Raw genomic sequence first — 113,359 nt, forward strand, 5'->3', positions numbered from 1 at the left:
ATGCGCCTTGTCCTGAAATCGTTGTTCAAAGCCATAACGGCATTGCTGACTATCGCTGTCATGGCATTTACGCTTATGCCTGCGACCGATAGCGAAGCTGCGGCGCTTGGCCGTGACAATAACCGCTTCAACCTGATCCAGATGCGTCTTGCCAAGACAATGATGACTGTCGCACCAGATATGGTCGTCGCCCGCTATGCAGAAGCGACCGGATTACCACCCAGTGTGATCCGCGCCCATCTGAACGCCAAGGCCGCCGGCGAACCGATCATTCCCCATCAAGAAGACCTTTTTGCGGGCCAGGGCCAGAGCACACGAGAGTCCGGAACATCAAAACGCCGAGTCGGTCCTGGCGGGTCATTGTTTGTAAGGCCGGACTAGTACGAACTGGCGCAGAAATCGTTCTTGCAAAGAGTTCCCTGTAACGAGAGCCGGACCAAGCAAACCGGCAGCCGAACCGTATGTAATTGTTTCACCGCATTAGCCTCGCCTGAGAGATGATCAGACCCACTTTGCCAACGGCGGCAAGCTCATCAGAACCGCATTTGCGTCGTGCCCAGTGGTAAGACCAAATTTTGTCCCCCGGTCATAGACCAGATTGTATTCTGCATAGAGTCCGCGATGGATCAGTTGCGTGTCTTTGTCAGCCTCTGACCACTCTGTCCGCATCCGCTTTTCGACAAGCGGCACATAAGCGGGCAGAAACGCTTTTCCAATGTCTTGCGTCAGTGCGAAATCAGCTGCCCAGTCGCCGCTGCAATGATCATCCATAAAAATACCACCGACGCCACGCGCACGATTGCGGTGTGGAATATAGAAATACTCATCAGCCCAAGCCTTGAGTTTCGGGTAGAGGTCTGCGCCATGCGGGTCGAGATGTGCTTTTTGCGTCGCATGAAAGTGTGACGTGTCTTCGTCATACTCGATGCATGGGTTGAGATCAGACCCGCCGCCAAACCACCAGGCGTGCGGTGTCCAGAACATGCGGGTGTTCATGTGGACGGCAGGTGCGTGCGGGTTCTGCATGTGCGCGACAAGTGAAATTCCGGATGCCCAGAAACGGGGATCGTCTTCCATACCCGGCACGCCGCGCGCCGCCATTGCCTTTTGCGCCGCAGGTCCCAGTTCACCGAAGACTTCGGATGTGTTCACGCCAACTTTCTCGAAGACGCGGCCACCGCGCATGACTGACATGATTCCGCCGCCCGCATCCGATCCGTCGTCTGCCGTGCGCTTTGTTTCCGTACGTTCGAACCGCCCTGCCGGAACGTCGCCGCCCAAAGCATCCTCTAGCCCCTCGAAGGCAGTGACAATCTGGTCGCGCAACTTGCCGAACCACGCCGCAGCCGTGGCTTTCTCTGTCTCAAATCCGCCTGTCATGAAGATCCCTACGTCACTGATATTGCATAACACTGTGGTTACGCCATGTTATAGGGCAACCGACCACAAAATGTTGACTAAGATCAACCCGGAGTTTGCGATGCGCCACGCCCTATTTGCCCTGCCTCTACTTGCCCTTGCCGCCTGTGAGACACCACAGCAATCCTGCATCAACGATGTTGCCCGCGAGTTGCGCACTGTGAACGCACTAATTGCCCAGACACGTGGCAACATTGACCGCGGTTTTGCACTGGAAACGCGTCAGGAAACGCGTGAAGTCAGATCAACATGCCGGGGAAGGACCGAAAGCGGCGAGGCTGTGCGCGTTCGCTGTGAAGAAATTCGCGTGCGTGATGTCAACGTGCCCGTCACCATAGATCTGGATGCGGAGCGGACAAAACTGCGTCAGTTGGAATCCCGCCGTGCGAACCTGCAGACGCAAACGCAGCAATCAATCGCCCAGTGTCAGGCACTTTATCCCGAAGCCTAATGCGCCGACACGGCGGCTGGGTCGATCAGGGTCCGGCCCCCATCGACTGTAATGACCTGACCCGTCACAAAGCCTGCCGCATCTGACGCGAGGTATTGCACGGCGTCCGAGACTTCGTTCGGGCTTGCGATACGGTGGAGCGGCGTACTGTCCACAATAGCTTCGCGGGCTCCGTCGTCGTCCTTCAGCTGGCCCTTGAGGCTCGCGCTCATTACAGATCCGAATGCGACCGCGTTCACACGAATGCGTTTGGGTGCCATGGCGACAGCAAAACTGCGCGTGAATTGGTCAAGCGCTGCATTTGACACCGAATAGGCCATCAGGTCGGGGTGTGTGCGGCGGGCCGCAATTGAACTGATATTCACGATCGACCCGATTGGCCCGTCCCCGTCATTGTCTGCTGCCTGTTTGATCATCCGACGCGCGACCCCTTGCGACATGCGCAATGGCAGTAGCAGGTTCTGTTGCAAGAGATCATCCATTGACGTGTCGTCCGGATTGAGCGGATCAGTTTGCATCACCTGACGCGCGGCATTGACCAGTATGTCGATCCGGTCGAAAGCATCGACCGCGGCAGAAATCAGGTTCTTGGTCGCTAGTTTCTTACGCAGGTCACCCGCAAAGATGCGGACGTTTTTTTCCTCAGCGGCTTCATCACCAACTTCGTGATTAAGCGCCTCTTCGTCCATGTCAGCGAAAACGACATTTGCCCCTTCGCGCATGAAATGCTTGCCAATCGCGAGGCCCACGCCATTGGCGGCCCCTGTCACAATCGCCGTCTTACCGGCAATGGAAAATGTCATTTTGGGTCTTTCTCCCGATCATGCCCGAGCTGACTGGTTACGCGATCTTACCGGAATGGGCGAGTGGCGTGAAACACTTTGAAGGCACCATTGCCAGCAAGTTCGTCCACGTTGCGAAAACTTTCTTTCAGACTGCTTTCATAAGGCAAATGGCGATTTGCCACCATCCAGAGTTTGCCATGTGGCGCAAGAAGGCGGCGTGCAGCTTGAATGAACGCCCGGCCCAACGCGGGATCGGCAGCCCGCCCCGTATGGAATGGTGGATTCATCACAACACCGTCAAAGCCTTTGTCGGCAATGAACGTCGTGGCGTCTGCCCAATGGAAAACGGCCCGCGAGTCGGTGATGTTGAGCTTGGCACATTCGAGCGAGAGTGCTTCGGCTTCGATCAGGTCCACTGTTTTGACGCCATCCCGTTTCAGAATTGCATCTGTCAGATAACCCCAGCCAGCACCAAAGTCGGCCATCCTGGCAGGCAGTTTCGCCGGCAGGGATGCTGCCAGTAGTGCCGAGCCTTTGTCGACGCTGCCTTCGGAGAAAACGCCTGAAGACGTGAAGAAACCTTCAGGTCCACGCGCCGGCTTGGGGGCGAGCCAATCCAAAAAGTGGTCTTCTGGTTCCATCCAGAACAAGCGGCCATGATCCTTGGCGACGCTTGGCAGGTCGCCCAGACGTTTGCGGCAGGCCTTGAAAAGGCTATCGATTCCATCGGTCTTGTAGCCATCAACTGCGACGCGCGGTGCTTTTTGTGCGGCCGCCGCAATCATCGCCTGCGCCAGGGTCTTGGACCGGGGCACGACAACAATTGCCAGATCACAGGACGCCGCAGCCTGTGCGACGGGGTATCCCGCATGCTCCCAGGCCACAAAATCCGGACGAAACGTATGGCTGATGACAACCTGTTCGCGGGGCAGGCGCGAAATATCGAATTGCGCCGAAGGACGCATCACGGCGATGCTGCCGTCAGGCAACGTCAGGAGACCGTCGTCGATCGCGGTTGTCAGGCGGGAGGCGGAAGCCATGCGCGAACAGCCCGAAGGCTATTCCTTCTCCATGGTGCATTGCAGCGGGTGTTGATGACGCTGGGCAAAATCCATCACTTGCGCCACTTTGGTTTCAGCAATTTCGTGGCTGAACACGCCTACGACGGCTACGCCTTTCTTGTGCACAGTAAGCATCAGTTCAAAGGCCTGTGCATGGGACAGGCCAAAGAAGCGCTCCAACACCATGACGACGAATTCCATCGGCGTGAAATCGTCATTCAGAATCATCACCTTGTAAAGTGGCGGGCGCTTGGTCTTTGGTTTGGTTTCGACCACGACACCGATTTCGGTGTCGCCTTCATCCTTGCCGCCTGCCATCATTGTGAAGTCTGCGCGCATATTTGCCATAGAATCCCGATCTTCGTCTGACCGCTTTATATAAGGCGCATGACCGGCATGAAAAGCCCCTGACCACCGAACACAGTGTCGCGCAGGATTTGTCGTTTGAAACGCCGTTTTCAGCAAGATTTCGGGCCGATATAGCGTATCTGCCACCTCCCACCCCCTAGATATGGCCGATGTGCAGGAATAGCACACCCGAAGCCTTTGAAAATAAGCTGTTTTCGGATCCAAAACCCTGTGCTAGCTTTCAGTCAAATAATAAGGCCACCGTCAAAAGTCGGGGCCACCGAGGCAGTAAATGAGGCAAGCGACGTGACAAGTCGTCCAGTATCGCACGTGATGCGTGCAATTTTCCTTTGTGTTGTGGTCGTTTCGGTGTTCTTGGCACCTGTGCGCAGCGATGCGGCCCCTTATGCAGCCATGGTGATGGATGCCCGAACCGGCGAGGTCCTGCATTCACGCAATGCCGACACCCGCCTGCATCCCGCTTCCCTGACCAAAATGATGACGCTCTATATCGCTTTCCAAGCGATCCAGCGCGGCGAGATTACACTCGATACCGAAGTTACAATCAGCCAACTAGCTGCAAGCGAGCCACCGTCAAAGCTGGGGCTGCGGGCCGGTCAGAAGATCAAGCTGCGCTATCTTTTGCGCGCCGCTGCCGTGAAATCCGCCAACGACGCCGCAACTGCGATTGGTGTGGCTATTTCCGGATCGGAAGACGCTTTCGCCACGCGGATGAACCGCACTGCCGCGGCCATGGGCATGACGAACACGACATTTCGCAATGCGCACGGGTTGACCCAATCTGGTCACATGTCAACCGCGCGAGACATGTCGGTCCTCGGTCGCCACATTATCTATGATTTCCCGCAGTATTATAACCTGTTCTCCCGCCGCACCGCTGACGCAGGTATCGCGCAGGTCCGGCATACAAACCGTCGCTGGCTTGACAGCTACGAAGGCGGTGACGGGATCAAGACCGGTTACACCCGCGCCGCCGGTTACAATCTTGTTGCATCCGCACAGCGCGGTCAGGAACGGATCATTGCGACAGTCTTTGGTGGGTCTTCTACATCTGCCCGTAATGCGCGGATTACAGAGCTGATGGACATGGGCTTTAACCGCGCGCCTAACAGTGCGACGATCCGTCGTCCGCAACCACCTGCCGCGAACACGCTGGACAATCAGGAAATCGTCATAGGGAATTCGACCCCGAGCGGAAACGGAGCCGGCAAAACCATTCGCGTGAACGGACTTGTCACGGTGAGCCTGCGCCCGCAGCTGCGACCTGTTCCTGAGGTGCCAGACGAACTCCTCGCCGTGGATACCGACGCTATCAATAACAGCGTTTTGGCAGCTCTTGCTGATGTTACCCCGACCGCAGAAGAACCAGGTGCTGCACCACAGGCCCGGCCTGAACCGGCCATCACCGAAGTGGCACAGGTTGCATCTACCGCAGTCGTAGACCCTGTTCCTATCCAAGAGATCGTGACCCGGATTTCGACCTCTGGTGGACGTCATTGGGGTGTGAACGTGGGTCGCTATTCGTCGCGCTACGAAGCGGAACGGGTTCTACTCAAAGTCGCCCTGAACGAGATGTCCACGCTTGATGGAACCTTGCGCCGCGTCGTGCAGCGCTCTGGCGGGTTCGATGCCAATTTCATGGGATTGAGCCGTGAAGGTGCCGATCTGGCCTGCCGCAGATTGCAGGCCCGCGGGACAACTTGCTTTATGATTGGTTCTGAAGGTTAGGGATTAGACTTCGAGGACCTCAGCGTCTTCGACTGTCCGTCCTTCAAAAGCTGCCGCCATCAAGGCCCTGGTGTACGGCGATTTGGGTGCATCAAAGACATCAGCCGCGTCGCCTGCTTCGACAACGTCGCCTTGCTTCATCACCATCACCTTGTGCGACAGCGCGCGCACGACCTTGAGGTCGTGGCTGATGAATAGATAGGCCAACCCATATCTTTCCTGCAAGCGTCGCAGAAGGTCGACAATCTGAACCTGCACGGTCATGTCCAACGCCGAGGTCGGTTCATCCAAAACCAGCAGTTTCGGCCGCAGCACCATGGCCCGCGCAATGGCGATACGCTGCCGCTGCCCGCCAGAAAACTCGTGTGGGTAGCGATCCATAAGATCGGGATCAAGTCCAACTTCGCGCATGATGTCAGCCACCAGTTCGCGGCGATCCAACTTGCGATCCAGTTTATGGACTGCGACGCCTTCGGAAATGATCTCTTCGATTGTCATCCGTGGTGAGAGGCTGCCGTATGGATCCTGAAAAACGATCTGCATGTCCGTCCGCAACGGACGCACCTGTTTCTGACTGAAGTTCTGGATTTCCATGCCTTGAAAGATGATCCGCCCTTCTGAACGCAAGAGTTTCATGATCGCCAGCGCCAGTGTCGTCTTTCCGGACCCTGACTCTCCTACGATTCCAACCGTTTCCCCTGCCCTTACCGACAGCGTCGCGCTGTTCACCGCCTTGACATAGCCTGCCGTACGCTTGAGCAGACCGCGCAGGATTGGAAACCAGATTTTCAGCTCTTCTGTTTCCACGATCACAGGGGAATTTGCGGGCACAGGGGCAGGCAGGCCGACCGACTCGGCTGCCAAAAGTTTGCGCGTATAGGGATGTTGCGGGTTCTCGAATATCTCGCGCGTTGGACCGGTTTCGACAATTTCACCGTCCTTCATCACGCAAACCCTGTCTGCGATCTTGCGCACGATGGTCAGGTCGTGGGTGATGAAAAGCATGGACATGCCTTCGTCCCGTTTGAGATCTTCGAGCAAGTCGAGGATTTGCGCCTGAATAGTGACATCAAGCGCCGTTGTCGGTTCATCCGCGATCAGCAAGTCAGGCCCGTTGGCCAGCGCCATCGCGATCATCACCCGCTGTCGCTGTCCGCCGGAAAGCTCGTGCGGATAGGCCGTAAGCCGGTTTTTGGCATCACGAATGCCGACCCGATCCAACAGCGCAATGATGCGTTCGCGCACTGCAGGACCGCGCAAACCCTGATGAAGCTCGATCGATTCCCGTAACTGCTTTTCAAGCGTGTGCAGCGGGTTGAGAGATGTCATCGGCTCCTGAAATATGAAGCTGATGTCGTTCCCGCGCACGCGCCGGAGTTCCTGTGTCGACGCACCGACCATCTGCGCCCCGTCATATGCGATGGATCCTGTCAGATGAGCCGATTCATCAAGCAGTTGCACAGTGGACAGGGCTGTGACGGATTTACCCGACCCGGATTCGCCGACAAGCGCAACCGTTTCGCCCTTTTCGATCTGGAACGAGACGTTCTTGACCGCATGGGTTACTTTGCCATCCTGTCGGAACCGCACGTTCAGATCACGCACATCGAGAATAACGCCTGTCATGGTCTGGCAATTCCCGTTGTTGGAATCTGCGGCTGCTGGTCAGGCATGTTCATCAAATCGTCGTCTTCACTGATCGTCGGCCCGGCGAATGTCTTGCGCGGGTCGAAAGCATCGCGGACACCTTCAAAAATGAAGACCAACAAGGACAGCATGATCGCGAATGCAAAGAACGCCGTAAGTCCAAGCCAAGGTGCGTGGATGTTTTGTTTGGCCTGCAAGGTCAACTCACCCAGTGACGGGGCAGATGACGGCAAACCGAAGCCAAGGAAATCGAGCGCTGCCAGTGTACCGATTGCGCCCGTTACAAGAAAAGGCAGCAAGGTCAATGTTGCGACCATCGCGTTCGGCAGCATGTGGCGGAACATGATCGTGGTGTTGCTGACTCCCAAAGCCTTGGCTGCACGCACATATTCAAAGTTGCGCGCGCGCAGAAATTCGGCCCGGACCACACCGACAAGGGCGGGCCAGCCGAACAAAATTATGAGAAAAACAAGGAGCCAGAAACTTCGCCCCAAGATCGCAAAGATGATGATAATGACATAAAGTGACGGGGTGCCTGTCCAGATTTCCAGCAATCGCTGGAGCAACAAGTCAGTCCAGCCCGCAAAGTATCCCTGCACTGCGCCTGCAGCGATACCAATCACCGAAGAGATCACGGTAACCACCAGCGCGAAGAACACAGAAAGCCGGAAGCCGTAGATGACCCGCGCGGTCACGTCGCGCTTTGTATCATCTGTTCCGAGCCAGTTATCGCTGTCAGGCGGTGATGGAGCCACGCCACCGACATCAACAATCGTGTCGTAGCTGTAGGGTATGATCGGCCAGAGTGTCCAGCCAGCCTCGAACCCTTCGAGTTCGAGAACTTCACCTTCTTCAACCTGTGCAATCAGTTCTTCGGGTGTGTCAAAACATTCCACCACCCCGCCGGTGACGATCAGGCATTCCACCTCGACATCGCCGTAGATCGCTTCGGTGGGGAAGTCGCCGCCAAAATCACGCTCGGAATAGAAAGAAAAAATCGGGCTGCGGAGTTCGCCACGATAAGACACGAGGATCGGCTTATCGTTGGCAATAAATTCCGCAAAAAGCGAAAGGCCAAACAGGATGCCAAAGATCCAGAGCGACCAAAAAGCCCGCTTGTTTTTGCGGAAATTGCGCCAGCGGCGTTGGTTGAGCGGTGACAATTGCATCAGCCGCGCGCCTCAAAGTCGATACGTGGGTCGATGAAGATGTAGGTGATGTCGGTAATGATCCCGACAATTAGTCCGATCAGCGTAAAGGCAAAGAGCGTACCGAAGACAACCGGATAGTCACGTGCAACGACCGCTTCGAAGCCAAGCCGGCCCAACCCATCGAGCGAGAACAATGTTTCGATGATCAGTGATCCACCGAAGAACACACTAACGAAAAGCGCGGGAAAGCCGGAGATGACGATCAGCATCGCGTTGCGGAACACGTGACCGTACAGCACGCGGCCTTCGCTCAGCCCCTTGGCTTTTGCGGTCGTGACATACTGTTTCTTGATTTCATCAAGAAAGCTGTTTTTCGTCAGCAGCGTCAGCGTTGCAAAGGACGCGATTGTCGATGCAATGACCGGCAACGTAATGTGCCAGATATAATCCTTTACTTTGCCCCATGGACTGAGATCTTCGAAGTTCGCGGAAGTTAGACCGCGCAAAGGAAAGGTCTGCGAACAGGTCGGGTTCGCATCGTAAAGAAATGGCAGGTAAGCGCGGAAGAATTCGGATATCCCGAATGGAAACCGGAAGCAGTTGCCGCCCGCAAACAGGATGATCAACAAGATCGCGAAAAGGAACCCCGGGATGGCGAAAGCCACGATGATGGCACCAGAGGTCCATGTATCAAAGCGTGATCCGTCCCGGATTGCTTTGCGCACGCCAAGCGGAATCGAAATCATATAGGCGATCAGCGTGGACCAAAGCCCCAGGGTGATCGACACAGGCATCTTTTCAAGGACCAGATCAACCACGCTGATCGATCGGAAGTAGCTTTCCCCGAAATCAAAGCGCATGTAGTCCCACATCATGTTCAGGAACCGTTCCAGCGGCGGCTTGTCGAATCCGAACTGAATTTCCAGTTCCTTGATAAATTCGGGCGAAAGACCACGGGCTCCGATATATTCACTGTTCGCGGATTCCTGCTGGACTTCGGCGTCACCACCCCCGCCAGCAATCGTTTCGAACACATCACCGCCGCCTTCCATGCGGGCGATGATTGTCTCGATCGGGCCTCCGGGGACAAACTGGATGAGCGCGAAGTTCACGATCATGATCCCCAACAGCGTGGGGATCACGAGCAGCAGCCGCCTTAGGATATATGCTCCCATGCAGTCAGCCGTTACTTAAAGGCGCCGGCCGCACGAAGGGCTTCGGCCTTTTCGGCGTTGTACCACCAGAAGTCGATGTGACCGAGCGAGTATGGCGGAAGCTCATCCGGATATTCGTACATATCGTAATATGCGACCCAGTGGTTTCCGAGATACCAAACAGGGATCATGAAAAGCTCGCGCCGCATCAGACGGTCAATTGCCCGTACGCCTGCTGCCATGTCCTCGTAAGTCTCAGCATTGACGACTTCTTCGATCAGTTTGTCGACGGCTTCGGACCCGAAACTTGCTGGGTTGAAGACGTCGCCAACCGCCTCCGTGCCATAGCGTTGTGACAGACCGATGCTTTCTTCAAGGCCGTTGCTATAGCTGTTCAAGGTCATGTCCCAATCGAATGACCGCTCTCGGTTGGTGAACTGCGCAGGATCAATCCGGTTGTAGCTTGCATTGATACCAAGGCGTTTCAGGTTCTCGATATAGGGATTGATAATGCGATCCAACGTGGGGCTTGACGCAAGGAATTCCAGATCGAATATCTCACCATCCTTGCGCAACTGCCCGGCGTCATCGGCGACCCAACCAGCTTCTTCCATAAGCGCCAAAGCTCGGCGGAGATTGCGCCGATCCAGTTGGCTGTCACCGGACGTGTGGGGCACGGTCACTTCTTCGGTCAGCACTTCCGGGTCAATCAGGTCGGAGACAGATTGCAGTAATTCCAACTCACGCCCTTCAGGAACGCCGCGTGCTTCCAAGTCGCTGTTTTGCCAGAAGCTTTCACGCTGCTGGAACAAGCCGTATTGCAGGGTGTCATTGGTCCATGTGAAGTTATACATCAGCGCGAGCGCCTGACGCACGCGCCGGTCAGCAAATTTGTCGCGCTGGAGGTTGAATGTGAACCCTGACGCCGACGGCAATGAACCATCGGGCAACTCGACCTTTTGAACCCAGCCATTCTCAAGGGCCGGGAAATCATAGCCGGTTGCCCAGACCAGCGAACTGCTTTCCTGCCGGAACGTGTATTCACCCGTCTTGAACGCCTCGAAGGCTGCGTTGCTGTCAGAGAAGTATTCAACGCGGATGCTGTCAAAGTTGTTGCGTCCGATATTGATCGGGAGGTCATTGCCCCAATAATCCGGGTTCCGTTTGTAGATGATCTGGCGATTGATATCGAAGCTATCGAGAATGTAGGGGCCCGATCCCGGCGAAATTTCAAGACGGCTTTCGTCAAGCCGCGCACCGGTTTCCTCGTACCATTTCTTTGACCACCCGGGCGTGCTGCCGACCAATGTGATCATGTCGGTGCGGGGATAGCCGTCGGCAAAAACAAATTTGACGGTATAATCATCCAGCGCTTCGGCACTTTCGATCCGTGGCGACACGTAGTCCGCGTAAGACGGCGTACCTTGTTCAAGCAAGAGCTTGTGCGAAAAGACGAGATCATGGGCTGTTAGCGGGGTGCCGTCGGAAAACGTGATGTCCTGACGCAGGTTGAAGACAACCCAATCTTCGTTTTCGGGATATTCCATTGTCGTGCACAATAGGCAGTAAGACGCACTCGCATCATCGGCTGTCGACGTCAGAATCCGTTCATACCCGATCGTTGCCAGAACGCCGGACCGACCCTTGCCAGTTGCATAGGGGTTGAAGCTGTCAAACGTCCCCTGAAACCAGATGCTGATTTCACCGCCCTTTGGGGCTTCTGGATTAACGTAATCGAGATGGGAGAAATCGGCATCGTACTTGTAAGTTCCGAAAGTCGAGTAAGCATGCGTTTCGATAATGGTTTCGTGACTATCAGAAAGTACAGCACTTGCAGCAAGCGCTCCACCAATGAACATGGCTGACCCAAGCATCCATCGTTTCAAGCGCTCCACCCGGTCAATGCGCGCCTTGGCAATTGCTTTGGGGGCCTGATGTCGATCCATCTTGTTCTTCTCCGGTCTTGGTCGGTGGCTTTGTGACAGTAAGATGAAGCTAAGCGGCGTCTTGGCAACTATTCAAGTTGAGATTGCGTGAATAGCCCGTGATCATTGCCTTACCATCAGGTTTGAGTCCGAATTGCACCAACAAAAAAGGCCGCCTGTGGTCTGGCGGCCCTTTCAACACGATCCTGCGGCACATCAGTCGTCGAGACTGTCCAGATAGGCGATCAGGTCTGCGCGGTCTTCGGGTTTGCGCATCCCGTTGTAACCCATGGATGTTCCCGGGGCCCAACCCTTGGGGTCTTCAAGAAAGTTGAACAGGTTTTCAGGTGTCCAGACATCCGCAACTTCGGAGAGAGCGCCAGAGTAGGATTCATATCCGGTTGCCGCACCGACTTCACGACCAACGACGCCATAAAGATATGGACCGGTTGAGTTCTCACCGGGTTCAAGCTTATGGCACGACTGACACCCACGCCAAAGCCCGGCACCGTCTTCAACGCTCGCGGATGCGAGCAACACAGCGACGTCGACTTCTTCTGCCGGTTCGACATCACCGTCCTCAGCGCCCTCTACTTCGATCACATAGGCTTGTTCGTGATCGTCATGGCCACCAGCGCCGTGATAGATAAGCTCTGCCCCCCAGCCACCCAGCAAAAAGACCAGCAAAGTACCACAAAGTGCGCCACCAGCTTTGACCATTGTCATTGTGTCGAACATGTCGCTTTCCATTCCGTTCGCAGTTTCGCGCCCATGTATCCGTTTCACCATGGGATGTGCAAGCTATACTGGCGCGACCAAATGCCCAAAAAGGGTGAAGAATTGGGAAAAAAGGGGGGAGGGCACTGCCATGTCCGCAAAAATCGCATTTCAAGGCGAACTTGGTGCTTATGGGCACGAAGCATGCGTCGCTGCACGACCTGACCACGAACCCCTGCCCTGCGGCACGTTCGATGACGCGATCGAGGCTGTCCGGAAGGGTGATGCTGACCTTGGAATGATTGCCGTCGAAAACTCGATCTATGGACGTGTCGCCGATGTGCATTCGCTACTTCCCGAAAGCGGCCTGCATATCGTTGATGAAGCCTTTGTTCGGGTGAATATCAACCTGTTGGGCAAGCCCGGATCAAACATCAACAGCATCGCCAAAGCCTATGGACATGTCGTCATTCTGCCCCAATGCGCCAGCTTTTTGCGCGAACACGGAATTAAGGGCATGATCAGCACGGACAACGCCCGCGCTGCCCGCGAAGTCTCTGAAGGAAATGACACGACCGTCGGTGCGTTGGCGTCGGAACTGGCCGCCGAAATCTATGGGCTGGATGTGCTGGCCCGCCATATCGAGGACAGTGATCGGAATACGACGCGGTTTCTCGTCATGGCGCGCGAGCCTGACTATAAGAAACGCGGCGAACACGGGATGATTACAAGTTTTGTCTTCCGCGTCCGCAACATCCCTGCCGCGCTTTACAAGGCGATGGGCGGGTTTGCTACGAACGGCGTGAACATGACAAAGTTGGAAAGCTACATGATCGGCGGAACGTTCATGGCTACGCAATTTTACGCGGAAATTGAAGGACACCCCGATGACCGCAACGTACAGCTTGCGTTGGAAGAGCTGGATTATTTCACCGATCACCTAAAGCTAATGGGTGTATATCCGGCAGCCGCGCGACGCTATGAAGGCCGCCGATAGAGGGGTTGCGTCGATCAAGCGCCCGTCCTGTAGCGATCTTCAATATCCTGCGAAAAATCCGCTATCCGCTTTTTGAAGCGGTTCGTCAGGTTTGATTTTGCCAGTTTCAGCGATTGCAGCAACAGCCGGGCTGAAAGAGATTTTGCGGTCAAGTCAATCGAAACGGCGATGCGGGTGCGATGCGGTGACAGCGGAACAAGGTCCACTTGTGTTAACCCGTCGATACCGTTCGCGACTGTTTCGATGCGAAATCCGTTCGGCGCATCCAGGTGCTCGAGGTTTGCCCGCATGTTCCGGTCCTTGCCACGGAACTTGAACGCAACATCCCAGCTTGATCCTTCCTTGAAAGGCCCCGAATCCACCCTGCGCACCTCTGCCCCGCGCCGAAGTGCCTGACGTTCAAAGGCTCCAAAGTCACTGACTTGTCCAAACACATAATCAACGGGGGCTTCGATATCTTCGCGCGTGCTGAATTTCATTGCTCTGCCTGTTTCCATTCTGCCCGATGGGCCTGTTGGGCATACACTTGGGTCAGTCGAGCCGGTCTGCCAACCAGTTTTCGAGGAGAAAGTGCGCGATTGCGCCCTTTCGGGCTGGCAAAATGTCAGGGTGTTGCCCCGCGAATACATCCGCCATCTCCTCGCGGGTCACCCACCGCGCGTCTTCGATCTCTTGCGGATCAATGGTGATATCGCGGCTGGTCGCTTTTCCGGCACAGCCGAACATGAGCGATGACGGAAACGGCCATGGCTGGCTGGCGAGATATGAAACTTCGCCGACGGTAATGCCGGATTCCTCGAATACCTCGCGGCGCACCGCAGCTTCCAGCGTTTCGCCGGGTTCAACGAAACCTGCCAAAAGCGAATACATGCCCTGCGGCCAACCATGCGACCGCCCGACCAGTACAGCATTACCTTGTGTGATCAGCATGATGACGACCGGATCGGTGCGCGGGAAATGATGCGCGTCGCAAGCTTCACAGTTTCGCTGCCAGCCTCCCATTGCGAAGCAGCTTTGCACACCGCAGGCCGCGCAGAACCGGTGTGAGCGATGCCAGTTGAAAATACCCCGTGCCGTGGCTGCAAGCTCAGCGTCCCTTGGCGACAGCATGGTCATGACACCTCGTAATTCCTTGAAAACGTGATCATCCGGAAAGGCTGGGTGACGCTGCTCGGTCGGATCAAGAAACGTATTCAGGGCCTGATCGTCCAGATTGTCTGGCTGCCATTGCGACAAGTCCGCTGCGAACGCGAGGGAATCGCCATCGCGCCCCAACAAGACCTTGTCCGCCGTCGCATCTTTCAGAACGGGATGGAGCGGCCCGACGCGCACGAGTGCCCCGCCTGCCAACAGCGGCTTGCCGCGCCAGAGAAGAATGATCTGTGCATCTGGCTCGGTGGCCAAATGTGCCGCGTGATCGCGCACCTCTGCTGCGCGGTCCAGTCCAGATCCGCCGAATGTCACTGTCTCTGCAATCCTCATGAGCGAGAAATGTCACGCGCTTTTGGAAATGGCAATTGGTTGGCGCGACATCGCATATGCTCTGACGTCTTGCACGACTCGCTTCGTCCGCCTATATGGCAGGCGAGGGGTTGGCGCGGGCAAGTGCCTCGCCAACCTGGTCAGGACCGGAAGGTAGCAGCCACAACGAGCCCCACTTGGGTCGATGTCCAACCTCTCACCCGATGCATTTCCTGCGACCTGCCAACGATGGCAGCTTGGCCGAAAAGGGGAACATTCATGATTGCATTGCATTTCCTCCACGTCGGGGCGCGCTGAGCATTTTCCGTTTCCTCGACAGACCGTACCGGCGACGCAAATTGCGCCGTCCGACGTCTTTTCTGTCTTGAGGACATTCCATTGACTGAACTCACACTTTCCGACCTCGGCTGGTCGAATTTCTTCAACTCCCAGCTTGAACTGGACGAGCTTGAAAGCACCGAACCCGCGCGGATCACCGCCGTACACCGCTCGGCTGTTGCAACGCTTTCACCTTCTGGAACGCGCGATCTTGTCTTGCCACAAGGCATGTCGACAGGCGATGTCGCTGTCGGTGACTGGGTGCTTGCCCACCCAAGCGAACATCGGGTTCTACGCCGGTTGGCCCGCCAGACATCGTTACAGCGCGGTACAGAATACCACACCACGGATCGCCAGTTGATCGCGGCAAACCTTGATACGCTCTTCATTACCACGTCCTGCAACGCCGATTTCAATGTTGCGCGTCTCGAACGCTATCTGGCACTGGCACATGATGCTGACGTCACTCCCGTTATACTGCTGACCAAGGCCGATCAGGCCGAAGACCCCGACAGCTTTGTCGATCAAGCCCGCACGCTGGGGCGTGAGTTGGAAGTAATTGCCTTGAATGCAAAAGCAGATGACGTCACAGAAACCCTCGCGCATTGGTGTGGCAAGGGTCAGACTGTTGCCCTTGCGGGGTCGTCGGGTGTGGGAAAAACCACCATCGCAAATGCGCTGACCGGTGGTGCCGCGGCCACGCAGGCAATCCGTGAAGACGATGCGCGTGGGCGACACACTACAACAGGGCGGTCACTGCACCGCATACCAAGTGGTGGGTGGTTGATTGACACACCGGGCATGCGTGGTCTTGGCGTGGCAGAGGTATCAGCCGGTATCGACGCAACATTCCCTGAAATCAGCGAACTGACGGATCAGTGCAAGTTCCGCGATTGCGCCCATGAAAGCGAACCCGGATGCGCTGTGCTTGCCGCATTGGAAGCCGGGGAAATTACGGCTGACCGGCTCCACCGTTACAAGAAGCTAAAGCGCGAAGATGCGCACGCAACCGAGACCATCGCCCAAGCCCGCGATCGACAAAAGAAGTTCGGGAAGATGGTAAAATCCGCGATGACGAAGAAGAAACGCTAGCGGGTCGATCACTGCAGTTTGGCAAGTCATCCCAATGTTTCCATGGCGAGCAGCGCAAAGACCTGAAGCGTTCGTTCCACTGGTCGTCCTCCGTCTCCTAAAAGCCCAGTTGCGAAACCTGTGGCGTGCCTGACCCGTTTCCGTTGAACAGAAGCTGGTCCGCCTAGCTGCTAAACGGAAGGTTGGCGCAAATATTCACCTTCAGACAACGCTAAGCCCAGATCGATTGCCGTGTCCTTGCCGGTGGTTGCAAGATTGCCGAACGGCTTGAGCACGCCAGCGCCGTAGAGCCAAGTGCGCGAGAATTACAGTGACCCGCCCCCGCCTTGAGCCCAGCGGAGTTGTTCTTGCGTTTCGACGGCACAGGGCCGCACCGCACGCAAGCGTGCGAGTGCATCTGCCTCCCCCGCAGCCAGCATGATCCGCAAAACAGCCATCCCTGACCGGCCACAACCTCCTTTGCAATGCGCAAGCACGCGGCCGCGCCCATTCAGAACAGCCAAACACTCTGACTCGATTGCATTCCAGCCATCACCGGATGGGATGCCGAAATCAGGAATTGGAAATTGGCGCACCGCATGGCCGCTCAAAAGATTTGCGGGCATTTCATGGGGTTCGACCAGTGAAAGAACGAGGTCCGGACGCCATGCCGACACGTCTGCCATCCGACCGACGGGCAAAGGACAAAGCGCGAGCGTACCCCCGCCAACTTCAAGTTCACAAATTTGAAAATCTTCTGCCACAGCCTGCTGCCCTTTGACGTCTTGCGTAGCTAGCACGATCCAAATCGAAAGTCGCTGCTCTGGAACGATCTGAAATCTGCTGCCCTACCCGGTCTACGGTAGACCTTCGGTCGCTGTCTCCCTAGTCTCTGTCAGGTTCCGAATCTGCGCCCAAGGCTCTCATGTCCGACCAACCTGCCTATCAAGTTCTCGCCCGCAAATACCGGCCAGAGACGTTTGCCGATCTGGTGGGCCAGGACGCCATGGTCAGGACGCTAAAAAATGCGTTCAAGGCAGACCGGATTGCGCAGGCCTTCATTATGACGGGTATCCGTGGCACGGGCAAAACCACGACAGCACGGATCATCGCCAAAGGCATGAATTGCATTGGCCCTGACGGAAACGGGGGACCGACAACAGATCCTTGCGGTGAATGCGAACACTGCGTGGCGATTATGGAAGGTCGCCATGTTGATGTGATGGAAATGGACGCGGCATCACGCACCGGCGTCGGCGACATTCGCGAAATCATCGACAGCGTACATTACCGCGCCGCGTCTGCGCGCTACAAAATCTACATCATCGACGAAGTTCACATGCTCTCCAAGAACGCGTTCAACGCGCTTTTGAAGACGCTTGAAGAACCGCCGGCACACGTGAAATTCATATTTGCCACGACGGAAATCCGCCAAGTGCCGGTGACAGTCCTGTCCCGCTGCCAGCGCTTCGATCTGCGCCGTATCGAGCCGGAAGTGATGATCAACCTGTTGCGCAAGACTGCAGATGCGGAAAACGCGGAAATTACTGACGACGCGCTTGCATTGATCACACGCGCCGCCGAAGGTTCTGCCCGTGACGCGCAATCCCTTTTGGATCAGGCAATCAGCCACGGTGCGGGCGAAACTACCGCCGATCAGGTGCGTGCCATGTTGGGGCTGGCGGATCGGGGACGTGTGCTGGACCTTTTCGACATGATCCTGCGCGGTGAAGCATCCGAGGCACTGACTGAACTGTCAGCGCAATATGCGGATGGTGCAGACCCGCTGGCGATTTTGCGCGATCTAGCCGAAGTGACGCACTGGGTCAGCGTCATCAAGATCACACCAGACGCCGCTGAAGACCCGACAGTTGGGCCGGACGAGCGGACGCGAGGCCTCGCTATGGCAGAAGCTATGCCCATGAGGGTCATGTCGCGCATGTGGCAGATGCTGCTGAAGGCGCTCGAAGAGGTGGCGATGGCCCCCAACGCGATGATGGCGGCGGAAATGGCCGTTATCCGGTTGACCCATGTCGCCGATCTTCCGACACCCGAAGAGCTCGTCAAGAAGCTGCAGGATGCGACGCCGCCACCATCTGGCGGACCATCAGGTGGCGGGATGCGCCCGGCCCCGACTGGAACGACAACGGCGGCCGAACCTGCGCACAGTGCACCGGCACCACAAGGCGGCCCAAGCGCGTCAGCACAAGCCGCACCGGCATTGGCTGAAGAGGCACTTCAGCATTACGCGCGCTTTGAAGACGTCGTGGAACTGATCCGAACGCACCGCGATGTGAAATTGCTTGTCGAGGTCGAGACAGGACTACGGCTGGTCAGCTATCGCCCCGGGCGGATCGAGGTCAATCCAACAGAAAGCGCCGCATCCGACCTGATCGGCCGGTTTGGATCGCGGCTTCAATCTTGGACCGGTAATCGCTGGGCCATTACTGTGGTCAACGAAGGCGGTGCCCCGACAATCGCGGAAGTTCGTGATGCCGCCGAAAACGCGCTGCGGCAAGAGGCGCAAGCACACCCATTGGTTCAGGCGGTGCTGGCGACGTTCCCGAAGGCGAAAATAACCCGCATCGAAACCGAAGCGGAAAAACAGCAGGAAGCGCAACAAGACGCCCTGCCCGAAGTCGAAGATGAATGGGATCCCTTCGACGACGACTAGACATTGCACCGACAGGTATGACCCCATATCTCTGCAGGAAATGAACAGGAGAAACGAATGCTCAAAGGATTAGGCGGGCTTGGCGATATGGCCAAGATGATGAAGCAGGCTCAGGAAATGCAGGGTAAGATGGCCCAGATGCAGGAAGACCTGGAAAACGTCATGGTGACTGGTGAAAGCGGGGCCGGTCTGGTCAAGGCGACAGCAACGGCCAAGGGCGAGTTGAAAAGTCTCGACATCGACCCGTCAATTTTCAACGGCGATGACAAGGAAGTCGTCGAAGATCTGATCCTTGCCGCCATCAAAGACGCGCAGTCCAAGGCCAGCGAGAAAGCCCAAGAAGAGATGTCCAAAATGACCGAAGGACTTGGACTGCCACCAGGCATGAAATTGCCGTTCTAAACCTGTATGTCAAACGACACCGATGATCTCGATAATCTGATTGCGCTGATGGCCAAGCTGCCCGGGCTTGGCCCGAGGTCGGCACGTCGCGCTGTGCTTCATATGATCAAGAAACGCGGTCTGGTTCTGCTGCCGTTGGCCGAAGCGATGCACCGCGTCGGCACGACAGCACGCGAATGTCTGAACTGCGGGAATATCGGAACAAAAGATATTTGCGACATTTGCGAAAGTCCGAAACGGGCGACGGGGGAAATTTGCGTCGTCGAAGATGTGGCCGATCTATGGGCGATGGAACGCAGTCAGGTTTTCAAAGGCCGCTATCACGTGCTGGGTGGTACGCTGTCCGCCCTGGATGCAATCGGACCAGACGAACTGCGCATTCCCAAACTTCTTGACCGGATCAAGGTGGAAGACATCAGCGAAGTGATCCTCGCTCTTGGAGCCACGATCGATGGTCAGACCACCGCGCACTATATTGCGGATCAACTTCCTGGCGTGAAAGTCACGTCACTGGCACAGGGCGTGCCTGTCGGTGGCGAGTTGGATTATCTGGATGACGGGACGATTACCGCAGCACTGAATGCGCGAAAGGCGCTCTGAACTGGCTTATCGACGGGTCAGGTCGAGATAGACACACTTACAGGGATGCCGCGGTCCAATGAATTACTGATCATGGAACTTGCCTTTTCCATGATGGGTGCGGATCGGACCCATCCATGACGAGGCATCTGACCGACATATACGCGGACGTTGTTACAAGCGGCGCACCCTCCAATCCCAGCGAAACGCGCACCGAAACCTCTGCAAGCGCAACGCCTTGCCTTCAGGCCGATCAGCAATGATTGCGTGACCGCCGGTCAAACCGACTGCGGCTTGGGTTTCTGAGTTGAACATCGACCATCATTGCCGCACCTCATTTGCACGTAACATAAGCTCCGGCTGTCTTGGTCGATCCTGTCAAGCAACGCGCTGATCGCCAACGTGCTTGGCGTATTCCTGATACTTGAAAAGAAAAAAACCCCGCTTTGGTTCTCACCAAGACGGGGTTCCATGTCGCGCGTGCGATGACCTTACTTGTCGTCGTCACCTTCGTCATCATCCCCACCTTCCGGCAGGTTAAAGAAGCTGTCCGCATCGGACACGTCGCGCTTGTCCTCCTCTTCCTCGTCCTCATCTTCGCGGGGATCAGCGAGGCTGAATGTTTCCAGTCCGGCAATCGCGGTTGGCATCTTTGGCTCTGGGTCCATGCCAAGGGATTGTTCGGTGCTGACAAGCTTGCGGCGTTCGTCATCGGACATGACGGTGCCTTCCTTCGCCTTCTTGGCGTTGGCCTTTTGCACTGCTAGGTCCAGCTCTGACTGTTTACAAAGACCAAGGGCCACAGGATCGATCGGTTCAAGGTTGTTGATGTTCCAGTGGGTCCGTTCACGGATCGCCTGAATTGTCGGCTTGGTCGTGCCAACAAGTTTGGAAATCTGGCCATCGGACAACTCAGGGTGAAACTTCACCAGCCAGTAAATCGAAGCTGGGCGATCCTGCCGCTTGGACAGGGGTGTATAGCGTGGACCACGGCGCTTTTCCTCGCCGACGGCGGCCTTGTTGAACTTGAGCTTCAGCTTATACGCAGGGTCTTTTTCAGCCTTGTCGATTTCTTCCTGCGTCAATTGATTGTTCGCAATGGGATCAAAGCCTTTCACGCCAGTTGCTACGTCACCGTCAGCAATGCCCTGCACTTCAAGTTCGTGAAAACCGCAGAAATCAGCGATTTGCTTGAAGGTCAGTGTAGTGTTGTCGCACAGCCAGACGGCAGTTGCTTTGGCCATAATCGGTTTGTCGGACATGTCCTATCTCCTTATCAAACGACAAGCCTTTCCCGCGCCCTTGAGGGGGCAGACCGCTTTCGGCCGGGTTCGCATTGTCGGGGAACTTGGGGCGTATATAGTCGCCCAAACCGGATTAGGAAAGATCGAAAATGCTCCGCTTGTTTCTGGCTCTGTGTCTGGCGTCCCCTGCATTTGCGCAGGATACCGCAGGCCGCTTTGACTATTACGTTCTGTCGTTGTCATGGTCGCCATCTTGGTGCGCCATCGAGGGGGATGCACGCCAATCGCCGCAATGCGACAAGGGTGAAGACCACGGCTGGATACTGCACGGTCTTTGGCCACAGTACGAAAGGGGTTATCCGGAATACTGCAAGACAGCCTTTCGCGCGCCGTCCCGATCGCAAACGGGTGCTATGGCCGATATCATGGGAACGTCCGGTCTGGCATGGCATCAATGGCGCAAGCACGGAGTCTGCACAGGCCTTGATTCCGTAGACTACTTCGCTTTGTCCCGCCTTGCCTATGAAACCATTTCCCGCCCGGAAGTCTTTCGGCAATTGAAAGACCCTGTGACGCTGCCTGCCGCAGTCGTAGAGGAGGCATTTCTTGAAGCTAATCCCTTGCTTTCGCCCAATCAGATCACAATCACCTGCAAGGACAGGTTCATTCAAGAAGCGCGCATCTGCCTGACGCGCGATCTGGAACTTCGAGACTGTGGCGCGGATGTTGTGCGCGACTGTACGCTGGAAGATGCACGGCTGGACCCGATCCGCTAGCACGAAGCGCTTTTTGCGCTGCAAGTCTTACAACGCGAGGTCCGCCAATAAGCTATCGAAGGGATAGTCCGCCTTGGCTGCGCGCCGTTTGACTTTTCCCTGTTCAAGAACGACGAGCCGATCCGAAATCCGGTAAGCGAAATCGGCGTTCTGTTCGACCAAGACAATAGCCATATCTCCCTGATCGCGCAGAGTTTCCAAGGCTTCACCGATCTGCTGGATGACGTTGGGCTGAATGCCTTCGGTCGGTTCATCCAAAAGCAGAACCTTAGGTCGGGTGATCAGTGCCCGCGCGATGGCAAGCTGTTGTTGCTGCCCCCCTGAAAGGTCGCCGCCGCGCCTGGTTTGCATTTCGCGAAGCACTGGAAAAAGCTCGAACACGAAAGTTGGGATGTCGTGATCTGATTTCGGCAGGCAGGCAAAACCGGTTTCAAGATTCTCGCGCACTGTCATCATCGGAAATATCTCGCGCCCTTGCGGCACATAGGCAATTCCCGCGCGCGCGGCGTTGTAGGCAGACGACAGATGGATCACCTTATCCTGTATTTTGACTTGACCACCCGTAATCGGGTGACGACCCGAAACCGCCTTCAAAAGGCTGGTTTTTCCGACACCGTTATTGCCCATCAGTGCGGTGATCTGGGCAATTTCCGCATCAATCGAGATGTCGAACAGAATCTGGCTTTGCCCATACTTCAAATCGATATTGCTGACCTCAAGCATGGGCGCGCCCCAGGTAAACGTCGATGACTGTCTGATTGGACGTCACATGGTCGAGGCTGCCTTCCGCAAGCACCGAACCTTCGTGCAGCACCGTGACCTTACAATCGAGCCGGCGCACAAATTCCATGTCATGTTCGACAACCACGACCGCCCTTGTCCGCGCTGCTTCCCTAAGGATGGTCGTCGTTTTCTCGCGTTCTTCGGGTGTCATCCCTGCCGCCGGTTCATCAACCAGCATCAGGCGTGGTTCCTGCGCAAGGAGCATGCCAATCTCAAGCCACTGCTTCTGGCCATGGCTTAATTCACCCGCAACACGCGTCAGACTGTCGGTCAGGCCGATCTGTTCAGCGACCGCTTCGATCCGCTCTGCATTGCGGCGTGTCTTTCGGTGCATCAAAACTGCAAACGGTCCGCGCGGCGTATTCAGTGCCATTGCGAGGTTTTGCCGAACAGTCTGAGCTTCGAAAACGGTAGGTTTTTGAAACTTGCGCCCGATCCCTTCTTTCGCGATCTGGCTTTCAGACATACCAAGCAGAGAGATGTTCCTGTCGCCCCAGATGACCTGCCCAGTATCCGGTTTGGTTTTTCCCGTCACGATATCCATGAAGGTGGTCTTGCCAGCACCATTTGGTCCAATGATGGCCCGCAACTCTGTCTTGGCGAAATTGATCGACAGGTTGTTGATTGCGCGAAATCCGTCAAAGCTGACTGACACGCCTGAAACTTCCAGCAACATACTCATGATTGTTTTCTCACAAACATGTCGAAAAGCCCTCCGATTCCCTTGGGAAACAGCAGCGTTACAGCGACAAAGGACAGCCCCAGAAGCACAAGCCACCAGTCTGTCCACTGAACGACATAGAAACCAAGGTTCACATCCGGTGCCCCGCCACCTGTGAACCAGCTTGACAGAAGCGAAACGAACGCCGCGCCGATCACCGCACCATAAAGGCGACCTCGGCCGCCGATTGCGACCCAAACCGCCAGATAGATCGACGCAATCGGAGCGATCTCACCCGGATTCACGATACCCGCTTGTGGATAATAAAGCGCACCGGCGATACCCGCGATCACGGCAGTCGTCGTGAAGACGAACAGCTTATAGCTTTCGACATGATAGCCAAGAAACCGGACCCGCGCCTCGTTGTCCCTGATGCCCCGCACAACGCTGCCCATCTTCCCGGATACAATCCACGCAAAGAAAAAATACCCCAAACCCAGGGCCGTCGCCGACGTCAGGAAGAAAATAATGGAGATAGTCGCTTGCGGCACTTGTTCGTAGCCGGGGATATTCTGTAGCCCCGACAGGCCGTTGTTGCCGCGCAATCCGCTATCGTTCTGAAACAGGTAAAGTGAGAGAGCGAGCGTCATCGCCTGTGTCAAGATCGACAGATAGACGCCTGTGACCCGGCTGCGAAATGCCAGCCAACCGAACACCAAGGCAAGCAGACCGGGAACAAGCATGACCATCAGAAGTTGAAGCGCCAAACTATCCGCAAAGGCCCAGATCAGGGGGAATTCCGAACTGCCAACGACCCCGAATATCTGATTCCCGATTGCATCGCTGATTTCTTGTGCTGTCGCGGGAAGCGGCTGGTTGGCAAGGCTTTCCAGCACGATCCCTTCGGTGCGCGCATACATCAGCCACATGCCAATGGCATAGCCGCCAATCCCGAAGAAAGCGAAATGGCCGAGGGACAGGATCCCGCAATAGCCCCAGACAACGTCCATCGCGATGGCGATCAGGCATAGGCACAAGGTTTTGCCCAGCGTCTTTACGAAAGACGTCGAAATCCAGCCAATTCCCGTGACTTCTGACAACAGTGTCACGGTCAATGTAAAAAGGGCCAGCAAGGCAATGAACCACATCACGGACGGGTTTTGCGCAAGGAACGATCTTTGCATGGTCTAATCCGCCGCCGCGCGGCCCTTGAGGGCAACAATACCCTTTGGGCGGAACTGTATAAAAAGGATGATGAACAGGATCATGTAGGTCTGTGCCGCGAGCGTGTTTGACGGGTTCAGCCATTCGATCCCCTTCTGAAGGAACCCGATCAAAGATGCGCCCGCCAGCGTGCCCCAAACATTTCCGACACCTCCCACGACCACCGTCATGAAGCTTTGAACGATATAGTCCGCTCCCATTTCAGAGGTCACTTTCGCATAAAGCCCGATGGCAACACCCGCAATTCCGGCAATCCCCGATCCGAGCCCGAACGTCAGCATGTTGATCCGGTCCGGATTAATCCCCATTGACGCCGCCATGCCGGGATTCTGCGTCACCGCCCGCACTTCGAGCCCCAACCGCGTGCGCTTCAAGACAAACAGGATCAAAGCCAGAAACATCAGAGCAAGGACAAAGATCGCAATACGGATGTAGCTGATCGCAATCACGTCATTGATAACAAGTGCACCGTCGAGCCACTCTGGCGATGTGAGCGGCCGCGCCTGTGTGCCGAAGATATTCTTGGCGAGCTGCTGGAGTGCGATCGAAATCCCGAAAGTTGCAAGAAGAGTTTCCAAAGGTCGATGATACAAAAACCGGATGACCGACCGTTCCATTGCAACCCCTGCGCCGAACGTAATGGCGAAGGCGAGCGGCAGCGCAACGATTATCGACAGGGTGTAATCAGGCACGAACTGCTGAACCACAAACCCCGTGTACGCACCCATCATGATGAATTCGCCATGCGCCATGTTGATGACGCCCATCACACCAAAGGTGATCGCAAGACCGATCGCCGCCAAAAAATAGATCGACGCGAGCGACAGCGCGTCTAGTCCAAGATCAACCCCTTGGTTGATTGCGACATCAGTTTCGATAGACGAGAGTGCAAGGCGCGCCGCATTGGTAACAGCAGAATCCTGATCTTCGTATTCAAGGTAGAACGTATGTGAGGCAACGATCGCGGCTTGCGCGCTATCGCTGACCCTTGGTTCTGCCTTGTTGTCTGCCACCAGCGCGTCATAGGCCGCAAACCTTGCATCTTCGGTGTCAAGGCTAACGACCGGGAATCCGCCAACCATCCCATCTGCAATATTGGCGATGAGCGTATCGCGCACCTGCGACGATGAAATCAGTGGCGGCGCGAGTTCGGCAGCGACAAGCTGTGAATAAGCGTCTGATGCCGATATGTCTTCTCCGACTACCAGCACTCGCGCGACATTTGCATCTTGAGGAACCGATACGGCGACCTTCGGCGTTGTCGCAAGGATCGTGTTTAAAACGGCACGAACATCAACGGACAAGTCATCAGACAGCAAGTCGATCGCGGCGATACGATCATGCGTCGTGTCGCCAAACATCGCACCAAGCATCCCGGCAAGACGGGTCTTCGTTGCCTTCAGGACAGGATCCGGTTCATCTTCTATCGACTGTCTTAATGGGGCCAGCTGGCTCGCATCCATGCTGCGCGCGATGGCATCGACAGCTGCTTGCCTGCGGGTGATATCCGTGTCGGACAACTGAAATTGAACCAGAGTATCGCCGATCACGCGGCGCACACCCCCGTTGGGTCGGGATTCGTTTAGTTCAGCCGCAATCACGACATCAATCGCCTCACCTGTATCCAAGTCAAATAGCGTAATTCCGCCCTGCGTTTCATCTGCGCGATAGAACAGCATGTCGCTGTTGCGCTGGACAATTTTGCGGTCGCGCCATGCTTCCAGAAACGGCACGGCTTGTGGCAGCGCGCTGGCGACAAGGTCGTCGATTACCGCACTGACCGACCGGCGACCCGGTTTAAGCACTTCGTCTTGGTGAGTTTGAAGGATGTCCTGCAACGTCTGCGCCTGCAGAACTTGCGGAACCATAAGCCACAGCGAAATGGCCAGCAAAACCAGTCTGATCATGGGAATTGGTGCCGATCTGTCAGCAAAACTGGCGCGGACCACAGTCTAAATGCGATCCGCGCCGTGTTTGTCTTAGTAGTTAGACGTCAACTGAACGCAGGTTTCGGTTTCCGTGTTATACATGCCGCACTCCAGCGCCTGCCAATCAGAGGTGAGAACTGCCGACTCTGGCAGATAATCTGTCCACGCGTCGCCCGGGACTTCGCTGGTCTGGCTGATGATGTCGAACTGGCCGTCCGCCGTGATCTCACCGATCAACACTGGCTTGGCAAGGTGATGGTTCGGCAACATGACGGCTGTGCCACCTGTCAAATTGGGGAACTCTTGCCCGTACATGGCTGCACGCACCGCATCCACATCTGTCGTTCCGGCGTCAGTCACCGCGTTCACCCACATGTTGAAACCGATGTAATGCGCTTCCATCGGATCATTGGTAACGCGATCGTCACCCATCTTGGCCTGCCATTTGGCAACCCAAGCTTCATTTGCTTCTGATTCAGCGGACTGGAAGTAGTTCCAAGCTGCAAGATGGCCGACAAGATCGGACGTATCGAGACCTGACAGTTCTTCCTCTCCGACAGAGAATGCGACGACCGGGATATCATCGGCCGAGATACCTGCAGCGGCAAGTTCTTTGTAAAAGCCGATGTTGGCGTCACCGTTGATTGTGGAAATCACGCCGACTTGCTTGCCGTCCGCACCAAGCGCAACGACGTCCGCGACAATGGTTGCCCAGTCGGAATGGCCAAATGGCGTGTAATTAACGAAGATATCCTCTTCAGGAATGCCGTTGGCCTGAAGATAGCTTTGCAAGATGTTGTTCGTGGTGCGGGGATAAACATAGTCTGTCCCGAGAAGCGCGAATTTTTCAACGCCAAGTTCCTCGAGGAAATAATCAGTGGCTGGAATCGCCTGCTGGTTTGGCGCGGCACCGGTATAGAACACGTTACGGGAGCTTTCCTCGCCTTCGTACTGGACGGGATAAAACAGCAGGCCATTCAGTTCTTCGATCACGGGAAGAACGGATTTACGGCTGACCGACGTCCAGTTGCCAAAGATGACATCGACGTCATGAACAGTCAGAAGCTCGCGCGCCTTTTCAGCAAATAGCGGCCAGTCAGAAGCGGGATCGACGACTACTGTTTCGATCTGACAGCCGAGCAATCCGCCTGCCGCGTTCTGTTCTTCGACCAGCAGCAACATGGTGTCTTTCAGTGTCGTTTCTGAAATCGCCATTGTGCCGGAAAGGGAATGCAGGACCCCTACTTTGATCGGGTCGGCGCATTCTGCGGCGGCCATTGCTGAACTGCCCAACAAGGCGGTCAATGCGAATGCGGATGTTTTCAATGTCATAGGTCTAGGCCCCTGTTGTCGCTGCGGATCGCGAAAGCAGCGCATACGCCCCTTTTCAACGGAAAGCCGACCACTTAGGTAGGACCCGCAACAGTGATGTTGTAGTCGCGTGAAGGGAAAATCTGCCAGGATTGGCCTTCGCGCGACGTCTCTGACTCTTTCGAGCATCGGTAATTGATGACCCGAACGTGAAATTGGCCAGAGTTTTCATAAAATGAGATCGCGCCCCGCCCGATCCGCTTAATTTAGGTGCGCAATCACGCGGGCTGCCTATTAATTGGTCACCACCTAGACTGATATCTGCGGGTCATGGGGCCGATACGCGGTCTGCAAGCGCAGTCAGGTGCCGTCCGCGTATTCCGCAGGGCCCTTGATCTCGAGCTTATTTCCGAATGGATCGCGGATGTAGTAAGAGCGGCCCTCGCCGCGCGCTCCGCCGTGAAATGCGTCCCGTTCGACGCTCACACCATGTTTTTCGAGATGTGCATACATCTCCTCTGGATCAATCGGTGAGCAGGCGATGCAAACGTGATCAACATTCGCGCCACCCCGCTTTTCAGCGTTATCGGCACCGGGGTGGGTCACGTCCCAAAGCACAATCAGTGCCGCCCCGGCCCACACCTGTTCCATTCCCAACGCAGGAAACGAATATCCGTGGGCACAACCAAGGACGTTACAATAGAACGCGAGCGCCCTTTCCATGTCATCGACAAGAAACACGACATGATCGATTCCGACCGGGTGAAACGGCACTTTTCGGTGGGGCATCCTATTCCCTTCCGCTCAATTCCATAAACCGTCACACCAGACGGTCACCCAAGTCGAGTCCCTTGAGAAACGCGTCTGCGGACATTGGCTTTTTCCCGGCACGCTGCGCGCGGGTGATTTCAATGGCTCCTTTGCCACAGGCGATGCTAAATCCATGCAAGATGTCACCGGCTTTGCCGTCACCATTCGCCAACCTGCTGCCCAATAGTTTGATCCGCTCGTCACCAACCATGCACCACGCACCGGGAAACGGCGAAAGGCCACGGATCAGCCGATCAACTTCTTCGGCAGGACGCGTCCAATCAACGCGCGCCTCTGACTTGTCAATTTTATCGGCATAAGTGACGCCGTCGGCAGATTGGGGGCGGGGCGTCAGATCGTCGATTTTGGCAAGGGCCTCTAGGATCAGCCGTGCGCCCAGACCAGACAGGCGATCATGTAAATCGCCAGTCGTGTCTTCCGGACCGATTTTGACAGATTCGTCTAGAAGGACTGGGCCGGTATCCAGACCTGCGTCCATCTGCATGATGCAGACACCAGCTGTGTCGTCTCCTGCCATGATCGCCCGATGGATCGGGGCAGCCCCGCGCCAGCGCGGCAAAAGCGATGCATGTATATTCAGGCATCCGTGCGTTGGTGCATCGAGCACGGATTGTGGCAGAATCAGCCCGTAGGCGACGACCACCGCAACATCCGCATTCAGTTCTTCAAATGCCTCCTGTGCGTCTTGTGACCTTAACGTTGAAGGGTGACGAACCGAGAGCCCCATCGCTTCGGCGCGCGCCTGTACTGGCGATGCACGATCCTTCTTCCCGCGCCCAGCCGGCCTTGGTGGTTGAGAATAGACCGCACAGATATCGTGGCCCGCTGCGACTAGCGCATCCAGGATCGGCACCGAGAAGTCTGGAGTTCCCATAAAGACAACACGCATGGTAGCGCTCCTATGATTTGGTCGAACGGGTCTGGGCCGTCCGCTATCTCATTGCGGCCTATCCTAGCGCTTTTGTGCTTTTTTCAGCAGCATCGCGCGCTTGGTCCGAGAAAGATGATCAAAGTACATCTTTCCGTTTAAATGGTCGATCTGATGCTGAACGGAGGTCGCCCATAGACCGACAAACTCCCGTCTGTCCCAGACGCCTTCACCATTTCTAAAACGTACAGTCACCGCGCGGGGGCGGATAATCTTGGCGCTCGCACCCGGCAGGTTAGGTGAGGCTTCTTCATGCTCGCGCGGCTCTACACTCGCATGAAGAATTGACGGATTTGCCAGTCGGACGGCTTGTCCTCGCTTTGTGCTGGCATCGACGACGGCAAGGCGTAGCGGAATGCCAAGCTGCACAGCGGCAAGTCCGACACCCGGCATTGCTTCCATTGCGTCGATCATTTCCTCCCAGATCGCGCGGATCTCATCGGTGATTTCCGTCACCTCCGCCGCCGGCGTACGCAAGACCTTGTGCGGCCACATCACGAAGGGTCGGCTCATGTCACATAGTCCGTACAAAGAATTCCGTTGAGATGGTCGATTTCGTGCTGCGCGCAAGCGGCTGCAAATCCATCGAATGACTCCGTTTTCTCTGAACCGTCGACGTCAAACCAACGCACAGTGACCGTGTCCGGCCTGCTCACTTTCGTCAACTGGTCGGGGATCGACAGGCAACCTTCGTTCATGGACGACATGCGATCCGAAACAGAAACGATTTCGGGGTTTACAAATACCATTGGCGCGTAGATTCCCGACCTCCACGTCGGGTCCATCACAAATATGCGTTGCGCAACACCAACCTGCGGTGCTGCAAGTCCGCGCCCGGGTGCGTCATACATCGTTGCCAGCATATCCGCCGCAAAGCTTTTCAGACTGGCGTCAAAACGGGTCACGGGACTGCAAACCTGACGCAGGATGTCATCCGGAACCGTCCGGATCGACAAAACCGTCATAGCGATCGGGCGAGTTCACGCTTGAGCTTGACCATCTTGCGCGTGATCAGCTGGCGCTTCAAAGGTTTCAGGTAGTCAATGAACAGTTTGCCATCGAGATGGTCGATTTCGTGTTGAACGCAAGTCGCCCACAGGCCAGTGAATGTTTCCTGCTGCTCTTTGCCGTCCAGATCGGTCCAAGCAACCTTGACCTCCGCCGGTCGCTCCACCTCGGCGTATTGATCCGGGATCGACAGGCAGCCTTCTTCGTAGACGCGACGCTCTTCGCCAGCCCAGATGACCGAGGGGTTGATCAGAACCATCGGTCGCGGCGTTTCGTCTTCATCTTTCACACAGTCCATCACCAGCATCCGTGACATCACACCGATTTGCGGCGCGGCCAGCCCAATGCCGGGCGCATCATACATCGTTTCCAGCATATCATCCGCAGTACGGCGCAAATCATCGGTCACTGCGCTAATGGGGTCAGCAGCTTTTTTCAGACGCGGGTCTGGATGGATTAGTATCTTGCGTATCATGCGCATCATTTAAGTCGGCAAACCGCAAAGAGCAACCAAACCAATCCGTAACCTGCAGGTTACACTTGGAGTCCGCCAAGCAACATACAGGTAACGAACTATGACGGATGCCGCATTTTCGATCATGGCTTTGATGCGGTTCGGAGAAAGTTTGGCTCTGCATGGGACGACCAATGACAGTTCGCAAATCGTGGAAAGCCAGGTTCTGGGTCAGGATGATTTTTTATCGCACTGCTGGTCCTGATGTTGACTGATCGGGCAGTTGCGGCTTTGGCCATTTTTCTCATGGGGAGTCCTGTGGCAACCGGTCAGGCATCCTTTCTGTGCTAGCCATATTTTCAGGGGCGCCCTGAACGATACTTCACAACCGATTGAAAGATCACCGCCGATCCGCCGGACTGACCCAAGCTGCATTGGCCGAAGCAGTGCGTGTCAGCTGAAAGACGATCAAGACAGTTGAAAACGGGGGTTCTGTGCCTTCCACAATTCATGCACTGAAACTTGCTGCGACGCTGAACATGACAGTCTAAGAACTGTTTCCGCTTCATGTTCAATAGGGCTTGCCTTCGCGGTTTTGCCCCGTAGCTTGGAAGGAACAAACAGCTAGGATCGCTACATGACTTTCAATTTCTCAAGCGTCAAGCCGGACCCAAGTCGCTCCACGAAATGGGGGAACTGCGCCGCCATTATGGGTCAAGAACCGCGCGAGGGCACATTGCCGATGTGGCTGGCGCAGATGGACTTTCCACCTGCACCAGTCTTGCAGGAAGCGATTATCAAGCTGTCCGAAACCGGTGAGTATGGCTACTTTACCGGGCTCGATACGTTTCAGAATGCTGTATGCTGGTGGTACAAGACCCGCTTTGGATGGTCCCCGAAGCCCGAGCACGTGATTGCAACGCATGGCATCGGAAATGCAATTGGCCTGACCCTGCAGGCAATGACGGAACCGGGCGATGGGATCGTAATCTTCACGCCTGTCTACAATGAGTTTATGGCAAAAGTGCAACGCAACGGGCGCACGGTTGTCGAATCGCCACTGTTGATTGACGAAGAAGGGCTATTCCGACTTGATCTTGATGCGTTGGACGGGCGCATGACCGGCTCTGAAAAGATCATGCTGATCTCTAGTCCGCATAACCCCGCTGGCCGTGTGTGGAACGTCGCGGAACTGCGTGCAATGGCAACCTTTTGTGAAAAGCACGATCTGCTTCTGGTCTCAGATGAAATCCACATGGACCTCGCCTTCCCCGGCCAAACGCAAGTTCCAACGGCTTTGGCCGCGCCTGACGCCCTCCCACGCCTGATCGTTCTTTCAGCGGCGTCAAAAACATTCGATATCGCAGGACTGCGGACCGGTTACGCGATAATTCCCGATGAAACCTTACGGACCCGATTTGCAAGTCTGCACCGCGCACTGGATATTCAGCCGAACCGCGTCGGGCTTGAAATGACGATTGCCGCCTATTCTCCACAAGGGGCAGCGTGGGTGGATGCTTTGCAAAAAGTACTGGCCGAGAACGCAAAAGTCCTGAGCGACGGTTTGAACGACCTGCCCGGTATCACAGTGATGCCGATGCAGGGGACATTTCTGGCATGGATTGATTTTGCCAAAACCGGACTGACATCCAAAGAGATCATGGATCGGGTGCAGAATGACGCACGCATCGCAGTCAGCCCGGGCCATATCTTTGGGGCGCGTGATGAAACTTGCGTGCGGTTGAATATCGGCACGCCCAGATCACACATAGAAGAAGCGGTGTCCCGTCTACGCTCTGCCTTCGCCAATCTTTAGTAGGCTTTGCCGATCAGTCCGGCTGGCAACGCGTCGGGACGGACGAAATCGGCCGCGGGTTGTTCTGCGACCGGATGCAGCCATTTGAAATCAAAGACACATTCGTCATCTTCTGTTCGGCCGTTTTCGATCAGACACTGATAGACGTGTCGGGCACCGTCGTAAATCTCGACACGGCCGCGCAATTTGTCACCGTGTTTGATGTCGATTGATAGACCATCTGCCCAGAACCGGCGGATACGGTAGACATCCTCTCCGTCGTGGATACACAAACGATCGTTACGGCGAAGCGATGCCTTGCGGGCGGCTTCGAGCCCTTTGCGCACCTCTTCTGGTAAAAAACTGGACATGACAAGACTCCTCAACATGCCCCAAGGTGATCTCATCAAAGTAAAAAACAAGTAACAAATTTCGCCGCATCGCGGCATTTTGCACAATTACCATAATAACTTAGGCGGTTTGCGGCCTCACCTTTGGGCGCAATACGTGCGGCTTAGCAGCATCATAGAGCGCGGAATCCGGAAAACCGCACGAATCGGCAAAGGCAGGGCCAACCATGATCAGCGCGGTGCGCGTGATTTTCGCGGCCCGCACCTTTTCGCGGATGTCACTGAGTGTACCGCGCAGGATCATCTGGTCAGGCCAGCCAACACGGTAGACCACGACGCATGGGCAATCCTCACCATAATGAGGCACAAGCTGACGCTCGATTTCGCGCAATGCACGGATTCCAAGGTGGATGGCGAGCGTCGCACCGGTGCGGGCGAAGTTCTCCAGTGTTTCCCCTGCCGGCATTCCTGTCGACTTCATCGACATTCGTGTCAGGATGATTGATTGCGCCACTTCGGGCACTGTCAGCTCTGTGCCCAAAGCCGCCGCTGCGGCTGCATATGCCGGAACGCCCGGCACGATCTGATAGTCGATGCCATCGCCTTTCAACCGTCGGATCTGTTCCGCGATCGCACCATAAAGCGATGGATCACCTGAATGCACACGCGCCACATCCTGACCCCGTTTGTGTGCGGAAAAGATTTCAGCATGCGTTTCGTCAAGTGTCATGCTGGCGGTGTCCAGAACTCGGGCGTCATTCGGGGCACACTCCACGACTGCCTCTGGCACCAGCGATCCGGCATAAAGGCAAACCGGACATTCGCCGATGATCCGCGCCGCTTTCAGTGTCAACAGCTCCGGATCGCCCGGGCCGGCCCCAATAAAGTAAACAGTCATGCCGCAGTCCTCACACCACTTGATTTCGCTCGCCTCTGGCGGTCCATGCCTTCAACCATCTGACAAATCCCCATCGATCTTGCGGGCATAGCCGCGCGGTGTGAACATGCGTGGCCCTTCGCCCAACTGCGCAAGCCGGCTTTGCGATGATCCGACGAGCACGACCGTCAACATATCCACGTCGTCGACCTCCAACGCATCAAGGCGGCGATACCGTACGTCTTCTTCGGGACGACCAAGGGAAGAAGCCAGCATGACCGGCGTATCACCGGGGCGGTGTTGCAGCAGGATGTCGCGCGCTTCGGCCAACAGTGTACGACGCCGTTTCGAAACGGGATTATAAAAGGCGATGACAAAGTCACCCTCTGCCGCCGCTTTCAGCCGCTTTACGATATCTTCACGGGGTGTCAGCAGATCGCTCAGCGATATTGCGCAGAAGTCATGACCCAGTGGCGCACCAGCGCGTGCTGCCGCCCCCTGCAGTGCACTGACACCGGGAGAGCAGACAACTTCAACGCGGCGTGCGGCATCAGAAACGCCCAGCGCATCCGGTCCGCGATCGAGCAGTTCGAAAACGAGCGCGCCCATCGCGTAGATTCCCGCATCACCTGAACAGACCAAGGCGACATTTCGCCCTTTGCCCGCTTGTTCCAAGGCGTAGCGACAGCGATCCTCTTCGCCGCCCAACGGAAAATCGGACCGATCCTTGCCGATCGCCAGAGGTCCAAGCAGATCGATGTAAAGCCCGTAGCCCACAAGCTCATCTGCCTCGGCCACAAGACGCGAGACTTCTGGCGTGCGCCAACTGGCCTGCCCCGGACCAATTCCCACGACCGAAAGCTTTCCACGCGACCGGCCCGGCAGAGCCAGTATCGGTTTCGGCGCGCGTGCGACAGCACAGGTCGCCGTTGCGGATTTGCGCTTTGGAATTGACAAGGTCGCGTCCGGCCCTGCCGTGGCCAACGCAGCACCCTCTGAAACGCCGTGACAGCCGACTTCGGCGAAGACAACTTCCGACGGGTTTTCCAGCCTTCCAGCTTCGGATTCTAGTTCGTTGGCCGTGAAGACACGCAATGGAACGCCCAGTCGTGCCGCCGCCGCGATGATAGCCGGTTCGTCCGCCTTTAGATCAATGGTTGCAACAGCAGCCAATGCGCCCGGGGCAAGCCCAGCCTCGTGCAGCGTTTCTGAAAGCAACCGCCAAACATCCTCGGCATTTGCGTTCCGTGCACAGCCAAGGCCAAGAACGTAGCGTTGGGGGTGATAGACCATTCTGGTGGGCCCACCTGATATGGGGGCTTCAGTGACGCAGATTTCAACACCGTCACCGGCCGTGAGGATCAACCCGGGCAGCGTTTCGTCCGTGATTTTCGCGCCTGCACCGCCCAGCAGTGCGGCCATGACCGGCTTGGCGTCCTCTGGATTGGCCAAACGATAACCCGCCGGCGGTTCATCGAGCGAAACCCCAAGTGCCACATCGCCGGCTGTGGTGACGGCAGCAACCGAATCAAGTGCGTTCGCGATGTCTGACGCCAACCTGTTCGCCCCACGATGTCCGCCAAGAAGCGGCACAACAACCGCGCCATCATCAGAAACCGAAACGATTGGTGGCTCTTTCGTTTTGTCCGACAGTAAAGGCGCGACAGCACGGATCAGGATGCCAGAGGCACAAACGCCAACTACGGGTACACGCGCCGCGAACAGATCGCGTACGTGATCCAGCGCGTTGTCGAAAAATACGGCGGCTACATCAACGCGCTCGGCGCGGCCATGCACCTGCGCGCCTAGAACTTCGGCCACGCGATGGGCCGTCGCCTCACCGGATCGGGACAGCGCGAGGACAACTGGTTTTAAAGCCAAGGATCGGCCCCTTTTGTTAGCAGGATCATTGAAAAATAAGGTGCCGTCTCGGGTGCTTCTGACAGTGGCAGCACGATTTCGTCAGGCAAGGTCGCTCGTTCGACGTAGGTGGCATCGTGTGTCAGCCCAAGCGCGTCGATGACCTGTCGGATCTTCTCAAGATGACGCCCGACCTTCATGATAACGACACTCTCTGCACCTTCGATCCGACTGCGGAGTTCTTCTTCGGGCAGTGGGCCGGGCAGGATCGTGACCCGTTCATTACGTGCAGCAAGCGGCATCGCGGCACGCGCGGCGCAAGCGGTGACAGAGGTCACCCCTGGCACGACCTCGCAGACAAAACGTTCTGACAGACGGGCATGCAGATACATGAACGATCCATAGAAAAAAGGATCGCCTTCGCATAGACAAACGACGTCATCGCCGTTTTCAAGGGCGGCCGCGATTGCTGCGGCACCCGCATCATAGGCCGACTGCGCTGGGCCGCGTTCGACGCTCATCGGAACGTCCATCACAATTTCGCGGACATCTGCCGGGATAAGGTCCACCGCAATGGCCCGCGCAAAGCTGTCACTTCCTGCAAGCGTCGGATAGGCAATCACCTTGGCTGTTTCGATCAAACGGGCGGCTTTGCGTGTAATCAAATCCGGGTCGCCCGGCCCCAGCCCCACGCCATATAGCTTGCCAGCCTGCACCTCTTTTCCTTTGGGCGTGCTGGTCATCGTTTGACGAGGCTCCATTGTGTCACGGGCATTGCTGGACGCCATCCTGTCAAACGACCCACCGGTTCAGCCCGATGGATCGAGATACGAACAAGTTCGCCGCCAAAAGATTGATGAAGCGCGATCAATTCTGCTTCTGATTCCAACGTTACAGCGTTGGCGACAAGCCGACCCAGCGGGCGCAGCGCGTTCCATGCCGCATCGAATGTATCTCGGCTGAGGCCACCACCGATGAAAATCGCATCGGGTGCCGGAAGACCAAAAAGCGCTTCGGGCACCGATCCATCGATAATTTCAAACTTTGGAGCGCCGAGGGCCATCGCGTTCGCGCCAGCCATGGCACGCCGATCAGCACGCGGCTCGATCCCGATTGCGCGGGCATAGCGCGCTGCACGCATCCATTCGATTGCGACAGACCCCGACCCGCAGCCGAGATCCCACAGCAGGGCTCCGCGCATCGGCATCAGCTTGGCAAGTGTCGCTGCACGCACTTCTTGTTTGGTCATGGTTCCGTCAGACTGGAACAACGCATCTGACAGCCCCGGAACACGCGGCAGAAGGGCCGCATCCGGCGCGGCAATACATTCCACAGCCAACGTATTGAACGGCGGGACGGTGTGGGTCCAATCTGCAGCGGTTCCATCGAAACGTTTTTCGTCCTTACCGCCCATCGCAGCAAGAACAGTCATGCGTGATTGGCCAAAGCCACGTTCAGTCAGAAACCGGGCGATTTGCGCAGGCGTTTGTTCACCGGTCGTCAGAACCAGAAGGCGGGCATCGGGCTGGATGAAAGCAATCATCTGTTCGACAGGGCGCCCGTGAACTGTCAGCGTTTCAACGTCAGCCAACGACCAGCCCATTCGCGCAGCTGCCAACTGAAACGCTGAGAGTTGCGGATGGTACACGATTTCGGCGGGGTCGATTGCCCGCCCAATCCTTGCACCAACAGAAAACCAAAGCGGATCGCCAGTAACGAGAATGACAGCACGGCGGCCCCGAAGTTTCTGGATCGTCTCGATCATGGCATCGAATGGCGAAGGCCACGCCAGTCTTTCAGCCGCGATCGTCTCTGCGAGGGCATGATGTCGACTGCCACCTATGATAACTTCGGCCGCCTCCACGACAGCGCGGGTTGCGGCCGTCAGCCCATCCAGCCCGTCTTCGCCAATCCCAACAATATGTAGCCAGGGCGCGGTCATTGCACATCCTCAGGCAATCCCGCCGCAAGCGCGTTTACTGCCGCAGATGCCATGGCCGATCCCCCACGCCGGCCCCGTAGGGCGACGAATTCGCAACCGCGCGGGTCGCGTGCAAGTTCGGCTTTGGACTCTGCAGCACCGATGAAACCGACTGGGAAGCCAAGAATGATAGCCGGTTTGGGGCCACCTGCTTCGATCAGCTCCAACAGGTGAAAAAGCGCCGTTGGGGCATTTCCAATCGCGACCACTGCGCCGTCCAGATGCGGAGTCCAAAGTTCGACAGCCGCTGCGGAACGCGTATTGCCGATCTCGTTCGCACGCGCTGGCACCGTTTCGTCGTTCAAGGTCACGATCACCGCATTCTCGGCGGGCAAATAACGCCGGATGATCCCCGCGCCGACCATTTCGCAATCGCAAAGGATGGGTTTGCCAGCGCAGAGCGCCTCGCGCCCGGCCGTATACGCGTTAAACGACCAGACCAGACGGTCCGCGATTTCGATCATGCCGCAGGCATGGATCAACCGCGTGATAAGCGGGCGCATATCGTCCTGAAACCGATCAAGCCGGGCTTCCTTGCGAACGGTCGCAAAACTGGCGGCGTAAATGGACGCTGGGTTTTTTTCGTAAGGGCGCACGGCTTATTGCTTTCCTGCGATCAGTTCGGTTGCTTCGTCTTGCGCGCACTCTCTGGCCCATGGGGGTGATCCGCATGGGGGTAAACAGCGTGGACATGATCATGGTGATGATGGTCATGATCGTGATCGTGGTCATGATGATGGTGATGCGTATCCTGTGCTTGGAGACGGCACAGACCTGTGCAAAACGTATCGCACAGCGTGCAATCCGCAACATTGGACCCAGGTGCGTTGGCACCCTGCCCTTCCACATGGTGATGGTGGCTTTCCTGAACCGCACCGACCTCGGCCTCAAAACCAAGCACTTGCGTGCGATATTTGCAAAGAACGCAGGTTGGCGGTGGGATGTCACCAAATGCCGGATGTTGACGTTCCGCGATACTGATTTCGCGGTGCTGGCCGTCTTCGAGTGCGAGAACCTGCTTGCGATATCCGCAGATCCCGCAATTTGGCGGTGGGGTCTGGGACGTCTGCTCCATCACACGTTCGGCAAAGGTTTCCAGCACCTTCGGATGATCGCCCAGATACGGTGCCTTGATGAACGTGATGTCGGGGTGCGCGGCAGCGACCTGATCGGTGAACCCGTAAATCCGGTCAATCAGGATTCCGGAGAACAGGAAGTAGGGGAACACAATGACCCGCTTGTATGGCAGTCTGGCGACATGTTGCAGGCATGGTTCAACAAGCGGGAAGGTTACACCGGAATAGCCAACCTCACACCAGCCAAAACCCATCCCTTCCTGCAGCATCCGCGCGATCTTGGCGACGTTACCATTGGCATCAGGATCGGAAGCGCCGCGCCCAATCACGACAAGGCAGGTTTCGGTCAGCGCAAGCTTCCCGTGCTTGGAATTCGCGCGATCTACTGCTTCCTGAATCCGTCCGGCGGCGGCAGCGATCATCTTTGGATCAACCCCCAGTTCGCGACCATAGCGTACGTCAATGTCATGTTTGGCAGCATAGGTGTTCAAAACCGTTGGAATATCGTTCTTGGCGTGCATCGCGGCAAACAGCATCCCGGGCACGGCAAGAATCCGATCGCAACCCGCGGTCCGCAAATTATCAAGACCGTCGCGGATCACCGGATTGGCGAACTCAAGATATCCATAGTCCGTCATCCAATCATCAGGCAGATAGGCGGGCAACTTTTGCGCCAGTGTCGCGAACTCGTCCACGGCAGACTGGCTGCGTGAACCATGTCCGCAAATCATGACGCCGGTTTTCATGCCGCTTCCTCTTCCAGCTCTGCCGTTTCTTCAGGGTCTTCGGTCTTCTTGCCTTTAAGCGCTCCGTAAAGCCCGGTGAGAATGATCAAGCCAATCGCCGCACCGGCAACCCAATGGTCATGTCCGGCCACATCGGCCAGATGACCAGGGTGCGCAGCAACGCCGCTGCCAAGAACCGTAAACGCAAGTGAAAGTGCAAGGCGCATTGCCATCCCCTTTTATCCAATATGCAGAGAAGGCCACTGCCGTAGCGTCTGACGATGTGAAACCGTCGTCCCCGTGTTGGGTCGACGCTGGTATCACCAACCTCTCTGGCCCATTCGGGCGTCGTCTGCTGAGTCGTATACTTGCCATGGGCTGGCGGGGCAAACCCATAAGCGACGCTGTGCAGCCCTAAGCGAACGCGATCTGAAGTCGCAACTGCAACAGGTCGAACTTCCGCCGTTGAAAGGCGCTTTTTGCGTGCATCTCGCGCGTAATCGACACCCAGTCGATCAACAAGCGGGTGCGCAGACAAAACTCGAGGATTTGCGGATCAATCGTGTACGCGTAGTTTGCTATGAATTCCTCGCGATTTGCGCGGATCACACCGCTTGCGTCGATCTGCTCGGGCATTGCTTCGCGGTAGATGTCATCTTTGAGGAAATCGACGATGTCATAGACTGCAAGCTTTTCAGTCACTTCGGTCACGTCGAACGCATAGAGTTCATCACCACCAATCATGATGTTGCGCCCGTGAAAATCGCCATGGCACTGCGCTTTGGTGCATTTCTTGTGCGCCAGTTGCATAGCATTCAATCGGGTCACGGCTATCATGGGTTGGTAGTCGACCGGACTGGCTTGCGGACCGTCAGCGACCGCTTCAGCAAGGCTTTCCACCATCCAATTCGGCCAGAAAGCTGCTTTCGTGACTTCGCCAAAACCGTGAAAGGTGCCAAGCCAGTCTGCCGTGCGGCGATAGAGGCGCGCCACTTCTGCGTCATTGTCAGTGTCCCGGACCACATCCGTAGCAGTCTTGAGATCGAGGAACTTCGTCACGAAAAATGCACCATCAGGATCGGCATAGATCGGTTGCGGAACCCCCAAGCCTTTATGAGCTGCAAAACGAGCGTGCAAACGTTTGAGAACGTCAAATTCATCCGCTAACCGGCGGGTCTGCGCGCCCCGACCATCGAATTTCAACGCATAGGCCGCGTCAGCAATGATGACCTTGTAAACATGGCGATCCTTGAAATCCGTCGATTGATAGATGCACGTAAATTCCGGCTCTCCGGTCAACCCGCAGGCAGCCATGAAGGCATCCACCATCTTCCGGGCAGCGACCAGATCTACATGAAACTGACGGAGCAAACGCTGCGGTATCATAGTGTGATATCCGGCGACACAAACGCCGGTCCTTTGGAAACGCCCCCCCTTAGCAACTTCCATCATTCCGGTCGATACAGTTCGCCATGTGCGCATGCGCACCAGACCTGCGCCCATACGGGTGTTTTTTGCACAAATACGCTAAGCTACATCACTCGCCAGGACTAAGGAAAGGAATGGAAGAATGGGTCAGCTTGTTGACGGCGTCTGGAAAGACGAATGGTATGATACGAAATCGACCGGCGGCGCATTCAAGCGGTCGACTGCGAAATTCCGCAACTGGATAACGGCGGATGGTGAACCGGGCCCTTCGGGAACCGGCGGATTCAAGGCCGAAAGCGGACGATATCACCTCTATGTGTCATACGCCTGCCCTTGGGCGCATCGTACGTTGGTCTTCCGTGTTCTGAAAGATCTGACGGATCATATCGGCGTTTCAGTTGTCCACCCTCATATGCTGTCTGATGGCTGGACCTTTGACACCGACGACAAAGGGGCAACAGGCGATATGCTTTTCGGCTTTCCGTTCGCACGCGACATCTATTTGAAAGCCGATCCAAAAATCTCGGGCAGGGTCACCGTGCCGATCCTGTGGGACAAGGAGAAGGAAACGATCGTTTCCAACGAATCCTCAGAGATCATCCGCATGTTCAACAGTGCATTCGATGCAATCACGGGAAATACAGATGACTACTGGCCAGAAGACATGCGTGGCGACATCGAAGACATGAACAGTCGCGTTTACGACACCGTGAATAACGGGGTCTACAAGTCAGGCTTTGCCACCACGCAGTCCGCGTATGAGGACGCCGTAGCACCATTATTCGAAAGTCTGGACTGGCTCGAAGAACGACTGTCGCAAAATCGTTATCTGATGGGCGATAAACTGACAGAAGCCGATTGGCGGCTCTGGACAACGCTCGTGCGGTTCGATCCGGTCTACCACTTGCATTTCAAATGCAATCGCAAGCGGATTATAGATTATCCAAATCTCTGGGGTTTCACCCGTGAGCTATACCAGGTCCCCGGGATCGCCCAGACTGTCAACATGGATCACATCGTCCAGCACTATCATTACAGTCACGAAACGATCAATCCGAACCGGATCATTCCGATCAACCCGGTGCTTGATTTCGATGCGCCTCATCACCGGAGCTAGGCTGGCCATAGTGCTGGACGATTGCCGCCAGATCGTGTGGTGGCGTGTTTGATTCGATAAACGCGCGAGCGTTTGCGCTGTGCTCGAAGATGGAACCATCCGAAAAGAATGTCGTGTCTGTCACATAGACAACGTTCGCGTTCGGCTGTCTGAAAAAGGCGACATCACCGACAGTCAGCGCGCTGCCTTCGCCAAGCACAAGGTCAAGCACGATTACGTCGAACTCCATAGTCTCGATCTTTGCGACGGCGTCAGTACCGGTTTCGGCAATGGTCACCGTACCGCCAAGCCGTTCAAGGTGGCGCCGCCAGAGCTTACCAAGAGGCTCGTTACTCTGGACAATCAATACACGCATCCTGGCCCCTGCATTTAGTTCTCCGAATTACTAGCCCAACGCCCGAACACGACGATGGTTCCCTAAAACTTAGGTAATCTAAAGATTAACGATTCATTAACTTTGCACCCCCTCACGTAAGTTTGCTGGATATTTGCCGACAGCCTTGTCTTTATGGCGAAAATCCGCTTGATATCGCCCGACAGGAGAGCTGCTTTATGACCACTTGGATTACCATTTGTGACACATGCAAACGCGAAAACTGGGCTGAATCCGGGGCGGAGATTACCGATGGCGAGCTATTTGCCGCACGGATCGAGGAAGCGGCGTCTGCCATTCCGCACATCAAGACCCGCCGAACGTCCTGTCTGATGGGATGTACGCGGTCATGCAACGTGGCAATTCAGGCAACAGGTAAACTGGCGTATACCTTGGGCGAGTTCGCCCCTGACACGGAAAGCGCAGAAGGCGTCGTCGCATATGCCGCGCTGCATGCACAAAGCGAAACAGGGCAAGTGCCTTATCGCACGTGGCCGCAGGCGGTCAAAGGGCACTTTGTTACGCGCCACCCACCGCTTCCGACCGAAGAATGAAGAATACGCGCGATCATGGCGGCGGCCTCGACGCTGCGATTGCTCAATTTGGCGGCAGCCGAGCCGACTGGCTCGACTTATCTACCGGGATCAATCCCGTGCCCTATCCAATGCCAACGCTCACGGCCGATGCATGGACCGCACTGCCCGACGCGAACGGTTTGAAACTGCTAATAGACCGCGCCCGCCGGTTCTGGAACGTGCCGGACGATGCCGAAATCATCGCCGCCCCCGGCGCGTCATCCATCATTGCGCAGCTTCCGCGCCTAAAGGCCCCGGGAAAGGTCGCCATACCCGGACCCACCTATAATGAACACGGCGCGGCGTTCCGCGCGGCTGGTTGGACGCTTGATGATAACGGCATGGATGCGCTTGTCGCGGTGCATCCCAACAATCCCGATGGCCATCTGTGGGACGCGACAGTGGTGCAGGCACCGTTCACGATCATCGACGAAAGCTTTTGCGATGTGGTACCTGACGCGACACTGATCCATCATGCAGCCCGCAAGGGGACTGTCGTTCTGAAAAGTTTTGGCAAATTCTGGGGGCTCGCCGGCCTTCGGCTGGGGTTTGCGATCGGTGATCCGGACATCCTTGCGCAGCTTGGCGAAACTTTGGGGCCATGGCAGGTGTCAGGTCCGGCAAGTCAGATCGGGGCAGAAGCGCTCGCTGATCTTGCCTGGTCCGATGAAACGCGCCAGCGTCTGGCAGCAGATGCTCGACAGCTGGATACGCTGCTATTGAAACAGGGGGCCCATCTTGTCGGTGGCACAGACCTGTTCAGGCTCTACGAAGTGGACAACGCGAAAGCCGCGCAGCAACAGCTCGCGCGCCATCATGTCTGGTCGCGCATATTTCCCTATGCTGATAACTGGTTGCGCCTTGGCCTACCGCATCCAGATCGATGGGGACAGCTGGAAGCCGCATTTTGACGCTTGTCATTGCAATGATACTCGACGCCGCGTTCGGCGAACCAAAGTGGATCTGGTCGCGTGTCCCGCACCCTGCCGTTTTGATGGGTCGGTTGATTGGTTGGATCGACGAAACGTACAACGTTGGATCGCATCGCTTTGAAAAGGGTTTCATCGCGATGGTGTGTTTGGCAACTGGAGCTGTGCTGATTGGGCTTGGTTTGCGTCAAATACCTTTTGTCGACGTGATCGTTCTTGCAATCCTTTTGGCGCAACGCTCGCTGGTTGAACATGTCTCTGCTGTCGCGATGGGGCTGCGGGTTTCTCTGAAAGAAGGAAAACGGGCAGTCGCCATGATTGTCAGCCGCGATACAGCGAATATGACCGAAAGCGACGTGTCCCGCAGCGCGATTGAAAGCGCTGCCGAAAATATGTCGGACGGTGTCATTGCACCTATTTTCTGGTTTGCGATCGCGGGGCTTCCGGGTCTTTTGCTCTACAAAATCACGAATACGGCGGACAGCATGATCGGCTACCGCACGCCACGCCATGAAAAATTTGGCAAGGCCGCTGCCCGGTTAGACGATCTTCTGAACATTATTCCGGCACGATTGACAGCACTGATGATGTGGGCCGTCACGCCACACAGCAATTTGGCAGGAATCCGGCGCGATGCTCCCGCGCATCGCTCTCCCAATGCTGGCTGGCCCGAAGCAGCGATGGCTTATGGACATCAGATCGCCCTGTCCGGGCCGCGCAGCTACGATGGACAGATCCGCGAGTTTGCTTACGTAAACGCTGCGGGACGGACCGACCTTGGCCCAAATGACATCATGGCTGCCGTAAGCACGCTTTGGAAAACCTGGGGGCTGGCGCTTTGCCTTGCCGTCGTTTTGTGGCTGACAACGGGGCTGTTATGACATCTGCTTTGCCACAATCTGGTGAATTTCCACCCCGATACTTGCCTGATAACTTTCGCGCAACCTTTCGGAGCCTTGAATGCGCCTTGCACTAGCCTTTTACCTTTTCGCGACCGGCGGGATAGCCCAAACCTGTGGCGGCTCGCTTCCCGAGTTCATCTCCGGGATCAAGGCAGAGGCTGTCGCCGCAGGCCTGCCCGCCGATACCGTAGAAAGATTTTTCAAAGGGGCGGCGATTGACCCGAACGTTTTGCGGGCAGACCGCTCGCAATCGGTTTTCCAACGCGATTTCATCGACTTTTCCAGAAGGCTAATCAGTCGGAACAGAATTGCAGCAGCACGAGCCAATAGTGCGCAGTATGACGCGATCTTTTCGCGGATTGAGCAAGAGTTCGAAATTCCGCGCGGCGTTATTCTTGCCTTCTGGGCGTTCGAGACCGATTTCGGTGCTGTGCAAGGCGATTTCAATACGCGCAATGCGCTCCTGACGCTCGCACATGATTGCCGGCGGCCCGAGCTGTTTCGCCCGCAATTGATCGCTGGGATTGAACTGATGGGCACCGGGAATTTTGATCCGGCCACAACAACAGGGGCTTGGGCAGGGGAGATCGGTCAGGTCCAGATGCTGCCACGCGACATTATCGAATATGGAATGGATGGCGATGGCGATGGTCAGGTCCGGCTCAAGACTTCTGCACCTGATGCACTGATTTCAGGTGCAAACGTTTTGTCCAATCTGGGCTGGCGACCAAATGAACCGTGGCTTCAGGAAGTCCGCGTCCCGAGCGATCTCGATTGGTTCGAGACAGGACTTAATCACCCAAAACCGACTGAAGATTGGATCGCGTTGGGCGTGACGCCTACCCAAGGTAATATTCCGCTGAACATTGAAGCGCGTGTCATCCTGCCGATGGGGCGCAATGGTCCGGCGTTTCTAGCCTATCCAAATTTCGACGTCTATTTCGAGTGGAATCAAAGCTTTGTCTACGTGCTGACAGCTGCATACTTCGGAACCCGTTTGGAAGGGGCCGAGGTCTACAATGCAGGTAATCCCGCGCCAGCGCTGACAGGAGAGCAGATCACAATCCTACAACAAAAACTTGCCAACCTTGGATACGACGTCGGCGGGATCGACGGAATTCTGGGTGCGAAGACTCGTGAGGCCGTTCAGAAAGAACAGCAGCGCTTGGGTCTTCCGGCTGATGCTTGGCCGACCCGTGAATTTATGGAGCAATTATGAAAACGACAATTCGGCTCCTTGCAGGCATTGTTGTGCTGGCACTTGTTGCGTTCTTTATCTTCGCGCCGGGCTATGTCGAAGCCGAACGCAACGCAGTACGTAGTCACGACCCCTACCCCGTCAGCGCAGACGCCCGATCCCTGCACGGCAGTTTGGTCATCGGGGACTGGCATGCGGACAGCTTGCTCTGGAAACGCGATCTGACGCGGCGCAGTGACCGCGGCCATGTCGATATTCCGCGCCTGCTTGAAGGGAATGTCGCGATTCAGATGTTCACCGCTGTGACCAAAAGCCCAGCCGGGCAAAACTATCACAGCAACGCAAGTGTCACGACGGACAACATTACGTTGCTTGCCATGGGTCAGCTTTGGCCACCGCGGACCTGGGGTAGCTTGTTTGAACGCGCGCTGTATCAGGCCGAAAAACTGGATCAGTTTGCGCAGGACACCGACACTCTTCGCATAATCAAGTCAAAGTCGGACCTTGAAGACCTGCTTGCGCGGCGGGCCTCTGGCGAACTGATTGTCGGAGGCCTACTTGGAATCGAAGGCGGACACGCACTCGAGGCCGATCTTGCCAACCTGCAACGCTTGACGGACGCGGGTTACCGAATGATCGGGTTGCATCATTTCTTTGATAACGCGCTTGGTGGTTCGCTGCATGGCAAAGACGATGAAGGCCTTACGGAATTCGGCAAGGCCGTCGTCCGCGAAGTGCAATCGAACAACTTGATCCTCGATGTGGCGCATTCCTCGCCGCAAGTCGCCCGAGATGTCCTTGCGATGACGGAAATGCCCATCGTTGTCAGCCACACGGGAGTTCATTCGGTTTGTCCGGTCAAACGCAACTATACCGATGACCTGATGCAAGACATCGCGGCAACAGGTGGCGTCATCGCGATCGGGTATTGGGCGGATGTCCTTTGCGACGATAGCCCGGCGGGTATCGCAACCACGATCGCCGCCGCAATTGCGCTTGTCGGTGAAGATCACGTTAGCCTTGGTTCGGACTTTGACGGCTCCGTCACGACGGCACTAGATACATCAGAACTCTCAGCCATCACGCATGCATTGATTGTGGCAGGCCTCAGCGAACGACAAATCCGGAAGGTAATGGGAGAGAACATGCTGCGCGTTTTGCGCGAAAGGTTACCTGAATAAAGGTCAGATTCGACGAAAAGGGAACGCTATCACGCGACCATCGAAGCAGCCTTCTTGAGGTCAACGGAAACAAGCTGCGACACACCCTGTTCGCCCATCGTCACCCCAAACAGGCGGTCCATCCGCGACATCGTGACCGCGTGGTGCGTGATAATCAGGAACCGGGTATCAGTCCGACGCGTCATTTCGTCCAGCATATCGCAGAACCGCGTCACGTTCGCATCGTCCAGCGGGGCATCAACTTCGTCCAACACGCAGATTGGTGCAGGATTGGCCAGGAACACCGCAAAGATTAGCGCCAGTGCTGTCAGCGTCTGCTCACCACCCGATAACAGGCTAAGCGTCGACAGCTTCTTACCCGGCGGCTGACACATGATCTCTAATCCAGCCTCAAGCGGATCGTCAGATTCAACCAGAACCAGTTTTGCTTCACCGCCGCCGAAAAGATGCTTGAAAAGAAGTCCGAAGTTTTCGTTCACCTGTTCGAACGCGGTCAGAAGCCTTTCGCGCCCTTCCTTGTTCAGGCTGGCAATCCCTGTACGCAACGCTGCAATCGCCGATTCCAGATCGGCCTTTTCACTGACAAGGGCGTCATGCTCTTCCTGGACCTCTTTGGCGTCTTCTTCCGCACGCAGGTTCACAGCGCCCAGCGCATCACGCTGTCGCTTGTAGGTGTTGACCTGCGCCTCGATTCTTTCCGCGTCAGGCATATCGTCAGGAACCACGCCAAGGCTTTCGAGCAGGTCAGCGGGTGTGACCTCCTGCGCCTCCATGATCCGCTCCGCCGCGGCGGCCACTGTCTCCTTAGCGGCATCGGCACGCGCTTCGGACCGGGCCCGCGCCTCGCGGGCCTCTGACGCAAGCCGTTCCGCGTCGCGTTCGTCGTTGGACGCCTTGCGCAGCTCCGTATCGGCAGCAGCAAACGCATCAGCGGACAGCTTCCGCCGCGCCTCGGCTTCATCGATTGCATCTGCCAGCTCGGCGCGTTTGGCCGCAATTTCTTCGGGTGCCGCTACAGCTTCACTCAACTCGTTTTCAGAAGTTTCCTTGCGCTCGACCAGTTCCGACGTACGTTTGTTCGCGGTTTCAAGACGGTGCTTCCATCCAGAAATTTCTTTCGTGATCTCTTGTGACCGCTTCAGACGCGCTTCGCCCTCGCGACGGACTTCGTCATGGGCAGAACGACGTGACATCATCGTGATCCGCGCCGCTTCGACTGTCATCTTGATGTCTTCAACGGCATTGCGTGCGACATCAATATCGCCAAGCTCAGCGATGGCTTTTTCGGCATCGACCAACGCGCGACGCGCCGTGACCGATTCATCCGTGTGTCGTTTTACTGCAAGGCTCAGTGATTCCAGTTTGCCCTGCGCTAGATTTCGGTCAGCTTCCGCCCTCGAGGCGGCACGATTGGCATCAGCAACCTGCTGGTCTGCCGCGCGACGCGCCAGCCGGGCAGCATGATCGGCCTCTGTTTGTTTGCCCAAAAGGACAGTCAGCGCCTCATGCGCCCTTGCGGCCCCTTCGGCTGTGGCTGCAATTTCTTCCAAATCACGCTTCAATTCGACAAGGCGATTAAGCTGCTGCAGCCGCAACGCCGCTGCCGATGGCGCGTCTTCTGACGCCGCACGGAATCCGTCCCAGCGCCAGACGTCTCCTTCAATCGAAACAAGACGCTGACCCGGCTTCAGGACAGCCTGCAACTGCGCGCCTTCTTCCTGCTTTACAAGACCGACCTGATTCATGCGCCGCTGCAGAACATCGGGCACTTCGACGAACTCGGTCAGCGGCATGACCCCGTCAGGCAGGGCTTGCGCCGTCAGATAGGGCTGGAGCGTGGCCCATCCCGATGCGGCAGACGGGCCGACAGCAGGGGCACGAAGATCATCGGCCAAGGCCGCGCCCAGTGCCTTTTCGTAGCCGGCATCGACCTTCAGAAGATCCAGAACCTGACCGCCCTCTGCGGTATCACGTTCAACCAGACGTGCGAGGGCCGCCACTTCGGCGCGCAGCGCATTGGCCTCCCCTTCCGCTTCGGAACGTTGGGCGCGCGCATCACTCTCGCGGGCCTGTGTTTCAGCACGTGCAGCTTCGGCAGCGACCAGTTCGGCGTCGGCGGCCGTTGCCGCTTTCTTTGCTGCAGCTTCCGCTTCGCCTGCCGCAGTGAAATCTGACTCCGCCTTTTCCAATGCGGCCTGCGCATCGTTCATCGCAGACTTCGCGCGTGCGGCTTCCCCTTCGTTCTTCTCCAAAGTGGTCCGGCTGTCATCAAGCAGGCGTTGTGCCGATTGGTGGCGGGCCGCGAGCCGGGCAACATCTTCGGTCATCTGTGAAAGGTCTGCTTCCCGCTCCTGCAGCACTTGCGCCGCTTCGGCAGCAGCCTGCTTTGCAGTCTCAAGCAGCGCATCATGACCCTCGCCAGCCTTGGCCAGTTCGCCGGCTTCCCATTCCAGACGGGCGATGGTTTCGCCCGCGTCCTTGTTCAAACCGGACTCGCGTTCGATATCACGGGTAAGTTGGTCAATCCGGGCCTGCAAAGTTTCAATGGTCTGCAGCGCGCGGGTTTCCTGATCGGTCAACGTATCGCGCTGCACCTGCAAACGCTGAAGTACGGCCGCTGCGATAGCCTCTTCCTCGCGCAACGGTGGCAAGGCTTCCTCAGCTGTTGCGCGCGCTTTGGCAGCGGCCTGTGCTGCGCTCTCCGCCTGTGCGGCAGACGTCGTGCGTTCACGCAATTGCGCTGCGGCAGCCGCCAGCGCCTCATCAGCTTCTTTCCAGCGCCGGTAAAGCAACATGCCTTCAGCCTTGCGCAGCGCATCTCCGATCTCCCGGTAGCGGGCAGCCTGGCGGGCCTGCCGGGCAAGCTGGTTCAACTGTGACGCAAGCTGTTCAACGACGTCATCGACGCGGGTCAGATTGGTCTCGGCTCCCTTCAACTTCAATTCTGCTTCATGACGACGTTGATAAAGTCCGGATATGCCCGCTGCTTCCTCGAGGATACGGCGGCGGGCTTTCGGCTTTGCGTTGATCAGCTCTGAAATCTGGCCTTGGCGCACAAGCGCCGGTGAATGAGCGCCAGTTGATGCATCCGCAAAAAGCATTTGCACATCGCGCGCACGGACATCCTTCGCCCCGACCTTGTAGGCGGACCCGGCATCGCGCGTGATGCGACGGGTGATTTCAAGCAGGTCACTGTCATTGAAGGTCGCCGGTGCCAGCCGTTCAGTATTGTCGATGACCAGCGAAACTTCGGCGAAATTACGGGCCGGACGTGTCGATGCCCCCGCAAAGATCACGTCCTCCATCCCTCCACCACGCATAGCGGTCGGACGGTTCTCGCCCATCACCCAGCGCAATCCCTCCAAAAGGTTCGACTTGCCACAGCCGTTTGGTCCGACGACACCCGTCAAGCCATCGGCAATGATCAGGTCAGTCGGATCGACAAAGCTCTTGAAGCCATTCAGTCGGAGTCGGGAAAAGCGCAATGCTCTTTTGCCTCAGTTGATTCTGCTCTGCTCGAAGCATCGCAACCCAAAGTGACAAGAGTCAACGCAAGCACACCGGATATGCCCGAATCCGGCGAATTATCCACAAGATATCGCTCTTTTTGGGGCAAACCAGATGTCTTTCTTTGTCGAATCAAACTTCCGCCGGAGGCAACGACAGATTAAATGTGCGCCGCAATCCGCTTCTGCGCAGTCGGATTCAATCTTGCAAGCACGGCGACAAAAGCGCACAACAATGATGTATGGTTCCCCACATGGTGCAAAGCATCGGGGATCAAATGGGAATGTGGACGGGCCGATCCAATCAGGGGGCCTCAAACCACAGCCGCCCCCGCGACTGTACGTGGTGAGTGGACTGCCGATCAAAGTCACTGGGCAACCGGGAAGGCTGGCAGCACATGATGACCCACCAGCCAGGAGACCAGCCATGCACGGGCGCGCAAACCGCGTCCGGCCTTGAATACGGACGGGGTGTTCCGTGAGGGTAAGCCAGACCAGATGTTTGGCCACCTCGCTCGAAGACCCCCTTTGATAATTGAACCGAAGGGGACAGACATGAAACGACTTCTTACCGCCGCAGGCCTGACACTGGCTGCATCACCTGCACTTGCGCACCATCCGTTGAACGGGATGCCGATGGAAACATTCGCCCATGGCGTTCTGTCTGGCGTCGGCCACCCGCTGCTCGGGTTCGACCACCTGTTCTTCGTTCTGGCAATGGGAATTGCAGCATTCTTCACGGCACGACGCTTTATGGCACCTGCCGCCTATATCGGCGCAATGCTGGCAGGCTGTGCGCTGACGACAATCGGATTTGTCCTGCCACTGACCGAAGGCGTGATTGTTGCATCACTGATCGTGCTCGGCGGCATCGTCCTGTCGGGACGTGCCCTGACTGTCGTGCCGGCAATGGCGCTCTTCGCCGGGTTTGGTCTGTTTCATGGTGCTGCTTTCGGTGCCTCGATCGCCGGTCAGGAAGGTGGCGTCGGCGGTGCCGTGATGCTGGGTTACTTCATCGGATTGGCCGCCCTGCAATACGCAATTGCTATCGGAGCAGGCTATGCCGTTGAAAAATTTCTTGGCGCCCGTGACGCAACTGCAATCAATGCCCGTCTTGTTGGTGCCATGGTTGCTGGCGTTGGCGTGTTCCTGGCACTGGAAATCGTCGAAGGCCCGCTTGTGGCAATGATCACGGCCGCGGCTTAGGCGCAACGCCCCACACAAAACGTCGTATGGCGACCCTTTGGGGTCGTCATTCCTTTTTGAAGCTTCATCACAGGTATTGCCTATGCCCGCCAAGATCCCTGCAACCGTCGTCACCGGCTTTCTCGGTGCCGGCAAGACTACCTTGATCCGCCACATGCTACAGAATGCCAAAGGCAAACGGATTGCTCTGATCATCAACGAATTCGGTGATCTTGGCGTCGACGGGGATATTCTGAAAGGCTGCGGCAACGAAACCTGCCGGGAAGAGGACGTCGTCGAACTGTCCAATGGCTGCATCTGTTGCACAGTTGCGGATGATTTCATTCCGACCATGGAAAAGCTGCTCGCCCGCGAAGACAAGCCAGACCATATCGTGATCGAAACCTCCGGTCTTGCATTGCCGCAGCCATTGGTACGGGCATTCAACTGGCCCGGTATTTCTACAAAAGTGACAGTCGATGGGGTCGTGACTGTTGTCGACGGACGTGCCGTTCAAGACGGCCAATTCGCCCATGATGTCGCAGCGGTTGATGCACAGCGTGCTCAGGACGAAAACCTCGATCACGAAACCCCGCTTTCCGAACTGTTTGAAGACCAGATCGCCTGCGCCGATATGATCGTCGTCAACAAAACCGACCTTCTGGAAGCGCCGGAAGCAGACGATCTGACAGAACGACTGAAATCGACATGCCGTCCGGGTGTGCAGGTCGTGAAGACGGCGATGGGCGTTCTGCCGGTCGATGTTCTACTGGGTCAGGGGATCGGCGCAGAGAACAATCTGCAAAGTCGCCACGAAGTCCACCACCATCATCACCACGAAGATGACCATGACGACCATAATCATGAACACGATCACGGTCATGATGAATTCCAAAGCTTCGTTGTCACCCGACCAGAAATCAGCGATGCCAAAGCGTTCGCCGATCAGGTCGCAGACGTCATTCGCTCACATAACATCCTTCGGCTCAAAGGATTCGCTGCCGTTTCCGGCAAACCCATGCGCCTGACATTGCAAGCCGTCGGCCCGCGTGTTGACACCTACTTCGACGGTCCGCTGACAGGACCGCGTGAAACGCGTCTGGTTGTGATCGGTGAAACAGGTCTTGATGCGGAGGCAATCACAAGGGCATTACAGTGATCATCGTCACCCTCACCGACCCGCGCGACCCTCAGGCAACAGCACTTCTCAAGCAAAGCCACGCCTTGATGCAGTCGCTCTTCCCGCCAGAGGACAACTTCTACCTTGATATCGCAGATCTGATCGCTGACGATATCTGGTTTTTCGGCGCGCGCGAGGGTGATCAGATCCTTGGAACCGGTGCGTTGAAGTCCTACGGAACTTACGGCGAAGTCAAATCCATGTTTGTTGCAGATACTGCCCGTGGGCGCGGCATTGCGGGCGCTGTCCTGCGGCAGATCGAGGATCAGGCCAGAGAGCTAAGCCTTCCTGTGCTCAAACTCGAAACCGGGAACGTTCTGCACGCAGCACATCGGCTCTATCGGCGGCACGGTTTCGTTGATTGTGGGCCTTTCGGGCAATACGCGGACGCCAAATCATCGATTTTCATGGAGAAACCGATTTGAGATCAATCGTCTTCATCCCTGCCGCGCATTGGTTTCCCTTTGCGCTCGTCGGTGGCTGTCTTGTTCTTGCCTTCGTTTGGCCGGTCAAGCGGTTTGCCCTGAATGTCTGCAGGCTTCTTGGATTTCGTCATGATGCACCCGTTGTTTGTTGGCTGAAAAACCACTGCACTGCGCAAAAGGTTCCCGTCTGATGCACCTTCTGGCTGCTACGCCCGGCGCGATCACCGACGGTGACGAACCTGTCGACCTAGGGCAGACACCAGCCGATGTTGTCTTTATCTCGGCGGCTGACACAGAACTTGCCGCACTCTCGGCGGCACGCGCGGAAATGACAGCGCCACCAACCTTGCGGCTGGCCAATATGATGCATCTTCAGCATCCGATGTCAGTCGATCTGCACCTCGACGACTGCGCGACCAAGTCCCGACTCGTGATCGCGCGCATTCTTGGTGGTGCGGGCTATTGGAGATACGGGCTGACCCAATACGCGGCGCGGCTTCACGCAGCCGGCATCCCTTTTGCCGCATTGCCCGGCGATGACAAACCCGATGATGAACTGCGCGCCCTCTCCACGATCGATAACGACGCCTATGATCAACTCTGGGCATATCTTGTGGAAGGCGGTCCACAGAATGCGACCAACTTCCTGCACTTTGCAACGGACCTCATCAATGGCACGCATACAGCGCAAGCACCTGCCCCGCTCTTGCGGGCCGGCATTTACTGGCCCGGTGCAGGCATTGCAGACATGGCTGCAGCAAGATCTGAATGGACAGCAGATGCGGCGATCGTTCCGATCATTTTCTATCGTGCGCTTGTGCAAGGCGGCGGACTAAGCCCAATCAACAAGCTGACACGCGCACTTCTGCGCGCGGGGCTGAACCCGATGCCGGTTTTTGTCGCTTCCCTCAAGGACCCGGTAAGCGTTGCAACCTTGCAATCACTCTTCAATCAGGAATCCCCGGATGTCATCCTGAACTGCACCGCTTTCGCGGTTGGCTCCCCACATGACGGGGACGGGCCGGTCGAAAACCCGCTTGTGGTCAACAACGCGCCCGTATTCCAGGTTATTCTTTCCGGAACGTCAGAGGACGCATGGGCGGATAACCCGCAAGGGCTTTCCGCACGCGACATCGCCATGAACGTCGCCCTACCGGAAGTGGACGGGCGCATTCTGTCCCGGGCAATCAGCTTCAAGGGCGAAGCCTTCTTTGACACCGAAACCGAATGCCCGATTGCGACCTATCAGGCGCGAGGCGACCGGATCGACTTTGTGACGCAACTCGCACGAAACTGGGCGTGCCTGCGTCAAACATCAAATCACAAAAAGAATGTCGCGCTTGTTCTGGCCAACTATCCGAACAAGGACGGACGGCTTGCAAACGGTGTTGGGCTGGACACACCAGCTGCGACGATCGAAGTGCTCAAGCTTCTCAAGGCTAACGGATATTCGGTCAGCCCTCCTGACGACAGCAAGGCCCTGATGGATCAGATCCTGTCAGGCCCGACAAACTGGCTGACGGACCGCGCAGAAACCGAAGGCGGGGAAACGCTCACTCTCGCGACTTACAATGCCCACTTCAACGCACTGCCATGGGCACTCAAGCAACAGATCACGGACCGCTGGGGCAATGCGGAAGATGATCCCTTTCTTTGTCCAATCAAACTTCCCCCGGAGGGTCCGCAAGACGAAAAGGGCTTCAAGCTCTCAATTCACAGATACGGCAATGTTATCGTCGGTGTGCAACCAGCGCGGGGGTACAATATCGACCCCACCGAAACGTACCACGCTCCCGACCTTGTTCCACCGCACAACTACCTCGCATTCTATTTCTGGATACGTCACCATTGGGATGCAAATGCCATCGTGCACATGGGAAAGCACGGCAATCTCGAATGGCTGCCAGGCAAGGCCGTAGCGCTTTCAGATGAATGCTGGCCCGAAGCGATCCTTGGGCCCGTACCACATGCCTATCCTTTCATCGTCAATGACCCCGGCGAGGGCACACAGGCAAAACGGCGCACGTCTGCTGTCATTATCGACCATCTGACACCGCCACTCACGCGGGCGGAAAACTACGGACCGTTGCGCGACCTCGAAGCACTCGTCGACGAATACTACGAAGCCGCAGGAGTCGATCCGCGCCGGGTCAAACACCTCAGGCGGGAAATCATGTCTCTTGCCGAGGTCAGCGGCCTGTCCAAGGATGCAAGATTTACCGGTGAAGAAGATACAGACCTCGCAAAGCTTGATGCATACCTGTGTGAACTCAAGGAAGCGCAAATTCGCGACGGGCTGCACATCTTCAGCCAATCGCCTACAGATGAACTCGAAATAAATCTCGCAATCGCTTTGGCGCGCGTCCCGCGCGGCGATGGAAAGGGCCGGAATGCATCGCTCTTGCGCGCCCTTGCTCAGGACCTGGGGATCAGCAGCGACCCACTTGATTGCGACTTGGCCGCGCCCGCGACAGAAAAACCGGAAGAATTGGCCGACGGCAGTATCTGGCGCACACAAGGTGACACCGTCGAGCGGCTCGAAATATTAAGCCAAAGACTAGTACGGGACGGCGGGAGGGGCGTCGGCGCATGCCGCGCGTCTCCCCCCGTACTTGCAGAAATCCAAGAAACGATCCTTCCGGCAATCCGCGCATGTGGCCCGAAAGAAGGCGCGGGTCTCCTCACCGCCCTCGCAGGGCAATTCGTCAACCCGGGTCCATCCGGTGCACCCACGCGGGGGCGCCTTGACACACTCCCGACTGGAAGGAACTTCTATTCTGTCGACAGCCGGGCCGTCCCGACCCCGACGGCTTGGGCGCTGGGATGGAAATCCGCAAACCTTCTGATCGAAAAGCACCTGCAGGATCAGGGCGACTGGCCGCGCAGCATGTTACTAACGGCATGGGGCACGGCGAACATGCGTACAGGCGGCGACGACATCGCACAGGCATTGGCCCTGATGGGCGTGAAACCACAGTGGGACAGCGCCAACCGGCGCGTGACGGGATTTGAGATTTTGCCGCAGTCCGTTCTTGGTCGTCCGCGCGTCGACGTGACCTTGCGCATTTCAGGTTTCTTCCGCGATGCGTTCCCGCAGTTGATTGCTCTCGTCGATTCAGCCGCGCAAGCCGTTCAGCAGCTCGACGAACCGTCCGAACTCAACCCCGCTGCCGCGCGCGCCAGAAGCGGAGAAGATACAGCACGCATCTTCGGATCCAAACCCGGTGCCTACGGCGCAGGTCTGCAAGCATTGATTGACGAACGGATCTGGTCGGATCGATCAGACTTCGCCGAAGCCTACCTTGAATGGGGCTCTTACGCCTATGGGGCCAAACAGGAAGGACGCAGAGCGAGAGAAGCCTTTACGCAACGGCTCTCGCAAACCGAGGCAATCGTGCAAAATCAGGATAATCGCGAACACGACGTCCTTGATTCCGATGATTATTACCAGTTCGAAGGCGGAGCAGCCGCAGCAGTATCAACGATCCAGGGGCAAGATCGCCCCATCTATCATAACGATCATTCAAGACCGGAGCGCCCATTGATCCGCACACTTGATGACGAAATCGGACGCGTTGTGCGTAGCCGCGCTGTGAACCCGAAATGGATCGCTGGCGTCAAGCGGCACGGCTACAAGGGGGCGTTCGAAATCGCGGCAACTGTCGATTATCTCTTCGCTTTTGCGGCAACGACTGGTGCTGTGCAAAACCACCACTTCGATTTGTGCGAAGAAGCGTTCATCGCGGACGATGACACGCGCACATTCATCGCGGAACATAACGCACCGGCACTCAGGGAGATTGCGCAAAGGCTACAGGAAGCAATTGATCGCAATCTCTGGCAACCGAAATCGAATTCGGCACGTGCGCGTATCGCGGGGCTGCTTTAGATACCTGCAGCCACTGCTGCCACACCAAAATAAGTGAAAAAACACACCAATGCGAAATATTTCATAGCCCTGCCCCACGTTTCTTGGTTCTCCGATAGCGCCAATGCGAATCCGCGCATATGGGAAAAAACCTGACCTTTTCACCGAACTGACCTAGAGTTGCCAAATCACAACGCCCGGAGAACCAGATGAGCGACGACACAGACCGCCACGCGATGAAAATGGCCAAGAAAAAGGCTGCGCGTGACAAGATCATGGCAACCAAGACCGACAAGAAAGGTCTTGTGATCGTCCATACCGGCAAGGGCAAAGGCAAGTCTTCTGCCGCTTTCGGCATGATCTTCCGTTGCATCGCGCACGATATGAAATGTGCGGTCGTGCAATTCATCAAAGGCGGGATGAGCACAGGTGAACGCGATCTGATTCTATCGAAATTCACCGATATCTGCGCATTTCACACCATGGGCGAAGGGTTCACATGGGAAACACAGGACAAATCCCGCGATACCGAGATGGCACAGGCAGCCTGGGCCAAGGCGAAAGAGTTGATCCTCGACGAAACGAACCACATGGTTTTGCTGGACGAAATCAATATCGCGATCCGATACGACTACGTGTCAGCGGCCGAAGTCGTCGAATTCCTGCGAAACCACAAGCCGGCGATGACCCACGTGGTTCTAACCGGCCGTAATGCTCATGAAGATATCATCGAACTTGCTGACCTCGTCACCGAAATGGAACTGGTCAAACATCCGTTCCGGTCAGGAATCAAAGCGCAGATCGGCGTGGAATTCTAGGCAGAACAGTGCCGGACCCGACCGCACACAGAAAAATGCGTTAATTGCCGGTGGGTTGGAAACAATGGGCACCCTTTTCGTAATCCGTCCACGCATAAGCGACGCCTGCTCTGGCCAGCCGCACAAAAGTTCTGATATCGCCATAAGAAGGACGTAATCTCACTTGGACGACACGCATGTTCGACGGCACGAATATCAATAAACTGATCTCGCTGAATGTCGAAGGCGCGCGCCATCTGGATCGCATTCTGCCGTTCCTGATCCGCGAAAACCCCACAATGATCGCACTCCTCGAAGCGCCTGATTTTCTTGCGTATACACTTTCTGATCTTGGCTATCACACCAGTTTCGCGCCGATGATGATCCGCACGCAGGAAGGCCAAGTTTTCCAAGAGGGCGTTCTTGTCGCAACGCGGCAGCGGCATATTTCGCATCCGCATTACTATTATCGTGCAAATCCCGATATCGTTCCCTTCGTCAAAGACGACAAGCGAAACTCTATCTCTCATGTCGCGCTGCATGTCGAAATCGGTGACATCAACCTCGTGGCGACCCATTTCACCTGGAACAAGTCCGGCGAAACCGCCGATATCCACCAGAAGAACGATATGCTCAAACTGCTCGCGCACCTGAAAGAGTTGCCGCCCCATATCCTCTGCGGCGATATGAATATCCCGCGTCAGGAAAATGAGCTGTATGACCTATTATGCGAGCACTACACAGACACAGTGCCGGGGACGTATCACACAAGTCTTGATCGCGACCTACATCGGGCTGGCGATGATCCTGAGCTTTCCAAGCTTTTTGACAGGTTCATGGTGGATTATGTGTTTACACAGGATCAATACGCCGCGTCTGACGTCAGGCTAGAGTTCGGCGTCAGCGACCATGCCGCAGTCGTGGCGAACGTAACCGCCTGAGGGCCCAAGACAGCGCTCAATTCGCGCATCTGGGAATGGCTGCACATACCGGCGTGAGGCTGTCCGCCCAAGTTCGACATTGAACGCCATTCACCAAATGCGTATCCCCCAGCACCATGAGTTCCGGATCGTCAGCCATCATTCACCTCGATCCCGCTGCAAAAGTTGCAGAGGGTGGAGAGCGTACGGTCTATGTGCATCCACACAACCAACACCTTCTCATCAAAGTCCTTAAGCCGCGACACACCGACGAATTCAATCGCTGGACCTTCGGCCATCTGACACAGCGATATTTTCCAAAGACCCGCTATCGCTCGACTGTGAAGCAGTATGACGAATACCAGCGCCTGATGTTTGCCCATATGGACGAGACCGGTTTCGTACCGCCGATCACGCATCTTTACGGCTTTACGGCAACCAATTTGGGGATGGGCGGTATCACGGAACGCGTCACCGACGGGGCTGGCAACAACGCGCCAACGCTCGAGCAGATGGTAAAGCACGGAACGTTCGGCGCAGATGATCTTGACCGCCTGAACGGGTTCGTCGCGCATCTTTACGAAGTTTCCATCTGTGGCGCAGACTTTGGGCCGGCCAATTTCGTCTACGGGCATCGTCATCTCGGCACACATGGTCAGATGACCGACAAACAGTGGGTCTTGGTCGACGGCTTTGGCGACCGATTTGCCATCACGATCCGCTCGATATCGGAAAAAGTGCGGCGTCTCGGCATGGACGACTGTTTCAAACGATCAAAGAAGGTGGCCGGCCTGCGCTGGAACCCAGCGAAACGGCAATATCAGCTGACGTCGTAGTATTCCCGATACCAATCTACAAATGCCGCCACGCCAGTGCGCACATCTGTTTTTGGCTGGTACCCGGTCAGAGTCTTCAACAAGGACGTATCGGCCCAGGTCGCTGGAACGTCACCGGGTTGCATGTCCATGAAGTTCTTCGTTGCCACACGTCCCGTCGCCTCTTCGATTGCCGCGATGTAGTCGCCGAGCGCAACAGGTGAAGCATTACCGATATTAACGACCCGGAAAGGTGCGACTGGTGACAAACTGTCACCATCGGGCACCCTGTCCAGCCTTTGTGGTACGGTGTCGATCAGCAACCGGATTCCCTCTACAAGGTCAGCGACATAGGTGAAATCGCGCTGCATCTGTCCATGGTTGTAAACATCGATCGGATCGCCATTCAGGATCGCTTTGGTAAATTTGAAAAGCGCCATATCAGGACGGCCCCACGGTCCGTAGACCGTAAAAAAACGGAACATCGTCACAGGCAGATCGTAAAGATGGGCATAAGAATGCGCCATCGCTTCGTTTGCCTTCTTCGTCGCAGCATAGAACGACATCTGGCTATCGGCCTTATCCGTTTCGGCATAGGGCATCTTGGTGTTCGCCCCGTAGACCGAAGATGTCGACGCCATCAGAAGGTGGTCGACTGCCTGCTGTTTCGCTGCCTCGATAATGTTGAACGTGCCGACAAGGTTCGCGGTCACATAGTCTCGCGGCGCGTCCAACGAATGGCGCACACCCGCCTGCCCGGCGAGATGGACAATGATCTCAGGCTGCTCGCGCGACACGAGATCACTGACGAAATCCATATCTTCAACGGCCCCGATATGCGCGGAAAAACCGGCATTCTGAAGCAGCATGGCGTGTCGCCGCTCTTTCAGCTGCACGTCATAATAGTCCGTCATCGCATCAAGGCCGACAACACGAAACCCATGCTGCAGCAAAAGCGTCGAGAGCCAGTATCCGATAAAGCCCGCTGATCCGGTCACGAGGACCGTGCGTTTTTCTGACATGTCTTCCCCCGATGGATTGAACATCCCACTGATGCCAGCGATAGTTCCAAAACACCACCAGCAGAGGATGGGTTTCATGCCAAAACATCGCGTCTTGACCGAATTTGGGATGGGCACGTCGCTGCGCCGTCAAGACTACACCGAGGCCGCACGGCGGGCACTACAAGATGCACTATGGCACAACTCGATCAACATGGCAGAGCTTTTCGGATTTGAAAAAGAGACCATGATCATTGACGTCGAAATCGGTGTACAACAGCCCGACAAAGTCGATACCGAAAGCCTGAAAGACATTTTTCCATATGGGCAGCCTGCGATCCGCGCTGTTTCCGGCGGTCTCGATATTCCACGACCCGATGGCAACGGCAAACCGACCGTGATTGCCAACGTCGCGCTATCCGTGTCATTCATGATGGAACCGGTGTGATGGCAGACCATCGTATCATCATCGAAATGGGCATGGGCAATGACCTGCACGGGCAGGACTATACCAAGGCCGCCGCCCGCGCGATCGAAGATGCCATTCGCCATTCCACGCTGCCGATATTCGAGAGCACCGGTCTGGACCATGCAATCATGCAGGTGGCGGTCACCGTCGGCGTGCAGGATCCTGAGAGGGTCGATGCAGAATACCTTACAAGCCTTCTTCCGCGCGGCAAGGCGACCGTGACGGTCACCAAGGGCGGACTGAATGTAAACAATCCGGAAACCGGTGAAACCGCTGTCATCGCCACGGCGGCAGTCGAAGCGTTCCTGCCTGATCAAACAGGCAAGTGGCGGCTTGCGTGAAGCTGACCCAACCCCATCGCGACGCGCTCGCCGACATTCTGCAATGGCGGCGTGATGTGCGTCATTTCCGCCCCGATCAACTCCCAGACAGGATTCGGGACACGCTGCAGAAATCTATGGACTTCGCACCTTCAGTTGGAAACGCACGGCCATGGCGCGTAATCGAGGTTGCAAGCCAAAACGCTCGCAAAGCAATCATCGCCAATTTCGAGAGCGCGAATGCCGATGCAGCGGACATTTACACACCAGACCGCCGGGAAAATTACGTCGCGCTGAAACTCGCCGGGCTGCAAGAGGCACCTCTTCAACTCGCGGTCTTCACGGATCTTGCGGTTGAGGCGGGCCATGGACTTGGGCGCCAGTCAATGCCTGAAATGCTGCAATATTCGACGGTCACAGCGATCCATACGCTCTGGTTAACCGCGCGCGCTGAAAACATAGGCGTCGGCTGGGTGTCGATCCTCGATCCTGCAGTAGTCTGTGACGTACTTGCGGTGCCGGATACGTGGATGCTGACCGGATATCTTTGTATCGGATACGCCGCAGAGGAGGACGACACGCCTCTTCTTGATCGCAACGGCTGGCAGGCCAATAGCGCGACACGTTGGGAAAGACGCTAAGCTCCGTCTTTCTTTGTCCAATCAAACTTCCGCCGGAGGCACGCCATTTTCGACAGGAAATGTCGTTCAACCTGAAACCGACGCTGCGCGGACCCCACTCAGCGTCTGCCCCGTCGACAGGGCGTCTGGATCGATCCGACACTCAATAATCGCAACAGTGCCTGCGGCTTGGGCGGCCTTGAAAGCCGCGGGAAAATCTTCGGATTTTTCCACCAAGGCACCAAAGCCACCATACGCTCTTGCAAGTGCCGGGTAGTCGGGGTTGGCAAGTTCCGTGCCCGAAACGCGCCCGGGGTAGGTTTTTTCCTGATGCATCCGAATGGTCCCATAACGCCCGTTGTTCATCACGATCACGATGGGTTTGGCGCCGTGCTGGATGGCGGTGGACATTTCATTGATGGTCATCTGGATGCAGCCGTCCCCTGCAAGGCAGACGACTTGGCGGTCAGGGTGTTCGAGGGACGCTGCGATGGCAGCGGGAAAGCCATAGCCCATTGAGCCGGACGTCGGGGCCAGCTGCGTGCCGTATTGCTTGTAGACGAAATAACGATGCAGCCACGCGGCATAGTTGCCCGCACCGTTGGTAAGAATGGCGTTATCGGGGAGGTTGTCGGAAAGCCATTTGATGATGACTTCCTGTTTGCAGGCACCCGGACTCGTTTGCGGCGTGATCCATGCCTCATAATCGGCGCGCGCTGAGGCAGTCCAATCGCCATAATCACCGGCAAAGCCGCCGATGGCGGCCAGATGACCGATCGCCTGATCGGCGCGACTGCACCACCCATGATCTGGCCCATAAACGCGTCCGATTTCATTCGCGTCTGCATGGACATGCAGGATGGTTTTGCCCGGTCTTGCTGGGTCAACAAGCGAATAACCTTGCGTGACGATATCCCCGAACCGGGTTCCCAACAACAACAGGCAATCTGTTTCCCTGACGCGGGCGGCAAGCTTGGGATTGATGCCGACATTCAGATCACCAGCAAAGTTCGGATGGCGGTTGTCCATATAGTCCTGCCTGCGGAACGCGGTCACGACAGGCAAATTCATCTGCTCTGCAAATCTTGCCAGGTCTCTTGCAGCCCTGTCACACCAATGCGTTCCTCCCACGACAATCAAAGGGCGCTTTGCCCTTTGAAGTTTCGCAACCAGTGTCTCTGCACTTTCAATTGTGCTGGCATGATCGTGCCCGGGATCACCCGTAAAATCCGGAACATCCGCTTGCCCGCTGAGCATATTCTCCGGCAGCGCAAGCACCACAGGCCCGGGCCGTCCCGACATTGCCATACGAAACGCCCGCGCGATGTATTCAGGCAAACGCTCGGTCGTGTCCACTTGTGCGACCCATTTGGCGAGGCCGCCGAACATCTGTTTGTAATCAACTTCTTGAAACGTCTCGCGGTCCGTCTGCCGGTTATCGATCTGCCCCACGAACAGCACCATCGGGGTACTATCCTGCATCGCCACATGGATACCGGCAGAGGCATTGCACGCCCCCGGCCCACGTGTAACGAAACAAACGCCGGGTTGACCCGTCATCTTGCCATAGGCCTCGGCCATCATCGCGGCACCGCCTTCGTGACGGCAGACGATGTTTGGAATGCCACTGTCATAGAGCCCGTCGAGCGCGGCAAGAAAGCTTTCTCCCGGGACCGAAAAGACGCGGCGCACACCCAATTTGACCAACTGATCGCTCAGGATTTTCCCGCCATGCCGCATCATCATCCAACCTTTCGCATTTGCGCACACCTTGCCCGCGCCTGCTGACGTAGACAAGCCAGCCTGTCGTTTTATGTAACGATCCAACCCAGCGATAAGGACACCCGATCATGAGCACACTTCTTGGAATTTCAGGATCACTGCGCAAAGCCTCTACCAACACGAAACTGATCCGCGCGGCGGCCGAAATTTATGGTGCCGAAACTTTCGTGGAAGGCAACCTGAACCTCCCGCTTTACAACGGCGACGTCGAAGAATCCGAAGGTATCCCGCCTGGGGTCATGGCGCTTGCCAAACAGATCGACGTGGCCGACGCGGTGATCATCTCAACGCCGGAATACAATAAATCCATTTCCGGTGTTCTGAAAAACGCGCTGGATTGGGTCAGCAGAACCGATGGATCGCCATGGAACAACAAGCCGGTCGCGATCATGTCTGCTGCAGCGGGCCGCGCGGGCGGTGAACGTACCCAGTTCGCGTTGCGCCTTTGCATGGTGCCGTTCCGGCCACGAATTCTTCAAGGCCCCGAAGTATTGGTCGCATCCAGCCAATCTGCCTTCGACGAAAACGGTCGTCTGCCTGAGAACTATGAAAAGCTACTCCGCGAACTGATGGATGCGCTAAAGGCCATGACCTAAGCTAAACTTTGACTGCGATCTCGATCAGGTTGCCATCTGGGTCGCGCACGTAAATCGAGTTGATCCGTCCGGTTGCGCCAGTGCGTGCAACCGGGCCTTCTTCGATCAAAACCTGATGCGATGCCAGATGCGCGATCCAGTCCATCAAGGGAATGTCGGTAAGAAAGCATAGATCCGCACTTCCGGGCATCGGCACTTCTGCGTGCGGCGCAAACGGTCCATCGGCCTGATGGAGATTGACCTTCTGTAATCCGAAATGCAATGCAGTCCGAAGCGTGCCATCCGCCGCCTCAAAGACGTCAGCTTGCATTCCCAGAACATCACCGTAGAACGCGAGCGTGCGTTTGATGTCCATAACGGTAAGGACAAGGTGGTCCAGTCCTGTAATGCGTGGCATTTGCACGTCCTTTCGTGCTGTTGCAAGTTGGTTTCATGTCCGACCATACCCGTATTGAAACCGATGTCATGGATGTTGCGCGTGCAAGAGCGCTTCAGGCAACACTCGGTCAGATGCCAACGATTGAATTTGGTCACCGATTGCCGCCGTTCTTTCATCAAATCTATTTCTGGGACGCACAGACGCCTGACAAACTCGGGCGCGACGGACATCCGGCGGTGGGCGGTTTCATTCCCGACATGGGCCTGCCACGTCGAATGTGGGCGGCAGGAAAGCTGGTTTTTCATCGGCCACTCTTTGCAGGTGCACGTGCAGAACGCGCAAGCCATATTGAGAATGTCGTGCGCAAGGACGGACGATCTGGCCCGTTGGCATTCGTACGCGTCAGACACGATATCCGACAACGCGCGTCATTGGTGCTAAGCGAGTGGCAGGAACTTGTTTATCGCCCAGACGAGATTACCACGATGACAGAACCGCCAACCGCCCCAACAGGGGAAAGCGCCGCCGAAACCGTGCGATACGATGCGACCCAGCTTTTTAGATATTCGGCGCTGACTTTTAACGGGCACCGAATTCACTATGACGTCGATTACGCCCGGAATGTCGAAGGCTATGATGGCCTTGTGGTGCACGGCCCGCTTCACGCCCATATGTTAATGGGACTTGCAGAGCGGCAGCAGGGAGACCTGACAGAATTCACCTACCGCGCCACATCTCCAGTGATTGCGGGAGAAGAGGTCACCTACTGTTGGAAAGATGGCGCGGTCTGGGCGCGCGGCGCAAATGGCAGGCTTTGCATGTCTGGCCAGGCGCGCTGAAATTCGAGAACACATGCGACTGTCGGTCTAAAGCGATGCGGTAACGTCGAATGCCTCTGGATAGGTAACACGTCCGTCAAGAACGAGGTCTGCCATGACATCCCCGACTTTCGGGGCCATACCGAAACCGATCTTGAATCCACCGTTGGCGACGAATTCGCCCGGTCGAAAAGGATGCTGGCCAAGCATGGGCGCGCGCGATCGGCTACGTGGTCGCACACCGGCCCATCGGCTGATGACTGGCGCATTTTCAAGAACTGGAAACGCTGTTCTCGCACGCGATATTACGTCATCCAACAGGTAATCTGTGCTGTCAGCCTCCCCAAAGTCGCGTTCGGATGTCGATCCGACAGCGACTGTCCCGTCCAAATGTGGGACGATGTGCAGACCGTCCGCATAGAGCTGCGCCTCGCCTGACGCGTCGAAATCGAACAACGCCGCCTGGCCCTTTACCCCGTTTCCAATCAGGCGCGGGTGTCCGGCATTTATTTCGACAAGACCCTGCCATCCGGTCGCCCAGACAATGCGACCCTCGCACCGGTCTGTCGTGGCAATATCGCCTCCTTTTGCGATCACCGCCGCCGCAAGCGCGCTTGTAGCCTTGCGCGGATGGATCAGGGCGGAAAGCGTATCGCGAATGACAAGGCCGGTCCGAGATTGGGGTGACCAACTCACTTTCGGCGCTGAAATGACTTCCCAGATGGCCTTTCCTTGCCAGAGGGCCTGCGCCGTTTCGGCACGTTGGCGGGCAAGTGCCACAGCGGCATCATCTGCAAGAGGCTGGATTCTGCCGGACCTGACATATCCAGTCTGCATCCCGGTCGTCTCTTCGACGTCCGCCCAAAAGGAATACGCTTGCAACAGGCTTTCAAATTGAAAGGCCTTTTTTGCATTCCATTGTTCCGGCACATGCGGGGCAAGCGCCCCGACGATCCCGCCGCTTGCGCCAGCAGCAACGCCGCCCGGATCAATGACGCGCACCTTTGCACCACGAAGAACACAGGCGTAGGCGATTGACAGACCGAAGATGCCCGCCCCTATTACCGTCACATCAGCCGTTGCCATTTCCCACAGCCCTCGTATTCATGGTGCTGATCTCTAAGGTATTTCCAGATGATGGACCAGACGGCAGACCTGACGTGGAAAGGCGGCGTTCCAATAGCGACGCAGTTCGACGATCCTTACTTTTCGCTTGATGATGGGGTGGCGGAAACACGGCATGTTTTTCTTGGTGGTAATGATTTGCCAGCACGTTTTGGCGGAGCATTTGATATTGCCGAACTGGGGTTTGGCACAGGTTTGAATTTTCTCGTGACGTGGAATGCTTGGGTCACAGCGGGTGCGCACGGGCAGCTTCGGTTCACCTCTTTCGAGGCGTTTCCAATGTCACCTGTTGACATGAAAGCTGCGCTCAACGCCTTTCCTGAAATTGCAGATCTTGCGAAGGAACTCCTTGGATCATGGACACCTGGTGCGGGTCCGACGGAAATCGCGGAAGGACTCATTCTGGATGTTGTGATCGGCGATGCGCGACAGACTCTCCCGAAATGGACTGGACGCGCAGACGCATGGTTTCTCGATGGATTTTCGCCAGCAAAGAACCCCGCCCTTTGGGACCCTGAACTGCTTCTTGCGGTGGGCAGACACACAAAACCACACGGCACGGCGGCGACTTATTCGGCGGCAGGTCACATTCGACGCGCCCTTGCCGACGCGGGTTTTGAAGTCGAGCGGGTTGCCGGATACGGGCGCAAAAGGCATATGACCCGCACAGTACGACATCATGCAAAGTAACGCTCAGCTGGGTATTTGGCTGATGATCGCCACGACATTTGTCTTTGCGATCCAGGATGGCATTTCTCAGCACCTTGCCCGCGAATACAACGTTCTGATGGTTGTGATGATCCGCTATTGGTTCTTCGCGGCATTTGTCATCTTCATCGCCACCCGAAAAACGGGTTCGATCCGTGCTGCAGCGGCGACAGAACAGCCCGTGCTGCAGGCGTTCCGAGGTGTGCTGCTTGCTGCGGAAATCTGCGTGATGGTTGCTGCATTCACACTTCTGGGCCTGGTTGAAAGCCACGCGATCTTTGCGTGCTATCCACTTCTGATCGCGGCCCTTTCGGGGCCTGTTCTAGGCGAGTCCGTCGGATGGCGGCGCTGGGCAGCGATCGGCGTCGGGTTCATCGGTGTTCTGATTATTCTGCAGCCTGGCTATACGGTCTTCGCCCCCGCGGCAGCGGTGCCGCTTTTGTCGGCCTTCATGTTCGCGCTTTACGGCCTTCTGACGCGCTACGTTGCCCGCAAGGACACCGCAGCTACGTCGTTTTTCTGGACAGGAACAAGCGGTGCGATCGTCATGACGGCCGTTGGCCTTTGGTTCTGGGAACCGATGAGCCGGCAGGATTGGGTTTGGATGGCATCACTTTGCGTCACTGGTGCAACCGGGCATTGGCTTCTGATCAAATGTTATGAGGTGTCCGAGGCGAATGTGGTGCAACCTTTTGCATATCTGCAGCTTGTCTTCGCAAGCATGATCGGGCTGTTCATTTTCAATGAAACGCTCGAAACGCACGTCGCGATCGGTGCTGCAATTGTTGTGGCCGCTGGTCTGTTCACGCTCTTCAGGGCCCGCAAGAGGGCTGCGAAAGCAGTCTAATTGCCCGTAGGCCTCGCAAGCGGGCGTGGGCCGCTGATTGCGGCTGGTGCCTCTGGTCGTGCGACCGCGCGCGTTGGCGGCGCGTCCGATGTGCTGATCGCCGACACCTCAGGACGTCCGCGAGGACGGATCAAAGGTTTCTCGCCGATCAGCAATTCGGTGAACCGGATCGGATTTGCAATGCCCGTCAGCCTGGCTTCATAGACCGGAATGGACTCGGTAACGCGCATGACATAATTGCGCGTCTCTCTAAACGGGATGTGTTCGATCCAGTCAATCACATCGACCGTGCCTTCACGTGGATCACCACGTTCGTCCATCCATATCTTGGGTCGGCTTGGTCCGGCATTGTAACCTGCCGCGATCATAACGGGCGACGGGCCGAATTCCTCCTCAAGCATTGCCAGATACTTTGCTCCAAGCTGTGCATTGTATTCCCAGTCTGCCGTCAGCCGGGCGCGGCTGTAAGGAAGGTCCAGAAATCCCGCAACTTCTTCAGCTGTCGCAGGCATGAGCTGCATCAACCCCAATGCACCAACAGGGCTGCCCACTCCGGCGTTGAACTCGCTTTCACGTCGACCCACCGACAAAGACAGTGCCGCATCAACCGGCAAGTCCAGCTCTGCAAGCGGATGAATCGGGAAATAGACGGATGGCACAACCCTGCCCTGCGTCACCGCAGACTTTCCAATGACGACCTGATAATAGGGCTCCTCTAATTCGCCAAGCAATGCACCAAGACGTGCAAGATCGTCCTCTGGCAGGCTACGCCCCAGAGCGACAAAGAACGTGACAGCATGGCCGCGTTCACCGGCTTCAAGCAGCATCAAGGCAGCTTGTACCAAATCATCTTCGAGAAATGCGGCTTCCTCCCAGTCGGTCGGATCGTCTTGACCAGTTATCGCCGGATCAAGTGAGAGACCGAGCTTTTCCGCGGCCAGAAGGCCATAGAAGGCTGTCTGGTGCTGTGCAGCAATCGTGTAAGCCGCACGGGAATCCCCTCCCAACATATCCAGGGCACGCCCTTCCCAATATGCCATGCGCGAGGCCGAAATCGGGCTATCAACAGCAGCAGCCCCATTTTCGAAATGGCGCAAGGCCAGTTGCGGATCATCAAGATATGTAAGCGCGATATAGCCTGATAGCCATTCCAGATCAGCATAAGCAGAGCCGTCATTCAAGAAATGCTGCGATGCAATCTTATAAGCTTGCAATGCGCGCCCTTCCCGCATTTCCCAACGCGCCAAGACACGACGCCAGCCAGACCAGCGGAACGGTTCCCCAAGTGCTTCTGCACTGTCAGACCGTTCCAGCAAAAGGGCCACCGCCTGTCCGCGCCGACCCCGTTCAGACAGCCAATTGTAGCGGTCATATGCCAGCCCCGGATGATTTTTGAGATCCTCGGGCACAGCCGCCAGCTTTTGCGGCAGATTGTTCTGGTTCCGAATGTACCCAACGCGGGCTATGGTCAGCGCCTTTTGATCGTCATCAAGCCTTTCGAGCATTCTTGCGGCTTCGTCGGTGCGCCAACGCCAAAGCAATGCATCCGTCCTTGCGGGGTGAAAAGGTTCAACAACATCGCCAAATGTGTCGAGGATCAGGGCTTCGCTCCGCTCGTTCAGCCGCAGATCGACCCACGCCTGTTCGATAACCGTTTTTGCCTTGCTAATCTCACCAGTCGCAGTCAGAGCTTCTGCAAGTCGGACGGCCCCTTCGCCCGTGCGAGGCGCGCTGTTTTTAAACCAGCCGATGACCGCTTCAGGATCAGCGCCCTTTGGAATGGCCTGCTCTGAACGTTCGTAAATCCGGTCAAGACCCGGCCAATCACTGCGGGACGCAAGAAATGTGCGATAGTCGTCGAACGGTTGATTTGCCTCTCTCAAGCGCAACCAAGTGACGACATCACGCGTGACGTCGTCCGTAGCCAAAGCATAGGCCGTATCCCACGACTGATCATCTGTTGCGGCGACTGCGGCGACAGCACTCGGGCTGCTGACATCCGCAATGGCGGCACCTCCGAGGGTCAGACACAAGGCAAGAGAGGCGAGGCGAGTCAACATGAAGGCACCGGTTATGCGAGGGATGACTTCAAGATAATACCACCCGCGCAATAAGCCACGCACAATCTTGGCAATCGGCAGAATCGCGTCTAGTGTCCGCGCGATTTCAGTGGGGATATATTGCCCCTGTCCACAAAAGGAAGCGCGACATGTTCAAAGGCTCATTGCCCGCCCTCGTCACGCCGTTCACGAACGGCCAAGTGGACACCGACGCGCTGAAAAAATTGGTAGACTGGCATGTCGATCAAGGTTCGCACGGGCTTGTCCCGGTCGGAACAACTGGTGAAAGCCCAACCCTCAGTCATGCGGAACACGATCTTGTCGTGGAAACCGTTGTGGCACAGGCCGCTGGACGCATTCCTGTGATTGCGGGTGCCGGATCTAACAATACGGCGGAAACCGTACGCCTTGTTCAAGCTGCCAAAAAGGCAGGCGCGGACGCCGCACTTGTCGTGACCCCCTACTACAACAAGCCAACCCAGCGCGGACTGATCACACACTTTACAGCGGCTGCTGAATGCGGTTTGCCGATCATCATTTATAACATCCCGCCACGTTCCGTGATCGACATGACCCCGGATACAATGGGCGAACTTGCCAAGCACCCCATGATCATCGGCGTAAAAGATGCGACTGCAGACCTTTCCCGTGTCCCCAAGCAACGCCAGCGATGCGGTGCGGACTTCATCCAACTATCCGGAGAAGACGCCACGGCTCTTGGCTTCAACGCCCATGGCGGTGTTGGCTGCATTTCCGTCACCGCAAACGTGGCACCGGGCCTGCTAGCTGATTTTCAGGAAACAACGTTGCGCGGTGACTACGCCAAGGCATTGACCATGCTTGACCGGATCATGCCGTTGCATGAGGCGATTTTTGCGGAACCTGGCCTGTGTGGTGCAAAATACGGCATGTCGCTGCTCGGGCTCTGTTCTGACGAGGTACGCTCGCCGCTGACCACGCTGACTGACGACACCAAGGCACAGATCAAGGCCGGTATGGTACACGCTGGGCTGCTCAACTAGGTTCGCAGCCAACCATCAGCAAACGTCACCGCGTCGCATCCAGCAAAACGGGCTGCGCGGTCCAGCTCTGATTTAAGCCGTGTAACCCGGCCCTGCCCCATACCAACCCTGCTTTCAGGCCAAAAAGCAGTTACATCAAGGCGCTTTGCCGGCTTGTCGGCTTTCATGTCGATACGCCCGATCAGCCGATCGCCCTCCATCACCGGAAAAACATAGTACCCGTATTTGCGCTTGGCTGCCGGTACGAATATTTCGATCCGGTAGTTGAACCCGAACAACCGTTCGGCGCGGTTCCGATCACGCAATGCTGGATCGAATGGCGACATTATACGCACGCGGTTTGGTGGCTCTGGCGGCGTTTCGTCCATGATATTGGGGCGGGCAAACGACCGACGTGCTTTGCCATCGACACCGATCACGTCAACTTCGATGACACGCCCATCTGCGAGGGCATCTGCGCACCAGACTTTCGCCTCTGCCGGGGTCGCCGTGTCCCAAAACGCTGCAATCTCCCCGCTTGTACCAAAGCCAAGCCTGTCGAGCGCGGCATTGCAAAGCCAGTCAATTGATTCATCCGGATGAGGACGGGCGTTCAAATGCTCCGCTGGAATGACCCGCTCTGTCAGGTCATAAATCTTACGAAATCCGTCACGGCGGGTCACTGACAACTGCCCAGAGCGCCATAGGTACTCAAGCGCAGTCTTGCTCGGATGCCAGTCCCACCAACCACCGGAACCTTTCTTTTCCTCCGTGCCCACGTCGCGCGACCCGCAACACCCGTTGTCAGAGATATGGCGCAACACATCATCGATCTTTTCCATGAACCCATCACGGCGCCACGCAGACCATTTCGTTTCACACCATGCGGCATCACGATCAAAGCGCAGTCGCCAGTGTTTGAACTGCGACATCGGAATCGTAGCGGCGTCGTGCGTCCAATGCTCAAACAACACGCGATCACGCGAAAGCAGTTGGTCAAGTGCCTTGGGCCGGTACTGCTGGCACCGCGACCAGAGGATCAGATCATGCGCGCGGGCAAACGTATTGACGCTGTCCAGTTGAACAAAACCAAGATTCTCGATGACTTGCTGCAAGTCACGCCCTTTGCCCGCCCCGCTTGGAGGTTGAGACAAACCATGGCGGTCAAGAAAGATCCGGCGCGCCTGACTATTCGGAAGAACGGGGACTGACATGGAAACTCCTTGGGCGGATGCGCACGGGCTTAAACGCATCAGACCCCCGTCGCAACTTGTGCAGACCCGTTCCATGCCCTATCTCAACGCAATCATGGCCAAGAACCCCGAAAACAAGAACTACAAAGTCATCGCTGAAAATCGGCGTGCGCGGTACGATTTCAGCATCGAGGACGACCTTGAGGTCGGCATCATCCTGACGGGGTCAGAGGTGAAATCGCTGCGCATTGGCCAATCAAATATTGCCGACAGCTACGCCAGTGTTGATGACGGAGAACTTTGGCTGACTAATGCCTATATCGCGCCCTACGACCGCGCGATGTTCGGCCACGAAGAACGCCGCAAACGCAAATTGCTCGTCTCGCGGCGAGAACTGTCAAAGCTTTGGAATGCAACCAAGCGAGAAGGCATGACGCTTGTGCCGCTAGTGATGTATTTCAACGACCGCGGATTGGTGAAGCTCAAGATCGCAATCGCCAAGGGCAAGAAAGTCCATGACAAACGCGAAAGCGATGCAAAGCGAGATTGGGGTCGTCAGAAACAGCGCCTGCTACGGCACGGCGAGTGACAAACGCCTTGTTATGAAAGCTTCATCGCGGTACTGAGCCGCGAGCAAGTCGAGGGGGCACTTATGTCAGATGATCCGAAAACTCTGGTCAGCACAGACTGGCTTGCGGCCCATCTCAAAGATCCTGATCTGCGCATTCTCGACGCGTCATGGTATCTACCAACGGACAATCGTGACCCGCTGGCCGAATACAAAGCAGACCATATTCCGGGGGCGCGGTTCTTCGATATCGATGAAATCAGCGACGCACGGTCTGAATTGCCGCACATGGTTCCGCCGGTCGAAAAATTCATGTCCCGCATGCGTGCGATCGGTATCGGTGACGGGCATCAGGTTGTTGTCTATGATGGTGCAGGTTTGTTTTCTGCGGCCCGCGTCTGGTGGCTGTTCAAACTCATGGGCCAGAAAGACGTTGCGGTTCTGGACGGTGGACTGCCAAAGTGGAAGGCGGACGGACACAAGACAACCGATCAACTCCCCGTCATTCGTGACCGTCACATGACAGTCAGCCGGCAGAACCAGCTGGTTCGCGACGTGACACAGGTTGCGAGAGCAGCGAAACTTGGTGACCACACAATTATTGACGCCCGGTCCGCTGCGCGCTTTCGCGGAGACGCGCCAGAACCGCGAGAAGGCCTGCGTGCGGGCCACATCCCGGGCTCTGTCAATCTGCCGTTCAGCGACTTGCTGAACGAGGATGGCACAATGAAGCCGCCAAACACGCTGCGCACGCTATTCAATGATGCAGGTGCCGATCTCGGCAAACCCGTCATCACCACATGCGGATCGGGCGTGACAGCCGCCGTTCTGGCGCTTGCGCTCGAACGGATCGGCAAAACCGATTTCAGTCTTTACGACGGTTCATGGTCCGAATGGGGCATGTATGCCGATCTTCCAATAGCCACAGGATCAGCGTGATGTTTGACTCACTTTCAGCACAACCCGCCGACAAAATTCTTGCACTCATGGCGGCCTACCGCGCCGATCCACGGGACAGCAAGGTCGACCTCGGTGTCGGCGTCTACAAGGACGCATCGGGAAATACCCCCGTCATGCGCGCCGTCAAAGAAGCGGAACGCCGCATCCTCGCTGACCAGTCCTCCAAGGCCTACACCGGTCTTGCCGGTGATCCCGCGTTTTCAGATGCGATGATTGATCTGGTCCTGGCGGACAGCGTCCAGCGTAACCGCGTCGCCGCCATCGCCACCCCCGGTGGGACGGGCGCGATCCGTCAGGCGCTAGAGCTTATCCGCATGGCCGCGCCCAAAGCGACCATCTGGCTTTCAAACCCCACATGGCCGAACCATCCGTCGATCATCAAGTATCTCGGAATGAAGATGGGCGAATATCGCTACTTTGACGAAAACACGCGCAAGGTCGATTTCGATGGCATGATGGAAGACCTCAAAGCCGTGCCCCAAGGTGATGTCGTTTTGCTGCACGGCTGTTGTCACAATCCGACAGGTGCAAACCTGACGACCGCACAAATGGAACAGGTGATTGCCCTGCTAAAGGAACGTGACGTGACCCCATTTGTGGATATCGCGTATCAGGGTTTCGGCGACGGGCTGGAAGAAGACTCTGTCGCGACGCGCGCCATTGCGGGTGCATTCGATAATGCGCTCATTGCGGCATCCTGCTCGAAAAACTTCGGTATTTATCGCGAACGGACGGGCATCCTGATGGCTATCACAAAGGATACAGATCAGGCCGGGATTACGCAGCAGAACCTGAACTTCCTCAACCGCCAGAACTACTCCTTTCCACCCGATCACGGCGCGCGGGTCGTGACAACTATCCTGACTGATCCGGACCTTCGGCAGGATTGGGAAGCAGAACTCGAAGAGACCCGCAACGGCATGTTGGCCCTGCGCCAGCAGCTTGCCGATGAGCTCAAGCGGCTGACCAATTCCGAGGATTTCAACTTCATCGCTGAACATCGCGGCATGTTTTCCCGGCTTGGCATCTCAACAGAGGCTGTAGAATCAATCCGGGAGAATGACGGAATCTACATGGTCGGTGATAGTCGGATCAATATCGCCGGCCTCAACAAAAATACTGTTCCGCTATTGGCAAAGGCGATCATCAGAGCCACATCCTGAAATGCTGCAGGTGCAAATTCGCTCTTGCAGCATGGCGCGCAACAATCTACCCCTCTGGTAGCAAAAAACGAAATTTTCATACCCAGAGGCCGCACCAATGTCATTCCGCCTGCAACCAGCCCCCCTTGCCCGCCCGAACCGGTGTCAGTTGTTCGGACCTGGGTCGAACACGAAACTGCACCCGAAAATGGCGGCGTCTGCGGCTGACGTCATCAATCTCGACCTCGAAGACAGCGTTGCTCCGTCCGATAAAGACAGCGCCCGCGCGAACGTAATTGCAGCGATCAATGACATTGAATGGGGGACCAAAACGCTCTCAGTACGGATCAACGGCCTCGACACACCCTATTGGTACAAGGATGTCGTGGACGTGCTTGAACAGGCAGGTGACCGGCTCGATCAGATCATGATCCCGAAAGTCGGGTGCGCCGCAGATGTCTACGCTGTCGATGCACTCGTTAGCGCGATCGAGACAGCAAAGAACCGGACCAATAAGATCACCTTCGAAGTCATTATCGAGTCCGCCGCCGGCCTCGCCCATGTTGAAGAAATCGCAGCTTCCAGCCCGCGCATGGCCGCGATGAGCCTTGGGGCTGCAGACTTTGCTGCCTCGATGGGCATGCAGACCACCGGAATTGGTGGCACGCAGGAAAACTATTACATGCTCCACGGTGAAAGCCGTCATTATTCTGATCCCTGGCACTGGGCGCAAACCGCGATTGTCGCGGCGTGCCGGACACATGGTGTCTTGCCGGTCGACGGACCATTCGGTGATTTCTCCGATGACGAAGGCTACCGGGCGCAAGCACGCAGGTCAGCAACGCTCGGCATGGTCGGCAAATGGGCGATCCACCCAAAGCAAATCGCGCTGGCCAACGAGGTTTTCACCCCCTCCGAGGCTGCTGTCACAGAAGCACGCGAAATCCTTGCCGCAATGGAAACGGCAAAAGCCAATGGCGAAGGGGCGACAGTCTACAAAGGCCGTCTGGTCGATATCGCCTCGATCAAGCAAGCCGAAGTCATCGTTGCGCAATATGAAATGATCACGCGCTGACGATCCGCCTTTCTTTGTCCAATCAAACTTCCGCCGGAGGCATGCGGGATGGCGGGAGGGGCGTCGCGACACGCGCGCGTCTTCCCGCCATTGCAAATCACGCCCGTCGATGCCTATATCGCGACAAACAAAAGGCGACGGCATGACCCAATATCTCGACTTTGAAAAATCGCTTGCGGAAATCGAAGGCAAGGCCGAGGAACTTCGCGCACTTGCACGCGAGAACGACGAAATGGACGTCGAAAAGGAAGCAGCCGCGCTTGACAAAAAAGCCGCCGGCATGCTCGTCAGCCTTTACAAGAGCCTCACACCATGGCGCAAATGCCAGGTCGCGCGCCATCCCGGCAGGCCGCATTGCAAGGACTACATCGAAGCGCTCTTTACCGAATACACCCCGCTTGCCGGCGATCGTAACTTTGCGGACGATCCCGCCGTAATGGGTGGCCTTGCCCGCATCGACGGTAAGCCTGTCATGGTGATCGGTCACGAAAAAGGGGATGATACGAAATCGCGGATCGAGCGGAACTTCGGCATGGCCCGTCCCGAAGGATATCGCAAGGCGATCCGCCTGATGGAACTTGCAAATCGCTTTGGCATTCCGGTCATTACGCTGGTCGATACCCCCGGTGCCTACCCCGGCAAAGGTGCCGAGGAACGCGGTCAATCCGAAGCGATCGCGCGATCTACCGAAAAATGCCTCGAACTTGGCGTGCCACTGATCTCTGTGATCATCGGCGAAGGCGGATCCGGCGGCGCAGTCGCTTTTGCCACGGCCAATCAGGTCGCAATGCTTGAGCATTCAGTCTATTCCGTGATCAGCCCTGAAGGCTGTGCGTCCATCCTCTGGAAGGACGCGGAAAAGATGCGCGAAGCCGCCGAAGCGTTGCGTCTGACCGCAAAAGAACTGAAAGAACTCGGGGTCTGCGATCGCATCATTGCCGAACCCTTGGGTGGTGCGCACCGCGACCGCACAACGGCGATCGAGGCCGTGGGCAATGCCATCAAGGACATGCTGGCCGATTTCGAGAACCAGACGCCTGATGTGATCCGACAGAAACGGCGCACCAAATATCTGAACATTGGCTCCAAAGGCCTGGCAGCTTAGACGCAATGACCGCGTTGAAAGGCCATTGGCAGCTCCTGGTGCTGGTGTCTTTGGTATTCCTGCTCTGGCAAACGCCGGTCATGCTGCCGCTCAAGCTGTTTGTTGTCTTCCTGCACGAACTCTCGCACGCGCTCATGACCATCCTCACAGGCGGCAGGGTCATCAGCCTCTCGATTTCGCCTCTGCAAGGCGGTGAAGTCTGGTCCGCAGGCGGCATCCGTTTCCTGACCCTCACAGCGGGTTACCTTGGGTCTCTCCTGATAGGAGTCGTGCTGCTTCTGTTGGCCCTGCGCACCCGTGTTGATAAATTTGTCATTGCCCTTTGCGGAATTGCCTTACTGGTGGTCGCGGCGCTCTACGTGCGCGATATATTCGCATTGGCTTTCTGTGTCGGAACCGGTTTGGCGATGCTGGCCATTGCGCGATATCTTGGTCATGAAATCAACGATCTTCTACTGCGGCTGATCGGACTGACCAGCATGATCTATGTGCCCTACGACATTTTCAGTGACACGATAGCGCGCTCTGCACTCCGCTCTGACGCGCGTATGCTGGCAGAAGAATTCGGCGGTACGACCATGATCTGGGGCGGGATATGGCTGTTGATCAGCGTATTCGTCATCTTTCAAAGCCTGCGCAAAGGTCTTGGCCCGTCCAGCAATATCTCTTGGCCGTCCAAAGACAGGTGACCTACCACATTGTCTTGGCGGCGCGTTCCGCCCAAGCATCATCATATGCGGCACCATCAAAACTGGCTTCCATTGCCTTCAGCATGTCACCCACGCTTGGCAAGCCCGCACTTTCGTCGGTTGCAGACCACGTTCCCGCGCGCATCAATGCACGTGCGCACTGGCTATAGACTTCTTGTATGGTGACCACGATGACCGATCGCGGCTTGCGTCCTTCAGTGTCAAACCGATCAAGTATGTCGGCTGCGACAGACACGACGGCCGATCCGTTGACCCGCACGACATTGTTCGATCCGGGGATCAGAAACAGCAGCGAAATGCGACCGTCACGCACGATATTGCGCAAAGAGTCCATCCGGTTGTTTCCACGCCAGTCAGGTAGAAGCAGCGTCTTTTCATCCAGCATGGTCACGACCGGTCCATCGTCCCCGCGTGGACTGCAGTCAGTTCCTTCTGGTCCGATCGTGGACAACATGCAAAGTCGGGATCGTTTCACCCAGTCCCAGTAAACCGGGACCATCCGGTCAGCCACCTTTATCAGCGAAGCCTGTCCCGGCAGACCGTAAAGCGCCTCAAGCGCTGCGATGTGTTTGATGATGTCAGCTTGCGACACGTTTGAAACCGGCCTCTGCCGCTAGTTTGTTGGATTGCTGCTCGATATCGGAAACCAGCCGCTCCATGAAGACATCCTGGCTCAGTCCAGGCTTGATCGGTTCAAGAAACTCGACGACCGCCAGACCGGGCTTGCGATAGATCCCTCGTTTCGGCCAGAACACACCAACGTTGCAAGCGACAGGCACACAGTCTTGTCCAAGTTGCTCGTACAAGATTGCCGTGCCTTTCTTGTAAGGCGCATCGACGCCAGGCGCGATGCGTGTCCCTTGGGGGTAGATGATCAACTGGCCGGGCTTTGCCGCACCGGTTGCCACGTCTTCAAGCATCTTCTTCACTGCCGCTCCGCGCTTACCACGATCAACTGGGATGCAGCCGATCCGAAGACCGTACTGCCCGATGATCGGCGCGAACATAAGCAAGCGTTTCATGATGAATTTGCCGCGCGGCACAGCGCCATAAATCATAATCACGTCCATGAACGACTGATGCTTTGCTGCAATCATGCATTCATGGTCGGGTGGTGTCCCGCGCACCTCGGTCTTCAGCCCGATCATCCAAGACGCCGACCAACGCACCCAGCGACAAAAGGTATGGCAGGCCGTGATCGCCCCACGCGTTGAAAACAGCGCCCATGGGAAAAAGACGATGCCGATAACAAGCATCGCGAGATAAAGCGAGATGATAAAAATAAGGGACCGGACCCACTGAATTGCATAGCTCATGACCGTTCCCTCAAAGTGCGCAAAGCTGCCGCCCGCGTTGCCCAGAAGGCGACAACACCGGCCATCGGCGGAATGATCAATGGCAACAACCAACCCGCGCCTTCAAACCCTACGCCAGTCAAGAAGCCGCCCGCAACATCACTACGCGGCATCAACAACAACGCAACGATCGCCAAAATTATGCCAATGACTGCCCCAAGCATCGCGCGAATGGTAAAGCGCCGTACAAACGCCCGCGCGATATAGGAATCCTGCGCGCCGACCAGCCGCATCACGCGAATGACCTGTGTATTTGCAGACAATGCCGATTGCGCCGCCAACGTGATCATCGCCGCTGTTGCAGTTCCGATCAGAACCATCACCGTCCACCCTAGAAAACGCAACCGACTAGCCGCCGCAACCAACGGTTCGCGCCAGCGCGAATGATTATCAAGCACAGCCCCGGGCACTTCGGCTTGCAAGCGTACGCGCAAGCCGGTCTCATCATATCCGTCCGGATCTTCAATGATTTCAATCAGTTGGGGGATCGGCAGGGTTTCAATTGGCAAGTCCGGCCCAAACCAAGGCTCAAGCAATGCGCGTTGCTCTTCGTCACTCAGCCTGCGGGCCTCGGCAACTCCGGGCGTCGTTTGCAAAACATTGAGTGCGGCGCGCACCTGTGCGTCGACCTGGTCTGCCGGCGCAGAAATGCGCAAAGTCGATGACTGCGCCAGTTCCGCAGCCCATTTGTCAGCCAATCGACCCGTGGCAAGCGACAACGCCAGCGCAAAGACCGCAAGGAAAGCCATCGCAGCGGACACGAAGATTGTCAGATTAGCTGTGAATCCAGATGGGGGAACTGCGCGATCCGCTTTCGGGTCACCGACGAGCAAATCGATAAACGGGCGCAACTTGCTGTTCATAATTCGACACCGGCCTGCAACCGCCCCCCTTTAAGTCGCAATAACCGCGCTGAAACCTCGCTCTTGGCGGCGCGTATCAGATTAAGATCATGCGTCGCGACCAGCACCGTCTTGCCCATTTTGTTCAGTTCGATCAGCAAGGTCAGCAGCCGCTGAGACATGTCCCAATCAATGTTTCCGGTCGGTTCATCTGCGATGATGACCTCAGGCGACATGATAACCGCGCGCGCCAGCGCAGCGCGTTGTCGTTCGCCACCCGACAATTGAGGAGGAAGCTGCTGCGCCTGATCGGTCAAGCCAACCCATTGCAAAAGATCCGGCAGGTTCGCTTCAGCCTCGGCCTCACGACCAGCGACCTTGAGCGGCAAGACAATGTTTTCAGCAATCGGCAAATGATCAAGGAACTGGCAGTCCTGATGTACAACACCGATGCGGCGGCGCATCATGGCGACATCGTCACGACCGTAATTTCGAGCATCAGTACCGAAAAGCCGGACAGTGCCGGTGGTGGCCAGCAGCTCTCCGTAGCAAAGTTTCAAAAGTGTGGTTTTGCCTGCTCCGGATGGTCCAGTCAGGAAATGGAACGATCCTGGCGTCAGCGTAAGGGATATCTGCGCATAAAGCTCTGCACCACCATAGCTATAGCCGACATTATCAAGCTCTATCACCGGTGCCGCTCCTTGTGCCCTCGGCACCCTATTGCCCAAATCTGCAACAGGTTTCAATCAATTGGCGATTGAACGTACAGCAAATACTTTGCCTTTTGCGTATCCATTGTTACTTAATGGCCAATAATGCGACTGATAACTGTCGATTGCAGGCAGGGGAACCAAGAATAATGCGGCTAATTTGCCCGAATTGTGGCGCACAATACGAAGTGGCCGATGATGTCATTCCAGAGAACGGCCGCGATGTGCAATGCTCCAACTGTGGTCACACATGGTTCGAAAGCCCTGGCGCATCTGAAGCGGCTGAAGCTGCGATCGAGAGTGATGACACCGCAACGGACGACAATGATGGCTGGACCAACGATCAAGCGGACGATGACAGCGCTCCTGCAACTCCCCATCCGCAGGCCAATCGCCCGGCGCTTGACGCGTCTGTCGCTGAAATATTACGCGAAGAAGCCGAACGCGAAGCTGCCGCGCGGCGCGCCGATGTGGCAGACCCGATGGAAAGCCAGGAAGACCTCGGCCTAGAAGACCCGCCATCACCGACATCGATGGAACAACGCAACATCGAAACGGCCAAACGCATCGCACGTTTGCAGGGCGAAGAAGAAAAAGCAGCAGCAGACACTGCGGCGGCAGCCGCTGCAGCAGCGGCCGCATCACGCAAGGAACTGCTACCGGACATCGAAGAAATCAACTCCACGCTGCGTTCCAGCGCGGAACGTGGCGAAACAGTTGATCCGACGCCCGAAGAAGTCGCACAAACCAAGAAACGAAGCTTCCGCTTTGGTTTCTTCACGGTCCTGATTCTTCTTGCGATCTTTTGGGCCATTTATCTTTTTGCTGACCAGATCGCGCAATCGGTGCCATCGCTCGCCGGAGCGCTTGAAGGCTATGTGGAGTTAGTCGACAACGGGCGCCTTTGGCTTGATCTGAAGGTGCAGGAACTGTCGGCATCAATGGAAGCAGAGTCGGTCAGTACAGACGCACCAGCGGAAACTGCTGTGGATACACCCACCGAAACGGACGATACAAACTAGAACTGGTCGAGCAATCGCCGGAGATAGTCGCGTTCGATTTCAGGCCGTTGTTGTTCGGCTGACCGCCGGCGTATTTCACCCAGCAATTCTTCCGCACGCCGATTGATGTCCTCGTTGGACAGCATGTTTTCATCCGTCCCCGCCTGACCAGTCGTGCCAAGTTCGCGGCCAAGCGGATCTCGCCGGGAAGGTTCGACCTGACGCGTCGCGTTGCCCTGTTCGCTGCCCTGTCCGGGTTCGTTCATCTGGTTCTCGGCAAGCGCCTGACTGAGAGAGCGCATCCCGTTGCGCAGCGCATCCAGTGCTTCTGACTGCTGATCGATCGCTTCCGCCAGATCACCCTCGCGCAGCGCTTCTTCCGCACCGTCCATCGCACCTTCGGCTCGCTCAAGGGACTGTCGCGCGATTTCGCCAGCCTCGCCCTGCAGCGATGGCAGACCCTGACGCTGGCGGTTCAATTCGTCACGCAGGGCGCGCTGGCGCTCGGCCAGACCGTCTTCCATGCTGCCTTCACCTTCGCCACCAGATCCTTGGTCACCCTGCTGGCCACTGGTGCCGTCTTCACCGACGCCCTGCCCTTGGCCCTGCTGGCCATCCTGACCTTCCTGATTGCCGTTCTGGCCCTGCTGACCCTGCTGCTGGCCCGGTTGCTGACCTTGTTGGCCCTGTTGACCGCCTTGCTGCGGTTGCTGGCCCTGCTGACCTTGCTGACCTTCCTGACTGCGTTCCTGCAGATCGCGGAACGCATCATCCGCAAGGTCCTGCTGGTCCTCAAGTGTTTCGGCAAGGTCTTCCATGGATTGCTGACCCGGTGTACGCGGCCCGCCTTCGCCGCCTTCACCCTGGGTGATCCGCAGATTTTCCATCAGCTCGTTCAGCTGTTCCATCAGCTCTTGCGCCTCGGCCATCCGGCCTTCTTCCATCAGTTCCTGAATCCGGTCCATCAGCGCCTGAAGCTCGTCTTGTGTAAAGGACATGCTGTTCTCAGAGGTCTGAGGCTGATCGGTTCCGTCTTCGCTTGGCTCCATCTGGTCGGCGAGCATCTGCATGTAGTCGTTAGTCGCTTCACGCAGTTCCTGCATCAGTTCGGCGATTTCTTCGTCAGTAGCACCGTCGCGCATCGCTTCGGCCAGACGTTCCTGCGCGCGGCGTAGGCGTTCGCGGGCGTCAGCCAGCGTGCCGTCCTCAAGCTGGATTGCCAGATCCCAAAGCGCCTGTACCAGCTCGTCCCGATTATCGTCCGTCATGCCAAAATCGTTGAAGTTATCAAGCCGGCGCGTAATCTGGCGCAGGCGCAGAAACGTGACCTCGTTCGAGAACTGTCCTTCAGGACGGTGCGCGACCGCCTTCAAAAGCATCGCAATCCGTGGACCGTTTTCTTTTGACCACATCAAATCTCGGCGCTGTTCGATAATTGCCTTCGCGAATGGCTGAAAGAAACGGCGACCGGGCAAGATCAACGGTTCGGTTACCGATGCGCCTTCTTGGCCAGCCTCGTCCATGACGTGCAACGTCAAAGTCACCGGCAGATTTGCAAGTGGATGTTCGCTGAGGTTTTCAATCAGGAACTCTTCGAAATCGGCGCGATCACCTGTAAAGGGCATCGGCAGGTCAAGCACCAACGGTTCAAATCCCTCCGGATCGACGGCAAGGCCGTGCCGCCGATCAACCGACGCCATATCAAGCGTGATCGTGGCGGTCCCCGATTCAATTCCATAGTCGTCATATGCCGTGAAAGGTTGGCTCAACTCACCGAAAGCGTCTGCTTCTATCGGACCGCTCAACTCCACCTCGGGTGGTTGGTCCTCGATCAGTGTGATGTCCCAGCTGGCCCCGTTTTCACCTTCTATGGCCAGCTTGCCGGACTGGGCGACAGTAAACTCCTGCTGCGCATCAGATGCGGGCGCGACCTCTCCCAATCGCGCGGAAACGGTCTCGGCCACTGTCAGCGCACCGACCTCACCATAAAGCCGCAAGGTGATGGACGATCCGGCAGGCACACGCAGGGGGCCGGGCGGAATATCATTCAAATAAAGCGTAGGTTTGCCAGTGTAGGCAGGCGGATTTACCCAGCCTTCCCAGACAGGACCGGTTGCGAGTTGTTGCTCGCCGCCGCCAATCTCGGTAACCGAATTGACCCGCAACAAAGAACCAAACAACAGCGCGCACACAAAGAAAAGCAGCGCGATGAACCGCAAGCCGTAGGGATCCTTGTCAGATATCCGCAAATCGGGTTCGACCGTACGGGCAATTTTTGTCCGTTCGGACATGCGCGCAACATGTGCTTTCCATACTGCTTCTGACGCGGAATCACCGGTGCCAATAGCTTGTTCGTCTTCCAGTGCCGCGATTGGTCGACCAGGTAGGCGCGCATCAACGCGGGCTTTTGCCTCGGCCCGTGTTGGCGTGCGATAGCGACGGGCACCCCAAACAAGCGTGTACGCGAGCGCAAGCACCGCCAGCACAGAGAAGCCCCAGAAGACTTCAAGCGGCGCAATGTCCTGCCATCCAAACATCAAAGGAGCAATCGCGATGAATGCAACTGTCCAGAATGGCCAGAACGCACGTGTAACCTGCTCAGCCACCATCCCGAGGCGTGTTAACGCGACGGGCCGCTTCAAATGCGGCATCTGGTCTGGCAATTGGGTCAGCGCGCCTCTCCTATCAATCCGAAACTAGCCATTCGGGTAGCGTATCGCGAGCGATCATCTCTTCATAGGTAGGTCTTGCGCGGATAACTGCAAATTGATCTTCATGAACAAGAACCTCCGGGATCATAGGGCGCGAGTTGTATTCCGAAGACATAACCGCGCCGTAGGCACCGGCAGATCGGAATGCGACAAGATCATCCGGTCCGACACGATCCATGGCGCGGCCTTTCGCGAAGGTGTCACCGCTTTCACAAACCGGCCCGACGACATCATAGGTCGCGGGCTCTGCACCTGCATCACCTTGATTTACCGCGATAATGTCGTGATAGGCGTCATACATCGCAGGGCGGATCAAATCATTCATTGCCGCATCAAGGATCAGGAATTGCCGATCCTCTCCCTCTTTCAGATAGATCACCTTTGATACAAGGATACCGGCATTCCCAGATATCAGCCGGCCCGGCTCGATCTCGATCTCGCAACCGAGATGGCCAAGAGTGCGCTGAACCATCGCACCGTAATCAGTTGGCAGGGGTGGGGCCTCATTGTTTCGCGCGTAGGGAATACCAAGACCACCACCCAGATCGAGTCGGATGATCTCGTGGCCATCCGCGCGCAATTGCTCGGTCAACTCCGCGACTTTCTGATAGGCTGCCTCGAATGGTGCAAGCTCTGTCAGCTGTGACCCGATGTGCACATCAATGCCGACAATCTTCAGCCCGGGCAAAGCTGCGGCATGCGCGTAGACCGCGCGGGCACGGGAGATCGGTATGCCGAACTTGTTCTCTGACTTGCCGGTCGCGATCTTGGCATGGGTCTTTGCATCGACATTCGGATTCACACGGATCGTGATCGGCGCTTCGCGGCCAAGACCTGTCGCTACCGCAGAAAGCACTTCCATTTCAGGTTCGCTTTCGACGTTGAATTGACGAATCCCACCTTGCAAAGCGACCTTCATCTCTTCGGCGGTCTTTCCGACGCCGGAAAACACGATCTTGTCTCCGGGTACACCAACGGCCTTTGCGCGCAGATATTCACCAACGGACACCACATCCATACCAGCACCCGCATCGGCCAACGTTTTCAGAACCGCCTGATTCGAAAGGGATTTCATGGCAAAGCAAACAAGGTGGTCCATACCGGCAAGTGCTTCATCGAACAGTTTGAAATGGCGTGTCAGGGTTGCCGTGGAATAGACATAGAACGGTGTGCCAACAGCTGCCGCGATTTCGGGAACAGGCACATCTTCAGCGTGAAGAACACCGTCGCGATAAAGAAAATGGTCCACTAACTCGTCCTTCTTGGCATTCCGGCGTTCGGGATATCAGATCAACGTCGAACCCCAACCCCAAATTCGTCACACAATCGGACGAGACCGCAGATAAAGATAAAGCGGCAGACCGCAGCTGACGCCAATACCGAATGTTGCAGGTATCGCGAGCAAGGCGATCCAGTTCTTGCGGACCAACGTTTCGGACAGAATGAATATCGTCAGCGTGATAGCCGCAATTGTCAGATCCCAGACCAGTCCGCTACTGGCAGCATTCACGTGCCAGGCGTCCACCATTTTCATGATGTCCCAACCTTCAGCCTGAAACCAGCTGATGAAATAATACATCGGATGGATCGCGCCCCAGATCGCAAGGGCAAGGTAGACGTAGCGCATCTTCATAACTCCAATGGGATGTATCTATTGGCTGCCAAGCTGCGAAACCGTAGTCGTCAGACTCTGCAACAGTCTAAAGGCCCACGTTGATGCTGACCGGCCCATTCGTGGCACCGACGCTGGCCGTTGGCGTGACACCACCGGATCCGATACTCAGCCCAAGGTTCGCTGTGGGGCGGATCGGTTCGCCAGCTGCGCCACAGCCAAAAAGCGCAACTGCGCCCAACATTATCAGAACTCGTTTCATGCCAAACGTTCCTTCCAAGCCGAAACCTGCTGGCGCACATTCGCCGGCGCAGTTCCACCAAAACTCGTGCGAGACGCCACCGAATTTTCGACGCCAAGCACTTCAAAAACCGCCTCCGTGATCCCGGCGTGAACACTTTGCATGTCTGACAGCGTCAGGTCCGGCAAATCCGCACCATTGCTTTCTGCAAGTGCCACAAGTGATCCGGTCACATGGTGCGCGTCGCGGAAAGGTAGTCCAAGTTCGCGCACGAGCCAGTCTGCAAGATCCGTAGCTGTCGAAAATCCGCTGGCTGCTGCGGCTTTCAGACTTTCGCGGTTTGCTGACATGTCAGCAACCATTCCTGCCATGGCAGCAAGCGCCAGCATCAGGTTGTCAGCCGCATCAAACACCTGTTCCTTGTCTTCCTGCATGTCTTTGGAATAGGTCAGCGGCAACCCCTTCATCACCGTCATCAATGCCACGTTTGCCCCGAAAATCCGGCCAATCTTGGCCCGGATTAACTCAGCCGCATCCGGATTGCGCTTTTGTGGCATGATGGACGACCCAGTCGACCACTTGTCAGACATTTTCACGAAGCGGAATTGTGCCGAAGACCATATCACCAATTCCTCGGCCAGACGCGAAAGATGCATCGCGCAGATGCTGGCCGCCGCCAGATACTCCAACGCAAAATCCCTGTCGGATACAGCATCGAGAGAGTTCGACATCGGACGCTCAAATCCAAGCGCCTTTGCCGTCATATCGCGGTCAATCGGAAAAGACGTGCCCGCAAGCGCTGCCGCACCAAGCGGCGATGTGTTCATCCGCCTGCGCGCGTCGGCGAAACGCGATCTATCCCGGTCGAGCATTTCAACATAAGCCAACATGTGATGACCCCATGTCACCGGCTGGGCGGTTTGAAGATGTGTAAAACCGGGCATGACCCAGTCTGCACCGGCTTCAGCCTGACCAAGCAGCGCCTTCTGAAGCGCCAATAGCGCAGAATCCGCCGCATCGCATTGATCGCGCACCCAAAGTCTGAAATCGACCGCGACCTGATCGTTGCGCGAACGGGCGGTATGCAAACGCCCTGCAGGCTCACCCACCAGGTCTTTCAAACGGGCTTCGACATTCATGTGAATGTCTTCAAGTACCGCGGAAAACGGGAACTCACCTGCTTCGATCTCTGACAAGACCGTGAGCAGGCCTTCCTTAATCGCTTCGGCATCTTTATCGCTAATGATGCCTGTAGCAGCAAGCATGCTGGCATGGGCCCGTGAACCTGCGATGTCTTGGGAAGCAAGGCGCTGGTCAAACGAGATCGAGGCGTTTATCGCCTCCATGATCGCGTCTGGTCCGGCGGCAAAACGCCCGCCCCACATGGTGTTCGCGGATTTGGTCATAAAGGAAGCCCTATGCGGAAATTTACGTCAGCCCTGCTTTACCTAAGCCTTGCAACGCTTGCAAATGCAGACCCTGTCGACATCAGCGCATTGCGCGACGGGGATATGCGCAAACTGACCGTTCATTCCGAACCAATGCCCGGATCCGATGTACCGTTTACCGGCGAAGACGGTACTGAAATGACGCTTGCCACGTACGAGGGCAAGCATGTCGTTTTGAATTTCTGGGCAACATGGTGTGCGCCTTGCCGCAAAGAAATGCCGCAACTTGCCGATCTTCAGGAACAGCTTGGCGGTGACAACTTCAAAGTTGTCACCATCGCCACCGGGCGTAACGCGCGGCCCGCAATGGAAGAGTTCTTTGATGATATCGACGTAGACAACCTTCCGCTTCATACCGATGCACGGCAAAACCTTGCCCGCAGCATGGGCGTGTTGGGGCTACCTGTCACTGTCATATTGGACCCTAACGGGATGGAAATCGCCCGCTTGCAGGGCGATGCTGAATGGAACAGCGACAGCGCATTCGCCATTATCCGCGCCTTGACCGAAACAGATGATCAGAGCTAGGCCCGACCGGGCGTGGACGACAGCAAAACAGGGTCGATGCCCAGTATTTTTAACGCACCGGTCCACTTATGCTCGTTCGCTCGACCGAATATGATGTCCTCTTTCGCATCACAGGTCAGCCAGCCATTCTGCGCGATTTCACCTTCCAACTGATCAGGTCCCCAGCCGGCATAACCGAGGGCAAGCAGGGATGTCCTTGGGCCCTTGCCCCGCGCCATATCTTCAAGAATATCAAGGGTCGCAGTCATGCAAATGCCGGTGTCGACCTCCATCGTCCCCGTTTCCGACCTGTAATCTTCGCTGTGCAACACGAAACCACGCACGTTTTCCACGGGCCCGCCATAGTGAACGCGGACGTCTTTGGCGTCATCTTCCGGATCAATACCAAGTTGGCCAAGCAACTCTTTGAACCGCACGCCCGGTTGAGGCTTGTTCACGATCAGCCCCATCGCACCTTCTTTGGAATGCGCACACATGTAGATAACGCTTTGTTGGAACCGCGGATCGCCCATCATGGGCATCGCGATCAACATCTTGCCGCATAAATTGCTTTCCATCGCGTCCATGCTGCCAAGATGAGCGCACGGGCGGTTATGTCAAGTTGTTCACGTCCGCGATATATCGCTGAAATGGATATTCCATTGTTGGAAATCACGCGTAGATAGGATGGATGTTAAAGAATCTATGCCTTTCCATCGCGCTTGCCTGCATCGCGCAGTCCGCATCAGCCGGTCCCGCCGACGACGTGGTGTCTGTCGAAGTCCTGTCAGGCTGGCAGACCGAAAGCGGTAGTCAGATGGCAGGTCTACGCATTAAACTGGCACCCGGTTGGAAGACCTATTGGCGCGCACCCGGCGATGCTGGCATTCCCCCCATCATCAGCTTTCTGGGGTCCGACAACATCGCGAACACGCGCGTACAATGGCCCGTGCCAGAAGTATTCTATGAACAAGGCATGCGCAGCATCGGCTATTACGACGAGGTCGTTGTTCCAATCGAATTGATGCCAAAAACGGCAGGGACACCGATGACACTCAGCGGCGAAATGCAGATCGGCGTTTGCGAGGAAATCTGTGTCCCGGCGCATTTGGCATTCAGCGCCGTCATTCAACCAGGCGGCAACCGCTCGCCCGCCATCGTTGCGGCTCTGATTGATCGCCCCCTCACCGAAAAAGAAGCTGGCGTAACGCAGGCGATCTGCAGCTTTGCACCGGCTCCAAACGGCGTTGTCGTTAGCACGACACTTGCGCTACCGCATACAGGTGGCACCGAAGCCGTCGTGATCGAGGCAGGTGATCCGCACATTTGGGTGTCCGAGCCCGACGTCGTCAGAACAGGCAATCAAATCACCGCCACGTCGCGCATGGTTCACAGCAATGGCATAAGCTTTTCGCTGAACCGCGCGAATATTCGCATCACAGTTCTGGGTGCAAATCACGCAGTCGACGTCCGCGGGTGCAGTGCAGGCTAGGCCGTTGATTTGTTCGTCAACGCAAAAATCGCGGCAGTCACGAAATAGACCAGCACAATAAATGCGGCAACCAGCGCGATAAACAGGCCCAGTGCCGGGGCAAGCCCTCCGTTCAGCATCGGAAGCACAGTCGCCAGAATTGTCAGCGGCTGGCCTGTCACGATCACTGGACCGAACAGAACTCCAGCCAACAAAAACGCACCGAAACCTGCAATTCCGGCTGGCAGCCACATTGCGGGCCGGCGACTGCGCAAAGCGCGTTTGGCGGCACGAACCTGCTTGCCGACATCATGCTGCACCGCCATCAAAGACGGAACGACCAACAGCACAAGCACCATCCCGAATCCAAGACCGAAGACAAGCGTGACCACGGTCGGTTTCAGGAATTCGGCCTGATTGGACCCCTCATAAAGGAGCGGTGCAAGCCCTAACACAGTGGTCAATGTAGTTAAAAGCACCGGTCGCAAGCGATCGCACGCGCCGTCAATGATGGCAGGTATCAGTCCGCGATCCTCCGCATATTCGTCAATCGTCGTTACCAGAACAATTGAATCGTTGATCACGATTCCGACCATGCCGATCAGTCCGACGACCGTGAACATGCTCATCGGAATGCCCCAAAGGAAGTGTCCGTAAATCGTTCCAACAAGGCCAAACGGTATGATCGCCATAACAACAAGAGGACGGGTCCAACTGCTGAAGATCCATGCCAGCGACAGGAAAATACCGCATAAAACAAGGATCAACCCGTTGCGTGCGTCAGTCAGAAAGCGGCTTTCCTGTTCGCTCAAACCAGACAGTGCCGTCTCGACACCAAAGCGTTCCTGAATATCGGGAAGGATCGTGTCATTGATAATACCCTGAATTTCAGATGCGCGATCGGCGTTTTCATCATCAAGGTCGCCGGTGACAGATACCAAAGCTATTCCGTTTTCACGTCGGATCGTTGAAAAACCGGTGCGGCTTTGGACAGTGACGACATCACCCAAGGGGACGTAGACACCATTGCTGGTGCGGATTTGCATACGATCAAGGAAATCGGCTGACAGTTCATCAGCAGGCAGTTCCACGTTGATCGTCGCCGACCTTGCACCCACCGGATAACTTGCAGCCTCAATTCCGCCAAGGCGGTTCCGCAGGACACGTCCCAAACCGTCAATGCTCAAGCCCAGCGCCTCGCCCTGCGGTGTCAGCTCCAACAGCAACTCTTCCTTGTCATAGGCAAGGCTGTCCTCAAGACCACTGATTTCGCCAAACTGCGCCAATTCGGACTTAAGCGCCTCTGCCGCGTCTTTCAGAACCTCGGGAGACGCGCCAGACAACTGGATCGACAGGCTGTCGCCCCCCGGTCCACTGCCCCATGACCGAAAGCTGACCGTTTCCGCCATCGGATGTTGCCGCACGCTTTCCTGCAGATCAGCGACAAACGCGTAGCTTGAATAGGGTCGGCTGTCTGCATCAATCAGCGTGATGGACACGGACCCAAGTTGGTCAGGGTCCTTCTGCCCAGACCCCGCAATCGCCCGGCCAGAATTTCCACCGACTTGCGCAACAACGAACTGCAAGGGGCTTTGTCCATAGCGCTCTTGATAGTCTGCGCCCAATGCCTCGGTCGCGCGTTGCAGTTCGCGCATCATTTCGATGGTGTCTTCGCGGGTTGCACCGGGCAACATCGTAAAGTTACCGGTGACCTGACCTTGTTCTGGCGCGTTAAAGAAACGCCACTGCACGTCACCACGCACGACAAGCGCAACCTGACTGGCAAGGATCAGGACAACACCCGCAAGAACCGGATACCGCGCCCAGATCACGCCGGCCATGAACGGGCGGAAACAGGTCCGGCGGAACCAGTCAAAACCGCGGTTCACGATCCGCGAGGGGATGTCGTACCAGTGCTGCTTTTTTGTGTGGCCGATCGAATGGCTCAGGTGATGGGGAAGGATCAGAAAGCATTCAACCAAAGACGCCGCCAGCACAACGATCACCGTGAATGGAATATCGGCGATCAGGTCACCGAACCGTCCGCCGATAACGATCAGACCGAAAAAGGCGATAATCGTCGTCAACGTCGCTGAAAAGACCGGACTGAACATGCGCGTCGCCGCGCGCTCAGCAGCGACTGCCGGAGCTTCGCCCAATCGTCTGGCACGGAAATCCGCGTGTTCACCCACGACAATCGCATCATCGACGACAATCCCGAGGGTGATAATCAGCGCGAACAAAGAGATCATGTTGATGGTGATCCCGAACAGGTACATCAACCCGATCGCTGCGAACATGGCCGCCGGAATGCCTGCGGCCACCCAGAAAGCGGTCCGTGCGTTCAGAAAGAGGAACAGCAAAAGGACAACAAGTCCAAGGCCCATCAGACCATTGTCGAGCAGAATATCCAGTCGCCCGGTGATCTGTTCCGCCAACGTATTGACCAAGGTCATACTCACGCCAGCAGGGAGTGACGCCTCCATCTCCGCTGCGACGTCTTCGACGCTGCGTTGCAAACCAATAGCATCACCTGATGATGTCCGGTTGACCCGCACTTGAATCGCTGGGTCATCACCAACGAAAAACGCCCGTTCCCGGTCCGGTCCTTCGACACGGACAGTTGCGACGTCCGACACGGTCAGATTGGACCCATCGGGGTTCTGGCGCAGTGAGATCTGGCCGATCTGGTCCGCTGTACGTTTTGCAATACCCGTCCGTACACGTGTGGCGTTGGAAACGTCCCCTGCCGGATCGGCTTCGGCTTCCTCCGCTATACGATCAGCGATTTCGGCCATGCCGATATCATATTTGATCAACGCCGTAGACGGAACTTCGACAACGGTCGAAGGTGCGGCAACACCGCTGATGCTTGTCTGGGTTACACCTTCGGCAAACAAACGTATGACGAACTCGTCAGCAAAGCGGCCAAGTTGGTCGACGCCGACCGGTCCCGTGATGACAACGTCCGTGACCCGATCACTCCACCCGCCGCGCCGGATTTCAGGGTCTTCTGCATCCGCGGGAAGATTTGTAATGCTGTCCAAGGCCAGTTGCACATCTTCGTTCGCGCGGTCGATGTCGGTGCCCGGAAGGAATTCCACCGTAAATCCGGCACGTCCTTCGAATGCAGTGGTCGATGTGGCGCTCACCCCATCCACGGCCTGCAACACAGGTTCAACGATCTGCACAACGCCGGCGTCAACATCCTCCGGACCAGCACCAGGCCAGAACACAGAGACTTCGACGCTGTCGACAACGACATCCGGAAAGAACTGCGCACGCATGTTGGGAAACGCGATCAGGCCAGAGGCCAGCATGAGAAGCAACAGAAGGTTTGCAATCGTCTTGTGTCGTGTGAAATACGAAAAAATTCCACCAACGCTATTGCTCAGCCGATCTGTACGTTTTTGCATCGCTTAGGTCCCCATCCGGCTTTCAAGCCGTGCAATGGTTTCGGCAGGTACTTCATCCTGTTCTAGCTGTCCGATCAGACGCGTCTTTGCTTCCTCGGGCATCCGGCTGTCTGTGACGAATGCCACCAGCTTTGCGCGCCGTTCCGCGTCCAGAACCACGGTTTCGGGTGCAGCGGGTTCATCCATCGATTCCCCGCCCGTAATCGGGCGCACACCAATCCCGGCACCAAGCAAAGGAGAGCGTTCAGCAACGATACGTTCGCCGACCAGCCCTGCTGCAGCGATGATCACATCGTCGCCTTGCCTGCGCTTGACTTCGGTCTGGCGCACTTCAAGGCGATCTTCATCATTTACGACCAGAACAGTCCCGTCCGCCGCAACCGCGGTGGCAGGGACAAGGGCAACATTATCAAGCGCCGGTTCGTTGACACTTACCGTCACGAAATCCCCCGGACGAAAGCCAGCCGCGCTATCCAGCCGCGCGAATATAAGACGTCCGGTTTGCCCAGCACCCACTGCTGCGCCTTCGCGCGTGATGACTCCGCTTGCCTCGATCCCGATGCCAGATGCATCCAGCATCACCTTTATGGGCGCGGCAATCAGATTGCCTTCGCCTGACAGCAAGCGGGCGTACTGAGACGTGGATACACGAAACGCGACCTCAAGCTGGGTCGGATCCAACAAGGTCGCAAACCGTTCATTCGGTGTCACCCGCCCGCCCAGCGCAACTGTCACATCAGACAAGGTGCCATCGAAAACGGCAAAGATCTCTGTTTCATCCAAGGCACGGTCAGCTTCGGCAAGATCAATTTCAGCGCGCGCAAGTCGGGTCGCAGCCTGATCTACACGCGCCTCGGCACCTGCAAGGGCCTGTCTGCGCGACAGGACGGCAGCGTTTGCAGAACTTTCCGCCAGTTCCGCAGTTTCGACTGCGGCAGTTGTCCCAACGCCGCGTGTTTCGAGATCACGCGCACGGGTCAGGGCCTGCGCGCGCAATTCGGCCTGCGCTTGTGCTGCGGTAAGCTCATCTTCAGCCAACACCAGACCACGCTCGGCATCGCGCAACTCGGCCTGTGCATCCTGCAGATCAGCGGCAACACGATCGCGGCTAGCCTGCGCCGTCTTTGGATCAATCCGCATCAGAAGCTGTCCGGCGGTCACAACGCCGCCTTCGATCAGCGATGGATCCGCCTCCAGAACCGTTCCACCGACTGCTGACCGCAGATCAATCGAACGCTGGCTGCGCAATTCGCCAAACACCGTCAAAACGGGCTCAATGGTCTGCGGTTCGATTTCCACGATATTGACCGCAAAAACGCGTTCACGTTCAGGAAAGCTGCGCGGTTCTGCGTTCATGCGATCCTGCACCGCGACGCGCACCGTGTTTCCGGCAAAGGCAAGAAGGGCAAGCGTGATGGACAACAGGAAAACGCCCAAGAGAGAGCGACGCAAAAATCGCATGACCAATCCTCCGAAACAATCCCTAAGGGAAATAGCTTACGTCTGAACACTGTCCAGTCCTATGGTTAAACGCAGGTCGCTAGGTTTTCCGTCGCTGATGTTCGTCGAGACGTGGAAAAATTTCGACAAAGTTGCAGGGCAAGTGTCGGTAGTCGAGTTGCATTTTCAGGATTTCGTCCCAGGCATCCTTGCAAGCACCGGGGCTGCCGGGAAGGGCGAAAAGGTATGTGCCATTGGCCACACCGCCAGTGGCGCGGGACTGCACTGCAGATGTTCCGATCTTTTGCATACTGACGATTGTAAAGATCGTTCCAAAAGCTTCGATTTCCTTTTCATAGACGTCACGATGGGCTTCGACCGTTACATCCCGCCCCGTCAGGCCAGTGCCCCCAGTCGAAATGACAACATCGATATCAGGACTGGCGCACCAATCGCGCAGTTGTGCGGCAATCAATTCCCGTTCGTCTTTCACGATCTTCCGGTCAGCAAGCACGTGCCCTGCATCCGTTATCCGGCTGACAAGTACAGCCCCGGACCGGTCATCATCAAGAACACGCGTATCGCTGACCGTCAGGACCGCGATCCGTACCGGCATGAAAGGTTTCTTTTCGTCAATACGGCTCATGCCGCGAACCTAGTGGCACGGGTTACTGGCTGGCAAGCGCGGCGTAGACACCTGCGCATCAGGTTAGCGTCTTCAGTTTGGCCTGCACTGCCAGCAAATCGGCCCAAGCATCACGCTTTGCTGCAGTCTGGCGCAGCAGATAGGCTGGATGGAACATCGGCATTGCAGAGCGATCCAGAACATCCATCCATTGACCGCGAATGCGAGTGATACCGGCACGCCCAAGAAGCGCCTGACATGGCGTATTTCCCATCAATATCAATATCTTGGGATCAACCAACGCGACGTGTCGATTCAAGAACGGCAGCATCATCGCGATCTCGTCTGCATCCGGGGTCCGGTTCGATGGCGGACGCCAAGGCAGAACATTCGTAATATAGATCGACTGCGCCGGATCTTCCGTTGCGCGGTTTAGCCCGATGGCAGCCAACATCTTGTCGAGCAGCTGCCCCGCCTGACCAACGAAGGGTTTGCCAGCGCGGTCTTCTTCGCGACCGGGTGCTTCACCGACAATCATGACGCGTGCGGCGGGATTGCCATCAGAAAACACGAACTTATGCGCCCCTTTCTTCAGGTCGCAAAGCTCGAACGCTTCCATCGCTGCAGCCAAAGACGGCAAATCCTGTGCCTGTTCAGCTGCAGCCTGCACCAGCGCGACCGCGTCGACAGCAGCGGGTTCGGCGATCGGCGGCGGTGGTATTGCAGCGGCAACCACTTTTGGTCGTTGGGTTTCAAGCGCATAGCGGTCAACGGGCGCATCACAGATTGCATCTGTAACGCCGAGTTCGACCTGCCACTCTAACAAAGCGCGGTCGTTCCAATAGGATGAGGCAGCCTCCATTGCGCTAGAATAAGCCGATTCCTTTCCAATGGGCAGGGGGAACATTGCGTTGCTTATTTTCTCGCCAGCCAGGGCACGCCTGAATACCTGCAAATAGGCCCATGCACCGGCCGTACACCGGACGTGCACAAGGCGTGCACCGAATATCTGAAAATCAGGCGGGATGATCATGCTCGTGTTTCTGTTCAGCTTCACTGATTTGGGCATCCCTTCGGGGATTTCAGGAGGCTCAAACTCCATTTAGGTCGCCGCTGTCCGACTAGGCAGCGCGATTTCCTTAATCCGGAACAGACGGCCCAGCGGATTGAAGCCCAACTGCCCCCGCCCTATACAGGTTCGACAATAGAGGGTCGTGCATGACATTCCGCCAAAAGCATCTGCTGGGGATCGAACCCCTTCACCCGACAGAAATCACAACCATACTGGATCTTGCTGACGGCTATGCGGACCGGCCCACGGATACGCGGCATCGCGATGTGCTGGCAGGCATGACCCAGATCAACATGTTCTTTGAAAATTCGACCCGCACACAGGCGAGTTTCGAACTGGCCGGAAAGCGGCTTGGCGCTGATGTGATGAACATGGCGATGCAGGCGAGCAGCATCAAAAAAGGCGAAACACTGATCGACACCGCATTGACGCTGAACGCGATGCACCCTGACCTGCTTGTTGTGCGTCATCCACATTCAGGTGCTGTGGATCTGCTGTCGCAAAAGGTGAACGGCGCAGTGCTGAATGCAGGCGACGGGCGCCACGAACATCCAACACAGGCGCTGCTGGACGCTTTGACAATCCGTCGCGCAAAGGGTCGTCTGCACCGCCTGTCGGTTGCGATCTGCGGCGACATTGCGCATTCACGCGTGGCGCGTTCCAACATCATGCTGCTTGGCAAGATGGAGAACCGTGTCCGGCTGATCGGTCCGCCGACGCTGATGCCAGCGGGAATTTCAGAATTTGGGGTCGAGGTCTTCAACGACATGGAGGAAGGGCTGAAAGACGTGGACGTCGTGATGATGCTGCGCCTTCAAAAGGAACGCATGGATGGCGGCTTTATCCCGTCAGAACGGGAGTATTTTCACCGTTACGGGTTGAACGCCGAAAAGCTGAAACATGCCAAGGCGGACGCGATCGTGATGCACCCCGGCCCGATGAATCGCGGCGTTGAAATCGACGGAACCATTGCAGACGACATCAACCGATCCGTGATCCAGACGCAGGTTGAAATGGGCGTTGCGGTGCGCATGGCCGCGATGGATTTGCTGGCCCAGAACCTGCGCGCGGCACGCAAGTCCAGCGTCATAGCATGACCCTTCCCGCGCCGATCCAATCCCAGCTTTCCAAGAACGAGATCGTTTTGTGGGACGCCAAACCCGACGCACCCGAAAGGCTTTCGGCCTATGCGGGTTGGCACACTTGGGTGGCACGGGTTTTCTTTGCTATTTCCGCCGTGATGACGCTTTTGATCTGGACCAACATCGGCGCATTCGGTGCGGGTCGGTTGACTTGGGAGATGATCGCGCTTGTCGGCGGGCCCATTGCCATCGGGCTTGCGATCCGCTTTGGCTTTGCTTGGCGGGCGCGCGATGCGATGCGGCGCGTGCATTATGTTGTCACGAACCAGCGGGTTCTGATCCAGACCAGATCGCAGACGATGTCGTTCAAGATCCGCCCAGATATGCCCGCCGAAATCATTAAGGGGCGCAACGAACGCGATGTTGTCAGACTGACCGAAGCCGGGCAGTTCACATTTGTGAATGACGACGACATCCATCCCATGGTCTATACTCTTCCCAAAGGTATGGTCCTTGCGCGCGCAGACGCCGTCTTGGCGCTCAAGGCAATCGACTCCGTGAAGGCGATGAAATGACAGTTACAATCCCCGCAAACGACTTTGGCCAGCTTAGGATATTTGCGCTGGATTTTGCGCCACCAGAAGCACTGAAGGAAAAAACGGCAGAAGGCATCGCCGGGGCATTCGGTGTGCTTTTGAATCCGGACTATATCGACGTGATCGACACTGCGGCGCTGAGTGACCTGACGCTGGCCGACTATATCCGGCAGGGGTATGATTTTCAGCCCGACGCAGCTGATCTTGTCGCGCTCGACAGTTTGTCCGGCTGGATCATCATTGTCATGTCGCGCGCAACTGACGGTGCCGGGACGACACTCGATCTCGCCCCGGGTCTGCGGCATGTGACAACGATCGGCACGCCCTTGGCGATGTCGGCACCGGTTTCGATGGACACAGACTCTGCCAAGGGTGTGCTTACGCCGACAACGAAGGTGCCAATGTCGGACGCCCGGATTGGCGGGATGGTCGCGACGCTTGCCCTGCTCGTGCTTTTTGTACTCGTGGCCCTTATGATATTCATCGCGGGCTAAAGCCGCTGCCTGCTCTTGACGCCGCCCGTTCGAGCGTGCAGCAAACAGCGAAGTCCGCAAAGGTCATCCATGTCCAAAATCCTGTTCAAGAATGCCCGCCTGATTGACCCTGTTGCCTTGAGCGACAGCAACGGCGCACTTCTTGTCGAAAATGGCGTCATCACGACGATCTATGACACGTCGCCGGACATGACCGGGCCAACGATCGTGGAGTGTGACGGCAAATGCCTTGCCCCTGGCATCATCGACATCGGCGTGAAGGTGAGCGAACCGGGAGAGCGGCACAAGGAGAGCTTTCGTTCAGCCGGACGCGCAGCGGCGGCTGGCGGCGTCACGACGATCGTGACGCGCCCCGATACCTTGCCCGCAATCGACACGCCGGAAACGCTGGAATTTGTCGAGCGCCGCGCGCAGGAAGACGCGCCTGTTCACGTCTTGCCAATGGCTGCCCTAACCAAGGGGCGCGAAGGCCGCGAAATGACCGAGATCGGTTTTCTGCAAGACGCGGGGGCTGTGGCATTCACGGATTGCGACCGGGTCATTACGAATACCAAGGTCTTCTCGCGGGCGCTGACCTACGCGCGCTCGCTTGATGCGCTAGTCATTGCGCATGTGCAGGACCCCGGCCTGTCCGAAGGGGCATCTGTCACGTCCGGGAAATTTGCGTCGCTGCGTGGTTTGCCTGCTGTGTCGGCGATGGCCGAACGCATGGCGCTTGATCGCGATATCGCGCTGCTGGAAATGACCGGTGCCAAATATCACGCGGACCAGATCACGACGGCCCGTGCCCTGCCCGCGCTGGAGCGTGCAAAACGCAACGGGCTGGATATCACTGCCGGCGTTGGCATTCACCACCTGACGCTGAATGACATGGACGTGGCCGATTACCGGACCTTCTTCAAACTCAAGCCGCCGCTGCGCTGCGAAGAAGACCGGTTGGCGACTGTCCAAGCGCTTGCCGATGGGCTGATCGATATCATTTCATCCATGCACACGCCGCAGGATGAAGAAAGCAAACGGCTGCCGTTTGAAGAGGCCGCGTCAGGTGCTGTCGGGCTGGAAACGCTGTTGCCCGCCGCGCTACGGCTGTACCACGAAGGCATGATCGACCTGCCGCGCCTGTTCCGCGCCATGTCCCTGAACCCCGCGCGGCGGCTGGGTCTATCTTCGGGACGTCTGCACGAAGGCGCGCCGGCCGACCTTGTGTTATTCGATCCAGACGCGCCTTTTGTCCTTGATCGCGCATCGCTTCTTTCCAAATCGAAAAATACGCCGTTTGATGGCGCACGGCTTCAGGGCAAGACTCTTGGCACCTGGGTCAATGGGAAAAGGGTCTTTGGCTGATGCCTGAACTGACATCCACGATACCGGTTTTGCTAATCTGGGCCATTGTCGGCTATCTGCTTGGCTCTATTCCTTCGGGCGTCGTCGTCGCCAAGGCGATGGGTCTGGGGAACCTGCGTGAAATCGGATCCGGTAATATTGGTGCAACGAATGTGCTACGGACAGGGTCGAAACCTGCCGCTGCGCTGACCCTTCTGTTCGATGCGGGCAAAGGTGCGTTGGCTGTTCTTTTGGCCCGCGCTGTTTCGGGTGAGGACGCGGCACAGGTTGCAGCGTTGCTTGCCTTTCTGGGGCATTGTTTCCCTGTGTGGCTTGGTTTCAGGGGTGGCAAAGGTGTCGCGACCTATTTTGGGATCATGCTTGCACTGGTTCCGATTGCCGGCCTGATCGCCTGTGGAATCTGGCTCGCCACGGCAGCAATCAGCCGCTACTCGTCGCTGGCCGCGCTGTTCGTTGCAGGATGGACGCCGGTCGTTATGGCTTTTACGACGGACGGCAAGGCTTTCATTCTTGCCGCGATCCTCGGGCTTTTGATTTACGCAAGACACCTTGGAAACATCAAAAGGATCAAGGCGGGCACCGAACACAAGATCGGGCAGTCGAAATCCTAGGCGAACGGTAAGAACCTGCGCCGCTTGAGCCACCATAAGGCACCGCCCAGTCCAGCAGTCTGCGCCCCAAGACCGAGTTCCTGCCCGTAGACCAACAGGATCACCGCTGTCAGGATCAGAAGCGCGGGCAGGTTGAAAAGTGGTGAAAGAACTTCGCCGAGGCTCTTTATCCCCATGATCCACGCCAAGATCATCAGTGGCGGCCCCACGAACAGCACACCCGCCCACGCCCCCATCAGGAATGCAGTCGCACCTTGCGGATGCACGGATGCGCCACCGACCAGCGGCAAGCCGACAAGCAGTAGCATCCCGAAACGCGGGTTCAGATAAAACGGCATGGATAGCCCTCCACACAATCAGGGTATCGGTCAATCAAGACAAAATTGTGGCGCATTTTCCCACCGAAGTGACTGTCGTTGTTCGTATTTTCGCCAAACTTTCCGGCTAAGAAACGCACATCAGACAGTTGGGGAGCAACGCATGGGCCCGTTCAAAGCACTCGATTCCGTATTTTCGCAATATGCGACGTTCAAGGGACGCGCACCGCGATCCGAGTATTGGTGGTATGTTCTGATGCATCTGCTGATCTTGATCTGCGCGATCATCGGTGACCTTTATCTGCTTGATCCATATGCAACCCCTTCACTGAATCCGTTCGCATATTTCACCGGATTCTGGCTGATCGTCACATTTATCCCCGGGCTCGCGGTGACCGTACGGCGGCTTCATGATGCCGGCTATTCCGGCCTGTGGTATCTTTTGAACTTTGTTCCGTTCGGCTGGATCGTTGTGCTGATCATGACGATCATTCCGTCTGAACCGGGTGCAAATGCCTATGGCCAACCACCATTTGGCGGTGGTGGAAGCACCTATGGCAGTCGCGGGCTCGACGATCCGCATATGGTCCTGAACCCTGTCAAATCGGACCCCTACGCACCTTACGCGGCGCTTGAACGTGCACGGCAACCGAAGTCACCCGAAATGATCGAGGCGCAAAGACAGGAAGTCAGCGATTATTTCCGCCAGCGGGTTCTGAAAAAGACCTGAGCCAGCCACAAGGCCGTTGATCCAAGAGCACGCCCGTCGTTGCCTGCGTTCAATAGGCGTAGGCGTCGTAAATCTTGCTCAGATCGCCAGCCCATTCGCCGTGATATTTGCTCAGAAGCTCATCAGCCGGTGTCATGCCCGTTTCAATGCTGTCCTTCAGAGCATTCAAAAAATGCGTCTCGTCCGGAACCAGACCGCCTGCGCCCGCGCGTGCGCGCGCTTTGAGGCCAGCCTCGGAGATCGCGACAACTTCGCGGGCGAGTTCGTGCATGCTGATATGATCGACTTTGGCCTGCAAACCATCGACAGACGCACCGACACGCAAGGCGTCGCGCTGTTCGGCGGTCCAGTTCTTGCAGACATCCCAAGCAGCATCCAACGCGGTCTGATCATACATCAGACCGACCCAGAACGCCGGCAATGCACATAGCCGGCGCCATGGCCCGCCATCGGCCCCGCGCATTTCAATGAACTGCTTCATCCGCGCTTCGGGGAACACGGTCGTCAAGTGATCCGCCCAGTCGGATAACGTCGGAGTCTCGCCCGGCAAGGCGGGCAGCTTGCCTTTCAGAAAGTCGCGAAAGGACATGCCCAGCGCGTTGATGTATTTCCCGTCCCGATAGACAAAATACATCGGCACATCGAGCACCCAATCTGTCCATGCCTCGAACCCGAAACCGTCCTCGAACACGAAAGGCAGCATACCGGTGCGGTCCGCATCGAGGTTGCGCCAGATCACCGCTCGCCATGATTTGTGGTCGTTCACCTTGCCTTCGAAGAATGGTGAGTTCGCGAACAATGCGGTGGCGACGGGTTGCAGCGCCAGCGCGACACGCATTTTCTGGACCATGTCCGCCTCTGACCCGAAGTCGAGATTGACCTGAACAGTGCAGGTCCGCCGCATCATGGCCGTGCCCATGGTGCCGACCTTTTCCATGTAGTCATTCATCAGCTTGTAGCGGCCTTTAGGCATCAACGGCATTTCCTCATGCCGCCATTCAGGGGCTGCACCGAGGCCGATGAATTTGACGCCGATCTCGTCCGAGACGGCCTTTACTTCTGCGAGGTGGCTGTTCACTTCGTCACATGTCTGATGGATCGTCTCGACCGGTGCGCCGGATAGTTCCAGCGCGCCGCCTGGTTCAAGGCTGACATTTGCGCCGTCTTTTTCAAGGCCAATCAGCTTTCCGCCTTCGGTGACAGGTGCCCAGTCGAATTTTTGGCGCAGTCCGTCGAGGACCGCAAATATCGACCTCTCGCCCTCATAGGGCAGCGGTTTGTGCGTATCCTCGCAAAAACCGAATTTTTCATGCTCTGTGCCGATGCGCCAGTCTTCCCGCGGTTTGCACCCTTTCGCGAGGTATTCGACCATTTGTGAATGATGTTCGATCGGCCCGCCGCCGGACTGTGGAATGGACATGGGGACAGGCCTCGCTTCGTGATCTCAGACTTTGGTGGTGACGCAAGCCGCTGCTCAATGCAAGAGACGACGTTCTTTCTGCCAGATGACAACACGCTCAGTTGATGTGCGCGACAGCACATCGACGGTGACCTGCATATTGATGCCGGGGAGGCTGGCAAAGGCGTCATAGAGGGCCTCGGCTCCATCTGCATTGACTGGAATTTCAACGACTTGGCCGCGCGTATCTGACAGAATCCAATGGGGCGCGGGCTTTGCGTTTGGTTCAAGTTCGAGCATGGCGGCCTCATCAAGATCGATCGCGCCGCCGGTCAATGGTCCAAAGTATCCAACCCTGCGTTCAAGGATCTTTACAACGCCGGGGCCCATGCCGGACTGGCGGAACCGGCCGCGCAGGATGCCCGCGATCAGCAATCCGAAGGATGCAACCACAAGCACCCATCCGATCCACTTGATCGCGCCGGTGGAGGCCAGCGCCCACCAGATGCCGAGCACGAAGATCAATTCTGCCGCGATCACTTCACGCCAACGCCATGCGATGGCTTTCACTTCGGGACGGATAAAACTAGCCATGAAGTGTCACGGGGTTATCAAAAACCGTAATGTTGAACGTGCCCATTTTCTTAAATTTAATCCGTTCATAGGCTTTAGCTGCCGTGTCGTTTGCCGCAGATAGTACGGCCCGTTTGACGCCCTTTGCCCGGGCTTCAGCGAGGTGTAGCGCGAGCGCTTTCCCCGCGTATCCGTTCCCGCGCAGTTCTGGCGGGGTAAAAACGCCGCCGATCATAACAATCTCGGGAAGCTTGGCGTTGAACCCAGTCACCGCCATTGGCGTGTCACCTTTCATCAAAACACGATAGCCGTCGTTTTCAAGGGCGCTGTCTACGTGCGTGATCGCCCGTGCGGGCGCGTCATCTGGCCGGACGTCCAACGCCTCGATGTAATAGGCAGTGCGCCAGGCAATCAAAACGTCGCGCGGGGCAAGTGTGTAGGGGACAAGAGTCAGCCCGTCGACGTCGGGCATGTCCAATTCCGCAAGGTCCAGTTCATAGTGCGGCTCGTTTCTGTCCAGTGCGGCGGCGGGCAAGTCCAACGCCGTCTTCACGGTTGCACAGGCGGCTGCGGTTCCGACGACACCGCTGACAGTTTGACCCAACAACGCTTGGGCAATGCCCGGAACTTGGGTCGATGTGAACACCGGCAAAATCATGCCTTCGCCTGTCAGGCCGAGCACGTCGGTTAAAGGTTCATTGACCCAGAACGTCATCGCTTTGCGATGGTTGGTACCCAAGCCATGTTCCAGCAGGTTCGTTATCGGAAACATCGCGACTGCCGCCCTGGCCATCATGAAGTCAAGGACATCCGAATAATCTGAGGCTCTGGTGCGCCTCACGACCAATCCCCCAAGGCCTGTTGCCAGACCGTCATTGCAGCAACAGCAGCCGTATCCGCGCGAAGGATACGCGGGCCGAGACTGATCGGCACGGCAAAGTCGGACTTGCGCAGCATGTCCCTTTCATTTTCCGAAAAACCGCCTTCGGGCCCGATCAGAATAGCCCATGGTCCATTATTTTCCGCTGCCAGCAATGTGGTTTCGTCCAAGAGCGTTTCGTCGCAGAACAACAGACGCCGTGAGGGGTCCCAATCGGCGAGCACTTGCGACAGCTTCTGGAGGTGTGCGACTTCTGGCACAAATGTGCCGCCGCATTGTTCTGTGGCTTCGATGACATGCGCCTGCAGTTTGTCCTGCCGGATTCGATCGGCATTGGTGAAATCCGTCTGTACAGGCACAATCCGGGCGGCACCCATTTCAGCAGCCTTTTCGACGATAAAGTCGGTGCGGGTCTTTTTGAGTGGCGCAAACAAGAGCCAAAGGTCGGGCGGCATCCTGAGCGGTCTGGTCTGCGTCAAACACCGCAGTGCGCCGCTGCGTTTATTCCCTGCGACGACCTCTGCGTCCCATTCGCCGTCGTGCCCGTTGATCAGTGAAAGTACGGTGCCGACCTGCAACCGCATCACGGCAAACAGATAATTCGCCTGGTCCCGTGACACTGGAACCGTTTGCCCTTCGGACAAGGGATGATCTACATAAAGCCGAACCTTCGAAGCCATAGGCCAAACATATGACCGACCCCACCCCAACACCAGCCGGAACCGTCGCCGACAGTGCCGGAAACTGGGTGGATACGCTGGCCCCGCAAAAGACGCGTCCGTTCTTGCGCCTGTCCCGCGCGGATCGGCCCATCGGCACATGGCTTTTGCTGCTGCCCTGTTACTGGTCGCTGGCCCTTGCCTGCCTTGCGACAGGGACATTCACCGGGTTCGACGCTTGGCTGGTCATTGCATGTGCGCTTGGCGCGTTCCTGATGCGGGGGGCTGGCTGCACATGGAACGACATCACCGACCGCGATATTGACGACAAGGTCGAACGCACCCGGTCGCGCCCCATCCCTTCGGGTCAGGTGGGCGTGCGGGCGGCACTTGGCTGGATGCTTGTTCAGTCGTTGATTTCGCTGCTGATCTTGCTGACATTTCCCCTGCCTGCCATTTTTCTGGGGCTGGCTTCGGCGCTTCCGGTTCTGATCTATCCGTTTGCCAAACGGTTTACATGGTGGCCTCAGGTCTTTCTTGGCCTTGCATTCAACTGGGGGGCCTTGCTGATCTGGACAGCGCATACCGGTAGCCTTGGGTGGCCCGCATTCGTCCTTTATCTTTCAGGGATAACATGGACCCTGTTCTACGATACAATCTATGCGCATCAGGATGCCGAAGACGACGCGCTGATCGGTGTCAAATCGACCGCGCGCCTGTTTGGGGAGCACACAAAAGTCTGGCTGCGGGGATTCCTGACAGCGACGGTTCTGCTGCTGGGGTTGGCGATCATCCTCGCCGCTCAGGATCGCAACGTCCTGTCACTTGTGATTGCACTTGGTGGGGCCTGGGCGCTGGGTTGGCATCTGACGTGGCAGCTGACACGTTTCGACGCCAGCGATCAAGGTGGGCTTCTCAGGCTATTCCGGTCCAATCGTGACGCCGGGTTAATCGTCCTGCCATTTCTTGCCATCGCTTATATGGTATGATTGAACCCCCTGCGTTGACCCCCTACTAAGGGTAAGACCGGTACCAGCTAATTAGGACGACGATGCGCCTCTCAGCCCTCTTCTTACGGATCGGCGTATTTATCATCGCAGCATTCGTTTCGGCTTTCGCGGCACGCGCGACCGTTGCCGTCGTCGAAACGCGGTCGGTCGTATCCGTTCAGGAAGATCTGATTGATGCGGGCCATAATTGGGCGTCCGTACTGGGCGATGGACTTCAGGTTATCATCGAGGGAGAGGCGCCGACCGAGGCTGCACGCTTTAACGCGATTACGACTGCGGGCAAGATCGTCGATGCGAGCCGCGTCATCGACAATATGTCCGTCATCGACAGCGCCGGAATCGCGCCTCCGGAATTCGCGATCGAGATTTTGCGTAATGACAGCGGTGTTTCGCTGATCGGTCTTATTCCGGCAGGGACTGACCGTGACCTGTTGGCGAGCCGGATCGCGTCGATTGCGGATGGTCAGCCTGTTACTGACCTTCTTGAAGTGGCTGACTATCCTGTTCCCGAAACATGGCCCCGCGCGCTGAACTACGCCCTGCGCGCATTGGACGAGCTTCCGCGTTCCAAGATTTCGGTCACGTCGCGACGCGTTTCTGTAAAGGCGATTTCAGATAGTGCCGATGAAAAGCGTCGGCTGGAAACAAGACTGGCCCGCAACACGCCGGAAAACGTGGCGATTGCGCTTGAAATTACTGCGCCCCGCCCCGTCATTTCGCCGTTTCTGACCCGTTTCACACTGGATGACGAAGGTGCCCGATTCATCACCTGTGCCGTGGATACCGCAGAAGCCGAACGCAAGATTGTCTGGGCCGCGACCCAGATCGGTTTCGAGGGGCGTACAAATTGCACCCAAGCACTTGGCGCGCCCTCGCGAAGCTGGGGCGATGCGGTTGCTTTATCCATCGAAGCCGTGGGCAAGTTGGGCGGCGGGACGGTGACTGTGTCCAACACTGACATCGCGGTTGTCGCGCTTGAGGGCACCGATCAGGGCACGTTTGATAACGTCATTGGCGAACTTGAAAACAATCTGCCTGACGTCTACGCGCTGGAAGCAGAATTGCCCCGCGCGCCTGAATCCGGCGACGAGGGACCGCCCCAATTCACGGCCACGCGCAGTCCGGAAGGTGCAGTGCAACTGCGCGGACGCGTTGCTGACGAATTGATGAACACAACTGCCGAACAGTTCGCTTTTGCAAAATTCGGGCAACGCAACGTGACGATGGGCACCCGTGTGGTTGATGGTCTTCCGTCGGGTTGGTCGATCCGCGTGCTTGCAGGGATCGAAGCCCTTTCGCAACTGTCGAACGGTTCTGTGACAGTGCAGCCTGACCTTGTGGTCATCCGCGGCAACACGGGACGAGAGTCAGCCAGCACGGAAATTGCCAGCCTTCTTATCGACAAGCTGGGGACCTCGACCGAGGTCGATATCGATGTGACCTACGTGAAGGAACTGGACCCGATTGCGGGTCTTCCGACGCCCGAAGAATGCGTGGCTCAGATCACCGCGGTCACGGAAGTGCGTAAGATCACATTCGAGCCCGGTGCCGCAGATCTGGCCGCCGACACGCAAGGTGTTATTGATGACATCGCCGACATTCTGAAGAAATGCGCAAACTTGCGTATCCAAATTGCGGGCTACACCGACAGCCAAGGCCGCGAAGAAATGAATCAGCAGTTGTCCCAGCAGCGCGCACAATCCGTGCTTGATGCACTGCGTGTCCGTCGCGTGCCCGTCGGTGCCTTTGAAGCGATTGGGTTTGGAGAAGCGGACCCGATCGCTGACAACGATACAGAAGAAGGCCGCGAAGCGAACCGTCGGATTGAATTCAGCCTGATTGTCCCAGAACCCATTCCCGAAGAACCAACCGCACTTGAAGAAATCGAGGCCGCGAACGAAGATGCGGCCGAAGAGCCTGCCGAATAGGACGAACTTTTGAACAGAACCGAATTTATAGTCGCAACAGCGATCATCCTGTTTGTCGCCTTTATGCTTGGGTGGTTCGCCAGCTGGCTGGTCAACCGATTTACACGCGTGACCAAGGCTGAAATTGGCGAATTGGATAAAATGGCACAAGCCCTCCACGAAGCTGAAGAAACGCGAGATCAGGCGATCACCTATTTGCAGCAACGCGAAGCCGAAATCACGAACCAATTGACACAGACCGAAGCAGAGCTTCGGGCCGCGATGGACGGGCTGCGCGATGCGCGGCAAGAAGCTGAAGAACTGCGCGGCTATATCGATCGGCAGAACGTTTCTTAAGGCCCATCACGTCGATCGTGCGGGCCTCATTGAAAGCCATGGTTCTGCCTGATCTCATTCTGGGCGCGTTGTTCGCCGGTACGTCGCCCCCTGCTTGGGTCACCTAATGTCCGACCCAGATCCGGACATCTGCAATCAGACCGCGATGATCTGACCCCAGCAATGGCCGACGCTCGACCGACCCACCGCCCGGTGCCAGCACATGATCAATCGGCAACGGCATTTCCCAGAGCGTTAAGGTCGCGCGTGTCGGCCCGACAAGTTCCGTACCACTGGCAGCAGCAACGTCGCGGACCCGTTTGGTCCATGGAAACATGTTGAAGTCTCCGGCGACGACGACGGGCCCTTCCAGTCCTTTCAGCACCGCTCCGACTTCGGCTTCGTTGGTCATGCTCTTGTATGGCCATGGCCATGGAATATGAACGGACGCCACCCAAACGGTCGCGCCATCAATGTCGATGGGCGCGGCTGCAGCACCTCGGGTCGACGTACAAATACCCTCACCGGACATGGGGATACGGGACACCACCGCCTCGCCCATCCATTCATTGTGTCGGCACCAGTGCTGATATGGGAACTGATCGGCCAATAAATCCAGAACATGCGCTGTCCTTTTGGATACCTCTTGCAACATTACGACATCGACGTCCGCTGCCAGAATATCGGCAGCGACCAGTTCGATCTGCGAATTGGCCCACCAGAGATTCTTGGCATAGAGGCGCAAATCACCGCCGTCCTTCTGCCCGACAAATGCCGGGACGACCGTGGCGGCGACGCTGAGCACGGCGATGCCCATCGCGCGGCGGAGCCACGCCGGGCGCAGCAGAAAAAGACCGATCAAGCACAATACGCCGAAAACAGGTCGCAAAAGGCTCAGGCTGTCACCTGCCGGATGCAGCCAACCACCAAAGCCCAAGAAAACACCCAACGCCGCCAAGCAGAAAAACCCAGCCATGATCACGCGCATCTGATGTCTCCTTACCGGTACAAATTCGTTGAAATCCATAGCGGGAATGGATCGCAGGTAAGGGAAAGGATTTGATCAGGATTCGTGCAGACTGCCGGACCGCGGTGCAGCCGCCCTTTTCAGCCGGTCATTGATCGCCCGCCCCAAACCACTATCGGGAATCGGAGAAACGGCAATTTGCGTCGCGCCCATGTCGTCCAAGGCGTGAAGGCAGGAAAACAAGCGTGACGCCGCCTCTACAAGATCACCTGAGACAGAAAGGTTCAGATCAGCATCGACCGGCCCAAATCCTAGAAGAACCTCGTCGTCTTCCTTTGCCTGGGCATTCAGGCGCAGCGTTCCGTTGGGGGCATAGTGCGATTCCAGTTGCCCCGGAGAAATTGGTCGCGTGGGGTCCGTCGCAATGCTGATAGCCTGACCCAAGCAGGCAGACAAAGCTTCCACCGGGATTCCGCCCGCGCGTAACAGGGTCGGATTTGGCCCTGTGACAACAATCGTGGATTCGACACCGACACCACAAGGTCCCCCGTCTAGAACCGCGTCGATCAAACCGTCGAGACCTTGGATCACATGATCCGCAGTCGTTGGTGAAACGCGTCCTGACGGGTTCGCCGACGGCGCTGCAACCGGCACGCCTGAAGCCCGCAGTACCGCTTGACCAACGGGATGATCGGGTGCACGCACGGCCAGGGTATCAAGGCCGGCGGTTACCAGCGACGAAATGCCAGAGCCCGCACGCAGAGGCAGCACGAGCGTCAATGCGCCAGGCCAGAAAGCATCGGCTAGTCTGGACGCCGCATCGTCAAAGACGACGAGTTCTTCTGCCGCCGCCCTGTCTGCGACGTGGACAATCAAGGGGTTGAAGCGAGGTCTTCCCTTCGCTTCGTAGATTCGGGCCACGGCCTTGTCATCCAGTGCATTTGCGCCGAGGCCGTAGACCGTCTCTGTCGGGAAAGCCGCAAGCCCGCCAGCGCGCAGGATCGCCCCGGCGCGGGCCAGCCCGGCTTCGTCCGGGAAAAGACGTTCGGTATCGATCTGTTTCATGACGCGGCGTTTTGGTTGATTGCACCAAAGACCAAGTTACCCTGATCTACGAATTTCAGACCCATATCGCGTGGCTTTCAGTTTTGCCACCCACCGCAAGGATACGACATGCCATATCGCGCGCCCGTCACTGACTATCGTTTCATCATGGATCAGATCGCCGACTTTGGCCAAGTGACGGCGACAGACCGCTTTGCCGAAGCAACTTCCGACATGGCCGACGCGATCCTGACCGAGGCAGGAAAGCTTTCCGAGGAAATCATAGCCCCGCTTCAGCGACCGGGCGATCTGCATCCCGCATACCTCGAAAATGGAATCGTACGCACCTCTCCTGGTTTTGGTGATGGGTTCAAGGCGATTGCCGAAGGTGGCTGGATCGGCATGGCTGCCAGCCCCGAATATGGCGGTATGGGTCTGCCAATGACATTGACCACAGCTGTCAACGAAATGCTGGCAAGTGCCTGCCTGTCTTTGCAGTTGAACCCGCTGATGTGTCAGGGCCAGATCGAAGCCTTGGAGCACCATGCTTCAGATGAGATCAAGGATCTGTATCTGCCCAAGCTGATTTCCGGCGAATGGGCCGGGACGATGAACCTGACGGAACCACAGGCAGGTTCGGATGTCGGTGCACTGCGCTCGAAGGCTGAACCCAATGGTGACGGCTCTTATGCTGTTTCAGGCCAGAAAATTTACATCAGTTGGGCGGATAACGACTTTACCGAGAACGTTTGCCACCTTGTGTTGGCGCGTCTGCCAGACGGTGTGCCCGGTACGAAGGGGATCAGCCTGTTCATGGTTCCGAAGTTTATCCCGAACGCCGATGGTAGCATCGGCGAGCGCAATTCGCTGCGCGTCGTGAGCCTTGAACACAAGATGGGTCTGCATGGATCACCGACAGCGGTGATGGAGTACGACAACGCGCGTGGATGGCTTGTCGGGCCGGAACATGGCGGCATGGCTGCAATGTTCACAATGATGAATAACGCCCGCCTTGGCGTTGGCGTGCAGGGCGTTGGCACTGCGGAAGGGGCGTACCAGCACGCGTTGGCCTATGCCAACGACCGCAAGCAGGGTGGCAAGGGCACGATCATCGATCATGCTGACGTGCGTCGCATGCTGGCGGAAATGAAGGCAGATATATTTACTTCGCGCGCAATCGCCTTGATGAACGCCGTTGCGATCGACATGACGACTGCAACAGGCGATCCTGCATGGAAAGCCCGCGCTGCATTGCTGACCCCCATTTCCAAAGCTTTCGGCACCGATGTCGGTGTCGAGGTTTCGGCCAAGGGCGTGCAGGTACATGGCGGTATGGGTTTCATCGAGGAAACCGGCGCTGCCCAGTATTCCCGCGACGTCCGCGTCACAACGATCTACGAGGGCACCAATGGCATTCAGGCCATGGACCTTGTCGCGCGCAAGATGATGGACGGCGGCGAAGCGGCCTATCAGCTGCTGGACGAGATCGAAGCCGCTTCCGAGGCCGCAAAGGCCACGCTTCCCGAACTGGCGGCCGACGTTTGGTCGGCTTGCGAAAACCTGCGCGAAACGACCGAATGGCTTGTCGAACAGGATCTGCAGGATCGCTTCGCAGGTGCCGTGCCCTACCTGCGCGCGTTTGCGCGGGTGCTTGGCGGTCACGCGCATTTGACGGCCGCAATCAACGGCGATGAAACCCGGAAGCGGTTGGCAACCTTCTATATCAAGCGCCTGATGCCAGAACACACAAGTCTGCTTGCGCATGTCCGCGAAGGTGCCGACGATCTGATGGCGATCACTGCCGCTGATCTGGCAGCTTGAGGTCACGCATTCAAAGCCTGTCACATGAGGGTGGGCGGAGGTTGATTTCTGCCTGCCTCAACGGGATTTCGGGGGCGCACGAGTCGGCCTGAGAAGACGGAAAACCTGCATTCTACATTCACGTTTCAACTGAAACAGAACTGTGCCAAACCCTGCCAATGAAAATACACACGCCCTTTCCTGACCCGCCCGCCGAAGGCGAAGCGATCACTGTGGCCGACGGTGTGCTTTGGATGCGGCTGCCTTTGCCCATGGCGCTTGACCACGTCAATGTATTTGCGCTGGATGATGGCGACGGCTGGACGCTGATCGACACTGGTTTTGCGACAAAACGAACAAAAGCGATCTGGGAAGAGCTGCTGTCCGGGCCGCTGTGCGGGCGACCGGTCAACCGGCTGATCGTCACGCACCACCACCCCGATCACGTCGGGCTGGCCGGTTGGTTCATCGACAAGGGGGCAACGCTCGCCATGCCGCGCACAGGCTGGTTGCAGGCGCGGATGCTGACCTTGGACGTG

Annotated in this window: 114 protein-coding genes, 1 other RNA gene and 1 riboswitch (1 of these 116 only partly in view); of the genes, 53 read left to right on the forward strand and 62 right to left on the reverse strand. The window is 56.8% G+C overall.

Features of this window, described 5'->3' with window-relative positions:
- Entirely contained in the window at positions 1–381 is a 381-nt protein-coding gene (locus tag BMY44_RS11975; RefSeq protein ID WP_131801605.1) for a hypothetical protein, read from the forward strand.
- Positions 382–501: 120 nt separating this feature from the next.
- Here BMY44_RS11975 and hemF read toward each other — a convergent pair whose 3' ends face one another.
- Positions 502–1,380 (reverse strand): oxygen-dependent coproporphyrinogen oxidase, encoded by an 879-nt coding sequence (hemF, locus tag BMY44_RS11980; RefSeq protein ID WP_089995062.1) that lies wholly within the window; start codon positions 1,378–1,380, stop codon positions 502–504.
- A gap of 70 nt (positions 1,381–1,450) precedes the next feature.
- Here hemF and BMY44_RS11985 point away from each other — a divergent pair, with 70 nt between their 5' ends.
- Positions 1,451–1,870: a hypothetical protein gene (locus tag BMY44_RS11985; RefSeq protein WP_089995065.1), complete on the forward strand. Its 420-nt coding sequence runs from the start codon at positions 1,451–1,453 to the stop codon at positions 1,868–1,870.
- Here BMY44_RS11985 and BMY44_RS11990 read toward each other — a convergent pair.
- Genes BMY44_RS11990 through clpS form a run of 3 tightly spaced genes read right to left on the reverse strand, consistent with a single transcriptional unit; the run spans position 1,867 to position 4,055 of the window.
- Positions 1,867–2,673: an SDR family NAD(P)-dependent oxidoreductase gene (locus tag BMY44_RS11990; RefSeq protein WP_089995068.1), complete on the reverse strand. Its 807-nt coding sequence runs from the start codon at positions 2,671–2,673 to the stop codon at positions 1,867–1,869. The two genes, BMY44_RS11985 and BMY44_RS11990, sit on opposite strands and share 4 nt — an antisense overlap.
- Positions 2,674–2,720: 47 nt before the next feature.
- Positions 2,721–3,695 (reverse strand): class I SAM-dependent methyltransferase, encoded by a 975-nt coding sequence (locus BMY44_RS11995; protein ID WP_089995071.1) that lies wholly within the window; start codon positions 3,693–3,695, stop codon positions 2,721–2,723.
- Positions 3,696–3,713: 18 nt separating this feature from the next.
- Positions 3,714–4,055, reverse strand: coding sequence for an ATP-dependent Clp protease adapter ClpS (clpS, locus tag BMY44_RS12000; RefSeq protein WP_089995074.1), 342 nt, complete (start codon positions 4,053–4,055; stop codon positions 3,714–3,716).
- A gap of 342 nt (positions 4,056–4,397) precedes the next feature.
- Here clpS and BMY44_RS12005 point away from each other — a divergent pair, with 342 nt between their 5' ends.
- On the forward strand, positions 4,398–5,813 hold the full coding sequence (locus tag BMY44_RS12005) for a D-alanyl-D-alanine carboxypeptidase family protein (protein ID WP_089995076.1): 1,416 nt from the start codon (positions 4,398–4,400) through the stop codon (positions 5,811–5,813).
- Positions 5,814–5,816: 3 nt separating this feature from the next.
- On the opposite strand, the gene BMY44_RS12010 is transcribed toward BMY44_RS12005, so the two are convergent.
- The 5 genes from BMY44_RS12010 to BMY44_RS12030 form a co-directional block, all read right to left on the reverse strand.
- Entirely contained in the window at positions 5,817–7,439 is a 1,623-nt protein-coding gene (locus BMY44_RS12010; RefSeq protein ID WP_089995079.1) for an ABC transporter ATP-binding protein, read from the reverse strand.
- On the reverse strand, positions 7,436–8,629 hold the full coding sequence (locus BMY44_RS12015) for an ABC transporter permease (protein ID WP_089995082.1): 1,194 nt from the start codon (positions 8,627–8,629) through the stop codon (positions 7,436–7,438). Before BMY44_RS12015 ends, BMY44_RS12010 begins: the two co-directional genes overlap by 4 nt.
- Complete coding sequence (locus BMY44_RS12020) at positions 8,629–9,786, reverse strand: microcin C ABC transporter permease YejB (protein ID WP_089995085.1); 1,158 nt, start codon at positions 9,784–9,786, stop codon at positions 8,629–8,631. The genes BMY44_RS12015 and BMY44_RS12020 overlap by 1 nt, the downstream gene beginning before the upstream one ends.
- Before the next feature lie 11 nt (positions 9,787–9,797).
- Positions 9,798–11,711 carry an extracellular solute-binding protein gene (locus BMY44_RS12025; RefSeq protein WP_089995088.1) on the reverse strand — a complete coding sequence of 638 codons (1,914 nt, stop codon included), beginning with the start codon at positions 11,709–11,711 and terminating at the stop codon, positions 9,798–9,800.
- 195 nt (positions 11,712–11,906) lie between these two features.
- Positions 11,907–12,428, reverse strand: coding sequence for a c-type cytochrome (locus BMY44_RS12030; RefSeq protein ID WP_089997141.1), 522 nt, complete (start codon positions 12,426–12,428; stop codon positions 11,907–11,909).
- A gap of 130 nt (positions 12,429–12,558) precedes the next feature.
- On the opposite strand from BMY44_RS12030, the gene BMY44_RS12035 reads away from it, so the two are divergent.
- Positions 12,559–13,404 (forward strand): prephenate dehydratase, encoded by an 846-nt coding sequence (locus BMY44_RS12035; RefSeq protein ID WP_089995091.1) that lies wholly within the window; start codon positions 12,559–12,561, stop codon positions 13,402–13,404.
- 14 nt (positions 13,405–13,418) lie between these two features.
- On the opposite strand, the gene BMY44_RS12040 is transcribed toward BMY44_RS12035, so the two are convergent.
- Both BMY44_RS12040 and nudC read right to left on the reverse strand, forming a co-directional pair.
- Positions 13,419–13,883, reverse strand: coding sequence for an SRPBCC family protein (locus BMY44_RS12040; protein ID WP_089995095.1), 465 nt, complete (start codon positions 13,881–13,883; stop codon positions 13,419–13,421).
- Positions 13,884–13,935: 52 nt separating this feature from the next.
- Complete coding sequence (nudC, locus tag BMY44_RS12045) at positions 13,936–14,886, reverse strand: NAD(+) diphosphatase (protein ID WP_089995098.1); 951 nt, start codon at positions 14,884–14,886, stop codon at positions 13,936–13,938.
- 103 nt (positions 14,887–14,989) lie between these two features.
- On the opposite strand from nudC, the gene ffs reads away from it, so the two are divergent.
- Positions 14,990–15,088, forward strand: an RNA gene (gene ffs, locus BMY44_RS12050) — signal recognition particle sRNA small type.
- Between the two features lie 176 nt (positions 15,089–15,264).
- Positions 15,265–16,296, forward strand: a complete 1,032-nt coding sequence (gene rsgA / locus BMY44_RS12055) for a ribosome small subunit-dependent GTPase A (protein ID WP_089995101.1) — start codon at positions 15,265–15,267, stop codon at positions 16,294–16,296.
- Positions 16,297–16,601: 305 nt separating this feature from the next.
- On the opposite strand, the gene BMY44_RS12060 is transcribed toward rsgA, so the two are convergent.
- Positions 16,602–17,039 (reverse strand): protein-tyrosine phosphatase family protein, encoded by a 438-nt coding sequence (locus BMY44_RS12060; RefSeq protein WP_089995104.1) that lies wholly within the window; start codon positions 17,037–17,039, stop codon positions 16,602–16,604.
- Between the two features lie 161 nt (positions 17,040–17,200).
- Between BMY44_RS12060 and BMY44_RS12065 the strand changes: the two genes are divergently transcribed.
- The 3 genes from BMY44_RS12065 to recR are packed head-to-tail and all read left to right on the forward strand — an operon-like array spanning position 17,201 to position 19,951.
- Positions 17,201–18,949: a DNA polymerase III subunit gamma/tau gene (locus tag BMY44_RS12065; RefSeq protein ID WP_089995107.1), complete on the forward strand. Its 1,749-nt coding sequence runs from the start codon at positions 17,201–17,203 to the stop codon at positions 18,947–18,949.
- Positions 18,950–19,006: 57 nt separating this feature from the next.
- A complete protein-coding gene (locus tag BMY44_RS12070; protein ID WP_089995110.1) occupies positions 19,007–19,351 on the forward strand; it encodes a YbaB/EbfC family nucleoid-associated protein in 345 nt (114 codons plus the stop codon).
- A 6-nt stretch (positions 19,352–19,357) separates the two neighbouring features.
- Positions 19,358–19,951, forward strand: a complete 594-nt coding sequence (recR, locus tag BMY44_RS12075; protein WP_089995113.1) for a recombination mediator RecR — start codon at positions 19,358–19,360, stop codon at positions 19,949–19,951.
- 470 nt (positions 19,952–20,421) lie between these two features.
- On the opposite strand, the gene BMY44_RS12085 is transcribed toward recR, so the two are convergent.
- Positions 20,422–21,192 (reverse strand): DUF1013 domain-containing protein, encoded by a 771-nt coding sequence (locus BMY44_RS12085; RefSeq protein ID WP_089995116.1) that lies wholly within the window; start codon positions 21,190–21,192, stop codon positions 20,422–20,424.
- Between the two features lie 131 nt (positions 21,193–21,323).
- Between BMY44_RS12085 and BMY44_RS12090 the strand changes: the two genes are divergently transcribed.
- Complete coding sequence (locus BMY44_RS12090; protein WP_089995119.1) at positions 21,324–21,950, forward strand: ribonuclease T2 family protein; 627 nt, start codon at positions 21,324–21,326, stop codon at positions 21,948–21,950.
- A gap of 27 nt (positions 21,951–21,977) precedes the next feature.
- Here BMY44_RS12090 and urtE read toward each other — a convergent pair whose 3' ends face one another.
- From urtE to def (BMY44_RS12140), 10 genes are all read right to left on the reverse strand, one after another.
- Complete coding sequence (gene urtE, locus BMY44_RS12095) at positions 21,978–22,673, reverse strand: urea ABC transporter ATP-binding subunit UrtE (protein ID WP_089995122.1); 696 nt, start codon at positions 22,671–22,673, stop codon at positions 21,978–21,980.
- Positions 22,666–23,415 carry an urea ABC transporter ATP-binding protein UrtD gene (gene urtD / locus BMY44_RS12100; protein WP_089995125.1) on the reverse strand — a complete coding sequence of 250 codons (750 nt, stop codon included), beginning with the start codon at positions 23,413–23,415 and terminating at the stop codon, positions 22,666–22,668. Before urtD ends, urtE begins: the two co-directional genes overlap by 8 nt.
- Positions 23,412–24,578 carry an ABC transporter permease subunit gene (locus tag BMY44_RS12105; protein WP_089995127.1) on the reverse strand — a complete coding sequence of 389 codons (1,167 nt, stop codon included), beginning with the start codon at positions 24,576–24,578 and terminating at the stop codon, positions 23,412–23,414. Before BMY44_RS12105 ends, urtD begins: the two co-directional genes overlap by 4 nt.
- Before the next feature lie 3 nt (positions 24,579–24,581).
- A complete protein-coding gene (gene urtB, locus BMY44_RS12110) occupies positions 24,582–26,525 on the reverse strand; it encodes an urea ABC transporter permease subunit UrtB (protein ID WP_089995130.1) in 1,944 nt (647 codons plus the stop codon).
- A gap of 72 nt (positions 26,526–26,597) precedes the next feature.
- Positions 26,598–27,878, reverse strand: a complete 1,281-nt coding sequence (urtA, locus tag BMY44_RS12115) for an urea ABC transporter substrate-binding protein (RefSeq protein WP_089995136.1) — start codon at positions 27,876–27,878, stop codon at positions 26,598–26,600.
- 339 nt (positions 27,879–28,217) lie between these two features.
- Positions 28,218–28,646, reverse strand: coding sequence for a VOC family protein (locus BMY44_RS12120; protein WP_089995140.1), 429 nt, complete (start codon positions 28,644–28,646; stop codon positions 28,218–28,220).
- A 31-nt stretch (positions 28,647–28,677) separates the two neighbouring features.
- A complete protein-coding gene (gene fmt, locus BMY44_RS12125; RefSeq protein WP_089995143.1) occupies positions 28,678–29,577 on the reverse strand; it encodes a methionyl-tRNA formyltransferase in 900 nt (299 codons plus the stop codon).
- A gap of 63 nt (positions 29,578–29,640) precedes the next feature.
- Positions 29,641–30,129 carry a peptide deformylase gene (def, locus tag BMY44_RS12130; protein WP_089995145.1) on the reverse strand — a complete coding sequence of 163 codons (489 nt, stop codon included), beginning with the start codon at positions 30,127–30,129 and terminating at the stop codon, positions 29,641–29,643.
- Positions 30,126–30,581: a peptide deformylase gene (gene def / locus BMY44_RS12135; RefSeq protein WP_089995148.1), complete on the reverse strand. Its 456-nt coding sequence runs from the start codon at positions 30,579–30,581 to the stop codon at positions 30,126–30,128. Before def (BMY44_RS12135) ends, def (BMY44_RS12130) begins: the two co-directional genes overlap by 4 nt.
- On the reverse strand, positions 30,578–31,099 hold the full coding sequence (gene def, locus BMY44_RS12140; RefSeq protein WP_089997142.1) for a peptide deformylase: 522 nt from the start codon (positions 31,097–31,099) through the stop codon (positions 30,578–30,580). The genes def (BMY44_RS12135) and def (BMY44_RS12140) overlap by 4 nt, the downstream gene beginning before the upstream one ends.
- Positions 31,100–31,199: 100 nt before the next feature.
- Between def (BMY44_RS12140) and BMY44_RS18225 the strand changes: the two genes are divergently transcribed.
- Positions 31,200–31,343 (forward strand): hypothetical protein, encoded by a 144-nt coding sequence (locus BMY44_RS18225; RefSeq protein WP_165611837.1) that lies wholly within the window; start codon positions 31,200–31,202, stop codon positions 31,341–31,343.
- Positions 31,344–31,715: 372 nt separating this feature from the next.
- Positions 31,716–32,894 carry a MalY/PatB family protein gene (locus BMY44_RS12145; RefSeq protein WP_089995151.1) on the forward strand — a complete coding sequence of 393 codons (1,179 nt, stop codon included), beginning with the start codon at positions 31,716–31,718 and terminating at the stop codon, positions 32,892–32,894.
- Here the strand turns inward: BMY44_RS12145 and BMY44_RS12150 are convergent.
- The 9 genes from BMY44_RS12150 to BMY44_RS12190 form a co-directional block, all read right to left on the reverse strand.
- Positions 32,891–33,244 (reverse strand): hypothetical protein, encoded by a 354-nt coding sequence (locus BMY44_RS12150; RefSeq protein WP_089995154.1) that lies wholly within the window; start codon positions 33,242–33,244, stop codon positions 32,891–32,893. The genes BMY44_RS12145 and BMY44_RS12150 overlap by 4 nt on opposite strands.
- Positions 33,245–33,344: 100 nt before the next feature.
- Positions 33,345–34,121 (reverse strand): precorrin-4 C(11)-methyltransferase, encoded by a 777-nt coding sequence (cobM, locus tag BMY44_RS12155; RefSeq protein WP_089995157.1) that lies wholly within the window; start codon positions 34,119–34,121, stop codon positions 33,345–33,347.
- A gap of 51 nt (positions 34,122–34,172) precedes the next feature.
- A complete protein-coding gene (gene cobJ / locus BMY44_RS12160) occupies positions 34,173–35,981 on the reverse strand; it encodes a precorrin-3B C(17)-methyltransferase (protein ID WP_089995159.1) in 1,809 nt (602 codons plus the stop codon).
- Positions 35,972–36,703, reverse strand: coding sequence for a precorrin-2 C(20)-methyltransferase (cobI, locus tag BMY44_RS12165; protein ID WP_089995162.1), 732 nt, complete (start codon positions 36,701–36,703; stop codon positions 35,972–35,974). The genes cobJ and cobI overlap by 10 nt, the downstream gene beginning before the upstream one ends.
- Positions 36,700–37,902 carry a precorrin-6y C5,15-methyltransferase (decarboxylating) subunit CbiE gene (cbiE, locus tag BMY44_RS12170; RefSeq protein WP_089995165.1) on the reverse strand — a complete coding sequence of 401 codons (1,203 nt, stop codon included), beginning with the start codon at positions 37,900–37,902 and terminating at the stop codon, positions 36,700–36,702. Before cbiE ends, cobI begins: the two co-directional genes overlap by 4 nt.
- Entirely contained in the window at positions 37,899–38,537 is a 639-nt protein-coding gene (locus BMY44_RS12175) for a precorrin-8X methylmutase (protein WP_089995168.1), read from the reverse strand. The genes cbiE and BMY44_RS12175 overlap by 4 nt, the downstream gene beginning before the upstream one ends.
- A gap of 20 nt (positions 38,538–38,557) precedes the next feature.
- Complete coding sequence (locus tag BMY44_RS12180; RefSeq protein ID WP_089995171.1) at positions 38,558–39,763, reverse strand: sirohydrochlorin chelatase; 1,206 nt, start codon at positions 39,761–39,763, stop codon at positions 38,558–38,560.
- Entirely contained in the window at positions 39,760–39,969 is a 210-nt protein-coding gene (locus BMY44_RS12185) for a DUF6732 family protein (protein WP_089997143.1), read from the reverse strand. Before BMY44_RS12185 ends, BMY44_RS12180 begins: the two co-directional genes overlap by 4 nt.
- 187 nt (positions 39,970–40,156) lie before the next feature.
- Positions 40,157–41,128, reverse strand: a complete 972-nt coding sequence (locus BMY44_RS12190; RefSeq protein WP_165611838.1) for an aminoglycoside phosphotransferase family protein — start codon at positions 41,126–41,128, stop codon at positions 40,157–40,159.
- 184 nt (positions 41,129–41,312) lie between these two features.
- On the opposite strand from BMY44_RS12190, the gene BMY44_RS12195 reads away from it, so the two are divergent.
- Complete coding sequence (locus BMY44_RS12195; RefSeq protein ID WP_089995178.1) at positions 41,313–42,287, forward strand: glutathione S-transferase family protein; 975 nt, start codon at positions 41,313–41,315, stop codon at positions 42,285–42,287.
- Here the strand turns inward: BMY44_RS12195 and BMY44_RS12200 are convergent.
- Positions 42,244–42,642: a response regulator gene (locus BMY44_RS12200; protein WP_089995181.1), complete on the reverse strand. Its 399-nt coding sequence runs from the start codon at positions 42,640–42,642 to the stop codon at positions 42,244–42,246. The genes BMY44_RS12195 and BMY44_RS12200 overlap by 44 nt on opposite strands.
- A gap of 197 nt (positions 42,643–42,839) precedes the next feature.
- Here BMY44_RS12200 and BMY44_RS12205 point away from each other — a divergent pair, with 197 nt between their 5' ends.
- The 5 genes from BMY44_RS12205 to BMY44_RS12225 all read left to right on the forward strand — a co-directional run bounded on the left by BMY44_RS12205 (position 42,840) and on the right by BMY44_RS12225 (position 47,445).
- On the forward strand, positions 42,840–43,214 hold the full coding sequence (locus BMY44_RS12205; protein ID WP_089995184.1) for a DUF1636 family protein: 375 nt from the start codon (positions 42,840–42,842) through the stop codon (positions 43,212–43,214).
- Positions 43,211–44,146 carry a threonine-phosphate decarboxylase gene (locus BMY44_RS12210; RefSeq protein WP_089995187.1) on the forward strand — a complete coding sequence of 312 codons (936 nt, stop codon included), beginning with the start codon at positions 43,211–43,213 and terminating at the stop codon, positions 44,144–44,146. Before BMY44_RS12205 ends, BMY44_RS12210 begins: the two co-directional genes overlap by 4 nt.
- Complete coding sequence (gene cbiB / locus BMY44_RS12215) at positions 44,143–45,045, forward strand: adenosylcobinamide-phosphate synthase CbiB (protein ID WP_423219751.1); 903 nt, start codon at positions 44,143–44,145, stop codon at positions 45,043–45,045. The genes BMY44_RS12210 and cbiB overlap by 4 nt, the downstream gene beginning before the upstream one ends.
- A gap of 79 nt (positions 45,046–45,124) precedes the next feature.
- A complete protein-coding gene (locus tag BMY44_RS12220) occupies positions 45,125–46,285 on the forward strand; it encodes a lytic murein transglycosylase (RefSeq protein ID WP_089995194.1) in 1,161 nt (386 codons plus the stop codon).
- On the forward strand, positions 46,282–47,445 hold the full coding sequence (locus BMY44_RS12225) for a dipeptidase (RefSeq protein WP_089995197.1): 1,164 nt from the start codon (positions 46,282–46,284) through the stop codon (positions 47,443–47,445). Before BMY44_RS12220 ends, BMY44_RS12225 begins: the two co-directional genes overlap by 4 nt.
- Positions 47,446–47,474: 29 nt before the next feature.
- On the opposite strand, the gene smc is transcribed toward BMY44_RS12225, so the two are convergent.
- Positions 47,475–50,930 carry a chromosome segregation protein SMC gene (gene smc, locus BMY44_RS12230; protein WP_089995200.1) on the reverse strand — a complete coding sequence of 1,152 codons (3,456 nt, stop codon included), beginning with the start codon at positions 50,928–50,930 and terminating at the stop codon, positions 47,475–47,477.
- A 247-nt stretch (positions 50,931–51,177) separates the two neighbouring features.
- A riboswitch (cobalamin riboswitch) is annotated at positions 51,178–51,395 on the forward strand.
- A 111-nt stretch (positions 51,396–51,506) separates the two neighbouring features.
- On the opposite strand from smc, the gene BMY44_RS12235 reads away from it, so the two are divergent.
- The 3 genes from BMY44_RS12235 to BMY44_RS12245 all read left to right on the forward strand — a co-directional run bounded on the left by BMY44_RS12235 (position 51,507) and on the right by BMY44_RS12245 (position 53,741).
- Positions 51,507–52,157, forward strand: coding sequence for a HupE/UreJ family protein (locus BMY44_RS12235; RefSeq protein ID WP_089995203.1), 651 nt, complete (start codon positions 51,507–51,509; stop codon positions 52,155–52,157).
- A gap of 82 nt (positions 52,158–52,239) precedes the next feature.
- A complete protein-coding gene (gene cobW, locus BMY44_RS12240) occupies positions 52,240–53,295 on the forward strand; it encodes a cobalamin biosynthesis protein CobW (RefSeq protein WP_089995206.1) in 1,056 nt (351 codons plus the stop codon).
- Positions 53,292–53,741, forward strand: coding sequence for a GNAT family N-acetyltransferase (locus BMY44_RS12245; protein WP_089995209.1), 450 nt, complete (start codon positions 53,292–53,294; stop codon positions 53,739–53,741). The genes cobW and BMY44_RS12245 overlap by 4 nt, the downstream gene beginning before the upstream one ends.
- Before the next feature lie 2 nt (positions 53,742–53,743).
- Here BMY44_RS12245 and BMY44_RS18475 read toward each other — a convergent pair whose 3' ends face one another.
- The gene (locus BMY44_RS18475) at positions 53,744–53,872 is read right to left on the reverse strand and encodes a hypothetical protein (protein ID WP_278246576.1); all 129 of its coding nucleotides are present in this window, start codon (positions 53,870–53,872) and stop codon (positions 53,744–53,746) included.
- Between the two features lie 59 nt (positions 53,873–53,931).
- Between BMY44_RS18475 and cobN the strand changes: the two genes are divergently transcribed.
- The 4 genes from cobN (at position 53,932) to BMY44_RS12265 (ending at position 60,162) form a co-directional block, all read left to right on the forward strand.
- Positions 53,932–57,630, forward strand: coding sequence for a cobaltochelatase subunit CobN (cobN, locus tag BMY44_RS12250; protein ID WP_089995212.1), 3,699 nt, complete (start codon positions 53,932–53,934; stop codon positions 57,628–57,630).
- Between the two features lie 188 nt (positions 57,631–57,818).
- Positions 57,819–58,427, forward strand: a complete 609-nt coding sequence (gene cobO / locus BMY44_RS12255) for a cob(I)yrinic acid a,c-diamide adenosyltransferase (RefSeq protein WP_089995215.1) — start codon at positions 57,819–57,821, stop codon at positions 58,425–58,427.
- 176 nt (positions 58,428–58,603) lie between these two features.
- Entirely contained in the window at positions 58,604–59,347 is a 744-nt protein-coding gene (locus BMY44_RS12260) for an endonuclease/exonuclease/phosphatase family protein (RefSeq protein ID WP_089995218.1), read from the forward strand.
- A 116-nt stretch (positions 59,348–59,463) separates the two neighbouring features.
- Positions 59,464–60,162, forward strand: coding sequence for a YrbL family protein (locus BMY44_RS12265; protein WP_089995221.1), 699 nt, complete (start codon positions 59,464–59,466; stop codon positions 60,160–60,162).
- Here the strand turns inward: BMY44_RS12265 and BMY44_RS12270 are convergent.
- Positions 60,147–61,163: an NAD-dependent epimerase/dehydratase family protein gene (locus tag BMY44_RS12270; RefSeq protein WP_089997144.1), complete on the reverse strand. Its 1,017-nt coding sequence runs from the start codon at positions 61,161–61,163 to the stop codon at positions 60,147–60,149. The two genes, BMY44_RS12265 and BMY44_RS12270, sit on opposite strands and share 16 nt — an antisense overlap.
- A 76-nt stretch (positions 61,164–61,239) precedes the next feature.
- On the opposite strand from BMY44_RS12270, the gene BMY44_RS12275 reads away from it, so the two are divergent.
- The 3 genes from BMY44_RS12275 to bluB are packed head-to-tail and all read left to right on the forward strand — an operon-like array spanning position 61,240 to position 62,572.
- A complete protein-coding gene (locus BMY44_RS12275; RefSeq protein ID WP_089997145.1) occupies positions 61,240–61,590 on the forward strand; it encodes a Lin0512 family protein in 351 nt (116 codons plus the stop codon).
- Positions 61,590–61,952 carry a Lin0512 family protein gene (locus BMY44_RS12280; RefSeq protein ID WP_089995224.1) on the forward strand — a complete coding sequence of 121 codons (363 nt, stop codon included), beginning with the start codon at positions 61,590–61,592 and terminating at the stop codon, positions 61,950–61,952. Before BMY44_RS12275 ends, BMY44_RS12280 begins: the two co-directional genes overlap by 1 nt.
- Positions 61,949–62,572, forward strand: a complete 624-nt coding sequence (gene bluB, locus BMY44_RS12285) for a 5,6-dimethylbenzimidazole synthase (protein ID WP_089995227.1) — start codon at positions 61,949–61,951, stop codon at positions 62,570–62,572. Before BMY44_RS12280 ends, bluB begins: the two co-directional genes overlap by 4 nt.
- Before the next feature lie 66 nt (positions 62,573–62,638).
- Here bluB and BMY44_RS12290 read toward each other — a convergent pair whose 3' ends face one another.
- On the reverse strand, positions 62,639–64,294 hold the full coding sequence (locus BMY44_RS12290) for a thiamine pyrophosphate-binding protein (protein WP_423219758.1): 1,656 nt from the start codon (positions 64,292–64,294) through the stop codon (positions 62,639–62,641).
- 107 nt (positions 64,295–64,401) lie between these two features.
- On the opposite strand from BMY44_RS12290, the gene BMY44_RS12295 reads away from it, so the two are divergent.
- Positions 64,402–64,929 (forward strand): NADPH-dependent FMN reductase, encoded by a 528-nt coding sequence (locus tag BMY44_RS12295; RefSeq protein ID WP_089995230.1) that lies wholly within the window; start codon positions 64,402–64,404, stop codon positions 64,927–64,929.
- A 1-nt stretch (position 64,930) separates the two neighbouring features.
- Here the strand turns inward: BMY44_RS12295 and BMY44_RS12300 are convergent, their stop codons facing one another.
- Positions 64,931–65,326, reverse strand: a complete 396-nt coding sequence (locus BMY44_RS12300) for a VOC family protein (RefSeq protein ID WP_089995233.1) — start codon at positions 65,324–65,326, stop codon at positions 64,931–64,933.
- 35 nt (positions 65,327–65,361) lie between these two features.
- On the opposite strand from BMY44_RS12300, the gene BMY44_RS12305 reads away from it, so the two are divergent.
- Entirely contained in the window at positions 65,362–66,147 is a 786-nt protein-coding gene (locus BMY44_RS12305; RefSeq protein WP_089995236.1) for an HTD2 family dehydratase, read from the forward strand.
- A gap of 27 nt (positions 66,148–66,174) precedes the next feature.
- Here BMY44_RS12305 and BMY44_RS12310 read toward each other — a convergent pair whose 3' ends face one another.
- Complete coding sequence (locus BMY44_RS12310; RefSeq protein WP_089995239.1) at positions 66,175–67,212, reverse strand: NAD(P)/FAD-dependent oxidoreductase; 1,038 nt, start codon at positions 67,210–67,212, stop codon at positions 66,175–66,177.
- A 48-nt stretch (positions 67,213–67,260) separates the two neighbouring features.
- Here BMY44_RS12310 and mnmC2 point away from each other — a divergent pair, with 48 nt between their 5' ends.
- Both mnmC2 and BMY44_RS12320 read left to right on the forward strand, forming a co-directional pair.
- Complete coding sequence (gene mnmC2, locus BMY44_RS12315; protein WP_089995241.1) at positions 67,261–67,941, forward strand: tRNA (5-methylaminomethyl-2-thiouridine)(34)-methyltransferase MnmC2; 681 nt, start codon at positions 67,261–67,263, stop codon at positions 67,939–67,941.
- Entirely contained in the window at positions 67,931–68,806 is an 876-nt protein-coding gene (locus BMY44_RS12320) for a DMT family transporter (protein WP_089995244.1), read from the forward strand. The genes mnmC2 and BMY44_RS12320 overlap by 11 nt, the downstream gene beginning before the upstream one ends.
- Here BMY44_RS12320 and BMY44_RS12325 read toward each other — a convergent pair.
- Positions 68,803–70,866 carry a lytic transglycosylase domain-containing protein gene (locus BMY44_RS12325; RefSeq protein WP_242650559.1) on the reverse strand — a complete coding sequence of 688 codons (2,064 nt, stop codon included), beginning with the start codon at positions 70,864–70,866 and terminating at the stop codon, positions 68,803–68,805. The genes BMY44_RS12320 and BMY44_RS12325 overlap by 4 nt on opposite strands.
- Positions 70,867–71,015: 149 nt before the next feature.
- Between BMY44_RS12325 and dapA the strand changes: the two genes are divergently transcribed.
- Positions 71,016–71,888 carry a 4-hydroxy-tetrahydrodipicolinate synthase gene (gene dapA / locus BMY44_RS12330; protein ID WP_089995249.1) on the forward strand — a complete coding sequence of 291 codons (873 nt, stop codon included), beginning with the start codon at positions 71,016–71,018 and terminating at the stop codon, positions 71,886–71,888.
- Here dapA and BMY44_RS12335 read toward each other — a convergent pair.
- Complete coding sequence (locus tag BMY44_RS12335; RefSeq protein WP_089995252.1) at positions 71,885–73,081, reverse strand: winged helix-turn-helix domain-containing protein; 1,197 nt, start codon at positions 73,079–73,081, stop codon at positions 71,885–71,887. The genes dapA and BMY44_RS12335 overlap by 4 nt on opposite strands.
- Positions 73,082–73,175: 94 nt before the next feature.
- On the opposite strand from BMY44_RS12335, the gene smpB reads away from it, so the two are divergent.
- From smpB to BMY44_RS12365, 6 genes are all read left to right on the forward strand, one after another.
- Positions 73,176–73,649, forward strand: a complete 474-nt coding sequence (smpB, locus tag BMY44_RS12340) for an SsrA-binding protein SmpB (RefSeq protein WP_089997147.1) — start codon at positions 73,176–73,178, stop codon at positions 73,647–73,649.
- Between the two features lie 63 nt (positions 73,650–73,712).
- Entirely contained in the window at positions 73,713–74,567 is an 855-nt protein-coding gene (gene sseA, locus BMY44_RS12345) for a 3-mercaptopyruvate sulfurtransferase (protein WP_089995255.1), read from the forward strand.
- Complete coding sequence (locus tag BMY44_RS12350) at positions 74,567–75,751, forward strand: amino acid aminotransferase (RefSeq protein ID WP_089995258.1); 1,185 nt, start codon at positions 74,567–74,569, stop codon at positions 75,749–75,751. Before sseA ends, BMY44_RS12350 begins: the two co-directional genes overlap by 1 nt.
- Before the next feature lie 97 nt (positions 75,752–75,848).
- A complete protein-coding gene (locus tag BMY44_RS12355) occupies positions 75,849–76,805 on the forward strand; it encodes an L-malyl-CoA/beta-methylmalyl-CoA lyase (protein ID WP_089995261.1) in 957 nt (318 codons plus the stop codon).
- A 142-nt stretch (positions 76,806–76,947) separates the two neighbouring features.
- A complete protein-coding gene (locus tag BMY44_RS12360) occupies positions 76,948–77,910 on the forward strand; it encodes an acetyl-CoA carboxylase carboxyltransferase subunit alpha (protein ID WP_089997148.1) in 963 nt (320 codons plus the stop codon).
- Between the two features lie 5 nt (positions 77,911–77,915).
- Positions 77,916–78,599, forward strand: coding sequence for a M50 family metallopeptidase (locus BMY44_RS12365; protein ID WP_089995264.1), 684 nt, complete (start codon positions 77,916–77,918; stop codon positions 78,597–78,599).
- A gap of 1 nt (position 78,600) precedes the next feature.
- Here BMY44_RS12365 and BMY44_RS12370 read toward each other — a convergent pair whose 3' ends face one another.
- The 4 genes from BMY44_RS12370 to BMY44_RS12385 are packed head-to-tail and all read right to left on the reverse strand — an operon-like array spanning position 78,601 to position 81,506.
- The gene (locus BMY44_RS12370; protein WP_089995267.1) at positions 78,601–79,212 is read right to left on the reverse strand and encodes a pyridoxamine 5'-phosphate oxidase family protein; all 612 of its coding nucleotides are present in this window, start codon (positions 79,210–79,212) and stop codon (positions 78,601–78,603) included.
- Positions 79,199–79,936 (reverse strand): lysophospholipid acyltransferase family protein, encoded by a 738-nt coding sequence (locus tag BMY44_RS12375; protein ID WP_089995270.1) that lies wholly within the window; start codon positions 79,934–79,936, stop codon positions 79,199–79,201. Before BMY44_RS12375 ends, BMY44_RS12370 begins: the two co-directional genes overlap by 14 nt.
- A complete protein-coding gene (locus tag BMY44_RS12380) occupies positions 79,933–80,838 on the reverse strand; it encodes a cell division protein FtsX (protein ID WP_089995273.1) in 906 nt (301 codons plus the stop codon). Before BMY44_RS12380 ends, BMY44_RS12375 begins: the two co-directional genes overlap by 4 nt.
- The gene (locus BMY44_RS12385) at positions 80,835–81,506 is read right to left on the reverse strand and encodes a cell division ATP-binding protein FtsE (protein WP_089995275.1); all 672 of its coding nucleotides are present in this window, start codon (positions 81,504–81,506) and stop codon (positions 80,835–80,837) included. Before BMY44_RS12385 ends, BMY44_RS12380 begins: the two co-directional genes overlap by 4 nt.
- 170 nt (positions 81,507–81,676) lie before the next feature.
- Here BMY44_RS12385 and BMY44_RS12390 point away from each other — a divergent pair, with 170 nt between their 5' ends.
- Positions 81,677–82,549 carry a zinc-ribbon domain-containing protein gene (locus tag BMY44_RS12390; protein ID WP_089995278.1) on the forward strand — a complete coding sequence of 291 codons (873 nt, stop codon included), beginning with the start codon at positions 81,677–81,679 and terminating at the stop codon, positions 82,547–82,549.
- On the opposite strand, the gene BMY44_RS12395 is transcribed toward BMY44_RS12390, so the two are convergent.
- The 5 genes from BMY44_RS12395 to argH form a co-directional block, all read right to left on the reverse strand.
- Positions 82,546–85,179, reverse strand: a complete 2,634-nt coding sequence (locus BMY44_RS12395; protein ID WP_089995281.1) for a DUF4175 domain-containing protein — start codon at positions 85,177–85,179, stop codon at positions 82,546–82,548. The two genes, BMY44_RS12390 and BMY44_RS12395, sit on opposite strands and share 4 nt — an antisense overlap.
- A gap of 34 nt (positions 85,180–85,213) precedes the next feature.
- The gene (gene lysA, locus BMY44_RS12400) at positions 85,214–86,488 is read right to left on the reverse strand and encodes a diaminopimelate decarboxylase (protein ID WP_089995284.1); all 1,275 of its coding nucleotides are present in this window, start codon (positions 86,486–86,488) and stop codon (positions 85,214–85,216) included.
- Between the two features lie 69 nt (positions 86,489–86,557).
- Positions 86,558–86,866, reverse strand: coding sequence for a DUF2834 domain-containing protein (locus BMY44_RS12405; RefSeq protein WP_089997149.1), 309 nt, complete (start codon positions 86,864–86,866; stop codon positions 86,558–86,560).
- 73 nt (positions 86,867–86,939) lie between these two features.
- Positions 86,940–87,113 carry a hypothetical protein gene (locus BMY44_RS18230; RefSeq protein ID WP_165611839.1) on the reverse strand — a complete coding sequence of 58 codons (174 nt, stop codon included), beginning with the start codon at positions 87,111–87,113 and terminating at the stop codon, positions 86,940–86,942.
- Entirely contained in the window at positions 87,110–88,498 is a 1,389-nt protein-coding gene (argH, locus tag BMY44_RS12410; RefSeq protein ID WP_089995287.1) for an argininosuccinate lyase, read from the reverse strand. Before argH ends, BMY44_RS18230 begins: the two co-directional genes overlap by 4 nt.
- 12 nt (positions 88,499–88,510) lie before the next feature.
- On the opposite strand from argH, the gene BMY44_RS12415 reads away from it, so the two are divergent.
- On the forward strand, positions 88,511–89,068 hold the full coding sequence (locus BMY44_RS12415) for a TlpA disulfide reductase family protein (RefSeq protein ID WP_089995290.1): 558 nt from the start codon (positions 88,511–88,513) through the stop codon (positions 89,066–89,068).
- Here BMY44_RS12415 and BMY44_RS12420 read toward each other — a convergent pair.
- A complete protein-coding gene (locus BMY44_RS12420) occupies positions 89,065–89,625 on the reverse strand; it encodes a YqgE/AlgH family protein (protein ID WP_089997150.1) in 561 nt (186 codons plus the stop codon). The two genes, BMY44_RS12415 and BMY44_RS12420, sit on opposite strands and share 4 nt — an antisense overlap.
- Before the next feature lie 113 nt (positions 89,626–89,738).
- Between BMY44_RS12420 and BMY44_RS12425 the strand changes: the two genes are divergently transcribed.
- Complete coding sequence (locus BMY44_RS12425; RefSeq protein ID WP_089995293.1) at positions 89,739–90,539, forward strand: protein-disulfide reductase DsbD domain-containing protein; 801 nt, start codon at positions 89,739–89,741, stop codon at positions 90,537–90,539.
- Here the strand turns inward: BMY44_RS12425 and BMY44_RS12430 are convergent.
- From BMY44_RS12430 to BMY44_RS12445, 4 genes are all read right to left on the reverse strand, one after another.
- Positions 90,536–93,934, reverse strand: coding sequence for an efflux RND transporter permease subunit (locus BMY44_RS12430; RefSeq protein WP_089995296.1), 3,399 nt, complete (start codon positions 93,932–93,934; stop codon positions 90,536–90,538). The genes BMY44_RS12425 and BMY44_RS12430 overlap by 4 nt on opposite strands.
- A 3-nt stretch (positions 93,935–93,937) precedes the next feature.
- Positions 93,938–95,395 carry an efflux RND transporter periplasmic adaptor subunit gene (locus BMY44_RS12435; protein ID WP_089995299.1) on the reverse strand — a complete coding sequence of 486 codons (1,458 nt, stop codon included), beginning with the start codon at positions 95,393–95,395 and terminating at the stop codon, positions 93,938–93,940.
- 79 nt (positions 95,396–95,474) lie between these two features.
- Entirely contained in the window at positions 95,475–96,020 is a 546-nt protein-coding gene (moaB, locus tag BMY44_RS12440) for a molybdenum cofactor biosynthesis protein B (RefSeq protein WP_089995302.1), read from the reverse strand.
- A 58-nt stretch (positions 96,021–96,078) separates the two neighbouring features.
- Positions 96,079–96,861, reverse strand: coding sequence for a uracil-DNA glycosylase (locus BMY44_RS12445; protein WP_089997151.1), 783 nt, complete (start codon positions 96,859–96,861; stop codon positions 96,079–96,081).
- Positions 96,862–97,217: 356 nt separating this feature from the next.
- Here BMY44_RS12445 and BMY44_RS12450 point away from each other — a divergent pair, with 356 nt between their 5' ends.
- The 5 genes from BMY44_RS12450 to plsY all read left to right on the forward strand — a co-directional run bounded on the left by BMY44_RS12450 (position 97,218) and on the right by plsY (position 101,198).
- Positions 97,218–98,168, forward strand: coding sequence for an aspartate carbamoyltransferase catalytic subunit (locus BMY44_RS12450; protein WP_089995305.1), 951 nt, complete (start codon positions 97,218–97,220; stop codon positions 98,166–98,168).
- Positions 98,165–98,728: a hypothetical protein gene (locus tag BMY44_RS12455; protein ID WP_089995308.1), complete on the forward strand. Its 564-nt coding sequence runs from the start codon at positions 98,165–98,167 to the stop codon at positions 98,726–98,728. The genes BMY44_RS12450 and BMY44_RS12455 overlap by 4 nt, the downstream gene beginning before the upstream one ends.
- Complete coding sequence (locus tag BMY44_RS12460; protein ID WP_089995311.1) at positions 98,725–99,243, forward strand: hypothetical protein; 519 nt, start codon at positions 98,725–98,727, stop codon at positions 99,241–99,243. The genes BMY44_RS12455 and BMY44_RS12460 overlap by 4 nt, the downstream gene beginning before the upstream one ends.
- A gap of 69 nt (positions 99,244–99,312) precedes the next feature.
- Entirely contained in the window at positions 99,313–100,587 is a 1,275-nt protein-coding gene (pyrC, locus tag BMY44_RS12465) for a dihydroorotase (RefSeq protein ID WP_089995313.1), read from the forward strand.
- Positions 100,587–101,198 (forward strand): glycerol-3-phosphate 1-O-acyltransferase PlsY, encoded by a 612-nt coding sequence (gene plsY / locus BMY44_RS12470; RefSeq protein ID WP_089995316.1) that lies wholly within the window; start codon positions 100,587–100,589, stop codon positions 101,196–101,198. Before pyrC ends, plsY begins: the two co-directional genes overlap by 1 nt.
- On the opposite strand, the gene BMY44_RS12475 is transcribed toward plsY, so the two are convergent.
- Positions 101,195–101,536 (reverse strand): hypothetical protein, encoded by a 342-nt coding sequence (locus BMY44_RS12475; protein ID WP_089995319.1) that lies wholly within the window; start codon positions 101,534–101,536, stop codon positions 101,195–101,197. The two genes, plsY and BMY44_RS12475, sit on opposite strands and share 4 nt — an antisense overlap.
- 142 nt (positions 101,537–101,678) lie before the next feature.
- On the opposite strand from BMY44_RS12475, the gene BMY44_RS12480 reads away from it, so the two are divergent.
- Positions 101,679–102,245, forward strand: coding sequence for a DUF805 domain-containing protein (locus BMY44_RS12480; protein ID WP_165611840.1), 567 nt, complete (start codon positions 101,679–101,681; stop codon positions 102,243–102,245).
- 49 nt (positions 102,246–102,294) lie between these two features.
- Here BMY44_RS12480 and BMY44_RS12485 read toward each other — a convergent pair whose 3' ends face one another.
- The 4 genes from BMY44_RS12485 to BMY44_RS12500 form a co-directional block, all read right to left on the reverse strand.
- Positions 102,295–103,665 carry a glutamate--cysteine ligase gene (locus BMY44_RS12485; protein ID WP_089995325.1) on the reverse strand — a complete coding sequence of 457 codons (1,371 nt, stop codon included), beginning with the start codon at positions 103,663–103,665 and terminating at the stop codon, positions 102,295–102,297.
- 54 nt (positions 103,666–103,719) lie between these two features.
- Entirely contained in the window at positions 103,720–104,238 is a 519-nt protein-coding gene (locus BMY44_RS12490; RefSeq protein WP_089995328.1) for a hypothetical protein, read from the reverse strand.
- On the reverse strand, positions 104,231–104,989 hold the full coding sequence (locus BMY44_RS12495) for a GNAT family N-acetyltransferase (protein ID WP_089995330.1): 759 nt from the start codon (positions 104,987–104,989) through the stop codon (positions 104,231–104,233). Before BMY44_RS12495 ends, BMY44_RS12490 begins: the two co-directional genes overlap by 8 nt.
- Positions 104,990–105,054: 65 nt before the next feature.
- Positions 105,055–105,777 (reverse strand): 16S rRNA (uracil(1498)-N(3))-methyltransferase, encoded by a 723-nt coding sequence (locus tag BMY44_RS12500; protein WP_089995332.1) that lies wholly within the window; start codon positions 105,775–105,777, stop codon positions 105,055–105,057.
- Positions 105,778–105,788: 11 nt separating this feature from the next.
- On the opposite strand from BMY44_RS12500, the gene ubiA reads away from it, so the two are divergent.
- From ubiA to BMY44_RS12515, 3 genes are all read left to right on the forward strand, one after another.
- On the forward strand, positions 105,789–106,745 hold the full coding sequence (ubiA, locus tag BMY44_RS12505; RefSeq protein ID WP_089995336.1) for a 4-hydroxybenzoate octaprenyltransferase: 957 nt from the start codon (positions 105,789–105,791) through the stop codon (positions 106,743–106,745).
- Positions 106,746–106,807: 62 nt separating this feature from the next.
- Entirely contained in the window at positions 106,808–108,694 is a 1,887-nt protein-coding gene (locus BMY44_RS12510; RefSeq protein WP_089995339.1) for an OmpA family protein, read from the forward strand.
- A 9-nt stretch (positions 108,695–108,703) separates the two neighbouring features.
- On the forward strand, positions 108,704–109,030 hold the full coding sequence (locus tag BMY44_RS12515) for a hypothetical protein (RefSeq protein WP_089995342.1): 327 nt from the start codon (positions 108,704–108,706) through the stop codon (positions 109,028–109,030).
- 103 nt (positions 109,031–109,133) lie between these two features.
- Here BMY44_RS12515 and BMY44_RS12520 read toward each other — a convergent pair whose 3' ends face one another.
- A complete protein-coding gene (locus BMY44_RS12520) occupies positions 109,134–109,997 on the reverse strand; it encodes an endonuclease/exonuclease/phosphatase family protein (RefSeq protein ID WP_165611841.1) in 864 nt (287 codons plus the stop codon).
- Positions 109,998–110,072: 75 nt separating this feature from the next.
- A complete protein-coding gene (locus tag BMY44_RS12525) occupies positions 110,073–111,041 on the reverse strand; it encodes an L-threonylcarbamoyladenylate synthase (RefSeq protein ID WP_089995348.1) in 969 nt (322 codons plus the stop codon).
- A 108-nt stretch (positions 111,042–111,149) separates the two neighbouring features.
- On the opposite strand from BMY44_RS12525, the gene BMY44_RS12530 reads away from it, so the two are divergent.
- The gene (locus BMY44_RS12530; protein WP_089995351.1) at positions 111,150–112,841 is read left to right on the forward strand and encodes an acyl-CoA dehydrogenase; all 1,692 of its coding nucleotides are present in this window, start codon (positions 111,150–111,152) and stop codon (positions 112,839–112,841) included.
- Between the two features lie 158 nt (positions 112,842–112,999).
- Positions 113,000–113,359, forward strand: the start of a protein-coding gene (locus BMY44_RS12535; RefSeq protein ID WP_089995354.1) for an MBL fold metallo-hydrolase. The gene runs 663 nt beyond the window's last position; 360 of the gene's 1,023 nt are visible here — the first part of the coding sequence; its start codon is at positions 113,000–113,002; its stop codon lies off the right edge, out of view.

Origin of the sequence: Cognatiyoonia koreensis, assembly GCF_900109295.1 — a bacterium.
GTDB lineage: Bacteria > Pseudomonadota > Alphaproteobacteria > Rhodobacterales > Rhodobacteraceae > Cognatiyoonia > Cognatiyoonia koreensis.

Excerpts from the sequence above, each read along its gene's own strand:
- BMY44_RS12105 (WP_089995127.1), bottom strand. The coding sequence starts at position 24,578 with ATGCAAAGATCGTTCCTTGCGCAAAACCCGTCCGTGATGTGGTTCATT.
- BMY44_RS12030 (WP_089997141.1), bottom strand. The coding sequence starts at position 12,428 with ATGTTCGACACAATGACAATGGTCAAAGCTGGTGGCGCACTTTGTGGT.
- BMY44_RS11990 (WP_089995068.1), bottom strand. The coding sequence starts at position 2,673 with ATGACATTTTCCATTGCCGGTAAGACGGCGATTGTGACAGGGGCCGCC.
- BMY44_RS12225 (WP_089995197.1), top strand. The coding sequence starts at position 46,282 with ATGAAAACGACAATTCGGCTCCTTGCAGGCATTGTTGTGCTGGCACTT.
- BMY44_RS12085 (WP_089995116.1), bottom strand. The coding sequence starts at position 21,192 with ATGTCCGACAAACCGATTATGGCCAAAGCAACTGCCGTCTGGCTGTGC.
- BMY44_RS12280 (WP_089995224.1), top strand. The coding sequence starts at position 61,590 with ATGGCAGACCATCGTATCATCATCGAAATGGGCATGGGCAATGACCTG.
- cbiE (WP_089995165.1), bottom strand. The coding sequence starts at position 37,902 with ATGACCGCGCCCTGGCTACATATTGTTGGGATTGGCGAAGACGGGCTG.
- BMY44_RS12500 (WP_089995332.1), bottom strand. The coding sequence starts at position 105,777 with ATGGCTTCGAAGGTTCGGCTTTATGTAGATCATCCCTTGTCCGAAGGG.
- BMY44_RS12270 (WP_089997144.1), bottom strand. The coding sequence starts at position 61,163 with ATGTCAGAAAAACGCACGGTCCTCGTGACCGGATCAGCGGGCTTTATC.
- BMY44_RS12005 (WP_089995076.1), top strand. The coding sequence starts at position 4,398 with ATGCGTGCAATTTTCCTTTGTGTTGTGGTCGTTTCGGTGTTCTTGGCA.
- cobO (WP_089995215.1), top strand. The coding sequence starts at position 57,819 with ATGAGCGACGACACAGACCGCCACGCGATGAAAATGGCCAAGAAAAAG.
- BMY44_RS12445 (WP_089997151.1), bottom strand. The coding sequence starts at position 96,861 with ATGGAGGCTGCCTCATCCTATTGGAACGACCGCGCTTTGTTAGAGTGG.
- BMY44_RS18475 (WP_278246576.1), bottom strand. The coding sequence starts at position 53,872 with ATGACGAAATCCAAGAAGCCTGCAGACATTCAGGGCAAACCGCTTGAC.
- BMY44_RS12300 (WP_089995233.1), bottom strand. The coding sequence starts at position 65,326 with ATGCCACGCATTACAGGACTGGACCACCTTGTCCTTACCGTTATGGAC.
- BMY44_RS12040 (WP_089995095.1), bottom strand. The coding sequence starts at position 13,883 with ATGAAATTCAGCACGCGCGAAGATATCGAAGCCCCCGTTGATTATGTG.
- BMY44_RS12020 (WP_089995085.1), bottom strand. The coding sequence starts at position 9,786 with ATGGGAGCATATATCCTAAGGCGGCTGCTGCTCGTGATCCCCACGCTG.
- BMY44_RS12070 (WP_089995110.1), top strand. The coding sequence starts at position 19,007 with ATGCTCAAAGGATTAGGCGGGCTTGGCGATATGGCCAAGATGATGAAG.
- nudC (WP_089995098.1), bottom strand. The coding sequence starts at position 14,886 with ATGAGGATTGCAGAGACAGTGACATTCGGCGGATCTGGACTGGACCGC.
- BMY44_RS12015 (WP_089995082.1), bottom strand. The coding sequence starts at position 8,629 with ATGCAATTGTCACCGCTCAACCAACGCCGCTGGCGCAATTTCCGCAAA.
- fmt (WP_089995143.1), bottom strand. The coding sequence starts at position 29,577 with ATGCGTGTTGTCTTTATGGGAACTCCAGACTTCTCGGTGCCGATCCTG.
- BMY44_RS12035 (WP_089995091.1), top strand. The coding sequence starts at position 12,559 with ATGTCCGCAAAAATCGCATTTCAAGGCGAACTTGGTGCTTATGGGCAC.
- mnmC2 (WP_089995241.1), top strand. The coding sequence starts at position 67,261 with ATGATGGACCAGACGGCAGACCTGACGTGGAAAGGCGGCGTTCCAATA.
- BMY44_RS12190 (WP_165611838.1), bottom strand. The coding sequence starts at position 41,128 with ATGATACCGCAGCGTTTGCTCCGTCAGTTTCATGTAGATCTGGTCGCT.
- BMY44_RS12325 (WP_242650559.1), bottom strand. The coding sequence starts at position 70,866 with ATGTTGACTCGCCTCGCCTCTCTTGCCTTGTGTCTGACCCTCGGAGGT.
- BMY44_RS12305 (WP_089995236.1), top strand. The coding sequence starts at position 65,362 with ATGTCCGACCATACCCGTATTGAAACCGATGTCATGGATGTTGCGCGT.
- BMY44_RS12145 (WP_089995151.1), top strand. The coding sequence starts at position 31,716 with ATGACTTTCAATTTCTCAAGCGTCAAGCCGGACCCAAGTCGCTCCACG.
- BMY44_RS12420 (WP_089997150.1), bottom strand. The coding sequence starts at position 89,625 with ATGGAAAGCAATTTATGCGGCAAGATGTTGATCGCGATGCCCATGATG.
- BMY44_RS12355 (WP_089995261.1), top strand. The coding sequence starts at position 75,849 with ATGTCATTCCGCCTGCAACCAGCCCCCCTTGCCCGCCCGAACCGGTGT.
- BMY44_RS12510 (WP_089995339.1), top strand. The coding sequence starts at position 106,808 with ATGCGCCTCTCAGCCCTCTTCTTACGGATCGGCGTATTTATCATCGCA.
- smpB (WP_089997147.1), top strand. The coding sequence starts at position 73,176 with ATGGCCAAGAACCCCGAAAACAAGAACTACAAAGTCATCGCTGAAAAT.
- BMY44_RS12365 (WP_089995264.1), top strand. The coding sequence starts at position 77,916 with ATGACCGCGTTGAAAGGCCATTGGCAGCTCCTGGTGCTGGTGTCTTTG.
- BMY44_RS12010 (WP_089995079.1), bottom strand. The coding sequence starts at position 7,439 with ATGACAGGCGTTATTCTCGATGTGCGTGATCTGAACGTGCGGTTCCGA.
- BMY44_RS12235 (WP_089995203.1), top strand. The coding sequence starts at position 51,507 with ATGAAACGACTTCTTACCGCCGCAGGCCTGACACTGGCTGCATCACCT.
- BMY44_RS12395 (WP_089995281.1), bottom strand. The coding sequence starts at position 85,179 with ATGCCGCATTTGAAGCGGCCCGTCGCGTTAACACGCCTCGGGATGGTG.
- BMY44_RS12275 (WP_089997145.1), top strand. The coding sequence starts at position 61,240 with ATGCCAAAACATCGCGTCTTGACCGAATTTGGGATGGGCACGTCGCTG.
- BMY44_RS12320 (WP_089995244.1), top strand. The coding sequence starts at position 67,931 with ATGCAAAGTAACGCTCAGCTGGGTATTTGGCTGATGATCGCCACGACA.
- sseA (WP_089995255.1), top strand. The coding sequence starts at position 73,713 with ATGTCAGATGATCCGAAAACTCTGGTCAGCACAGACTGGCTTGCGGCC.
- BMY44_RS12425 (WP_089995293.1), top strand. The coding sequence starts at position 89,739 with ATGTTAAAGAATCTATGCCTTTCCATCGCGCTTGCCTGCATCGCGCAG.
- BMY44_RS12265 (WP_089995221.1), top strand. The coding sequence starts at position 59,464 with ATGAGTTCCGGATCGTCAGCCATCATTCACCTCGATCCCGCTGCAAAA.
- BMY44_RS12205 (WP_089995184.1), top strand. The coding sequence starts at position 42,840 with ATGACCACTTGGATTACCATTTGTGACACATGCAAACGCGAAAACTGG.
- cobN (WP_089995212.1), top strand. The coding sequence starts at position 53,932 with ATGCACCTTCTGGCTGCTACGCCCGGCGCGATCACCGACGGTGACGAA.
- BMY44_RS12375 (WP_089995270.1), bottom strand. The coding sequence starts at position 79,936 with ATGAGCTATGCAATTCAGTGGGTCCGGTCCCTTATTTTTATCATCTCG.
- BMY44_RS12390 (WP_089995278.1), top strand. The coding sequence starts at position 81,677 with ATGCGGCTAATTTGCCCGAATTGTGGCGCACAATACGAAGTGGCCGAT.
- BMY44_RS12380 (WP_089995273.1), bottom strand. The coding sequence starts at position 80,838 with ATGAACAGCAAGTTGCGCCCGTTTATCGATTTGCTCGTCGGTGACCCG.
- cobM (WP_089995157.1), bottom strand. The coding sequence starts at position 34,121 with ATGACTGTTTACTTTATTGGGGCCGGCCCGGGCGATCCGGAGCTGTTG.
- BMY44_RS12195 (WP_089995178.1), top strand. The coding sequence starts at position 41,313 with ATGGGTCAGCTTGTTGACGGCGTCTGGAAAGACGAATGGTATGATACG.
- BMY44_RS12415 (WP_089995290.1), top strand. The coding sequence starts at position 88,511 with ATGCGGAAATTTACGTCAGCCCTGCTTTACCTAAGCCTTGCAACGCTT.
- BMY44_RS12490 (WP_089995328.1), bottom strand. The coding sequence starts at position 104,238 with ATGGCTAGTTTTATCCGTCCCGAAGTGAAAGCCATCGCATGGCGTTGG.
- moaB (WP_089995302.1), bottom strand. The coding sequence starts at position 96,020 with ATGAGCCGTATTGACGAAAAGAAACCTTTCATGCCGGTACGGATCGCG.
- BMY44_RS12120 (WP_089995140.1), bottom strand. The coding sequence starts at position 28,646 with ATGCCCCACCGAAAAGTGCCGTTTCACCCGGTCGGAATCGATCATGTC.
- BMY44_RS12025 (WP_089995088.1), bottom strand. The coding sequence starts at position 11,711 with ATGGATCGACATCAGGCCCCCAAAGCAATTGCCAAGGCGCGCATTGAC.
- def (WP_089997142.1), bottom strand. The coding sequence starts at position 31,099 with ATGATACGCAAGATACTAATCCATCCAGACCCGCGTCTGAAAAAAGCT.
- BMY44_RS12185 (WP_089997143.1), bottom strand. The coding sequence starts at position 39,969 with ATGCGCCTTGCACTTTCACTTGCGTTTACGGTTCTTGGCAGCGGCGTT.
- BMY44_RS12260 (WP_089995218.1), top strand. The coding sequence starts at position 58,604 with ATGTTCGACGGCACGAATATCAATAAACTGATCTCGCTGAATGTCGAA.
- BMY44_RS12495 (WP_089995330.1), bottom strand. The coding sequence starts at position 104,989 with ATGTTTCCGATAACGAACCTGCTGGAACATGGCTTGGGTACCAACCAT.
- BMY44_RS12475 (WP_089995319.1), bottom strand. The coding sequence starts at position 101,536 with ATGCCGTTTTATCTGAACCCGCGTTTCGGGATGCTACTGCTTGTCGGC.
- BMY44_RS12450 (WP_089995305.1), top strand. The coding sequence starts at position 97,218 with ATGACATTCCGCCAAAAGCATCTGCTGGGGATCGAACCCCTTCACCCG.
- BMY44_RS11985 (WP_089995065.1), top strand. The coding sequence starts at position 1,451 with ATGTTGACTAAGATCAACCCGGAGTTTGCGATGCGCCACGCCCTATTT.
- BMY44_RS12200 (WP_089995181.1), bottom strand. The coding sequence starts at position 42,642 with ATGCGTGTATTGATTGTCCAGAGTAACGAGCCTCTTGGTAAGCTCTGG.
- def (WP_089995145.1), bottom strand. The coding sequence starts at position 30,129 with ATGAGCCGACCCTTCGTGATGTGGCCGCACAAGGTCTTGCGTACGCCG.
- BMY44_RS12460 (WP_089995311.1), top strand. The coding sequence starts at position 98,725 with ATGACAGTTACAATCCCCGCAAACGACTTTGGCCAGCTTAGGATATTT.
- BMY44_RS12480 (WP_165611840.1), top strand. The coding sequence starts at position 101,679 with ATGGGCCCGTTCAAAGCACTCGATTCCGTATTTTCGCAATATGCGACG.
- BMY44_RS12335 (WP_089995252.1), bottom strand. The coding sequence starts at position 73,081 with ATGTCAGTCCCCGTTCTTCCGAATAGTCAGGCGCGCCGGATCTTTCTT.
- BMY44_RS18225 (WP_165611837.1), top strand. The coding sequence starts at position 31,200 with ATGACGGATGCCGCATTTTCGATCATGGCTTTGATGCGGTTCGGAGAA.
- BMY44_RS12220 (WP_089995194.1), top strand. The coding sequence starts at position 45,125 with ATGCGCCTTGCACTAGCCTTTTACCTTTTCGCGACCGGCGGGATAGCC.
- BMY44_RS12180 (WP_089995171.1), bottom strand. The coding sequence starts at position 39,763 with ATGAAAACCGGCGTCATGATTTGCGGACATGGTTCACGCAGCCAGTCT.
- BMY44_RS12525 (WP_089995348.1), bottom strand. The coding sequence starts at position 111,041 with ATGAAACAGATCGATACCGAACGTCTTTTCCCGGACGAAGCCGGGCTG.
- BMY44_RS12295 (WP_089995230.1), top strand. The coding sequence starts at position 64,402 with ATGAGCACACTTCTTGGAATTTCAGGATCACTGCGCAAAGCCTCTACC.
- BMY44_RS12485 (WP_089995325.1), bottom strand. The coding sequence starts at position 103,665 with ATGTCCATTCCACAGTCCGGCGGCGGGCCGATCGAACATCATTCACAA.
- BMY44_RS11995 (WP_089995071.1), bottom strand. The coding sequence starts at position 3,695 with ATGGCTTCCGCCTCCCGCCTGACAACCGCGATCGACGACGGTCTCCTG.
- dapA (WP_089995249.1), top strand. The coding sequence starts at position 71,016 with ATGTTCAAAGGCTCATTGCCCGCCCTCGTCACGCCGTTCACGAACGGC.
- BMY44_RS12455 (WP_089995308.1), top strand. The coding sequence starts at position 98,165 with ATGACCCTTCCCGCGCCGATCCAATCCCAGCTTTCCAAGAACGAGATC.
- BMY44_RS12520 (WP_165611841.1), bottom strand. The coding sequence starts at position 109,997 with ATGCGCGTGATCATGGCTGGGTTTTTCTGCTTGGCGGCGTTGGGTGTT.
- BMY44_RS12430 (WP_089995296.1), bottom strand. The coding sequence starts at position 93,934 with ATGCAAAAACGTACAGATCGGCTGAGCAATAGCGTTGGTGGAATTTTT.
- cobW (WP_089995206.1), top strand. The coding sequence starts at position 52,240 with ATGCCCGCCAAGATCCCTGCAACCGTCGTCACCGGCTTTCTCGGTGCC.
- BMY44_RS12360 (WP_089997148.1), top strand. The coding sequence starts at position 76,948 with ATGACCCAATATCTCGACTTTGAAAAATCGCTTGCGGAAATCGAAGGC.
- BMY44_RS12290 (WP_423219758.1), bottom strand. The coding sequence starts at position 64,294 with ATGATGCGGCATGGCGGGAAAATCCTGAGCGATCAGTTGGTCAAATTG.
- hemF (WP_089995062.1), bottom strand. The coding sequence starts at position 1,380 with ATGACAGGCGGATTTGAGACAGAGAAAGCCACGGCTGCGGCGTGGTTC.
- ubiA (WP_089995336.1), top strand. The coding sequence starts at position 105,789 with ATGACCGACCCCACCCCAACACCAGCCGGAACCGTCGCCGACAGTGCC.
- clpS (WP_089995074.1), bottom strand. The coding sequence starts at position 4,055 with ATGCGCGCAGACTTCACAATGATGGCAGGCGGCAAGGATGAAGGCGAC.
- BMY44_RS18230 (WP_165611839.1), bottom strand. The coding sequence starts at position 87,113 with ATGAAACGAGTTCTGATAATGTTGGGCGCAGTTGCGCTTTTTGGCTGT.
- def (WP_089995148.1), bottom strand. The coding sequence starts at position 30,581 with ATGACGGTTTTGTCGATCCGGACGGTTCCGGATGACATCCTGCGTCAG.
- BMY44_RS12210 (WP_089995187.1), top strand. The coding sequence starts at position 43,211 with ATGAAGAATACGCGCGATCATGGCGGCGGCCTCGACGCTGCGATTGCT.
- BMY44_RS12310 (WP_089995239.1), bottom strand. The coding sequence starts at position 67,212 with ATGGCAACGGCTGATGTGACGGTAATAGGGGCGGGCATCTTCGGTCTG.
- BMY44_RS12405 (WP_089997149.1), bottom strand. The coding sequence starts at position 86,866 with ATGCGCTACGTCTACCTTGCCCTTGCGATCTGGGGCGCGATCCATCCG.
- BMY44_RS12530 (WP_089995351.1), top strand. The coding sequence starts at position 111,150 with ATGCCATATCGCGCGCCCGTCACTGACTATCGTTTCATCATGGATCAG.
- urtE (WP_089995122.1), bottom strand. The coding sequence starts at position 22,673 with ATGCTTGAGGTCAGCAATATCGATTTGAAGTATGGGCAAAGCCAGATT.
- urtD (WP_089995125.1), bottom strand. The coding sequence starts at position 23,415 with ATGAGTATGTTGCTGGAAGTTTCAGGCGTGTCAGTCAGCTTTGACGGA.
- recR (WP_089995113.1), top strand. The coding sequence starts at position 19,358 with ATGTCAAACGACACCGATGATCTCGATAATCTGATTGCGCTGATGGCC.
- urtA (WP_089995136.1), bottom strand. The coding sequence starts at position 27,878 with ATGACATTGAAAACATCCGCATTCGCATTGACCGCCTTGTTGGGCAGT.
- argH (WP_089995287.1), bottom strand. The coding sequence starts at position 88,498 with ATGACCAAATCCGCGAACACCATGTGGGGCGGGCGTTTTGCCGCCGGA.
- urtB (WP_089995130.1), bottom strand. The coding sequence starts at position 26,525 with ATGATCAGACTGGTTTTGCTGGCCATTTCGCTGTGGCTTATGGTTCCG.
- plsY (WP_089995316.1), top strand. The coding sequence starts at position 100,587 with ATGCCTGAACTGACATCCACGATACCGGTTTTGCTAATCTGGGCCATT.
- BMY44_RS12150 (WP_089995154.1), bottom strand. The coding sequence starts at position 33,244 with ATGTCCAGTTTTTTACCAGAAGAGGTGCGCAAAGGGCTCGAAGCCGCC.
- BMY44_RS12350 (WP_089995258.1), top strand. The coding sequence starts at position 74,567 with ATGTTTGACTCACTTTCAGCACAACCCGCCGACAAAATTCTTGCACTC.
- BMY44_RS11975 (WP_131801605.1), top strand. The coding sequence starts at position 1 with ATGCGCCTTGTCCTGAAATCGTTGTTCAAAGCCATAACGGCATTGCTG.
- BMY44_RS12090 (WP_089995119.1), top strand. The coding sequence starts at position 21,324 with ATGCTCCGCTTGTTTCTGGCTCTGTGTCTGGCGTCCCCTGCATTTGCG.
- pyrC (WP_089995313.1), top strand. The coding sequence starts at position 99,313 with ATGTCCAAAATCCTGTTCAAGAATGCCCGCCTGATTGACCCTGTTGCC.
- BMY44_RS12065 (WP_089995107.1), top strand. The coding sequence starts at position 17,201 with ATGTCCGACCAACCTGCCTATCAAGTTCTCGCCCGCAAATACCGGCCA.
- cobI (WP_089995162.1), bottom strand. The coding sequence starts at position 36,703 with ATGACCAGCACGCCCAAAGGAAAAGAGGTGCAGGCTGGCAAGCTATAT.
- BMY44_RS12435 (WP_089995299.1), bottom strand. The coding sequence starts at position 95,395 with ATGCGATTTTTGCGTCGCTCTCTCTTGGGCGTTTTCCTGTTGTCCATC.